Origin of the sequence: Mesorhizobium sp. Cs1299R1N1 (genome assembly GCF_037179655.1) — a bacterium.
GTDB lineage: Bacteria > Pseudomonadota > Alphaproteobacteria > Rhizobiales > Rhizobiaceae > Mesorhizobium > Mesorhizobium salmacidum.
In genome coordinates, this window is record NZ_JAPYKR010000011.1 from 1 (window position 1) to 115,343 (window position 115,343).

Here is a 115,343-nt window from a genome sequence, read left to right on the forward strand (position 1 = left end):
AATGATCAAGGATCGAAAGCGAACGGGAAGAATGGCGCGACATCGAAGGCTCCGCAAATCACGAAGCACCTCATGAATCATATTCGTGCCCACTACGCACCACCGTTAACCTGAAGCGATTGCCCTGAACAATACCCCGGCTCCGATAGCTCGATCCAAGCATCCGTGCCACAGTCGCCACTTCACCGCTGTGATGTCCTTGTCGATGGTCGGGAGCGCGCCGACGGACTCAGCTTAGGATCGAACCCAATTTGGCGATCTGCTGCATGGGCTCAATCTTCATAGCAATGTGAAACCGGTCGATGATGTGGGCCGTCGGCTGCGGCATCGCACGCGGCATCGCTTGAGAATTTCAGCACCATCCGAAATTACCGTGACGTCGCCGAAGCCACGATGCCCTTCTCGCTGTTTCTTCCGCTCACGATCGGCACTTCATAGGAGGCGCCGTCCCGCCTACCGTATACCTGTGTCCCAATAATGCACTGGGCCAGCTAGCGCGGCGGTAGCACGATGGAGGTAACTGTTGGCGGCCTCTCAGCGGCCGACGTTGGAGTAAGGTCCGGTTCGCCTAGTGCCTGAGCAAAAAGCAGGACGACCAACGGTATGGTGATCAGGATTCCCACAATCACGGGCCACAGCTCCGTCGACTTATCGTCGTCATGCCCCTTGTCCATCGATAAAGAATACATATTACCTCAACGTGTCGCTGAAGAAATTCCCTACGCGCATAGCACCGGAGTGCCCTCAGCCCGAAAACAAAAGGTGGAGTTCGCTGTGATAGGGGCGATCGATGACCATACGATAGGCTGACCTCAAGCGGCTGGGTCAAGCCAAACTCGTCCGAGGTCGATTTCGAATGTCGGATGCATTGAGTAGCCTCTGACGTGCTTTGTCGAGTGATTATACAGGGAAAGCCAGTAAGGTTGGATGATGATACCGGAATCCTGCAGGAGCATCTCAATGTCCTGCATTAACACCTTACGCTTTTGCCCATCGGGCACCGTCAAAGCCGCGTCGAGCTTCTGATCGAACTCAGGGCTTGACCACCCAGCTTCATTCCAAGCGGCCCCGCCACGATAGGCGAGCACCAGGGTCTGCACCCCCAGCGGCCGCATATTCCAATTTGTGATTGAAAGAGGATATTTCAACCAGTCGTTGTAGAAACTACTGCTGGGAATGATGGTATGCTTTACCTTAAAACCAGCTTCGCGCCACTGCGCCGCGATGGCCTCGCCCGTATTTTTGAGCCAATCTTCGTCACTGGTGATGATATCGTGCTCAAAATCAAGGGCTCCCGCTTTGGCCATCAGCTCCTTGGCCGCCTTTACGTCTCGTTTCTTTTCCGGGACTGGATAGAACTCGGGGTGGATGGGTGCCACGTGATAGTTCGCAGCCACGGTGCCCTGGCTATTGACTGCAAGTTGCAGCACAGCAGAATTGTCGACCGCGAGCTGGAGTGCATTACGCACCCGCTGATCGTCATACGGTTTGGCGGAAACGTGCGTGCGGCATACGAGAGTAGTGGCCGTTTTCGCCTCAGACTTCACTAGCCCGAGTTTATCGAAAACGGGCACATAGTCTGCGAAGGTATGATAGTTCGCGTCGACTTCGCCTGACTCGAACGCGCTGGTGATCGCGGAGGGATCTGTGCCGTAGTCGATGAACTGAACTTCGTCCAGGAGGGCTTCACCGCCCCACCAGCTACCGTTTGCCCGCCGCTTCAGAACGGCCTTTTGACTGACGTCCCATGACACCAGTTCAAACGGTCCGGTGCCGACAGGGTGCGCTATGATGTCGGAGCCGGTCTTTTCAAAATCCCTATGGACAATGAGCGCAGGGTAGTCCGCCATGCCGGGAATGATGGTGATGTCGGATCTGGCTAACTTCAGCTTGACGGTGTGATCATCGACTTTGGTGATGGCTCCTTCCGTGGCCTTCCCCGTCTTGCTATCGATCAGACTGGCCATGCGTTCTGCCATGGAATTACCCGACACATCCTTGTCGCACCAGCGCAGCAGGTTGAAAATCACGTCGTCAGCGGTGAAGTCGTCCCCGTTATTCCACTTAACCCCTTTACGGAGATGTAGTGTGTATTCTGTCGCTTTCTCGTTCGTTTCCCAACTTTCTAGAAGTCTCGGTTCAAATGTGAAGCTGTCGGTATACTTCACCAACGGCTCAAGGAACTGCCGATATATGTTGGCAATTTCTGAATAATCGTTTATCCTTGGGTCCTTGGCGCCATAGACCAGCATTCCAATTCGCAGGCGCCCACCTTTTCTTGGCGTTTCATCAGCACGCGCCTGCGGCACGGAACCAAGCATTCCATAGGCTACAGCCGTCGAAGCTCCGAAGATCGTAGCAAGCGCCAGAAATTCACGCCGATCCATGCCGTCATTCTTCACGGCATCGGAAAGAGCTTCGAACACCTTAGGCATAGCCTTTCCCTGCAAATTGAAAAACCCCACTTGAACCTCCTCTATTGTTTGGCCAGAGCGACCCCGCGCGCTGCCAGAAGGTGCTGGTCGATTTGTTCTCACAGGTGGTGAACTCTCCAAGGTCGACCCAGCCGACTGGCTTTGGTGCTTTGGATCATAGGAATCCGCGACAGCGTTGACGATTCTCAAAAAGTTTCGCTGGGGTTAAATCCTATTGATACCAGCTGTCGAATGACACTGGCCCAACGCGTCGGTGTACCGCGACGGTCCCCCTTAGGTAGGACTTCGGGAAATCTGGACTAGCTGTAGAGTATTCCGTTTGTGCTCAGCCATGTGGCTCGGGAAAGCCTGACCCTGCGGTTCGCGTTGCTGGGTGCAGATGCAGCATTTGGGTCGGCTCGGCATGGCCAAGCTTTATATCCGAGAACTTGGCGTGAACGAACGCTGAGCATCCCTGCGTCCCACGGGAGATCTGGGTATAGACTGGGTTTACGATCACCAGAATTTTTTAGCAATTGTTGGGACCTCAAACGATACCCTAGGCTCACAGCTATGTACGGGTCCAGCCTTGCACTCTTGGCATTGTTTCTCGGCCGACCGACTAACGCCTGCGAGGGCCTACTGTGACCAGCCGTCATAATGCCAGCATTGTACTCCCACCGCAGGCTTTCACAGCTTCCATCGAGTACATGGAGCGAGCACGCGCTGTAATACCCCTGGGGGTGACATCTTCCAGTCGCGCGGCATAACGGCCGGTCCCCGTCGTAGTCGCCCGCGCCCAGGGGTCTCGCCTGTATGACATAGACGGCAACGAGTACATTGATTATCTCGCCGGTTGGGGTCCCATGCTGCTCGGCCATCAACCCAAGCCGGTGATCGAGGCAGTGCGCGCACAGCTGGAGCGGGGCGAGATATTCGGTACCCCTCACGAAGGTGAGCTTGAACTTGCCGAGCGCATCGTGCGCCTTGTGCCTTGCGCCGAAATGGTGACATTTCTGTCCTCCGGCAGTGAAGCCGTGCACCTCGCTCTTGCGATTGCACGTGGTGCCACCGGCCGCCGTCGCGTCCTAAAGTTCGACGGACAATTCAACGGATGGATTGCTCCGTTGCGAACCAACATGCCGGGTATGCCGGCCGTTGGGCATCAACCGCCATACGCAGCTCGACCAGACGCCGGCTGGCCTCAGAGTGGCGATGAAGTTGAGATCTGCCCATGGAACGATACGGCCGCGTTGGAAGCTGAAATGGAGCGAGTGGGGGATATCCACATGAGGCGTGGCGGTGAGATTGGTGACCTGCCAATTTTCAGCTCGCCAGGTTGGCTCACAATGCGCGACGCTTGCATGAGCACGAGCTCATCATCTTCAGAGCACATCCAGTACTTCGGCTTCGGGCCAACGGGCACCAAGAACATCGGAGTACCGTATGTGTTGCTCCCCGAAAGACTGAATATCTACCTGGCTGCCCAGCGCCCGACGGCTGGCCAGATGCATACATTCGCTGAGCGCCGACACAGAGGCCGTCTCCGAGCTGGAGCAGCTATTGACTATCTAGCTGGTCCTCTCCGTATCGAGCAATGGAAGGACGGTGATATCGGGCATCTGCCGATTTCCCGTTGTCAGACAAGCCCACCACCTTTCTCTCACCACAACTGAAAGAGGAGAACTCTGTGCTCGAACTCAAGCGCCTCGACAATCTGGACATTCTTACACATGAGGTGCAGAGGCTCGTCGATTTTTACCATGTCACTCTCGGTCTGCCCTTCTACCTCCCCTATGTAAAAGAGGAGCAGTACGCGGCTTTGAACCTCGGCAATCTCACGCTTTACATCTTCAGATCGGGGGACGGCGAGCATGCTCCTCGGCGGACCACCGTGAATGCTGACAACCTTCCTGGCTTCGACTCAATCTCATTCGAGGTTGCTGACCTCGACGCCGCCGAGGCTGCTCTCGATGGCAGGGTCGTGTGGATCAATGAGCGGATGGAATGGAAGCACCAAAACGGCACCTGGTACCGCAACCGACCTTTTTTCGACCCTGATGGCAACATGCTTTACCTGACCGAGCCGCATCGAGTTTGAGCCGCGCCTTTCGCTTGATCCAGAGCACTTGTTCAGGGTTTCTGGAAGGGCGGACGTATCCTGTCGCGAATGAACTCGGGACTGGAGGCCGCTTACAGAGGGCGCAGGTGAGTAACGATGATCAGGGCGTCTTCGGCAGCGAAAATGGCGTTGGGTCCCGAAAACGCTCCAGAACGTTGCGCGTCATCAGCGACACGTCATTGTCGTAGTCGTTCACAGGCAAGCTCATGCACCAGGAGATCGAGCCGATTGAAAAAACCGCCCCACCCCCTGTCGTTTCGAAGAAGACAATGTCTGACCGCACGTTTTTGTTCTCGCTGCCGCCGATCATCCAATGCATGGCGCCGAATTCTTCCTTAGCCACGACCATGTAATCGGTGTGGTTCGTCGAGGAAGCAATTACCACGGCGTGTTGAGGCGACCCCAACTCTGGTTCGTATCGATCAAGCTCTTGTCCGGCAGCCCCGTTGCCGGCAAGTCCGTAATCGCCAAAAACGCGATCTCGGTTGATATCCTTCAATATAAAATCCACGCGGGGATCGTTGCTCCCGGGTGCCCACTGGTAGTACGAACCCGACTGGAACCCCTGGGCACAGAAACCCACTCCCAATAGCCGGTTAGGCGTGCGGTCCTGGCGGCGCCAAAGGCCCCCAAATTCTCCTGTCGTGCTCATGAAGTATTCGCCTGGTTCAGCTGACCAAGTCCGGGAGCCATCCTCGGCGCGGCGGACTTCGATCAGTCCGGGTAAGGTCGGGTGGAAAGCGGTCCTCCAGTAAAAGCCGTTGCCGCCCAGATACATCAAGCGCCCGCCCCGAGCCAGATGTGTCTTCAAGGCGTCCCACATCGCCAGGGAGACATACACTGGATGGCATCCCGTCAGGACGACGTGATAGGGCGCGAGAATGCTCCCTCCTTCGCTGTGGAGGTCCTCGTCCGTGATGACGTCTGCATTGATACCCAGCGCGTCGAGCCAACCGGTCAGATATCCGTCGCCACCGAATGACCAATATTTTGCATTGGGAGACATATTCAGGACCGGCCGCAGGCGCGACGAATAACAGACGCCGCTCCCGTCTGTGTGAAGATCGTATAGGGACTTCCCATATTCGGGATTCTCGTCAAGGAAGAGGTCATCCTCTCCGAAAATCGGAAGCGCACTCATACTCATCTCGTCGAGCGGGTCACGCGCAATCAGCCTCTGATTGGCATAGGCTGTGTAAGTTGCGGTCGACGCAAGGTATACGACTTTGGTCGTTGCTTGCCCCTTGGGCGGGCGAATAAAGAAGATCACGTATGCCGGGCTCGCATTACGCGCATCGAGGCGTGCAGCATAAACCCCGCTTTCCAGCCCATCCGGTACTGTGAAGGTAAAGTCAGTGGCCCAGCCGGCATCGTAAAGGTCGTCATCGTGGAAATGGATCGCGCCATATTCGCTCGGCGCGGATCGCCAGTCGTGAACCTTCCCGGTCCAATTGTATCCTTTCATGGCTCGCGTCGGCATGTTGATGAGCCTGCCGTCGAGCCCCTTGCCCGAAACATCCCGAATGACGTCTGACCCTTGATCGATGCTGAAATCCCAATCAGCAACGGCCTGTCCGGCCAACCGACTGCTTCCGGGGCCGTCACGGAGCGAAGAAGTCTCCTCGACGCTCAAAGAGCAGGCGTAGAGTTTCGGAGATTCGATCTTCCCGTTGTAGTGCCCGCCGGCAATCAGCACCCCATTTTGCGAGGACGTCCTATGGCCGCCGATGAGGAACGATGTCTGCGGGATATCTCCTCGGCCTGCAGAAATGTTGAATGAACGACTTTCGGGGCGGTCGAGATCGCCGATGTCGCACAACGGACTCTGGTGAAGCGCGACTGTTTGTTCCTTGGCATTGTAGCTAACCGCGATGAATACCCACCTTCGCTCGCGCAACGGTTTTTCGAGGTTTACTGCCGACACGGCCCCTTTCCCGTCGCCTATCAGAAACGCCAGCCGGCCCGCTTCATCGATCTGGATCGCAAAGCCATGGCGGCGCTCTTCGTCCCATGTACCGGCGACCGTCTGGGCTTTTGAACCCAGAAGCGTGGGCCATAGCCAAGCGTGGAAGGTGAAATCGGCAAGTTCAGAAAATGCCGTGTCGTGCGTCACCAGGCCGTAAGAGCCTGTGTAAATAGGCTGCCTGCGAGCGGGCCACTCCTTATTGAACGGCGCGTCGACCGGGCGCTCGATAAGGCCTGCCGTGCTGGGGTGGTCCTCGGTGGTGATCAGTCTCACCAGCCTGGCAGAAAACCGATCTGCTTCTCCTATCGAACTGATCTTGAATTCGATGGTGTCACCGGGCTTAGCACTCAAGACGTTGGCGTAACCAGCGAGCGTCCTCACGAGCGATCTCCGTCAGGTAAATCCGTTCCAAAATGCTGTCGCCAACGTTTGCGGAACACGTACCACTCCGCGTCGGCCAGGTTTTCAAAGATCACCTCCTCATGCCTTTTTAGGGCACTGCCTGGAATCCCCGTCAGAGTTGCCAGCATCCAACTCCGGTTCGGCTGAATGGTGAGCAAGGCATGTTTCCCAGCGACCGGAAGGCTCCTGAAGGTTCGGAGAAGCTTCTGCAGGTTCGGGCTGTGATGCCCGAACGGTGCGCGACGGAACTCAGCTGCCAATTCGAGTTGCTCTGACGGGGTTTCTGCGTGCATGGGTCTTGCTCACACAGCCTGAGCCAAGGGAGAGCTTACGACCTCGCCATCCACCGCGGCATTGATAGCATCCTCGATGATCTGCAGGGATTCGTCGATGACTGCGTCCGATATCGTCAATGGGACAAGGAAGCGGATCACGTTGAAGTGCCTACCGGCCGAAGCCAGCAGCAACCCGCGGTCAGCGGCCTCCTCGATCACCTTGGCCGTGAGGGAACGCGCAGGCTTGCGGGTCTCTTCATCCTCGACCAGTTCGACACCAATCATTGCCCCGAGCCCACGGATATCGCCGATCGGCGAGCGATTTCTCTTTTTTTGAATTCGCTGCAAGCCAGCCTTAAGACGGTCCCCAACCTCCTGGGCACGATTGAGCAGGTTGTCCCTGTCGATCACGTCCAGGACCGCCAATGCTGCCGCACATGCCAGCGGGTTCCCCGCATAGGTCCCGCCCAAGCCGCCGACGCCGACGCTATCCATGATCTCTGCTTTGCCGACCACTGCGGCAAGCGGAATTCCTGCCGCCAAACTCTTGGCCGTCAGGATCAGGTCGGGTTCAACGCCGGTGTGTTCGATTGCAAACAGACGGCCGCTTCGCCCCATGCCGCACTGAACTTCGTCGGCTACAAGGACAATGCCATGGCGGTCGCAGAGGCGCCGGATACCGACCATGAATTCGACAGGTGACGGAATGTAGCCGCCTTCGCCGATAAGCGGCTCGATGACAATTGCTGCCACCGCGCTGGGCTCTATTTCGGTTTCAAACAGCGTTTCGAGGGCCGAAAGGCAGTGCTCGACGCTAACGCCTCGATACAGATCCGGGTACGGTGCGCGATATATGCTCCCCGGGAACGGGCCGAAAGACTGTTTGTAAGGGTTGACCTTACCTGTCATCGCCATGGTCAGGAGCGTGCGGCCGTGAAATGCGCCGCCAAACACAATGATTCCGCGGCGCTTTGTGTAAGCGCGCGAAATCTTGACCGCATTTTCCACCGCCTCAGCCCCTGTCGTGAGGAGCAAGGTCTTGGCCGGTCCGCCAACCTTGCAGCGCTTGTTGAGACGCTCCGCAAGCTCGACATAGCTCTCATAAGGAGCTGTTCCAAAGAAAGTATGGCTGAACCTTTTCAGCTGGGCCTCTATCGCGGCAGTTACGTCCGGGTTTGAGTGCCCGACCGCAAGCGCGCCCATTCCACCTACAAAATCAATGTATCGCCGTCCCTCTACGTCCCAGAGTTCCGCGTTTTGAGCCCGGTCCACGTAAATTGGAAATGACATAGAGGCGCCCGCGGAAACCGCGGCTCTGCGACGCTCGTCAAGAGCAGTGTTCAATGACATGTTGTTAGCTCCTTTGGTCTTGTAAGGTTTGGACTTCTGCTTAAAGCTTGGTTTCCAAAAGACGGCCTCCACGCCTTCCAAGCGCCTCGGCCAGCAAGGCTGCCGTCGGCTCAAGGAAGGCTAAGCTTCGCCATTCGGCCGCCGTCTATCGTCCAGACTTGGCCCGTGACAAAGGACGCTTCGGCGGAGGCCAGCCAGGCAACCAAGCTCGCCACTTCCTCCGGCTCCCCTGTGCGCCCAACGGGATGGATAGTGCCTACTCGTTCCCGGAATGACTTGGGATCCGGCAGATTTTCAATGAACTCCACGTTCAAGGCGGTGTCGATCCAACCGGGCGCGACCGCGTTGCAGCGCACCCCTTCGCGGCTGTGGTCGATCGCTACTGCGCGCGTCAGGCCATGCAGACCCGCCTTTGACGCACAATAGGCTGCGTGTTTCGGGTTGGACCCCAGTCCCTCGATGGATCCAACATTCACAATCGTGCCGGCTGTCGCCCGCAGATGGGGCATCGCTGCTTTGATAAGCGCAAATGGCGTGGTCAGATTGACAGCGATGGTTCGCTGCCAATCCGCCATGCTCATCTCTTCGACCAGTGCCTCTTGCATGATCCCCGCATTGTTGACCAGAACGTCGAGCCGCCCGGCCCTCTCCACCACTGTGTCTATGACGTGGCCCGCCCTTTCCGGAACCGCGAAATCAACGCTGATGGCTTCGAATTCCCGATCCTCACCACGTTGCGCGGTGAACACGCGAGCCCCCTCTTCTCGAAGGCGATGCGCTATTGCGAAGCCGATACCGCTTCGCCCGCCCGTCACCAGGGCAACCTTATCTTGAAACCTTTTCATCGGCCTGCCTCAAAACCTCTACAATCCCCCTTGATTCAACTCGTCACCGTCATCGCTCTCGCGACCATCCGACGCGGTAGACGCAGCCGGTCTGCCGCCCCTCGACACTTTTCACGTATGCAAGCACCACCTCTGGCGTTGCCACCGGTTTGGTGCCCACAAAGAACGGCCCGTAAAGAGCCCTTGATTCCTGCAGCATCGTAGGACTTACCAAGTTGATCCTGCGGTCGCTCTGGAGCTCGATCGCAGCACTGCGAACGAACCCTTCAAGGGCTCCGTTGACCATGGCAGAAGATGTACCAAGCGGAATTGGATCTTCATTGGTAGGACCGGACGTCAGGGTGAACGAGCCACCGTCACGAAGGTACTTCCGTCCGGACCTGACGAGATTGACCTGTCCCATAAGCTTGCTTTTCAACCCGATCGAATATTGCTCGACCGAGAACTCTTGAAGGGTCGCAAAGTGGACCTCACCAGCTGTGCAAATCAGGGCGTCGAAGTGACCGGTCTGGTTAAACAGCCGCGCGATCGACGACGGGTCTGCAATATCGACCTGATAGTCGCCAGAGCGCCGATTCACCGCAATTATCTCGTGCCGGGTGCCAAGTTCCGCGGCAACGGCCCTGCCAATCATGCCGCTGGTGCCTATGTGGACAATTTTCACGAGGGCCTCACTGACGCAATGCTGGTTGACCCCTTAGACGTCCAAGGCCTCAAGGGATTTCCGCAGAAGAGCCTCCTGGTCTGCCGAGAGCTTCCTTAGCGGACGACGTACGTTACCCGTTCCATAGCCACGCAATTGAGCGGCGCGAAGAACGGAAGGCGTGTAGGGCGCGCGCCATATGAAGAGAATCGACGGCAGCATGCGCTGCCACAAAGCCAAGGCTTGCTCGTACTTGCCGCCAATGACGAGATCATAAAGTTCAACAGCTTCGGTCGGCATGTAGTTTGCGGCACCCCAAATCACGCCGCGAGCTCCAGCCATGAGAGCATATACCGTCGTGGGGTCGGCACCGTTTAGAACAGTCCCGCTTTTTTGGAGAAACTCCTGATGGACGGTAAAATCGCCGGCGCTATCCTTGATGTAGTTAAAGTTTTTCAGCTGAAAAAGTCGCTCAAGCAACTGCGGTGACACGGAAATGCCCGTGGCCTGGGGTATATTGTATCCGACGATGTCCGTGCCTACGACTGCATCGACTGCCCTGTAAAATTCGAAGATGCCATCATCATCGCTCGGGCCCTCGAAGTAAGGAGGCAAAATCATCAAAGCCTGTGCGCCAACTGACTCGGCGTGCTGCGAGCGCCGTATCACTTCATCCATGTTGAGGGCAGACGTCTGGCAGATGACGTTGCATCGCCCCGCGATCCGTTTTGCGCCCACCTCGTACAGGCGATTGCATTCGACTTCCGTCAGGTACGGATGCTGGCCGGTTCCAGCACCAAGAACCAAGCCATGAACACCAGCTTCAACGTACTGATCGATAAGCTTCTCAAATACAGCGAAGTCGATCACGCCATTTCCATCGAATGGCGTTTGCATCGCGAGGTTGATACCCTTCAGATCCGCCATGACTACTCCCTCCAGCGTTAGACTTCAGCACCGGCTTGTCTGAAGCGGAATGCGGTTACAATACGAACTCCCATAGCGGTCACCGGCTTTGGGTAGGGCTTGCTCGGGCTGGCCCGCGTCTTCAAAATATCGATAACGGGCGACGTTCGCAGCGAGGCCATTTCCGCGATAGCTTTGCCGAAGGCGGCCCCTCGCGCAACACCGGTGCCGTTGCAGAAAGCAGCCCCGTAAACATTCCGGTCAAGTTCGCCAAAAACCATCCCACCGTTTTGAGCAAGGGTCAGGAGACCGCCCCAGCTGGCTTCGAAGCCAATCGGTGATAGTTCAGGCCATCTCCGATCGAATGCGATCTGTTGCTCCCGTCGTGCCTTCATCACGTCCTGTCGGGTGGTCTTGAAGTCTCTGGCATAGGCGTAGACGTTGCGGAGAAATAGACGGTTATCGACCGTACGTCGGACCGTCGTGCCAAAGCTGTTTGCCGGAATGAGCCCATAAGCCGCTTTGCTGCCGGCGCGTGATAGCTCATTTTCTGTCAGCTGCCGCGTCATGCTCGCGAACGTATAGAGCGGGATTGCACGATTTTCGAAAAAGCCAAATCTTGTCAGATAACCAGAGGCACAGATTATGACCTTGGACGGACGCAGCGTCCCCGTGGGGGTCTCGCAGACATGCTTGGGAGCGCCGAATTGAACCGAGGTTATCGGCGTATTTTCATGAACCACCACATTCGAAGGCAGGCGCCTGACGGCATCCTTGAGGTACTTTGCGGGTTGTAACAGGATAGTGCCAGGATGATGCAAAGCCCGAATATAATGGTTGCTCCCGGTAAGGGAACGGATCTCCTCGCGCTCAACCCAGCTGTAATTCTGTCCTAGCTTGTCCAGCGCCTCGGAAAAGCGCTTCAAATCTTCAGCACCGTGCGGGGTGGCAGCACTATGATATTTGCCCTGCGGATCCCAGTCACAATCGACCCCTTGTTCTTCAACCGCGCTGCGGATGTAGGCGATCCCGTCAAGGTTGACGAACAACTCCTCCTTGTTGCCCCTGATGTCTTCGACAAAGTCCTGTTTGCGGGGGTTATGAGCCAGATCGATCACGAAGCCCATGCATCGGCCGGATGCATTATCTCCGATGCGACCGGCGTCCACCAGAACCACGGAGCTATCTGGATTGAGTTCTGCATATCGACGCGCTGCGTGCAGCCCCATCCAGCCGCCGCCAATCACCAAGCAATCACAGGCTCGATCACCTGCCTGCGGAACCAGGGGCAATTCTGGTCCGGAAGCTATATACCAGCCTGACCGAGTAGGCTCCGGATGCGGCGGCTCGACGGGTATCCGCTTTCCCAAATTCTGGTCGCTCGAACTCACTGCCAACTCGCTCTGTGATGGTGACCTGTGACGGTCACGCTCGTGTTGTCTCAGTGCTCGAATAGACCATCAGAGAGGAGGCTCGTAGACGGAAAAGATCGCGGCTGATATAGAGCTGCTTCATGTCCACGCTTCGCAGTCTGGTTCCCTCGACGCATTCGCTCTTCGTCTTCGAAGCGGCCGCTCGTACGCTCAGTTTCAAGAGCGCAGCCCGGGAATTGAACGTGACGCAGCCAAGCGTCTCACATTCCATCAAGATGTTCGAAAAGCATTGTGGGATCCTCCTGTTCGCCCGCGACAATCGTGGAGTTCAGCTGACCGAAGCGGGACGCCAGCTCTATGACGAAGTGCGAACGAGTTTCCGCCGGCTAGAGCAGAGGCTCGAGGTCATCTCCGATCGCGGGACGAAGTATGTCACGTTCGCGGCGTCCACTTCCTTGGCGGCCCATTGGCTTGCGCCGCAGCTGTATCACTTTCAACAGGAGCACCCAGACGTTAAGATCAAAGTTGTCGCCACGGACCGGGACGCCGAACCCGATCATGAAGTTGACGTGACGGTTTGGGTGCGGCCGCGGGATTTCAGCAGGGCAAACAGCTGGTTTGTTTGTGATGAAATCGTCTTTCCAGTCTGCTCACCTGCCTATCTTTTGTCCCATCCCTCCCCTCAGTCGGTCGATGATCTCCTCCAACATCAGCTGATCCACTCGTCCGATGCTTTCCGCAAGAGGATGGGTTGGCCAGAGTGGGTTGAGCTGGCGGGGGGCGATCCCACTGAAATCAAAACAGACATAGTCTTCAATGACTACCAACTGACCCTCCAGGCAGCTCTTGCTGGCGAAGGCATCTCGTTGGGATGGTCCCTCACGGCACAACACCTATTGAAGAATCGGCTTCTCATCCGACCGGTCCCGGTCGAGGTCAAAACAGATCGAGCTTTCTTCCTGCTGACCAGCGAGGATCCTGCCAGAAACAAGAGGAGCAAGCTTCTGGTGGACTGGTTTCTTGAGCAGACGAGTGAAATCCGGTCCTAACAACGCCTAGCTTGCACGACGGGGCCGTCAAGCGAACGATCGGCGCTGACGGTGAGCGCCTTAAAGATGCTCAGGTATAAACTGGTTTGAAGACCAGCGAAAACTTTTGCTCATTCTCAGAACCCTCCCGCCGCAATATCATCACAAGCGTGTCATCTCGCGCCTTGAGCAGCGGCGATGGCCGGTTTGTGGCGCGGAGCGTTGCCCGCATTTGGGAAGGCCGAACAATGGACACTGATGCTCCCCCAAGCCGACGCCGAGGTGGACGCGCATCGGTTGTGGCCACTCGTGAAGCGGAGAGGCGGCCCCGGGTTTCGACCATCAGGTACGGGATCCGTCCCGTTGAAGCGGTGACCGCTGTGCAGTTAGAGCGCATCCACCAAGCGTCTCTGGCAATCCTGCGCGAAATCGGAATCGAATTCCGGGACGAGACCGCCATCAGGCAGTGGAAAGAGGCTGGCGCCGATGTCCGCGATCACCGCGTTCGCCTTGAAGGCGAGATGGTCATGGACCTTATCTCGAAGGCTCCTTCAAGTTTCGAAATGACGTCACGCGACCAATCGCAGCGTTTCGAGATCGCGCTCGATACGATGACATTCGGGGCGATGCAGGGTGCGCCGAATGTCCGCGACCTGCAGGGCGTACGCCGCGCCTCGACGATCGGGGATCTGCGAAATATGAACCGGCTAACGCAAATGCTGCCCGGATTTCATATCGCGGGCGGCTTCACCTGTGAGCCAACCGATATTGCGGTGCCGTGGCGGCACTTGCACATCAATCACTCGAGTCTCGTTGAGACCAACATGCCGTTCTTCGGTCTCACGACCGGGCAGCAGCGTGCCGAAGACTCCATTGCCATGGGGCAGATCGTCCACGGCAAAGCGTTTATGGACCAGAATGCGGTGATGATGGGACACGTGTCGGGAAACTCGCCACTTGTCTGGGACGCCACTATGCTCGAAGGACTTCGCGCATTCGTCGAGGCAAACCAGGTGGTGCTGCTCTCCCCGTTCGTGCTCGGGGCCGCCAACACTCCGGCCGACATCCCAGCGACGATTGCCCAACTGAATGCAGAGGCGCTCGCCGCCCTTGCTTACACCCAGTTGGTCAGGCCTGGGGCGAATATGATCTACGGCCAATACTCGGTCTCGGTGTCGATGCGCAGCGGCGCGCCGATGTCCGGGATGCCGGAGGTTACGCTCATCAACGCGGTTATCGGCCAACTTGCCAGACGATACGGGATACCGTGGCGGACCACCGCTTCTCAATCGTCCGCCAAGACCTTCGATGCTCAGTCCGGCTACGAATCGGCGGTTGCTTACATGTCGGGCGCCAGCGCCAACGCAAACTTGATGATGCATGCGGGCGGCTGGGATGAAGCCGGCCTCGTCTGCTGTATGGCCAAGTTCGTCGCCGATGCTGAACAGAACCTTCTGATGGAGAAATACGCTCGGGGGATAAATTTCGATCATTTTGATGATGCTCTTGAAGCGGTTCGGCGCATCGGTCCGGGTGGGCACTATCTCGGCGACGCCTTCACCCTCAAACGCTTCAAGGACGCCTTTATCGCACCCGAGATCCTGGACTACCTCAGCTACGAACAGTGGAAAGTGAAGGGGTCGCAGGACATGGCGCAACGTTGTCGGGAAAAGGCGAAGACGATCATCGCCAGTTACGAACAACCCTCCATGGACCCGGCCGTGCGCGAGGAGCTCGACGCCTTTGTGGCGAAGCGCCAGGAGGAAATTTCTCCAAGCATCGCCTAGCCTCCGAAAATCAATTGGGAACATAACAAAGGGAGCAGGAAATGGGATTTTTCAGAAGCAACGGGGATAGTGTCCCCGCTTCGGTCGCGACGATGGCGAACGAGGTGAAGGCCGGCAGGATGGATCGGCGCGAATTCCTGGCGCTTGCAAGCACCTTCGGCGCCTCTGCCGCGATGGCTTATGGCCTGATCGGCGTGACGCTACCCAAGGCTGCTTACGCCGCGGAGCCTACCAAGGGCGGCACGCTGCGCGTGTCGATGCCCGTCAAGGCGCAGAAAGATCCGCGCACCTATGACTGGGTCGAACTGGCCAACATCTCGCGTTGCTGGCTGGAGCCTCTGGTCCGTTACACGCATGAATTCACATTCGAACCAGTTCTGCTTGAGAGCTGGGAGGTCAACGAGGACGCAACGGAATACGTTTTCCATGTGCGTAAGGGTGTAACCTGGAATAATGGCGACGCGTTCAACGCGGACGATGTGATTTTCAACCTTACGCGCTGGTGCGACAAGGGCGTTTCCGGAAACTCGATGGCGGCTCGCGTCGGTGGTCTGATCGACACCAAATCTGGTAAGGCTCGAGACGGTGCGATCGTCAAGGTCGACGATCATACGGTCAAGCTAAAGCTCAGCGAACGGGACATCGCGATCATAGCCAACTTCACCGACTACCCCGGCCTGGTCGTGCATCACAGCTTCGATTCGACGGGTGCCGACCCAGTGGCAAAGCCGATCGGAACGGGGGCGTTCGAGCTGGTTTCGTACTCGGTCGGCAGCAAGGCTGAAGTCAAGCGCCGTGGAAACGGCAAATGGTGGGGAGGCGAAGCCCTGCTTGATGGTGTTCAGTTCATAGACTACGGCACCGACTTCCAGGCCACGGTTTCCGCATTCGATTCCGGGGAAATCGATGTCAATCTCGAAACGCCGGCGGATTTCGTTGACATTTTGAACAAGATGAATGTCGTCAAGTCGGAGGTCGCCACCGCAACGACACTGGTATGCCGGACGAACACCGCCAACAAGCCATACGACGACAAGAAGGTCAGAAATGCCTTGCAAATGGCGGTCGACAACAATGCTGTCCTGCAGCTCGGATACGCCGGACGTGGCACAGTCGGCGAAAATCATCACGTCAGCCCAATCCATCCGGAGTATTATGCGCTGCCCAAGAAGACCCGTGACCTCGAGGGCGCGAAGAAACTGATGGCTGAGGCCGGACATGCCGACTTCGAGCATGAGCTGATCTCGATCGACGAGGACTGGCAGAAGAATACCGGTGACGCGATCGCGGCTCAATTGCGTGAGGCCGGTTTCAAGGTGAAGCGCACCGTCCTGCCGGGCTCGACCTTCTGGAACGACTGGTCGAAGTACCCTTATTCGCTGACGGTCTGGTACATGCGGCCGCTCGGCGTTCAGGTGCTTGCGCTGGCTTACCGGACCGGCGAGGCATGGAACGAGACGGCCTATTCCAATCCCGACTTCGACGCAAAACTGAAGAAGGCCTTCTCGGTAAGTGATCCCGCCAAGCGGAGAGAACTCATGAAGGAACTCGAAACCATCATGCAGGATTCCGGTGTCATCATCCAACCGTTCTGGCAAAGCCTCTACGGCCATATGGGCAAGAAGGTCCAGAATTACGCGATCCACCAGACTTTCCAGATGGATCTGCAAAAAGTCTGGCTGGCAGCCTGACGAACTCCCAAGGCTGAGCCGGAAGCCTGATCGGTACCCTTTCTTCAACGCGGAAGGGTACCGATTTTTTGTAATTCACACATTGCGAGGCAATTCACTATGTCCGACGACGAGATCGTTCTTTCCGAGCTTTCCGATGACGAGTTGGTGCAGCAGATGCACGACGACCTCTATGACGGGTTGAAGGAAGAGATCGAGCAAGGAACGCATATCCTTCTCGAGCGCGGCTGGGTGCCTTACACGGTGCTGACCGAGGCGCTGGTCGAAGGCATGCGTATCGTCGGCGAGGATTTTCGCGACGGCATCGTGTTCGTGCCCGAAGTGCTGTTGTCGGCCAATGCTATGAAGGCCGGCATGTTCATCCTGCGCCCGCTGCTCGCCGCCACCGGCGCGCCCAAGCAGGGCAAGATGGTCATCGGCACCGTCAAGGGCGACATCCATGACATAGGCAAGAACCTCGTCGGCATGATGATGGAGGGTGCTGGCTTCGACGTCATCGACCTCGGCATCAACAATGCGGTCGAAAAATACATGGCTGCGATCGAGGAGCACCAGCCCGACATTATCGGCATGTCGGCGCTGCTCACTACGACCATGCCCTATATGAAGGTCGTCATCGACACGATGAAGGAAAAGGGCATCCGGGACGATTATGTCGTGCTGGTCGGCGGTGCGCCGCTCAACGAGGAATTCGGCAAGGCCGTCGGCGCCGACGCCTATTGCCGCGACGCCGCGGTGGCTGTCGAGACGGCAAAGGACTTTATGAAGCGCAAGCACAACGTCCGCGGTTAATCACTCGCGAACGAGAGAGATTTGCTCATGAATGCCCCGTTTTCAGCTGGAGAGCGTTCGCGGATTGTGAGGCCTCATCGCCGACCCGTTATCGACACTGGGGAAAGCATATTTCGACTAGTCATCCTGATATTGCCCGGTTTTTCACAGCTTAGCCTTTCATCCTTCGTGGATCCTCTGCGGCTAGCCAATTCAGTCTCTGGCCGACCGTCCTTCGCATGGACGGTCGCTAGTGCTGATGGCCGGCCGGTGGAGTGCGCAAGTGGCTTCAACCTGTCGGTTGGCGCCGATTTCGCCAGCCTGGGCAAATGCATTCAGGCGCTCGACGGGCCAAGCATGGTGATTGTCTGCGCCGGAGATCACGTCGAGAACCAGACATCAGCATCCCTCAGCAAAACACTTCGCCTTTGCAATAGGCAGGGAATTCCGATCGTAGCTCTGGGCACCGCAACCTGGCTTCTCGCGGAGACGGGATTGCTCGACGATACCACATGCACAATTCACTGGGACAAGCGAGCCGCGCTTTCCGAGGCGTTTGTTCGCATCGATGTGAACGACACACTGTTTGTGCGAGATACGCGCCTGGTAACCTGCGCTGGGGAATTCGCGTCCTTCGATCTTGTGATGGAACTGATCGCAGAACGTCTCGGGAGAGAGACCGCTTTGGCTGTATGCCGGCACACGACTGCCGGACATTGGCGCTCAGCTTCTGACAGACAATGGACGAGCCACGGGACGAACCATGCGAATGGCACAGGTATTCTCAAGCCGATCGCCGAGGTTATCCGGATCATGGAAGAGCATATCGAGGATCCTCTGCCATTGCGCGACATCGCGAAATGCGTCGGCCTGTCACAACGTCAGATCGAGCGGCTTTTCCATCGATCGGTCTCCTCATCGCCGATGCGATACTATCTTCATCTAAGATTAGCACGCGCGAAGAGGCTAATCGAACAAACGGAGTTGCAGGTTGTCGAGATTGCAATCGCCTGTGGCTTCGCATCTGCCTCACATTTCTCAAAATGTTTCCGGAATGCATTTGGCTTGAATCCTAGTGGCTGCCGGAGCTGAACGAGCCACCAAGAATTTGACGGAAACCCTAGCACCGGATGAATAGGCTTTATGTCTGCCGCTATTTTTTCCGCCTGTCGGATCCTATCAATCTGGGCCTAGATCCTCCCTCTCATCACTCTCCTGGAAAGCCTGAATGTCCTCGTTCTCAATCGCTAACCACAAGATCGATCCGACGCGTGGCGGGACAGGGTTGAAGCCCGATGGAAGCGTTGATGACAACGATCGAGCTGAGATTGGACCTACGGATGTAGCGTTCGCCGAGTGGGCCGCTCTTGGCCTGACAACGCCGAACCTCGAACGCATGCGCGGAACGCGGCTTGACCGTATCGTGCAACAACTCCGGCAAAGGGACTATGCAGGCGTACTTTGCTTTGACCCCTTGAATATAAGGTATGCGTCGGATTCTTCGAACATGCATATCTGGACCATGCACAACCCATCGCGAGCAGTGTTCATTGCGGCAGACGGGCATGTTGTTCTTTGGGATTTCCATCGATGCAGCCACCTTTCGACACACCTTCCCCTAATCAACGAAATTCGGGATGGCGGGGCAGGATTTTACTACTTTGTGGCAGGAGATGAGGAGCAAGCAATTGCCGAAGGGTTCGCGGCCCAAATCGACGAGCTCTTGCGCCGTGCCGGGGCTAGTAACAGGCGGCTCGCGATCGACAAGATTGAAATTCCCGGACTGCGCGCGCTCGATAAATTGGGCATCGAGGTCTGCAACGGCATGCAGATGATGGAACACGCCCGCGCCATCAAGGGAATCGACGAAATCAATGCGATGCGGTGTTCCCTCGCCACCTGCGAAATAGCTGTAGCCAAAATGCGCGAGCGCTTGCGGCCAGGCATCGCTGAGACAGAGTTGTGGTCAGTTCTTCATGCCGAGAACATCGCCCGTGGAGGCGAGTGGATCGAAACACGCATTTTGACGTCGGGCCCCCGTACGAATCCATGGATGCAGGAGGCCGGGCCCCGGCGAATTGTTTCAGGGGACCTCGTTGCGTTCGATACGGACATGGTCGGTCCCTATGGGATGTGCGCGGATTTCTCTCGCACCTGGTACTGTGGCGACGGTCGGCCCACCAACGAACAGCGAAAGTTGCACGCTATCGCTTATGAGCACGTGATGACAAATATGGCCATGCTGAAGCCTGGGGTCTCGTTCACTGAGCTTACGGAACGTAGCCATAAACTCCCTCCGGAGTTCGTCGAACAGCGATATGGCGTGATGATGCACGGCATCGGATTGTGTGATGAGTATCCCGCGATTCTATATCCCGAGGACTTCATACCCGGCGCATTTGACTACTCGCTTCAACCAGGGATGACCCTGTGTGTTGAGGCGTATGTTGGCGCCGTTGGTGGACGCGAAGGCGTCAAGCTGGAGGAGCAGGTGCTCATAACAGAAAGTGGGTTTGAAAACCTGACAAACTGCCCATTTGATCCTGCTTTGATCAGCTAGATGTGGAGCCTCAACAGGTTGTCCACGGCCAAGCCGAGTCTGCTGATTGGTGATTTGGATTTTAGGCTGCCGTGCGGTCTATGCCAATTGTAGCGGTGCAGCCAAACAGGCAATTGGGCGGCGCGGTGATCCGAAGTTGGATAGGCGATGGCATAGGCCCACTCCCGAAGCGCGGTCTGGATGAAGCGCTCGGCCTTGCCGTTGGTTTTCGGGGTATAGGGTTTGGTCCTGACGTGCCTGAGGCTGTGCTTGCGGCATGCCTTGGCAAAGGCCCTGGATCTGTAGCAGGAACCGTTGTCGGTCATGACGCGGCTGACGGCGATGCCGAGGCTGGCGTAATAGGCGAGCGCTGCCTCGAGGAATGCGACGGCGCTCTCTTTCCTTTCATCGGGCAATATCTGCGAGAAGGCGAGGCGCGAGGCGTCGTCGATGGCGACATGGACGAATTCCCAGCCGACGCCGCGGCTGTTGGACTGGCCCTTGCGATCGCCGGTGATGCGGTGGCCGACGCGTTCGAAGCGGCCGAGCTTCTTGATGTCGATGTGGATCATTTCGCCTGGATGTTCGCGCTCATAGCGTACCACCGGCTCGGCCGGCTCCAAGTCCGTCAGTCGCGAAAGGCCCGCGCGCGCAAGCACCCGACTCACCGTCGCTGGCGAAACGCCAACCTCATGCGCGATATGCTGGCCGGTGAGGCGCTGGCGCCGCAGCGCCACGATCCGCTCGACGATCGGCGGCTCGGTGGCGCTGGGGCTGTGCTTGGGTCGCGACGAGCGGTCGGCCATGCCGGCCCGGCCCTCAGCTTTATAGCGCTCGACCCAACGCGCCACGATCTTCGCCGTCACCGCATATTTCAACGCCGCTTGGGCTTGGGAAAGGCCGCCTCCTATCACCGACAGCGCCATTTCCTCTCGACGCAGCGGCGTCAGGCGGGCATTCTTATGGATGTTCATTCGGACCCTCCGGCGAATCTGAAGCGTGGTAACTCCAGTCTCCTCGGTCGGGCCCGAATGGACAACCTATGGAAAGCTCACAGCTAGACTATCAGCATGGTCGTAACAATGGGCGCAAATTCAGAGAGCTTTTCTGACCGAAGTCGGTAAGGCGGCGACGTAAACGGTATGGTCGGGCGTTAAGGCAATTTGCGGCACTGAAGTCGGTGAGGCGTCGAGAACGGCGACCAGTGGGCGTCGGTCTAAACGAGGCAGACATTGGATACGTCGAAACAGCACGACCACCGTTCGCGTCGTCGTCGCCACTCCGCTGCAATTCGGCTATTGGACCGGCCAGTGCGTTGAGATCAACACAAAACTGTCCGGAACTGCCCATTTCTAGCGCAATGTTCGGACCTGCCTATCAAAAGGAGCTCAGCTTGGGTCATCATCCCGCCCCGTGTGTAGCTAAACTGCGACGCGATCAACGCCGCAAAAAGAAGCCAGTTGAATCATGACGCCTTCGATTTGCTCCGGTTGGACGCTCGATCGAAAGCCTGGTGCGAGGTGGCCCCTCTCCCACATGCAGTTCGAGCAGATTCTGATCCAGTTCTTTGTCCGCCGCGGTGAGGCGATGGTTGAGGCGAAGGTAATCCATCCAGGTCGGGGTGCGGAATGTCTCTGTCCAAAGCAACGGCTCCTGCAGATCGCGCTGGAGATTCCAGTGCCGGGCGCCCACGCCGCTTTGCACCCGGCGGCGTTCCCGCATCAGGTCCAGGAAGGCTTCGACATTCGCCTCCGGTATCGAGTACTCGATCTTAACGAGGATCGGGCCGCTTCTTGACTTCAGGTCTAGGGCGAGCTGCGGCGTTTCAAAGCCAAATGGATCCTGGTCGGTTTCTTTCCATTGCCGGATTGGCAGCAGGAGACCGGTGGCAGCAACCAGCAGGAGAGCGCCAGCGGAGCTTTCCAGCGCCAAGGTGAGCGAATAGGTCTCGGCTACCATGCCCCACAGCCAGCTGCCGGCCGCGATGCCGCCCGACGAGAGGGCAGAGTAGATCGACAGCGTGCGACCGACGACCCAGCGTGGACTCGACAATTGCACGCTGACGTCCAGCCCCGTCCAGGTGACAACCCAGCCCGCGCCACCGAACGTCAAGGCGAGTGCCGCTACCGCCAGCGAGGGCGTGAATGCAAGCGCCAGGCAGCACGCCGCGCAGGAGACGCACGCCAGTGTTGTCAGCCGCTCCTGTGACAGCGACCGTCGAAGCACGTTGTTAGAGATGCCGGCGCACAAGGCGCCCGCCCCAAAGCCGGCCATAAGAATGCCATAAGCGATCGGGCCTCCCCCCAACTGATCGCGGGCGACCAGCGGCAGCAGTGCCAGGATCGAGATGCTTGTCAGGCCAAAAAGCGTTCCGCGCGCGATTGCGGCCTTGATCTCCGACGAAAGCGCAGTAAAGCGCGCTCCGTCATGAATGGCGGTGGTCAGCGACTCACGAGGAAGAGGCGAAGGGCTACCACTCCATTCACGGCTCCCTATGGCCCACAGGATCGCCAAGTAGGTCAGCGTCGCCACGGCGAACGCCGTCAGTGGTCCAAACGAGGCAACAATGATGCCGCCGAGCGCCGGCCCGATGCTTCGCACGGCATTGTAGCCGACCGAGATCAGCGTGACCGCAGCCGGAACTTCGCGCTTGCGCAGAATGTCGCCGACCGAGGCGTGCCAGGCCGGATCAGTAAAGGCGGCGCCACATCCAGCCAAACAGCTAAATGCAAGGATTATCCACGGATTGTAAAAGCCAAGCCCCACAAGAGCCGTGAGCATCGTCGACGACAACGCTATAAGGCACCAGCCGAGGGCCATCACCTTGCGACGGCTGAAATTGTCGGCGATGGCCCCGGCGAAGATCGACAGAATGAAAATAGGAAGCGTCGTGGAAGTCTGAACCAGGGCAACCATCACGTCTGAGGTCGAGATGGTCGCCATCAGCCAACTGGTCGCAACGGTCTGCATCAGCCAGCCCAGGCTGGACACCTGTGCGGCAAGCCAGATCGTCCGAAAAATGGGGTTCTCAAGCGGCGCGAAGGTCGCCGACGAAACGGAAGCCGCGTCCGCGCGCACCACCCTGCTCATTTGGGCCGAGCCTCTCTTTTCGTATACACGTCGCGAAGATTCTCTTTGGCGCACATGCCTATGGAGAATGGCAAGATCAGGGCATTACAGGTGCCTAGAAGAAGTTATAACTCCTCGGCAGCTTTCGCGCACAGCCAATCGCGACGTCCTGCCGCGCGGAGAGCGGTTGGTTTGCGATGGACCCAAGACAATGACAAATACTGAATCCATCAAAGCGATCCTGTCATCTTGTCCCGCTCAAGGCAGTTGACGCTCTCGCAGGTTCAGCCTTCTGAAAAGCGAACGACAGACCGCCACACCAAGCTAGGGGTCCGGTAGCAGTTCGACTGCATTGGTATGGGTGCCAGTACCGTTCGGCCATCGCTGACATCAAAGCAAATCATTCCACAACCCGATACCGTCATGAGAGCATGATCCTCCGAGAAATCATCCATTGAGTTTAGAACCAGGCTACGCAGCTGCTGTAGAAACTTACGCATTTGGGTCCCCTTCTGCTGTCTCTCTGCGCGGCCGCGCCTCCGCTCACAGTTGCCTTCCAGATGTGATGACACAGCCAGTCCATCTCGCATCAAGATGACGCGGCTCCCGCGACTCTGGCGTACTGCAGAAGGTCAAACTCTGGTTCCAGGAGCAGCTCGCGCTGTAGTTTTACACGCGCTCCAAAAATTCGCCTGGCGGCCATGTGGGTCTTTGCGTCATTCATCGTGTCGACGGCCACCGCAAAACCGTCGCGGAAATACCAAAAGGCAGAACCGCTCCCCTCCCCGCTGCCGAGCGAGACGATTTCGTCATACTCGAGCGGAAGCCCTGCAGTCTGCAGTTTGGTGTCGTACTGATCGCTCCAGAACCAAGGGACCGGGTCGTAGCTGACCGGCTTGCCCAAAATGGAGTTTGCGACGGCAACGCCTTGCTCGACGGCATTCTGCACGGATTCCAGTCGGATCGAGCGACCATAGAAGGGAAAGACCGCGCAGTCCCCGGCTGCATAGATGTCCGGCGCAGACGTCTGGCAAAAACCATCGACCATGATGCCATTCGCAGCGACGAGGCCAGCATCGGCCGCAACCTCCGCGTTCGCGACCCCTCCGATAGCAACGAGCACCATGTCTGCCTCGACCTTGGTGCCGTTGGTTAACGAGACACCTGCCACTCGGCCACCATCATTCAAGAAGCCCTGCAATGTCGCGTTGGTGACGAGATTCACACCATTTCGGCGGTGCAGTTCGCTGACCGCAAGGGCGGTCGGAACGCCCGCAACACGGTTGAGAACGCGGCCCGCCATTTCGATGACGGTGACTTTTTTCCCCATTCTGGCAGCGATCGATGCAACCTCCAGGCCAACATAACCACCGCCAATGACCAAGATGTGCTTCGCCGCGACCAGAGCTTCGCAAAGATGATCGGCATCTGTGACGCCTCTCAGCGTGAAGACGCCGTCTAGGCCCCGTGTCATGGTCTCTGGTAAAGCGCGGGCCCGCGAACCGGTAGCCAAAACAAGTTTGCCAAAAGGGATGTTCTTGCCGTTCTCCAGCGTGACGAGACGCTCGGCGGGATTAATCTTGATGACACGCTGTCCAACTTGCAGGTCGATGCCCACCTTCTCGTAGAATTCCCTCGGGCGAAATTGCAGCCGATCGGCCGTGGTCTGACCAAGCAAATAGGCCTTGGACAGTGGCGGCCGCTGGTATGGCAGCCAAGGCTCGTCGCCCACAATTGTAACGGGACCTGAATACCCCGCCTCGCGAAGACGCACGGCGCACGACAACGCGGCCTGGCCGCCGCCCACTATGACGACATCGTCCTGCATCGGTTTCCTTGGAGGCGTTTGAGTTCAGTTGGCGAGCAGTTGCTTGGCAGCGTGGGTGATCGCTTCCTTCGTCCACGAAAGGTCCGCGTCGGTGAGGGCCAGCGAAGAATAGATCTTACCCGTTGATTTGAAGATGCCGCGCTCACGCAGGGTCGCATTGAACTTTCCCGCCAGAGCAGCATCGCCTTTGGTCACGTCTTGATAGGATCGGACTGTGTGCCCGGTGAACACGACGTCAAAAAGGACTGGATCGCCAACAATTTGATAAGCAATGCCGGTTTCGCTCAATGCGTCCCTGAGCATCCCCATCACGGCTTCGCCATTCCCACGCAGGCGCGTGTAGCTCTCCGGGCGCCTCAGGATCTCGAGTGTCTTTAGGCCGGCGACTGCGGCGAGCGGGTTACCGCTCAGCGTGCCGATTTGGAGCGTGAAGCCGTCCTTACCGACGGCACCTTTGTCGAAATGCGCCATAATGTCGGACTTGCCGGCAATGGCTGCGAGCGGCAAACCTCCTCCAATGATCTTCCCCAACGCGCACAGGTCCGGCACCACTCCGTAGCGCTCCTGGGCCCCCCCGTAGGCTAATCTAAACCCCGTCACGACTTCGTCGAATATCAGGACGATGCCCCATTTGGAGCTTTCCTCACGCAGCATCTCAAGGAACCCAGGCGCCGGCGGGATCAATCGCTGGAGCGGCTCAACAATGATGCCGGCGATTTTCGAGCCATGCTCGGCAAGGAACTGTCGCACAAACTCGGCGTCGTTGAACGGAGCAACGAAAACGCCGTCACGCACTTGCTCGGGGATGCCAGCGGAATCTGGAATGCCATTGGGATAATTTTCGAGCCTGTCTGGAAACACGCTGATAAGCGCCTCCGAAGACATGCCGTGATATCCGCCTTCGAATTTCAGGATTTTGTCGCGCCCCGTGTGCGCCCGAGCAAGACGCATTGCATACATATCCGCTTCGCCGCCGGTTGAGACGAAACGAAGCTTTTCCGCGCAGGCAACAGCCTCGCAGATTGTCTCGGCAAGTTCGATCCCGTGCTTGTTGCTTGCGAAGAAGGTGAGCCCTCTTCCGGCCTGCTCGCGGATCGCATCCACGACTTCTGGATTGTCATGACCCAGTATCATTGGTCCCGAGCCAATGAGATAGTCGACATACTCTTTGCCGTTCTCGTCCCACACGTGAGCCCCGTGACCCTCGCGTATGACGATCGACGGATCGAAATTTCCAAATCCGCCGCCAGGCAATACGGCCTGTGCCCGGTCGGCCCAATCCTTCTGGGCGGGCCTTAACTTCTCGGCGGAGGTGTCAAGCATTTGCCGCAACCTTCTTGCTTGCGCCGGTGCTTTCCACGTCGGTTCGTGGGCGAATGTTGTCCGGATCGAATGCCGGCTCCGCTAAAACCTCCGCCTTCCGGAGCTCACCCATAATCGTGACTTCCAGTTTCGTGCCCGGGCCGGCAACCTCCGGAGCCACATATGCAAACGCGAGGATCTTGCCTGCCGAAGGCGAGTAGGCAATCGACGTGACCGAGCCAACTTGACGGTCATCTTTTAGAATCGCTTCCCCTCCGTTCCCATCGGCAACAGCATCGGCGTCGATCTGGAGGTAGGCACAAATCCATTTGGGAGGCTTTTCCGATGCAGCCTGGGTCGCCTTCTTACCCTTGAAGTCCGGCTTGTCCAGCTTGACGAAACGCATGACGTCTGCTTCCGGCAGCGTGACTTCGTTGGTCAGTTCGCCGGCGCCCTTAAACATCTTTTCAAGACGCATGACATTCATCGCGAACGAACCGTAGTCGACCAAGCCAAGGGGATCGCCGGCCTCATGCAAGGCATCATAAATTGCCAGCAGCCTTTCCCGTGGAGCGTGGAACTCCCAGCCGAGCTCGCCCGCATAGGACATCCGGAACGCCCAGACGTTCTCGCCGGCCACGACAATCTCCTGGGCCGTCAGCCACGGAAACGCAGCGTTCGTCAGAGAGGAATCGGTGTTTGGCTCCAGGATTTCGCGCGAGCGCGGACCGTTGAGGGCCAAAGCACCCCAGGAATCCGAAAGGTTGGTGATGCTCACGGCATCGTCGGGCGTTTTGGCGAAGGTCAGATAGTCTAGCAGGCGTTGTTCGAAGAAGGCCGCGCAGGTGAAATAGAAACGATCGTCAGTGAAACGGACCACCGTCGTTTCCAGCTCGATGCGCCCGCTGTCATGCAGCAAGTGCGTCAGCGCAATGCGCCCCGGCTTCGACGGAAGCCGATTCGGAATAAGCCGATCGATGAAAGCCGCTGCCCCAGGCCCGGAAACCTGCACCTTCGAGAAGGCCGAGATGTCCATGATGCCGGCGCGCTCACGAACGGCTCTAACCTCTTGCTGCACAGCCGAGAACCAGGCCGGCCGACGAAAGGAATAATAATCACGCTGCTCGAGACCGGCTTTTGCGAACCAGCGTGGCCGCTCCCAGCCATACACTTCCTCAAACACCGCGCCCTTGGCCTTGAGGCGGTCATAAAGGGCGCTCGGCTTGACCGGGCGACCTGCGTGTCTGTTTAGGTGCGGGAACGGTATTTCGTGGCGAAGCAGGTAATCCTCTTTCGCCTTGGTCACCTGATAATCCTGGTTCGCGAACTTGCCGAAGCGACGCGGATCGTAGTCGCGCATGTTGATGTCGGCAGCGCCATGCACCATCCACCGCGCCAGCTCCCGGGTCAGACCCGGCCCCCAGCCAATGCCGATCTGGCAGCCGCAATTCAGCCAGAAGTTCTTGAGCCCGGGTGCAGGGCCAATCAGTGGGTTGCCGTCCGGCGGGTGCGAGATAGCCCCGTGGACGGCCCGCTTGATGCCGAGCTGGGATAGGACCGGCATGCGTCCCATGGCGTTCTCGAGCCACGGCATGATGCGATCGTAGTCCGGCTCGAAGAGCTCATGCTCGGCTTCCCACGGACAGCCATCGGTCCAGACCGCGTTCGGATTGGCCTTCTCGTAAATGCCGATCAGGCCGGACTTCTGCTCCATACGGATGTATCCGGAGACCAGGCGGTCATCTCGCACGACGGGCAGTTCCTTTTCCAGCGTGAGGAATTCTGGAACGGTGTCGGTAATCAGATAATGGTGTGTCATCGAGGTAGTCGGTACGTCCAGGCCGACCCATTCGCCGACCTGTCGCGCATAGGTTCCGCCGGCGTTCACAACGTGCTCGCAGATGATCTCGCCCTGTTCGGTGAACACACGCCACTCACCGTTCAGGCCTGGCTTTATGTCCGTTACTCGGCACTGTCGGATGATCTTGGCGCCACGCTGCCGCGCGCCCTGCGCGAGTGCGGTCGTAGCGCCAGCCGGATCAACGTGGCCGTCGTCGGGCGTGTAGAGCGCCGCCTTGACGCCCTCGAGGTTATAGAAGGGATGAAGCTTTCTTATCTGTTCCGGCCCGGCCAGCTCCATGGGGAAGCCGAGGGCTTTGCCCACGCTCAAGGTCTGGCGAAGCCAATCCAGTTCATCATCAGTGTAGGCCAGCCTGAACGACCCGCACCCGTGCCACGTCACGGACTGGCCGGTCTCCTTCTCGAGCACTTTGGAATAGAGATCGATGTTGTAGCCGACACATTTCCCTAGCGAAAAACTGGAGGTCGAATGGGTAATCTGGCCAGCCGCGTGCCACGTCGACCCGGAGGTCAGTTCGGATTTTTCGAGCAGTACGATATCGGTCCAGCCTTCATGCGCCAGATGATAGGCGAGGCCGCAGCCCATGATGCCGCCCCCTATGATGACCACTCGAGCGTGGGATACAGTCATTTTTTCGTCTCCGACAAACAGCCTTTGACAGGGCTATCGAACGATTGTACTCTTGTCAATGAGGAAGCAAATGAATGTACCATCGATGAACTCAGCCCCCCAGGTCTTAAATGAACTGACGAGCCGGCTTGCGACGTTCACGCCGGAGCTGCAGAAGGCGGCTGCGCACGTTCTTGAGAATGCAAACCTGGTCAGCATCACCTCGATCAGGACGATGGCGCAGGGCGCAGAGGTAAAGCCCAATACGCTTGTGCGAATGGCACGTGCATTGGGCTTCGACGGCTACGAAGACTTCCGTAAGCCCTTTCGCGAACAGGTCATCCGCGGGCGCGAAGATTTCCCTGATCGCGCACGTTGGCTGCAGTCGCTGTCAAAAGGTGGAAAGTTGTCCAGCCTCTATGCTGAGATGGCGTCGGCATCGATCGAAAACATTGAGGGATTGTTTTCTGAAACGAGCGCCACGGCACTGAAAGAGGTAGCCGACGCGATCGTCAAGGCTCGCGTCACCTACGTTCTTGGCGTTGGCTTTGCCAACGCAATCGCCAGCAATTTTGCCTATCTCGCAAGCATGGCTGGCAGCAGCATCGTCGCAATTCCCAGGAACGGCTCACTTCCTGTCGACGACCTGGCTCGCATGGAAAAGGGTGATCTTCTGATCGCGATGACATTCAAGCCCTACAGGCGTGAGGTTGTGGAAGGCGTTGAGCTTGCGCGTGCCCAGGGCATCGAGGTGATCGGCATCTCCGATAGCCCAGCCTCGCCAATTCTTGTCAGAGCCGATCGACGTTTCGTGGTGCCTACCGAGACGCCGCAGTTCTTCCCCTCAACGGTGGCGCTCACCGCTTTGTTCGAAACGATAATGGCGTTTGTCGTCGCCGAGGCAAAGCCTGACGTGATCAGCAACATCGAGCGGTTCCATCAACGCCGCCACGAATTCGGTATTTATTGGAAGGAAGAGACAAAATGAACGCGCCAAGCGTGCCGCCTCCTGCTCCCCTGCGTTCGTTGGAAGCGCGCTACTACACCGATCCGGCGATATTCGCCAAGGAAGAGGAAGGGCTCCTTGCCAAGACATGGCAGTTCGCGGGGCATTCGTCGCTTGTCCAAAAACCTGGCGACTTTTTCACCTTCGAGATCGCAGGCCAGAGCTTGTTCTGTGTTCGCGACAAAGAAGGAGAGATCCGCGCATTTTACAATGTGTGCCAGCATCGCGCACATGAGCTGGTGAAAGGCAGCGGGAACGCCAAGCTTCTGGTTTGCCCCTATCACGCCTGGACGTATGAACTTACTGGGAACCTGCGCGGCGGGCCAAATGTCAACGCGGTGCCCGGATTTGACCGCAGTGCGATTTGCCTCAGTTCCGTCCGAACGGAAATTTTCTGCGGTTTCATATTCGTCAATCTCGATCCCGACGCCAAACCGATGGACGACTGGTTTCCGCAGGTGCGCGAAGAGCTTCGCGAGTTTGTTCCGCATATTGAAAAGCTCAAGCCTGTTGAATGGGTCAAGATTCCTGAGAAGTGCAACTGGAAAGTTTCAATTGAAAACTACTCCGAGTGTTATCATTGCGCGCTAAATCACAAAACCTTTGCGACGGGCGTCATCAAACCTGAGACATACGATATCCAGCCCCAGGGGTACTGTTTAAGACACACGACCGAATGCCAGAACCTCGAAAAAATGAGCTATCCGATCGACCTTCACGCCAATCGGCGAGCCGGGGAATACTCGTCGTGGTTTTTATGGCCGACGTTCTCATTTCAAGTCTATCCCGGAAACGTCCTCAACACCTACCATTGGCGGGTCAAGAGTGTCGATGAAGTGGTTGTCTGGCGAGGGTGGTATACTGTCGACGGTTCCGAGTCGGAGATTGTCGCAAATCTTGCCGTCCAGGACCGAGCGACAACGGTCGAAGAAGACATCCATATCGTCGAAGCGGTCCAGCGTGGACTGAAAAGCCGCGGCTATCATCCGGGACCGCTCGTGATCGACCCCAAATGCGGGGTGAACTCCGAGCATTCGGTACGCGTCCTGCAACAATGGATGCGTGATGCCGTCGATGCCTGAGATCAAAAGCTACTGGCAGAACTATATCAACGGCGCCTGGGTAGACGGCGGCGCTGGCAGGCTCGCGGTCGACGACCCAGCAACGGGCGTCGCGCTAGCCGAGCAGGCGCTTGCAGATCAAGGCGACGTCAACCGGGCTGTCGAAGCGGCTCGGGCATGCCACCGCTCCCGTGCACTTACAGCCATGCGCCCCGTAAGCCGGGGCCGGATGGTCAGGGCAATGGGTGACTACCTGCTCGCCAACATCGAGCACATCGCCTACGTGCTCTGCCGCGAATCCGGCAAGCCACTTTGGGAGGCGCGGCTCGAAGTTGAAGGTGCTGCACGATATTTCGAGTATTACGGAAATCAGGCCGAGACGATCGAGGGCCGCTCGATACCGCTCGGCGAGCGGTATTATGATTTCACGACCTATGAGCCTTATGGCGTATCGGCGCATGTCATCCCGTGGAACTACCCGCTTGAGATGGCCGCCCGCTCGCTCTCGGCGGCCTTGACGGCCGGCAATGCATGCGTGGTGAAGACACCCGAACTCGATCCCCTGACAACTGCTTTTATTGCAGAGGCCGCAGAACATGTCGGATTGCCCAAGGGCGCGGTCAATGTGATCTGCGGACTTGGCCACGATGCAGGTGCTGCGCTTGCCGCCCATTCCGATGTCAATCAGATTGTCTTTACAGGCTCCGTGCCAACGGGAGTGAGCATCGCTTGCGCAGCTGCCAAGAACGTCGTGCCATGCGTGCTGGAGCTGGGAGGAAAATCGGCCGCGATTGCCTGGCCCGATGCCGATTTGGATAGTTTGGTGTCCTCGGTGCGCTGGGGTATTTTCTTCAACGCGGGTCAGGTTTGCTCGGCGATGTCGCGCCTGATCGTCCACGAAGATATCCACGATGAAGTGGTGGAGCGCGTGGCGGACATGGCGCGCTCAATTTCGACGGGACCCGGCGAAGAGAGAACGGATTTCGGTCCCAATATGGGGGCGATGATCTCGGAGCGACAGCGTGATCGCGCCGAAGCTATGTGCCGCGAAGCCGAGCGGCAGGGAGCCCGTGCTGTCACGGGTGGACGTAAGCTCAACCGAGCCGGCTATTTCCTCGAGCCAACTGTATTCGACCGCCTCACGCCAGACCTGTCGATTGCGCGAGAAGAGGTCTTTGGGCCGGTGCTGTCGATCCTGAAGTTCAGAACCGAGCAGGATGCGCTGAGCATCGCCAACGGAACCGACTACGGTCTGGTCGCGGGCATTTTCACTAGGGATATCGACCGCGCTATGAAAGCCGCTGCGCGTCTGCGCGCGGGCCAGATTTTCGTCAACGAATGGTATGCGGGCGGCGTCGAAACCCCGTTCGGCGGGTACGGAAAATCGGGGTATGGCCGCGAAAAGGGACGTGAGGCGCTCTGGAATTATCTCCAAACCAAGAACATCGCAATCGCATTGAACTCGTAGGAGGTTCTCGCTTGAAACAGGATTTGTTCGATGTCGGCCTCGCCCGGCGAAAGGCCACCTTGGGGGCCGAATATGTCGAAAAAAACCTCGCCGCAGCCGATGATTTCACACGGCCTTTTCAGGAGGCGATGACGGCGTGGTGTTGGGGGTTTGGCTGGGGCGACGATGCCATTGATCCCAAGACGCGGTCCCTGATGAATCTAGCAATGCTGGGCGCCCTCGGCAAAATGCACGAATGGGAGGTCCATTGTCGCGGAGCCCTTAATAACGGCGCTTCCAAGGACGAGATCCGAGCTGCAATCCATGCTGTCGGGATCTACTGCGGCGTACCCCAGGCGCTGGAATGTTTTCGCGCTGCCAAGAAGGTCTTTGAGGAACGTGGGATCCTATGAAAATCGTTCGCATTTCACTGTTTCAGGTAGACCTTCCACTGACCAAACCCTACTGGCTTTCCGGGGGGCGGCTCAAATTTGAGCGCCTCGACAGCACCTTCGTCAAGATCGAGACGGATGAAGGATTGTTCGGCTGGGGCGAAGGTTGTCCCTGGGGAAATACGTATCTGCCCGCGCACGGCCCCGGCATCCGGGCCGGCATCGCCACGCTCGCCCCCTCCTTGTTGGGACAAGATCCCTGCGCGCTCAATTCCATCAATCAAACCATGGACGTCGCGCTTCCGGGACATCTCTATGTCAAATCGGCCGTGGACATGGCGTGCTGGGACATTCTGGGCAAAGCCAGTGGCTTGCCGCTTTGGCGTCTGATGGGAGCTGACAAGGCGGACCCCGTCGCCGTGAATTCGTCGATTTCGACTGGGTCGAATGAGGAAATGATCGCGCTCATTCGCGAGGCTTACGCGGAAGGCTATAGAACCCATTCCGCCAAGGTCGGCGGGAGTGATCCCGTCGTCGACATCTCGCGGATCGAAGCGATCGAAGCGGCTTTGCGACCCGATGAAACTGTTACTTACGATGTCAATCGCGCTTGGCTGCCGGCTGTGGCGGTGCAGGTCCTGAACAACGTCTCGTTGCGCGGCTGGGTGGAGCAACCATGCGAGACGCTCTCGCAATGTGCGCAGGTGGCCCAAAGAGTGAAGCAGCCCATCATGCTGGACGAGTGCCTCCATACGTTCCAAGACCATCTCGATGCCTGGAAGCTCGGAGCGTGCGAAGGCGTGAAGGTGAAACCCAATAGGGTTGGCGGCTTGACGAAAGCAAAGCAAATCAGAGACTTTGGCGTTTCCGTGGGATGGCAAATGCATTTGGAGGACCTCGGCGGGTCCGCGCTGGCGGACACCGCTGCCATCCATCTGGCTTCCTCCACGCCGAAAGCAAACCGATTGGCGAGTTGGCTCTGCCATCATCACCTCGCTGTCGACCCGGTTCCCGGACAGGGGGCCAGAAATATTGAAGGTTTTGCAACCCCTCCTTCCGAACCCGGCCTCGGGGTGACGCCGGACGCCGAAAATCTCGGCGATCCCGTGTCCGTCTTCGCGTAGGCATGAGGAGCAGCTTGTGAGCGTAAAGGCATCGATGCGTGCTGTGATCCTGACGGGTCACGGCGGTCTGGACAAACTTGAAGTTCGCGAGGATTGGCCGGTTCCCGCGCCGAGCGCCGGTGAAGTCTTGATTGAGGTGGGAGCATGCGGGCTCAACAACACCGACATCAACACTCGCACGGCCTGGTATTCCAAACAGGTCACCGGCGGCATTACGCCCTTGACGGGCAGCGCCGGGTTTACCGAAGCCCAAGCCGAGACCGGCACTTGGGGAAGTTCGGCGGTTCGCTTTCCGCTCATACAAGGCGCCGACGTGGCGGGCAAAATCGTCGGCGTCGGTGACGGCGTAAGCACCGCTCGCATCGGCGAAAGGGTTATGGTCGATCCCTGGCTTCTCGACACCAGTGATTGGATGAACCTGTCGGGTGCCGTCTATTTCGGATCTGAATGCAACGGGGGCTTTGCCGAATATACGACGGTGCGGGCGGAGAATGCGCTGCGCATAGATTGCGACTTGTCCGACGCTGAAATCGCGACATTCCCTTGCGCCTATACAACTGCCGAGAATTTGGTCTCGCGTACCGGGTTGAAGCCCGGTGAAACAGTCGTGATTGCCGGCGCTTCCGGGGGCGTGGGTTCGGCAGCCATACAGCTATGTCGGCTGCGTGGAGCCCGCATCATCGCGATCGCTTCGCCAACCAAAAGGGAGGCATTGAAGGATCTTGGGGCCGACATCGTGGTCGATCGCGAGACCCCGGAGTTGGCGGAAGCGATTCAGGATGCGGCCGAGGGCAATGTGGACGTCGCGCTCGACGTCGTTGGAGGCAGAACGTTTTCACACCTCATCACCGCACTACGCCCAGGGGGGCGCTATTCGTCATCGGGTGCGATCTCAGGACCTGTTGTCGATTTTGACCTGCGCAAACTGATTTATAAGGACCTCCAACTGACCGGCGCCACAATAGTGCCGCCAGGGACGGCGAGGCGATTGGTGGATCTCATCGAGCGGGGCTTGCTGAAGCCTCTTCTTGCTGCGGAATACGCTCTGGCAGATCTCGCCAAGGCCCAACTGGCTTTCATGGAAAAGCGCCATGTCGGGAACATTGTTGTCACGATGTGATGTGACGCACGGAAGGTGGCCATAAGTCGAACTGCACCACTTGGCGGGCCGTTAAACCGCCCTACACCGCCTCATTTCCCAAAACTGGCGTCTCGACAGGAAGCTTGCGCGCCTGCCGAATGGAATCAAGCCAGCCGAGGTTCATCTGAGGGACCGAGGTGAGCAACAATTCGACGTAGGGATGATGTGGCGGCCTAAAAATTTGCTCCTTGGGGCCCTGCTCGACCACCCGACCTTGCCGCATGACCACAACCTCGTCCGCGATCGCCTCGACGGTTGCAAGGTCGTGAGTGATAAACAGATAGGACACGCGCAGCTCCTTCTGTAACCGCGTCAGCAGCTTCAGGATGCCCTTGGCCACAGATTGGTCGAGCGCAGAGGTCACCTCGTCGCAGATGATGAGGTGCGGCTCTGCCGCCAACGCCCTGGCGATACATACGCGCTGTTTTTGCCCACCAGAAAGCTCACCGGGAAACCGATCGAGATAGGTTTCGTCGAGTTCGATTTGGTCAAGGAGCTCGGCTGCGCGGAGGAGGCAGCCGCGGCTATCCAGTTCTCCATAGAAGGTCAGCGGACGCCCAATGATTTCGCTTACTCGCTGACGCGGATTTAAGGACGTGTCTGGGGTTTGGTGGATTAGCTGGATGCGCCGGCGTATTTCGTTGTCGCGGCGGCGAAGCGTGGGGTCGAGGCGCTGTCCATTGAACGACATGGTCCCGCGGCTACAAGGCAGCAATCCTGTAACCACCCGCGCCAGAGTGGATTTCCCCGAACCCGACTCTCCCACGATGGCGACTGTCGTGCCCTCGCCGACCGACACGCTGACATCATCGAGAACCTCGACCGAGCCATAGGAGGCGCTGATGTTGCTGACGTTCAGGATTTCATGAGAACTGCTGGCCTTCTCGGGTTTGGGAAAACCTCTGGCAAGCAGCTGTCGGGTATATTCCATCGTAGGGCGCGTCAGAATTTGGGTGGTGTCGCCCTCTTCGACCAACTCGCCGTAGCGTAGCACCATGATCCTGTCGGCCAGTTGCGACACCACGGCAAGATCATGCGTTATGTAAATCGCTGCGGTGTGAAAATCGCGAACCACGTCCTTGATGGCAGCAAGGACTTCGATTTGCGTCGTCACGTCCAAGGCCGTTGTCGGCTCGTCGAAAACGATCAGGTCCGGCTTGCAAGCCAATGCCATCGCCACCATTGCTCGCTGAAGCTGCCCTCCAGAAACCTGATGCGGAAAGCGCGCGCCAATGTTCTCAGGCAGCCGGAGCTTCGAGTACAAGACCTTCGCTTCCGCACGAACAGCGTTAAGGTCCCGAACGCCGTGCTGGGCTGCTACTTCGACATGCTGGTCGATGATGCGATGTGCGGGGTTGAAGGCTGCGGCAGCCGACTGCGCTACATATGCGATGCGATCGCCACGTAGCCGTCTTAGTTCTTCCTCGGTCAGTCTGCCCAGATCCTTCCCGTTAAACTTTATCTGTCCCGAGATGATTTTGCACCCACCCCGGGCGTATCCGAGCGCAGCTAGGCCGATCGTCGATTTCCCCGCCCCGGACTCCCCTATAAGGCCAAGTATTTCTCCACGCTTCAGGGCGAGATCTATTCCCTTCACGATCCCAATGGGGCCCGCGTTACCTCGCCCTTCGATGCGTAGACCCTTTATATCGAGAAGGACTTCACCTCCGGCTCCCAGACCACCCTCATTGCCCATCGTGAATTCCGTTCGCCTTGTGCAAAAACCAGTCTACGAGAAAATTGACGCCTACGGTCAGAATGGCGATCGCGGCAGCCGGCAACAGCGGCGTTACATCGCCGTAGGTGATAAGGATTGCGTTGTCCCTGACCATCGAACCCCAGTCGGCGGTTGGGGGTTGCAGACCGATCCCTAAAAACGACAGAGAACTGATCAGCAGGAAGACGAAGCAAAAGCGAAGCCCGAATTCAGCTAAGAGTGGCGGCAGGATATTTGGCAGGATTTCGCGGCGGAGGATCCAACCATACCCCTCCCCGCGTAGGTTTGCGATCTCGACGAAATCCATGACCACAACGTTCATCGCGGCCGCCCTTGCCAGTCGAAAAACCCGCGTAGCGTCAAGAACGGCAATGATGGCGATCAAGGAAAGCACCGACGTGCCGAAAAGAGTGAGCAGAAGCAACGCGAAGATCAGTTGAGGGATAGCCATCAGGACATCGACCACCCGCGCTAGCGCCTGGTCAATCCATCCGCCGACAGCGGCCGCGAAAATGCCAACGCTGCCGCCCAGCAGGAACGCCAGGACCGTCGTAACGAAGGCTATGCCAACCGTATTGCGAGCGCCGTAGATCAGGCGCGACAACATATCACGGCCAAGGCCGTCGGTTCCGAGCGGGTTGTGTGTGCTCCAGGAGTCAAACTGGGCGCCGACCACCTGGCTCTCGCCATACGGAGCTAGCACCGGAGCGAATAAGGCAATGAAGATATAGAATACGACAATCGCGAGACCTAGTCGTGCGCTCCAGGAGGCGTCCGCAATCTGCTTAAAAAGCGCGGCGCTGACTGCAAGGGGGCTTGGCCTATCCGGATGCGCGCGTTGAAGGCCGGGCGAAAAACGGCGTGTTACCTTGTCGGTCATTTTCGATACAAAAGCCTCGGATTGGTGGCGATCGACAGCACGTCAGCGATCATGTTCAAAAGCACATACGTAGCCGCGAAGATCAGGCTGCAAGCTTGAACGACAGGCACGTCACGCCGCTGGACGGAATCGATCATAAGCTGGCCGAGACCGGGATAGACGAAGACCACCTCGACAACGACAACCCCCACGATCAGATAGGCCATATCGATGACAACGACATTGATGATGGGGGCGAGCGCGTTCGGCAACGCGTGCCAGAATATGATCCGTCGCTGAGCAACTCCCTTGAGCTTAGCCATTTCGATGTAGGGGCTGCCCAGCACACTGATGACAGCCGCTCTCGTCATCCGCAGCATGTGCGCGGCAACCACAAGCGTGAGGGTAACAGACGGGAGCACCACTAGGTAAACGGCGTGTATCAGGCTATCGCCCTCCCGAACGGCCGACAGGCTTGGGAACCAGCCAAGGTGAACCGACAGAAACATGATCAGGATATAGGCGACGAAGAACTCGGGGAACGAGATCCAGGTCAACGTCACGACATTCGCGATGCGATCAAACAGGCTCCCCCTGTAGAGCGCCGTGAGCAGCCCCAGGAAAACCGAAACGGGCACAGCAAAGCAGGCAGCAACACCGGCGAGAAACAGAGTGTTGCCCAGACGTTCGGATATCAACTCCGAGATAGGACGCCCATTCGCAAGCGAATGCCCAAGATCGCCAGTCAGAAGGCCACTTAACCACCGCAAATATCGGATGTGGAGAGGCAAATCGAGCCCCAATTCACCCCTGAATGCGGCGACCGTCTCAGGCAGCGCCGACTGGCCCAGCATCTCGCTGGCGACGTCACCAGGAAGGAGGGAAACGCCCAGAAAGATGATCAGGGACACAATCCAAAGGACGAAGAATCCGAGCGCTAAGCGCTTGATGATCAACGTGGAAATGGTGCCCATCAGGAGCCTCTCTGACCGATGTCGTGATACAATCGTTTTTGTATAGACAGTCCAATAAAACAATCGTACCCTCATCAATCAGGAAAGTCCACAGCCGGATCAAGCTAAGAAATCCGGCATGGCGGCCACATCAGGAGGGCAGCTTTCGGGAGCCTCAGAAAGCGGCCTGGCAACGTACGGGGCATAATGGGAGAGTACCTATGAACGATGGTTCTTCGAAATCTTGGGATCTCACGCGTCGCAGCCTGCTGATTGCAGGTGCGGGCCTGATGGCGGCCACCACAGGTATTCCGAGCGTGCGCAACGCCCGCGCCGCGGCGGCGGCACCGAAGCGCGGTGGAACGCTCCGTGTCGGATACTCGCAAGGGGGAACGGGCGATAGCTTGGATCCCATGACCTATCTCTCCGACTCTCACTACGCAACCGGCTGGCTATTCGGAAACAACCTCGTCGAGTTGACACCGGACAAGAGCCCTATTCCAGAACTCGCAGAAAGTTGGGACGCGAGCAAAGATGCCAAAAAATGGACGTTCAAACTTCGCACGGACGTCGCATTTACCAACGGCAAAAAACTGACCGCGGCCGACGTGGTCTATTCCCTAAAGCGGCATACAGCCGCCGATTCCAAATCGGCAGCCAAAGGTCTATTGGAAGGAATATCGGACATTCGAGCCGACGGCGATCACGCCGTTATAATCGAGCATTCGCAGGGTGACCGAGACATCCCTGTCATCCTTGCTGACTTCCATTTGCAGATTATACCCGAAGGCTTCAAGGACTGGACTACTTTCATCGGGACTGGGCCTTACATCCTCGATAAGTTCCAGCCTGGAGTATCACTTTCGGCGCATCGAAATCCTAATTATTGGAAGGCCGACAGGGCATGGTTCGACGCCGTTGAGTTTACCTTCATCAACGATGCCGCAGCTCGCGCTAACGCGCTGACGACCGGGGCAATCGACGCTGCTGATCGCATCGAGCCCAAGATCGTCCAGCTCGTCAAAAGAAACGCTAATCTTAAAATCGTGGAAACGGTAGGCGGAGCGTATGTCGCATCCGGTATGGACGTTACGAACAAGCCTTACTCAGACAACAACATTCGCCAGGCGATCAAATACGCCGTGGATCGCGATGCCTTGGTGGCAAGCGTCTTTTCGGGCTTTGCCGAAGCGGGCAATGATCAGCCCATTGCAAGCAATGACCCCTTCTTCAACAAGGAACTGAAGCAGCACCATTATGATCCCGACAAAGCCAAGTGGCATTTGAAGCAGGCGGGTCTAACCCAGCTTGACATCGAGCTCTCGGCAGCCGATGCGGCGTTCTCCGGTGCGGTCGACTCCGCCGTCCTGATGCGTGAACAGGCAAAGGCGGCCGGGATCAACCTATCGGTGAAGCGCGAGCCTGATGATGGTTATTGGTCGAACATATGGATGAAGCGCCCTTATTTCATGACCTATTGGGGCGTACGACCGACACCTGGAATGATGTTTTCTCTCGCGTTCCAATGCAAGGCACCCTGGAACGAGTCACGCTGGTGTGACGATCGCTTCGGTCAATTGCTGCAAAGCGCACGGATCGAAGGCGATGCCCAAAAGCGGGCTGAAATGTACCATGAGATGCAAGCCATCTGCAGCGAACAAGGCGGCAACTGTATCTTCGCCTTTCCTGCATCGCTGGACGGATATAGCACCAAGGTTGAGGGCGTTGCACCGGACCTTGTCCGCACGATGGGTGGCTCCCGCTTGGCCGAGCGAGCTTGGTTTGGGGCTTAATGGTCTGACGCTGTTGGCGTAGTTGGCCGGAGAGACCCAAGGTTCTTGCGTTCCGTAAGCCATCGCAGCGCAAGTTGCGCATAAGTCGCGCCTCACGATGGGCGCGACTTTCCCCCCTCAACCAATCGCGGCGGGTTCGTCCTTGCCACCGCGCTGTCCCTGCTGGCAGCGGCGTGCCCTAGCGAGGTGAAGAATGAAGATCACGCGAATGACACTGTGGGAGGTACCACTGGCGAGCCACACGCCGTACCACATGTCTGGCGGAAAGAGCTGCGAAACTGTCACGTCAGTGGTTTTGCGTGTCGATACTGATCAAGGTATCGCGGGTTGGGGCGAGGTTTGTCCCATTCCGCATTACCTTCCGGCCTATTCCGAGGGTGTTCGCCCCGCCCTCGAATATGTCGCGCCGATTGTCATCGGGGCTGATCCTGTCGGTCCTGAGGCGCTTATGAGCCGTGTAGACGCTTGGCTGCAGGGGCACCCCTACGCGAAATCCGCTCTTGACCTGGCCCTGTGGGACATCACTGGTAAGGTAGCCCAGCTGCCTCTCTATGCACTCCTAGGCGGGCGCCAAGCGGCCGATATGCCGCTATATCATTCAATCACATGCGTCGAGCCGCATGAGATGGCCCGAATCGCACGAGAGGCGAAGGGCGAAGGAATAGCGCAGTTTCAGGTCAAACTTGGAAGTGACGATGACTGGGAGACCGACGTTGCTCGACTACGTCTCGTTCGGGAGGCTGTTGGAGCAGGGCCCTTGGTTTACGGAGACTGGAACTGTGGAGCGTCCCGGCTGGACGCGACGCGGGTGGGGAAGGCCGTAGCGCCATTCGATATCATGCTGGAGCAGCCATGCGCCACGCTGGAAGAATGTGCCGCGGTTCGGGCCGCGACGGGACTGTTGATGAAAATCGACGAGAATGCCCACGACACCGCGTCGCTGCTTCATGCTTACCATCTTGGCTGCATGGACGCAGTGGCGCTGAAGCTCTCCAAGTCCGGCGGCCTCAGCCCACTTCGCCGGCTTCGCGACTTGTGCCTGCACCTCGGTCCTAAAATGTGCATTGAGGACGTTTGGGGATCAGACATTACCACTGGTGCTCTATTGCATCTGGCGGCGTCGACGCCATCGAACCGTCTTTTAAACACATGCGATCTGTCGGGATACGTCGCTCCTCGTCTCGACACCAGCGCACCCCAGCGCCGCAACGGGCGCATCGCGCCGCCTGAAGGTGCAGGCATCGGCGTTAGCCCGGATCCCGAAGCACTTGGCCAGTCCGTGGCCCTTATTGACTAGGCGCTCCGGTGGACACCGCGCATATGAAAACCGAAGCAATTCGCTATTCCCGCAGCCTGAACTTGCAGAGGCCGCGGAGGAATTAGAATTACCATCCAAATCAGATCGGGTGAACCAAGATGAAAATCACGTCAGTCGCAATTTATCGAAAAGATCTCAGCTATATCGGGGGCACTTACCGCTGGGGTCGCGGCAATGCGATCTCGATCGCCCGATCCACCGTCGTGGTAATCGGGACTGACGCAGGGATTATTGGCGCCGGCGAATTTTGCCCTTGTGGCGAAAATTATATGGAGGCGCACGGTGAAGGGACGGAAGCGGCCGCTCGTTTGCTCGCGCCCGCGCTGTTAGGTCAAGACCCAAGACAGGTTTCGGTTATCGAACGCATCCTGGACAACACCATCCGTGGTCACGGCTATGCAAAAGCGCCTTTTGATGCAGCGTGCTGGGATATTCTTGGAAAGGCCGTCGGGCAACCGGTATGGATGCTCCTTGGCGGAAAACATACCGACGGCGCGCCCCTTTACAAGGTGGCGCCTCAGAAGTCCCCGTCAGAAATGGTCGCTGAGATGGATATCCTGAGGCACAACGGATATCGACAGTTTCAAATCAAAGTAGGGGCAAACTGGGTCGAAGACATCGAGCGCATCCGATCGACCGTGCCCAACCTGCTGCCCGGCGAAAAAGCCTTCGCAGATGCCAACCAGGGGTGGCGTGTCGACGAAGCCCTCCAGGTCGGCCGAGCTACCCGAGATCTCGACTATATTATGGAGCAGCCTTGTCAAACGTATGAGGAATGTCTCCAGGTAAGGCGAAAAGTTGATCTACCTATCAAGCTGGACGAATGCATCACGGGTATGGATATGGTCCAGCGAGTAATAGCGGACCGCGCAGCCGAAATCGTGTGCCTCAAGGTTGCCAAGCAAGGCGGACTGTCAAAGGCGCGGCGAATGCGAGATCTCCTCATCGACAACAGGATTCCGATTGTCGCCGAAGACAGCTGGGGCGGCGAGATCACGACGGCGGTGGTTTCCCATTTTGCAGCCTCGACGCCCGCGGAATTTCTCGTCAACACGACCGACTTGCACAACTACAACAACGAGAGCACAGGAGTCCCAGCTCCTGCCACCAACAACGGAAAACTTTACGCCTCTGATGACCCCGGTCTTGGCGTGCAGCCGGAATGGGATAGCCTCGGCAACCCGGTTGCAACGTATGGCACTCAGCCGGCGAGTGGTACTCCTGGTCTGCGCTGACGAGATACGACGAGGGCCTCGTCTACGCAAATCGTTGCCGTCGATTCAGCCCCCGCCCGTTCGCAAACACGCGCGTTCGGGAACTCGCATCCGGCGGCAAAGACAATGCTGAGAATCCGTCGCACAAACGACGACGCGCAGTTGGACGACCAATGCGAGCACATAGGGCATTTATCAGGGACGGCGGGCTCTCCCTTCTCCATTACGCCGATGTTGACTTCGGTACAATTGTTTCCTATGATCGATCTATATCGTACATTTGTTTGATGAGATGTCAGGAAGAACCATTGAAGGGGACACGAATTCCGGCCGGGACCGCGAATGTTCCTCTCTGCAGGTCGTGCAGGAGAGCGTTGAAACTGCAATGGGCATTCACCCGGTACACTAACCAAGTTCGACAGGCTCGCTTTCATCAGGTTTCACTCCCGACGATGACTTTTGAGATCAGTTAAATGAGCATGCACACGAGCCGTATGGGGGAGTTGAATCTAGCGGGTTCCGTCTCGAACTCTAAATGGTGCTCGTTAAAAGATCCTTCACCAGATGTCGGCGCTGACGTGCTAGGCATTCTTCTCTTACCGGGATTTTCTCTTCTTAGCCTTTCATCGTTTGTGTCGGCTTTCCACCATGCCAACCAAAACGCCGGCCAGGAACTATTCACCTGGCAGCTTGTTGGAGCCGACAGCAGAAGTCCAGTAGTGAGCTCGACTGGGATTCCAATTTCCGTCGACGTCGATATCAACACCTGCAAAGACGATGATGGCCTATCCGTCCTTGTTTTGATCGGGGGCGAGCGCATCGAGAGCCTTAGATCGTCAGAAATCTCCTCTCTTCTGAGAAGGAGAAATCGCTACAAGTTGCCCATTTGTGCGATCGGAACGGCAACTTGGTTGTTGGCTGATGCTGGAATTCTGCGTGGCGGAATGCGCTGCACGATTCACGCCTCGAGGCTCGCCGCCTTCGCAGAAACATTCCCAGACTTAGTTGCCGAAGATTGTCTATTCGTCCATGAAGGATCGGTAACGACGTGCGCTGGTGATTTCGCGGCATTCGATCTCGCCGCCGAAATGGTAGACGTCCGGCTCGGGGGCGACTTGGCCAGCCGAATATGTGGCCAGTTGACAGCCGACAGATTTAGAACTGGTTCCCATTGCCAGTCGGTACCCCCCGGGCTCCGCCATGGTACTGTCGAGAAGCTGGTTCGGGCCATTAAATTAATGGAGAAGAACGTAGCAGAGCCGTTGCCGCTTGATCACATAGCGAAATGCCTCACGCTGTCACGTCGCCAAGTGGAGCGCCTATTCGCAAAGCACATGAAGACGACGCCGATGCAATACTATTCAACCATCAGGTTGCAACGAGCACGACAGCTTCTAGAAATGACAGACATGCCAGTCATTGAAGTGGCCATTGCATGCGGTTATGTCTCGTCTTCACATTTTTCGAAAAGCTTCAAAGACCATTTCAGGATGCTTCCAAGCCATACTCGTCCATGGGCAAGCGGGTGATCAAGGATCCGATTGGGCTCACGGCGGTGAGGTAAGAGCTGCCGGGCCCTTCAGGAGCCAGGGCGGCACGGACCGCACACTGTCTAGTTCGGCCGAAGGCCCCTGGGCAAGTTGCGCTATCAGGAGTAGCTCCTCAGGATCAAATCGCTACGGATCGGGTGATAATCCGACGCGTGAAACTCGGACCGTCGCGGCCCCGCGGTCTTCGCCTCAGCGCGCATGACATCCTCGATCTAAGCTTCCGGCGCCCAGCCGTTCAGGTCCGGCTTGCTCGTTGCGCTTTGCACGATGATCATGTGTGCTGGGTCTCGACTTGGCTTGGCTACCGTGACGTGCCTTCGCCACCCCGATCCGCCGCCATAAGCGGTAAGAAATGACGAGGATCGGGCAGGCGCAGACGTGCAGTCCTTCAGCTGGGATCGAGACGAGTTGTTTCGCGCCCCCTCAGACCCTCTTAGCCTCACCCAATAACTGCCGCCGAGTTTCGATGCACCGCGGGCAGGCGGAATGCTCAAACGGAAGAGTTAGCTGTCACACCGGAAGAGATAAATTGCCTCACTGCTAGCCACATAACATCTTTGGCAAACCGGGAGGTCGCAACTCCGCAAGGGCCCGACTTCCCCCCGCTGCTGCTGCAAGCGCAGTCGGGCCAGCTTTAACAGATGCGTTGCCAGGAGATTTACGATGAGATTAGCGATTGTTTCCGCGGCAATTGTGTTTGCCGGATCCGGCTTCGCAATTGCCCACGAGAAAAAAGCCATAACGCCACCTTGCGCCGCGGTTGCTGGGTTGAACTGCCGTTCGACAGGAACTGTGCCGACTTCACCGCATTACCGGGAAGGTAAGTCCGAGCCGCGCCTTGGATACGATGATGATCCCTGGATTATTCCATCCTTTCGCTGACCACGGGGCACGAAGCCTAAGCAGGCCAGCGCTGGCCTGCCACGCTCTCCGCGAATTAGCCTTGGAAGAGGAAAACGGGCGCTCTTCAGCTCGAAGCTTGAAATGCCAGTCATGTTCAGGTCCAGCGTTGACGCACCGACGCCAAACGGCGGAAAGCCCATGAACGAGCAGCGTGTCCATCAGATTTTCGCGGTCAGCCTGCTGCTTAAGGGCGCACATGCGCTGATCGAATGCATCGGCGGCCTGGTGCTCGCCTTTGTCGCCACCAGCACGATCGTTTCGCTGGTTAATCGGCTGACGCTGGGAGAGCTGGGCGAGAATCGGCACGATTTCATGCAAGTCAGTTGATGACGATGGCGAGCCATTTTTCGGTCAGTACGCAGCACTTTTATGCGTTCTACCTTCTCAGCCACGGTCTGGTCCAAATTGCCTTGGTGGCCGCTTTGCTGAAGCGCAGGCTATGGGCGTATCCGGCCTCGCTCGCCGCCCTTCTGCTGTTCATCATCTACCAGCTCTACCGCTTCAGCTATACTCACTCAGCGGGCCTGATCGTGCTCACACTGTTCGACCTGTTGGTCGTCTGGCTGGTCTGGCATGAATATCGTCTCGTCCAGAGCCACAAAATAGAAGCCAGTTGGCGCTGATCGAGAGGACGGCAATAAATTTGCGTGAGGTAAGAGCCAACCGCCGGGCATCCGGAGTTCTATTTATCGCATTGACGGGTGAGCCAGCCGAGCAGCCGCACTCATCTCGGCATCGCAAAAGAGACAGGCAGACTCGACAGCCGGCAGGCCGTCGCTCTGCACCGCAGTGCCGATCGCGCCTTCACGGGAATAAATATCAACCATTGGCGTTCCTCGTGTGCGATTAGGACCCGCCTGTGCGATCACGCCCATTCTGATTCAGTCGGACCGTCACGACATAGCGCCTTAGCCACACTGGGAGCCGCAGGACAGAGTAGACACCCGGCGCCGGCATAGTCTGCCTGGGAGGTAAGGGCCCCATGCGCGTCCTCACGCGCGCCCGATCACTGATGTGCGACATGACCTCGAAGCTTCACGAGGATCGCCCGGACGAGAGAGGGTGGATCGATTGTTCATCGGCAGGGACATCGGTCCCCCAAGTTTCCAATTTCGTTCGCGCGTCAGCGGAAGCAATTCCCCGTCCGGTCATGCACTCATATGAAACAGGACTGTGAAGCGATTCCAGCCGTGCTGCGCCAGCTCCATCGTCGACGGTGAAGAGGGCGCAATACAGGTCGCCCTCTGGTCTACGGTTCGACCCGGCGCAGCTCGCCCCCTGCCCATGCTGCTGACCGTGGCCTTTGCAATCCGCAGTAAGTTTTTCTGAGATGCACCTGCGGGCGAGCGCAGCACCTGCTTGAACGGCAGACCCGGATTGGTCGAGAAGCGCATAATCGAATCCGGGCTCAGGCCCGGATTCGATTGAAACTCCCCCATTAGCAGGGAACATGACCCCCGTGGCTGACGTTGGGGATTCCATCGATGCAGGACTTGTTGGGCCAGTCCAAAGCGCTGTCGCCACGAGCTGCCAGCGCAGCAGTCCCGGTCGTCAACATTGTCGCAATGGCAATTGCCAAAAGTACGGTTCGTTTGGTCATTGTATTCTCCTTTTAGGCGACATCGAATATGTCGTTACCAATCCAACATAATGTCAGTGATGTTGATTTGGTATAATACCCTCGCTTTACAGAGTTATCCCCATGTATGCGATACTATTAATCCATTACTCCCGGGCCTGTCTTTCCGGATAGGAATGATGAAGATAACGGGTGTCGTATAGCCGCGACCCGAAGCAGGTTCTGAAGCTGGAGACCGGTCATGACCGGCAATCTGCAGATCGGTAACGATTCAGGCCGCTCTAGGTCGAGCCCAGTTGCGAACGCAACAGCGTCGTAACCAGCCGACGCATCAGACTGACGGTAGACATTCGGACGGCCTCGTCGTTTGCCTTGCTGGAATTTACGATCGTAATGGCCTGGAGCTCCGCCACTATTTATCGGCAGGAGGTGCATCTATGTGGTCGGTACCTTCACTCGACTTTGGTCACTTCAGCAGCCTGATCTGGAATTAAAACCACCCGGTCGTCGCATCAGCGCCAGGCCAGCTGGGAAAGTCTCGGGATGTCCCACCACCCCTGAATTGAGGCAATTGAAACACAAACTTGGCAATAGCGGACAAGCATATTTAGCGCGATGAAGTAGTCTCTTGATCGGCGCTGCGCTGATGTTGATTTCGGCCATCGGTTTGAAAACTCATCTGCCGCAGACCATCTCGTGTCAAAGCTGATCGCCAGACCCCCCTCTCCCTCTCTCGGTCGGTCTTGGCGGGCGCCTTGCTCCCCCCGGGGCGCTCGCCGTGGCGCGGGTTCGTTGGGCCGGTGACGCGTCGTCATCGGCCCATTTTTTTCGCTTGGCGACGGCGCGGTCAGACCTCCCATACGTGCGCGAGAAGCTAGACCCCGCGATGTCATGTTGCGGATGGTTAGGCCCGACGTGGGCGCACGTTGTTGCCAGGTAACCGTTGTGAGGCTCTTGCGACCCATTCAGGGCCGTGGTCGCGTTGCTTGGGAAGCCCGGGCGCGTGCGGCGGGCATACCAAAGTATGAGCCTTTCAGACCGACACTTTATCCACTCATACGTAGGTCGGATTGGAGAGACCCGACACGGCTAACTACACTCGCTTCAAATGGAGAGGCAGCCGGTCATCGGATACTCCGCCAGCTATAGCGAGAGCCACCCATCACGCGTTTTGAAAAGCAAACGGTCTCCGCGGCCGGCGAGGACCCGACAGGTTCGTCGACCGAGCACGGCGGCCTCCGGCCGGTTTGCATGACAAACGGTTTGCATAAGAGAGATGAAGCATGTCGCAGACCGACACTATCAAGCCCAGCGCCCCGGACCCAGCCGAAGTCAACGGAGCGCGGGCAGTGGCCCGCAGTGGTCTGCACATCCCCCTCCTAAACAGCCGGGAGACGGTTGCGGGCAGCGCCGTGAGGTTGACTGCCGCGCCAGGACCTAGAGATCCTGTCGCCGAGGCGAGCCCAGCCGAGCACGAGCCCGCTGTCGAAGAGACGGGGCAAGGGAGCGGTTCACCGGATCCGTACGCGATGCACGCAGGGCGACGGCCGGCGGTCTTTATCGTCGGCTTGCTCGCCCTGGCGGCTCTCGTCATCGGCGGGTTCTATTTCTGGTATGTGAACCGAAACATCGTGAGCACGGATGACGCCTATACGGATGGGCGGGTTGTCACCATCGCGCCGCAGGTTACCGGCCTCGTCGTTTCGCTGGATGTGACGGACAACCAGTATGTCCACAAGGGCGATCCGCTGGCTCACATCGATCCGCGCCCCTACACGATCGAACGGGACAGGGCCCAGGGCACACTCGACAGCGCCAGGGCGCAAGCTGCCGGCGAACGGCTGATTGCCGAAATCGCCCGCAAGAATTTCCCGGCTTTGCTGGAGCAGGCCCAGGCCCAACTGGTGACGGCCAAGGCGAATCTGAATAGAGCGCAAGCCGACTATGACCGGCAACACGACCTTCCCAAGGCTGCGACCACCCAGCAGCAGGTCGATGCGGCGTTGGACGCGCTGCGCCAGGGCGAGGCTCAGGTTACTCAAGCCGAAGCCCAGGTTCAGCTGAGTTCGCCGGTGGAGCAGCATATCGGCCAGAGCGATATGCAAGTCAAACAACTAACGGCACAAGTCGAGCAGGCTCAGGCCCAAGTCGATCAGCAGGCGCTCAACCTGTCCTGGACGGTTGTCACCGCACCGCAGGACGGCTGGATAACCCGGCGCAACGTGGAAATGGGCAACTACGTCACGCCCGGCCAGCAGATATTCTCGATCGTTTCACCGGACGTGTGGGTTACCGCCAACTTTAAGGAGAACCAGCTCGACGCTCTGCGGGCTGGCCAGAGCGTGAAGATCGACATAGATGCCTATCCAGATCTCGACCTTCACGGTCATGTTGACAGTGTCCAGATGGGGTCCGGTTCGAAGTTCACGGCCTTTCCGCCGGAGAACGCCACCGGCAATTTCGTGAAGATCGTTCAGCGCGTGCCAGTCAAGATCATCATCGACCGGGGACTCGATCCCAAACTTCCGCTGCCGCTCGGGATGTCGGTGATTCCGACGGTGACCGTTCGATGAGCAGCGCTCCAACTGAAGCCGGCGCCGACTGGAAGCCCCGCTACAATCCCTGGCTGATTGCGGTCTGCGTAACGCTTGCCGCCTTCATGGAAATCCTCGACACCACGATCGTCAATGTCGCATTGCCGCACATCGCCGGCAGTCTTTCTGCGAGCAATGACGAGGCAACCTGGGCGCTGACCTCCTACTTGGTTGCGAACGGAATCGTGCTGACCATTTCGGGCTGGCTGAGCGATCTATTGGGACGCAAACGTTACTTTCTGATCTGTATCGGCATGTTCACGGTCTGCTCGTTCCTGTGCGGAATGTCGACGAGTCTGGGCGAGCTGATAGTGTTCCGGCTGCTGCAGGGTTTCTTTGGCGGCGGCCTGCAGCCGAACCAACAATCGATCATATTGGACACGTTTCCTCCGGCCAGACGCGCGGCTGCATTCGGCGTCACCGCGATCGCTACAATCGTCGCCCCGATCCTCGGTCCGACGCTTGGCGGCTTCATCACCGATCAGTGGAGCTGGCCCTGGATATTCTTCATCAATGTACCCGTGGGCATCTTCGCAGTGGTTGTGAATTCGATCCTGGTTGAAGACCCGCCGTGGGTGAAGAGCCGAAAGCGCCGGGGTCTCGACTACGTTGGCCTTTCCCTCATCACGGTTGGGCTCGGAGGCCTGCAGATCATGATGGACCGGGGCACCGACGACGATTGGTTCGGTTCGTCGGCCATCATAGTCATGGCGCTTCTCGCCTTCCTCGGCATTGCCGGCGCCATTGGCTGGCTACTCATTGCCCGCAAGCCGATCGTCAATCTCGATGTGTTCAGGGACAGGAATTTCGCCGGCGGCAGCGCACTGATCGCGGCGACGGGATGCATTCTCTACGCCAGCGCCGTCGTCATTCCGCAATTCGCGCAACAGGTCCTTGGCTACACCGCGACCTGGGCGGGGCTCATTCTCTCCCCAGGTGGCGTTGTCATCATCCTCCTTATTCCGATCGTCGGGCGCCTCTTGATCATCATCCAGGCGCGCTTCGTCATCGCCGCTGGCTTTCTCATCATGGGATCGGCGCTGCTCTTTTCGAGCCACCTGGCGCCGAACATAGATTTTTCGACGCTTGTCATCATGCGCAGCTTGCAGACTGCCGGCCTTGCATTCCTTTTCGTGCCGATCAGTACGATCACTTATTCCACCCTGCCGCGCGAACTGAGCGGCGACGGGGCAGCCCTTTTTTCAATGCTTCGCAATGTATTCGGTTCGATCGGCATTTCTGCCGCGACGTCGCTCGTCACAGAGCAAAGCCAGGTCCGGCAGTCCTATCTGTCGGAATGGGCTTCGCCCTTTCATCAACCCTACAACGCGCTGGTCGCTCAGTACGAGCGTGCGTTGGAGGCGGTTGGACATCCTGCTGGGATCGCGCACGAAATGGCGGTTGGGGGTGTGTACCAAAGCTTCCGATCGCAAGTTGCCGTCCTGGCGTATTCCGATGTGTTTCTGTTCTTCTCATGCCTCGCCTTCCTTGCCGTTCCCTTCTGCCTCTTCCTGTCGGGCAAGATGGTGGCCAGCGGCGGCGTTGGCGCCGGCCACAGGGCTTGATCATGCGCTACAAATTGCCCACTGTTGCAGCGATTTCCGGCACGTTGGCTCTGGCAGCATGCAGTGTTGGCCCAGATTTCGTCCAGCCGGACCCGGCCCTGCCCAAACGCTGGTACACCAGCCGCACGGCAGCCGCGCCTGCGAGTACCACGGGATTCAGTGCGGCGGCTCAGCAGCCTGTCGACTCCGCTTGGTGGCAGGTCTTTCACGATCCTACCCTTACCTCTCTGGAGAAGAGAGTCGCTGACGCCAACCTCGACGTAAAGACTGCGACCGTCCATCTCGCTGAAAGCCGTTCTCAGCGTGGTACTGTGGCCTCCGCCCAACTGCCTGATCTGAAAGGCAGCGCTAGATACCAACATGAAAAACTGAGCGACCCGAGTATTAAAGGCAGTCTGATCGACGGTCTCGCTGGGTCAAGCACCATTTCTGCCACAGGGCCGACGGACCTGTTTACCAGCGGTTTCGATGCCTCATGGGAACTCGATCTTTGGGGGCACGTCCGCCGCCAGGTTGAAGCGGCGGATGCGCAAGTGCGGTCTTCCGAGGAGCAGCGGCGTGGCGCGCTCCTCTCGAGCCTGGCGGAAACTGCGCGCGACTATATCCAGCTGCGCGGCACGCAGACCTTGATCAAGATCGCCACTGACAACCTTGCGATCCAGCAGGATATTCTGCACTTGACGCAAACGCGCCAGCAGAGGGGTCTGACGACCAATCTCGACGTCGACAATGCATCCGCCCAGGTCGAAGCCGTCCGGGCGGAGTTGCCCAGCCTGGAACAGCAGGAAGCGCAGCAGATCAACGCCTTGAGCTTTCTGCTTGACATGGCGCCCGATGCATTACGCGGCGAACTCGCCGCCACGAAACCGGTACCGCCGTCGCCCGCCAGGATTCCAATCGGCATTCCCTCCGACTTGGCGCGCCGCCGCCCGGATATACGCGCAGCCGAGGCGCAGCTTCACGCGGCCACCGCCGACATCGGAGTGGCGGTCGCCGAATTCTACCCAACGGTTCAATTGAACGGAGCGGCAGGCTTCGACGCCCTCAAGGCTGGGAATTTACTGACGAGCAGTGCGATCCTGACCAATGTCGGACCCAGCATTTCGATGCCGGTTTTCGAGGGTGGCCGGCTGAAGGCGACATTGGAGCTTCGCAAGGCGCAACAGATGGAGGCGGCGATCGCCTATCACAAGACAGTTCTGCAAGCCTGGCACGATGTCGTCAATGCCCTGGTCGCCCACCGGACCGAGCAGCAACGCCGTGACCGGCTGGCGGCGCAGGTCAAACGCTCGCGAGAAGCCTTGTCGCTAGCCCGCCTCCGCTACAATGACGGCGTCGCCGACTTCACCACTGTGCTCGACACGGAGCGCACGCTGCTGCAGGCCGAACAGAATTATGCGCAGAGCACGACCAACATCTCGATCAATCTCGTCCAGTTGTACAAAGCGCTTGGTGGCGGATGGGAATTGACATACCCGAGCCCGCTGCCCGAGCCGCCGATCAGCGCTCAAAGAACTCCAAGGACAAAGAACCTGACATGACTCTATCGATACTTGTTCTGAAGCCGCTCGTCTCGGATGCTCGCTTTGTCAGCAGGCCTGCCGATGAACGACATGGGGCGGGCGTCGCCTTCCGCCGGGATGTCGCTTCATCGGCACGACTTTGCTTCAATCCGAACCAGAAGGGCTCTAATTGGCGAGTTTGGATCACGGGCAAGAGTGCCACATTCCATTGGATCCATAGTAGCTCGAGTTCACGGCATCGAAGGAGCAGTAAGCAGCATCGGTATCGTAGTTCCACCAAGGCTGGTAGTGATATCCTGGATCGCTAAAAAAGATCTTGTGGTGCCGGTGACGGTGGGCAATGCCACTACCGCTAAAGTCTATGGCATGACCATCACCACCGCCGCCGCGCGCGCTCGAGACCGTCGCCGACCCGGTCGCCAGCAGTGCGGCCAAAGCGATCTTCGCCAGTATTTTTGTCGGTCTCATCACCATATACTCCTACGGTTTAGCTTCGTTGTTTAACTCTATAATTAAGTAGGTGCAGGATATAAGAATCAACATAGCACCTACGGTCAGCATGCTTATACCTTGCAGTTATAGTTATGGGCGGTTGAGCGTATGCCGATGCCGGTGACGCGCTCCACAGTCACGGTCAGATTCACGGCGCGGCATGAGCAAGCCAAACCTTTCATCGTTCAAATCCGACCTCCACTCATACGGTGGAGGCCGGATTCGAAGAGGGTGTAGTGGATCACGGGCAGTATGGGTCGTATGCGTACGGATTGTATGGATCTTCGTAGCCGTACGGGTACGGGTAACCACAGAAGTAGTCCGAACCATAGTATCCGTGACGATAATGGGGGTGCCCCACCGATCCAACGTGGTGGGTCACTCCGAATGAATGATGGCTGCTGAAGCCATGGGCGGCGCTGTGGCTACCGAGGCCGCCGGCGATGCCATGGCCGCCGAAAACGCTCCCTATGCCGTGGCCGCCGAAACCGCCCCCGATGCCATGGCCGCCGCCGAAGCCACCGCCATGGCCGCCGCCGAAGCCACCGCCATGACCGCCGCCAAAGCCGCCGCCATGACCCCCGCCGCCGCCGCCATGGCCGCCGCCACCCCCGCCTCCGCGCGCCATTGATTCCGTCGCCGAGCCCGCAGCCAGCACTGCACCCAGTGCCACCATCATAAGTATTGTTTTCGACCGTCTCATAGCAAACTCCTTATCTTTAGAGCTCTCATGATTTTGAAAGCCAAATTGATATGGAGGCAGAGGGCCAATTTAAATATAATACGTTTCGGCTATCTGACGCATACGTTGCATCTACCGTTCCGATCTTTATGAATGCCCCGGAGGATCCATGATCGGCTTGGGCGGCTAAGGAAGTGCACTTGCGCCCGAAAGTGTGACCACTCAGCCGCCCCGGCACCCCATCGCTTACCCAGAACCATCTATGAATACCTCAATCGAAAGACAGTGATTGATTGCGTAGCCGCCATAGGCCTGATCGTGGTCGTAAGGTTGGAACGCACCACTCGCGTCCTTGGCACGAGCCAGCAACGTGTACTGGCCCGGCCCTTTCGGCGTCAGCCAATCGAATTTCCAACGTCGCCAAGCATGTCGTCGCACTGGATCCAGGAATTCTGCCTCAGCCCAGCCAAGGCCGCCATCGGTGCTTACTTGAATCTCGGTCACGTCGCTCTCGCCTGCCCATGCGGCGCCGGAAACTGTGTAAATCCGGTTCGGGACCAAGGTTTCGTAGATACGAGGTCGCGCGATTTCGGACTTGAGCTTCATCTCTCCCAACGCCCGCCGCACGGGCTTTCCATTCGTCAAAGCCCAGTAAGCGTAATCCGTTGTCTGCCAGTAACCGTGAAACGGATCCCGCACGGCTTCGATGCGCGTCAACCATTTGACGGAGGCCATTCCATAGTGACCAGGCACGATTGCGCGGACCGGAAATCCATGATCCAGCGGGAGATCCTGTCCGTTCATCTGATACGCGATCAGGACTTCCGGCTGAATGGCCTTGGCTCGGGGCAAGCTCCAGACGTACGAGATCGGGTCGGGTGGCCGGGGCTCTTCTTTGGGTGCTCCTCGGTCCGCTCCTTCGAGCACGATCTCGCACGCATCGTCTGCCAGGCCGGCGCGCTCCAGCAACGCCCGCAAAGGTACACCGGTCCATTCCGCATTGCCGGCGGCGCCGAGCTCCCACTGTGCTCCCTGCACCTGCGGGATGAGAAAAACCCGGCTGTTGCCAGCGCACTCCAGGGTGGCGACCCGCGTTTCGGACGGCATGTTTCGCAGTTGTTCGTAACTTATGGCAAACGGGTGCCTGACGGCACCATCGATACGCAGTTGATATGATGCTCGGTCGAGCGTCGGCCTCGGAAAATGACTGCGTATGTAGAACAGCGCCGTCGGAGTGAGATAGGAGTCGATCCGATCGAAAGGAGTTTCCAGATTTTTGGGCTCCCGCTGTCGGATGATCAGCCCTGCCGAAGAATATCGCGTATTGTTCATGTAATACTTTTCTGAATGTCATCGTCTCCTAGGCGTCGGCGGGCGTCATCCGACTGCTGTGGACGTCGAGCCGGCGCTTCGGAGTTTTGCGACACTCATTCAGCTGGCGCAGCTGGCGCGGCTGGCGCCTGCGTGCCTATTCGATCCTCGTGGGCGAGCCGCCTCAGTCCCAAATGCACGAAAGCGGCGATCACAGCACCGATGACTGGTGCTATCGTATACAGCCACGCATCGGCGAAATTTCCGGTCGCTACCATAGGGCCAAGAGCCCGCGCCGGATTGAACGGGGCGCCCGTCAAGGCTGCGGCCATGATGATATTGAGCGTGACAGTCATTCCGATCGCCAGCGGCGCGAGGTTGCCGGCACGGCCGGCCACAGCGGTGCTGAGCACGACAGTGACCAGGAAGAAAGCGAGCGCAGCCTCGATCACGAAGCCGGCTGCGGGCGTGATCGTGACCGTCGTCGCGCCTAGCACGAGACCTTGCGCCAGTTGCGGCATGCCGAGGCCTGTAGCCGTGCCGCCGAGCACGGCCCGCAATACCAGCGCGCCGGCGATGCCGCCGACGAGCTGACTCACGATGTAGCCGAGCGCGTCGCCGACGCGGATGGCGCCGGCTGCGAGCACGCCGACGGTGACCGCCGGGTTCATGTGACCTCCCGAAATGCTGCCGTAAGCAAAGGCAAAGACCATGATGGTCAGGCCATGGGCGAAGGCAATCGCGGCGATACCGTTCAGGCCGGTTCCGTCGCCGATCACCGCAGCCGCGCCGGCGCCGATGAACACGAAGGCGAAGGTGCCGATGAATTCCGCAAGGAGCTTGGGGGCAATTGGTTTGGACATCGCTGATCTCCTGAGATGGGTTGGGCGCCAATTCGAGCGATAAGGTTTGGCCCGAGCGCAAAATGCTGGCAGGCTCGCCGACCGACAAACGCAGAACCTCTGACGGTCGGCGAAACAGGTCTCTATTCGGCTGCGACCCGTGAGCACATCTGCAGCGCCCGCGCCACGCCGGCGCCGTATGCCGGATCGGCCCGCGTGCAGTTCTCCACATGGCGCTGCTTGACGTGCGGCCGTGCATCACCCATCGCGCGGGCGGTGTTATCGAACAGCACTTGCCGCTGCGCCGTAGTCATCTTGCGGAATAGGTTGCCAGGCTGCTCCCAATGATCGTCATCCACGCGATGGTCGTAATGCGTCGCTTCCCCGTCGAGCGGCAGCGCCGGCTCGGCGAAATCGGGCTGGTTGTCCCACAGGCCAGCGCTGTTTGGATTGAAAGCGACCGTTCCGCCGAGATTGCCGTCCGTTCGCATCTGGCCGTCGCGATGGTAGCTTTGGAACGGGCACTTCGGCGCGTTGACCGGTATATGGTTGAAATTGACCCCAAGCCGGTAGCGTTGCGCGTCGCCATAGGAGAATAGCCGAGCCTGGAGCATTTTATCGGGCGAGAAGCCGATACCGGGAACGATGTTGGCAGGGGAGAAACCAGCCTGTTCCACTTCGGCGAAATAATTCTCAGGATAGCGGTTGAGCTCAATCACGCCGACCTCGATGAGCGGGTAGTCGGCCTTCGGCCACACCTTGGTCAGGTCGAAGGGATTATGTTTGTGGGTCTTAGCCTGATCCTCGGTCATGACCTGGATGAAGAGTGTCCAGCGCGGGAAGTCGCTCCGCTCGATCGCATCAAGGAGGTCGCGTCCGTTGCTCTCCCGGTCGGTCGCCACGAGTGCAGCCGCTTCAGCGTCGGTAAGGTTGGCAATGCCCTGTTGCGTGCGGAAGTGGAACTTGACCCAAACACGTTCGTTGGCGGCATTGATCATCGAGAAGGTATGACTGCCGAACAAGTGCATGTTGCGGAAGCTCTTCGGGATGCCGCGATCGGACATGACGACGGTAACCTGGTGAAGCGCCTCGGGGAGCAGTGTCCAAAAATCCCAATTGTTGTCCGCGCTGCGCAGGCCAGTGCGCGGATCGCGCTTGATAGCATGGTTCAGGTCCGCGAACCGCAACGGATCACGGAAGAAGAACACGGGGGTGTTGTTGCCCACGATGTCCCAGTTGCCCTCTTCGGTGTAGAACTTGAGCGCGGTGCCGCGGATGTCGCGTTCCGCATCGGCCGCGCCGCGCTCGCCGGCGACGGTCGAGAAGCGCGCGAACATTGGCGTCACCTTGCCGATCTCCGAGAAGAGCTTGGCCTTGGTGTAGCGGGTGACGTCGTGCGTTACGGTGAGGGTTCCGTATGCGCCCCAACCCTTGGCATGCATTCGCCGCTCCGGGAGCACTTCCCGATCGAAATGCGCCAACTTTTCGATCAGCCAAATGTCCTGCAGCAGCGCGGGGCCGCGCGGACCGGCGGTCATGATGTTTGTGTTGTCGGAGACCGGCGCGCCGGTGGCATTGGTGAATTTGGTGGTGGACATGTTGGGCTCCTTTTTTGTCGCGAACGTTTGGGCGCCGCGCTCGCACTTCGGCCGCTTAGTTCACGGTGCTCTCCTGCCGATGATCTTGCTGTAATTCAGCGAGTAAGGCTTTGCTTGGCGAGAGTTGCTGTTCTTCGTTCTTTCTTGCCCCAAAGCCGTTCTCAATGGACGCACGGCCAGAGAATGCGCGTCCCCCGCGAACGCAAGGCGCCGCAGCACTTCGCGGCAATAGCGGCACGAATGAAGCAATACCCGACAAGCTCAGATTCTGCCGAAGATCGAGACTATCTGCAGCTTGAGGCTTTGCCGGTGCATCCAGTTGCAGTCCCATGAGCGAGAGCGCATCTATTTTCGACCGTGTAGGAGCCTTTTGTAGTGGTGACCGAATACCCACCAATTCGCATCGTCAGCCCGCCTGACTTCGACCCAGGCACCGAACAGACATCAGGTTCTGTGCGTTTGGCAGCAGTCGCACCGCAGCGGGGCATTCAATCGACGTTGTGGGGCGGGTTGTTCGAGGTCGAGCCGGGAGCCCGCACAGGCATCCATCATCACGGAGAGCAGCAGACGATCGCCTATGTCTTGTCGGGCTTATGCGAAGTCCGCTGGGGCGCGAAAGGCGAATATGCTGGGCACGCGAAAGCGGGCGACTTTATCCATGTGCCCGCGTTTGTGCCGCACATGGAAATCAATCCCTCGGATTTCGAAGCCTTTCGATGGGTGGTCGTCAGGAGCACCTCGACTCCAATCGTCATCAATCTTCCCGACCAAACGTGGCCGTAATCAAGGCTAGCCCGCTTCAGGCTAGCCTACCGTCCGTTCTATCGGCGAAAGAGCTGGCATCCGGACATCCGAGCATTGGGCTATCGCCCAGGCCGCCTGCACGGAATGCGAGAGCAAGCTGGGCATCGCTCATCATCTACAGAGGATCTAAATGGCCGAAACGGAGCGTTACGATGCTTTTGTCGTCGGCAGTGGCGAAGGTGGCAAATATCTGGCCTCGCATCTGGCGAGTACCGGTCAGAAGACGGCGGTGGTCGAGCGCCGATGGATCGACTCAGAGGCAGGCGAAGCCATGGCCGTGGTGCAAGCCGCGATGCTCGCGCGTCTCCCCTACACCACGTTGCGCGACGCTATTTTCACCCAACAATGGCGGAGGGTCTGAATGCATTATTTAGCACCGTTCCGGCCGGAGCAGGCTGCCAGAATGGGGATAGGAACCATATAATGCCGGACCTTCGATACAGGCGGCACGATATACTTGATCGGCTAGCTGCATCGTTCATTGTGCAAAAGCAATAGTGGAAACAACGGCGGTTAGGTCGCGCCAGCGATTGCCGAATCCCGGAAGGTCCATGAGCCCTAGTCTGGTCGGCGCCTGACCTTCAAATTCGGTGGGGCCCCGTCCTCTGGTTCTCGGGCGAAGGGGCGCGAGATCCTGGCAGAATCCGACAATATCCGATCACTGCAATTGGAAGCCTCCGCCTCGCCACCTCTCGCTGCGGGTAGCTGAAATTCACCGAGCCTACAGGGCCGGCGACGGCCCGCCACACATACCAACGTATACGACAGGTATCTGAGCAGACTATTTGCTAACACCTTTCCCAAGATGGCGTTAAATCCCAGGCGGCGTAGATTTAACAGGCAAAAAGACCAAGTGAAAGTTCTTGTCCGCAACTCACCGTAGCGACCCAAACAGCTGCATCGAGGACGGACAGGCTTCATTTCTGCACCGTGTACGTGCCATCGGCTTGGAACGATCCTGTGGAGGTAGCGTAATGATCAGCGCCAGCTGTAGCAGCACCTTCCAACGGCGACCGTTCCAACACTACTTCTGTTCGAAGGCAACTGCGCTTTCTTGCGAGGAGCCAGCACGTCAACCCAAAAGTAGATAGGACCTGAATATGCCTGAAGAGATCAGACTCAACGATGGCTCCGCTATTGCCCAACTCGGCCTTGGCGTATGGCAGGTGGATCCGTCCATTACCGCCCAAGTTGTGAGTTGGGGGATCGAGGCGGGCTACCGATCGATCGACACTGCCGAAGGGTATGGGAACGAGGAAGGCGTCGGGCAGGCTATCCGCGGCGCTGGCGTCCCGAGGAACGAGTTATTCGTAACATCGAAGCTGCGCAACGGTGCTCATCAGCGCGATAACGCGTTACGCGCTTTCGACGAGACGATGAGCAAGCTCGAGATCGAACAGCTCGACCTGTTCCTGATCCACTGGCCGATACCGAGCCAGGACAAATATGTTGAGGCATGGAAGACGCTGATCGAACTCAGGGACGCCGGTCGGATCAAATCAATCGGCGTCTCCAATTTCAATCAGGAGCATTTGGAACGCATCATCGGCGAGACCGGCGTCGCTCCCGCGGTCAACCAGATCGAGCTCCACCCACGCTTCCAGCAGCGGGACAAGCGTGAATTTCACATCAAACACAATATCCGTATCGAATCCTGGAGCCCCCTTGGCAGCGGTCGCCTGTTGAAGGACCCAACCATCGAAAGCATCGCCAGCAAGCACGGGAAATCCGTCGCGCAGACGATCATTAGATGGCATCTGCAGGAAGGGCTGATTGTCATTCCGAAGTCGGTTCACAAGGAACGCATCGTCTCCAACCTTGACGTCTTCGATTTCGAGCTCGACGCGGAAGACCTGGAGACCTTCAAAGGGATCGATTCCCCGGATGGACGCACCGGATCTGATCCGGCGACGACAACGTTCTTGTTCTGATACGACATCTCGATGGTGGATGACCAGCCGGCAATCAGTCTTCGAGCGTGCCGGAGAACAACGTTGCACCGTCTTCAAGGAGTGGCAGCGAAGGATAATCCAGGATGGTCAACCCACCGTCGGCGATGAGCGTTTGGCCTGTGACCAACGAGGCGTCATCGCTCGCGAGAAATGCTACGACGGCCGCTATTTCGGCGGGCAATCCCATCCGATTGAAAGCGCTCGGAGGAACTTTCCAATCGCCTGCGCTACCGGAGGCTGGCCTTTTCGCATCGGTCTCGGTGGAAACCCAGCCAGGGCTTACACAGTTCGCCCTGATGCCATGAGGTGCACCCTCGACAGCCAGGGACTTGGTGAGCGCTTCCACAGCAGCCTTTGCCACACAATAAAGACCCCAATTGCCGTGCAAAGTAGCGGTCGACGAGATATTGACGATGGCGCCACCGCCAGAATCGCGAAGTAGCGGTAATGCATAGGAAGAGACGAAGTAGGCAGAATCTAGATTGGGGCCCCTCAGCTTGTCCCATCGAAGGCCGGGGCGATCTGCAGTCACGGCGCCACTTCGGCGAGGACCAAGGCCGGCATTGTTGACGACGATCCTCAAGCGACCCCAATTCGCGATTTGTTCGATCAAATCGGCTACCTCGTCCTCGCTTTCGAGATTGCATCGAAAGAAGCGTGCTTGCCCGTTCATTGCTGTTGCTTCCGCCTCGACTGTCCGGCCCTTATTCGGATCGCGTCCAACGAAGGCCACTCTGGCTCCCTCTCGCAAGAACCGGTGAACGATAGCGCGCCCTATACCTGAATTCCCGCCGGTTACGAGAACATCCTTATTTTCGAACCGCATCCGATTTAGCCCTCCCCAGCCTCATATAGCAAAGCCCAGTCGCATCGCGTTACAAATCGGCCAACACAATGGCGGTTACCTTTCACCGCTTGCATTCTTTGGTGCTGCTGCCCCGTCTAGCACCAATAGGGCCATCATTGATGTAGCTGCCACCCTGCTGCGGTATAGCGCGGTCATCCAAAATCCAAAAAAGTCTCCAGGCCTTTCGCACCAAACCCCTGACGATCGCCTCTGGCTCGCGCAGCAACTCATCATCGCTTACCCGGAGCATAATCACACCAGGAAATGCGGCATGAGAGAGAGTTATCCTGAACTCGCAATTCTTACGTCGAAGTTGGAAGCTTCCTGGCCACGTTTGCTTAAGGCCGACGGAAAGCAGGCCGCGTGGAGAGAGCACAGGATATTCTAAGATCATTTCGGGAGACCTTCGGACTCTTGCAGATATCCAAAACTTACCTCCCTGCTCGTCAGCCGCTCAATTGTACCCAAGTGGACGACAATAAGGTCTCGGTTTGTCGAATTTGACGCTTACGTATGATTCTCGGTTCTTGACACGCCGGCCAACGCAGTTCCTGGTCGCAAGGCCGATACCGAACCGGACGATTGCAGGATGGCAAAATGCGCCATTAGGGGCTACCATTGAGGAGTCCTGGCATACGGAGTCACGGCTCCCTCGCCACGCCTGTAAACGCTTGAGGCTCCACACTAGAGCCGTTGCACCGTGACGTCCTTGAATTCTGCAGTCGCAGCCGTCAGGCGACGGCCCGCGCCAATGCACATCGCGACCAGAGGTCGGAGAGTGCGCCGACCAGATGGTCAATATCGGCGTCGGTGTGCAGGGGCGACGGCGTGATCCGAAGCCGCTCGCTTTTCCTCGGCACCGTGGGGTAATTGATCGGCTGGACGTAAATGCGATAGCTATCCAGCATGGTATCGCTGATCCATTTGCATTTCACGGGGTCGCCCACCATCACCGGCACGATGTGGCTGAGGTTCGGCAGATACGGGATCCCGATTCTCTCCAGACGACCGCGCACGCTGGCGACCCGGTCGCGATGCAGCTCACGCTCCGCATTGCTCGCCTTGAGATGACGTACGGCCGCAAGCGCTCCCGCCGCGACATGCGGCGGCAGCGAGGTCGTGAAGATGAGTCCAGAAGCAAAGCTGCGGATGAAGTCGCAGAGCGCGGCCGAGCCTGCGATATAGCCGCCGACCACGCCGAAAGCCTTGCCGAGCGTCCCCTCTATGATGGTAATGCGGTCCATCAGCCCCTCACGTTCGGCTAAACCGCCACCGCGCGGCCCATACATGCCGACCGCGTGCACCTCGTCGAGATAGGTCAGGGCGCCATGCTTGTCGGCGACGTCGCATATCTCCTTGATCGGCGCAATGTCGCCATCCATGGAGTAGACGCTCTCGAAGGCGACGATCTTCGGTGCCTCGCGGCCATATTCCGACAATAGCCGGTCGAGGTCCTTCGGGTCGTTATGCCTCCAGATCCGCTTCTCCACCTTCGAATGGCGGATACCCTCAATTATCGAGGCATGGTTCTTCTGGTCGGAAAAGATAACGGCACCCGGAAGGTGAGCGCCCAGCGTGCCGAGCGTGGCCCAGTTCGAGACATAGCCCGAGGTGAACAACAGCGCTGCCTGCTTGCCGTGCAGATCGGCAAGCTCATGCTCGAGCAGCACGTGATAGTGGTTGGTGCCGGAAATGTTGCGCGTGCCGCCCGCGCCCGCGCCGCAACGGTCGAGCGCTTCGTGCATGGCGGCGATCACCGGCGAATGCTGGCCCATGCCCAGATAGTCGTTCGAGCACCAGACCGTCACTTCGCTTCGAGTGCCATTTGCATACCGGATCGCCCGCGGAAAGTCGCCCTTTCTGCGCTCCAGATCAGCAAAGACCCGATAACGTCCCTCGTTGTGAAGGCTATCGAGCTTCGCGGCGAAAAATGCTTCAATATCCATGCATGCTCCTCGGCGCCCGGCCTTAGGCTTGGACTCCGACTTTCTATCGGGTCAGCACGGCGCGACCGCCTAGATAGGGAATCGAAGGGCGCGCCAATGCCGGCCCCACACAGTGGCGTGGTGTCTTGGCGGGGTTCTCAAGAGTCACTATTGCCTAAGTGATGCTTGCGCGCTTTGTCGGTGTTGCGGCGCCTTGCCCAATCTTGCCCTGAATGATTAGGCCGGATCCGGCGACGACAAATGCAACAGGCAACAATGCTGATAAAATCGTCTGTGTCACGCTTCGGGCTGTCTACCGAGGGCCACGCATCGTTTTGGATGTGGCTGCCGACTTGCCCCTGAACATGGTTAGGCCGATCACCGTTTAGAGCAGCATGAGCGGGAACACGAAGAGCCCTCTCCCAGAACATAAAAGCAACGCTCGAATGAGGGGCAGCCGCCTGTTCGATCGTGATCAAGAACGGAATCATGTAGGGCCAAAACGAGATCGCCAACGTGCCGAACGCAGCCACGAATATGAGAGCGACCATGGGGAATGGAAGCGTCTTCACGCCGATAAACGCTGGCGGCGAGTGCGATCGCAGCGAGCGCGCCGGCGGTGGTCTGTTCGGTGCAGGCGAAGGAACATCCCATGGCCGCACAGCGGTCCTGGTTGTCGATGGTCGGCTGAGCATCATGTTGACGAGCAAGCCGAGCTTCACTCACGACCCGGCGGCATTTGCCAGCCAGTGCATTGACGTCGCGAGTCAGGATTTCCTCGTCGTGAAGCGCGGTTCTGGCCTGAACAGGATCCATTGTGCATGGCAGATCCATAAACACACCGGCCGCTTAGCGATCGTTGGAATATTGCCAGGGACGTCAGCCGCAAGCGGCTTCCTTCAGCCGCGCCAGACGAGCGCGGCAGATTCTTCAACGAGCTTGTGCAATTCGAAGGTGCGCTCGCCGAGCTAAGCAAGGGCCTCTTCACCGATCGCGTAATGCTTGGAGTACCGCGCTTTGACATAGGCCTGATTCAGTGTGTTGAACCACGCGCGTTAGCGCTGCTGGTCGCCTGGCCATACTTCGGAAAGGCGCCGGTCCTGTTCTTCCGCCAAGGCGCGCAGGAAAGACAGTTTGTGTGAAGGTGGGCTGTAATTGGTCAGAACCAGTAGTAGCGTCGCGTAGCAGTGCTCGATCGCTTGCCGCCGCCGCTGTCGGCTCGGCTTGGAATTATATCACCAACTCCGCCATCACCTGGCGCGTCCGGTAATCGCCGGAAACGCAAAGCCGTTATCTGACCGAAATTTAAGTCGCGCAGGTTGCCCTACTGAACGAAGGACGGGCGTCGACATCTCGGACCTGCTCAAGAGCCACGTCGAGACGACAGAGAAACAGTTCCGATCGCACGCCGGCGCGTTGGCCCGATTGGTTTCGGCTTTTGAACGGCCCTCCGGACCGACGCCGGGGAACGAAAAGAGACTAGAGGAGGATGATCCGATGGCCCAAACCATCAAACGTGACGCATTGCTTACCGGCCGGCTCGAACTTATCGGGCAGTTTTCGGGGATCGTCTTCGACCAATACCGCAAAGGCACACCACTCACGGCAAGGCGGCGCAAGTCATCCCAGGCCCAAGCGGGTAGCTTTCTCTCGTCCGAACGAACTCACTTTGGAAGCGACCGTAGCATTGGGAGCCTCCATTTGCGGAATGGTGACGATATGACAGCGGTTAACGACTCCAATTCTGCAACTGAAAAAGGGTTCGAGAGGACCAGGGTAAGCTGGAGCGATAGTACATCCCGGTGCGACGGGCCAGCGAGCACTGGTCCAGAGCAAAGTGCGCCGCACGATCCGAACCTGCTCCAAACCCCCGAACTTAATTCGTTTAACATCAGGCTCCGTGCATGCCGCAGCTTTCTGCTCACACCTGCCTCGCGCCCCGATCTCTTCTCGGTGGCTGGTCGTGCTGGCGGCGATGCTCTCATCCTCGATCTCGAGTCCACCGTCGCCCCGGTGGACAAGCAGCGAGCGCGTGAGGCTGCGCTGGCGTTCTTGCGCCAGCCAACCGAGACGGACTTGGTGCGCATCCTGCGAATCAACAGTCCACGCTCCGCGGAAGGACTTCGTGACCTGCTCGCGGTCCACGAAGCAGAAGGCAGTCCCGACGCAATCATCATCCCAAAGTGCCGGTCCGCGGATGAAGTCCGGATGGTGGCCGACATATTGGACCGCTCGCAGTCCGGAATCGGCATTATCCCGATGGTCGAACTTGCACGAGCAGTCTTCGTTGCCAACCTCATGGCGGAAGCCGATAGACGAGTTTGCGGGGTCTTCCTCGGCGGCGGCGACCTGGCGGCCGACCTCGGCGCCGAGGGTTCTTGGGAGAACCTGCTGTTTGCACGATCTCAGCTAGTGGCGGCCGCAGCCACAACTGGCATCGCCTCGATCGACGCGCCGTACTTCAAGAGCGACAGTGAGGGCCTTCACCGCGAAGCGGTAGCGAGTCGAAGGCTCGGGATGACCGGCAAGGCCGCTCTCCATGCAGAGCAGCTGGCCGCGATTGACGCCGTCTTCACACCATCACAGGACGCCGTAGCCGATGCTCGTTCGGTCATCGCCGCTGGCGCGTCGGCCGGCACTGACCTGCCCGTCTTGAACGGTCACGTCTTAGAGCCGGCAATGATCCGAGAGGCGATGCGGGTGCTGACTATCACAGACCGACTGCGCAGCAGCTCAGGTGCGACGGCATGTTAAACACCATCGCCGTGACGCTTGTGCCCGTAGCCTTTGTGATCTTTCTCGGATATCGCGCGGCGCGCCTGAAGTTCTTCGGAGGCGCCGACCGAGCAATGCTGACCCGGCTCGTGCTGACCTGGCTCCTGCCGCCTCTGCTTCTGGCCGGAATCTTACAGACGCCCCGCTCAGACCTCATGGACTACAGGATACCCTTGCTGTTCGTGGTGGGGCTTACGGTTCCCTATCTCGCCATCCTGCTCGGCAGCCTGTTTGTCCTTCGCTACGACTTGCGCACGTCGACACTGAGGGCGAGCCTTCTCGCCTTCCCCGATATGGTATTCATGGGCGTTCCGGTCCTCGGGCAGTTATTCGGCCCTTCAAGCCTCTACCCAATTCTCATCGCGAACCTGGTCCCATCGCTGATCATCGTTCCGCTTACCACCGTGCTCCTCGAAATCGGCTCCAACAGCGGCAAGAGCGCTGGGGCTCGTAGATTCTTCATCACGCTGGTGAAAGCGATACGTGAGCCGAGAGTCTGGGTCCCATTCATCGGCATCGTGCTGATGCTCCTTGACTTGCATATCCCGGCATTCGCCATCGACTCGCTTAAACTCATAGGCAATTCCACCACGGGGATTTCTCTTTTTCTTGCCGGGCTCATCATCGCCGAGGAAAAGGTCGAGCTAACAAAGGCAGTGGCCATCGACTGCCTGGTCAAGAACCTCGTTCATCCTGTCGCGATGTTCGCGGCCGTCCTGGCATTGGGGATCACCGGCGTCGTCGCGCGGGAGGCAATCCTGCTCGCGGCACTGCCCTCGGCGGTTATTACAACCATGTTCGCCGAAGAGCACCATGTTCTCGAGTCAGAATCCTCGACCACCATTCTCGCAACGAGGGTGCTCGCCTTCGCAACGATCCCGCTCATGATCGTAGCGACACAACACCTGATGATATCGTGAGAGGGGGTCAGCTATGAACGCTGCAGATGATTTCTATGATTTCCATAGTGTGCGGCCGGACGAGGCGCCGCACGAGATGGAGGATGTAAAGCGGCTCCTCGCTGCCAATGACCTGGAACTGGACAGCCAAATCGAGATTTTCGTTGTCTGCAGACACCAAGGGACCGTCGTCGCCTGCGCCGGTCTTGACCACTGCACAATAAAGTGTGTCGCAGTCGCCGAACATCTACGCGGCGAGGCGCTCAGCCTGCGGCTGGGCAGCGAAGTCGTCAGCCTGGCGGCAGAGAGAGGGCAATTCCACCTCTTCCTCTACTCCCCACCGCATAACCAAACCCTATTCCGAGGCTGGGGCTTCTACCCCCTGGTCGAGGTTCCCCGGCAGATCGTGCTGATGGAGAATAGTACTGTCGCAATTCAAAGATATTGCGACAGGCTGCGTGAGCAACGCCGGCCGGGCGTCACGATCGGCGGCATCGTCCTGAACGCGAACCCGTTCACGCTTGGCCATCGCTATCTGGTTGAGCAGGCGGCGGCCGCTTGCGACTGGATCCATCTCTTCCTCGTCAGGGAAGATGCATCGTCAATCTCCTATGCCGATCGCTTCGCCCTCGTTGCGGCGGGCGTAAAGGATATCGACAACCTGACGCTGCATCAGGGCTCCGACTACATAATCTCGCGCGCCACCTTCCCGGGCTACTTTCTGAAGGATAAAGCGCTCGTCGATCATAGCTGGGCCGCTATCGATCTACTTCTGTTCCGGGAATACATCGCACCGGCCCTTGGCATCACCCACCGCTACGTGGGCACTGAGCCGTTCGACCTGGTCACGAACAGCTACAACACTGAGATGAGACAGTGGCTGCAGCAACCAGCCTCGCCGGCTCCGCCGATCAAGGTGATCGAGGTGCCCAGAATATCGATCCATGGGACCCCGGTCTCAGCGACCGAGGTCCGAAGATTGCTCGCGCGCGGGAATTTCAAGGCTATCGAGGAACTGGTGCCAGCCACAACCATGAAGTTCCTGGAGCAAGACTATCCGCAAGTTGTTCAAGGGGCATGATGAAAGGTCGAAATTCAATGAAGATTGTCAAGGAAGCTATAGCCGGCACGTTGGAATCTAGTGATCTGCTGGTCAAGGTTGCGCCAAGCGATACACGTGAAATCGTGATCAAAAGCGAAGTATTCAAGCAGTTCGGCAAGCAGATCGCGCGTGTCGTTGCCGAGACCCTGGATCAACTTTCTGTGAAGGCCGGCTCCGTGGTGATCGAAGACAAGGGCGCGCTGGACTGTGTCATCCGGGCACGGGTTCAGGCCGCGACATTGCGTGGCTCCGGGTCCGAGGACCTGGATTGGCGGAGGCTGTCATGAAATTGCGTCGCAGCATGCTCTTCGTCCCCGGCGACAATGCCGCGATGCTGAGCACCTCATTCATCTACAAACCCGATTCGATCATGTTCGATCTCGAAGACGCGGTTTCACCACGCGAGAAGGATTCGGCGCGGTTGCTCGTCTTTCAGGCGCTCCAGCACCCCGTGTATCGGGATATCGAGACGGTTGTGCGCATCAACAGCCTCAGTACGGAGTTCGGCAGGAAGGATCTAGAGGCCGCCATCAGAGGCGGCGCCAACGTGGTGCGGCTACCCAAGACAGAAAGCCCAGAGGCGATCCGTGAGCTCGAGACACACGTGACGCGGATTGAAATCGCGTGCGGACGCCCTGTCGGAGACACAAAGCTGATGGCAGCGATCGAATCCGCCTCGGGTGTTGTCAATGCCGTGGCGATCGCAACTGCATCGCCGCGGATGATTGCGATCGCCATGGCCGGGTTCGACTACCTCGTCGACATGCACACGCACCGCAGCGACGACTGGCAGCCCGAGCTGTTCTATGCGCGAGCTGCGGTCCTGCACGCCGCGCGAGCGGCGCATATCGACGCCTTCGATGTCGTCTATGGCAATGTGAACGATGACGAGGGTTTCAAGCGCGAGGTCAAAATCGCCAAGCAGCTCGGCTTCAACGGAAAATCGCTGATTCACCCGAAGCAAGTTTACCTTCTTCACAGGGCATACGCGCCGACGCAGGACGAAGTCGATCACGCCAGACGCGTGATTGCAGCGGCAGAGGAAGCGCTCAGCAAGGGAATGGGGGTCGTCTCACTCGATGGCAAGATGATCGACCCACCAGTACTCAAAGAGGCTGAAATGACATTGCAGCTGGCCGAAGCGGCCTGAAACAAACACTTCGATTGAGGACGACACTTATGACCAGTTCGCTCACGCCACTGCAATCGCCGGATTCCGTACTTGGCCAGTCGCAGCCTTTCACGGGAGCGACGGCCCAGACCCCTTATCTCGATGCCGTCGAGACGAAATGGCACCGCAAACTTTGCCGATCGCTTGAGGAAGCCATCGAGCGATCGGGGCTCAAGGACGGGATGACCATCTCATTCCATCACGCCTTTCGAGAGGGCGACAAAGTCGTCAACAGGGTCGTCGACACTCTGGCGCGGCTCGGCTTCAAGAACCTTACGCTCGCGTCGAGCTCCCTGCTCGGCTGCCACGATCCTCTCGTCGACCACGTCAAGAGCGGTGTCATCACTGAAATCTATACTTCGGGCATGCGCGGCAAGCTCGCGGAAGCCATTTCGAACGGCCTGATGGCGCGGCCCGTACAGGTCCACTCGCATGGCGGCCGTGTCCACTTGCTGCAGACGGGAGAATTGCAAATCGACGTGGCTTTCCTGGCAGTAGCCTGTTGCGACGAGTTCGGAAACGCCAATGGAACTCATGGCAGGCTGAATTGCGGTTCGCTTGGCTACGCGAAGGTCGATGCGCAATTCGCTCGCCAGGTCGTAGTGTTGACAGAAGAAGTGGTCGACTTCCCGAACCACCCGGCCAGCATTTCGCAGGATCGCGTCGACTGGATCGTCAAGCTCGACGAAGTAGGTGACCCGTCGAAGATCAGCGCAGGCGCCGCGCGGGTCACGAACAATGCACGCGAATTGCTGATTGCCCGGAATGCAACGGACGTGATCGAGCACTCGGGTTATTTCGTTGATGGCTTCTCAATGCAAACCGGTTCGGGAGCGGCGGCCACTGCTGCTACCCGGTTCCTGGAGGAGCGCATGACGCGCAGGGGAATCAAAGCAAGCTTCGCGTTGGGCGGCGTTACTGGTGGCATTGCGGATCTGCACAAGAAGGGTCTGATCAAGACCGTCGTCGATGTGCAGTCATTCGACCAGGATGCCGCGGAGTCGCTGCGTACCTCGAGCGGACATCTGGAGATCTCGGCAAACGAATATGCGAATCCCACCTCCAAGGCGGCATACGTCGATCGCGTGAACATAGTAATCTTAAGTGCTTTGGAGATCGATCTTGATTTCAACGTCAACGTGATCACCGGTTCCGACGGCGTCATGCGAGGCGCATCTGGCGGGCATTGCGACGTGGCAGCGGCGGCCGACTTGACGATCATTGTGGCCCCTTTGGTGCGCAGCCGGATTCCCACAGTTGTTCGACGTGTCACGACAAGGCTGACCCCTGGCGAATCGGTCGATGTTGTCGTGACGGATCAGGGCATCGCGGTAAACCGGAACCGCCCCGAAGTCGAACAGCGCCTCCGCGAAGCCCGGTTGCCGGTCATGACAATCGAAGAGTTGCACCAGCGGGCAGTGACACTGACCGGAGAGCCCGAACCGCTCGAATTCACCGACCGCATCGTCGGCGTAGTCCGTTATCGCGACGGCAGCGTCATCGATGTCGTGCGGCAGGTGAAGGGCTGATCATGGATTCCCATGCCGAAATGATCGGTGAGACCAGTATCAGCCTCGAGCAGATGCTGGTCGCAAGGGAGCAGCGGGTTGCGCGCCAAGCCGTTGCTCTCGCGCGATTCGGCAGACCGTTAATTTCAGTGACGGTCGTGATCCCTGGTCCGATCAAGGATGGCCAACTACCGCGACATTTGATGACCCAAGCGCTTCGAGAATTGGATGACGTCGCGTTCAGGCGGGGCTGGAGCGTCCTGTCGCACGAAGTCCTGTGGCAGGAGACCGGCCCGGAGGCGCTCTACGTCATTGACACGGACACATGGACCCTCAAATCGGCTGCCATCGAGCTTGAAGACCGCCACCCCATCGGGCGCCTGTGGGATCTGGATGTCATCGCTCCCGGGACGGGTTCACTATCCCGCCGAAGCCTTGGCTTTCCTCCGCGCCCCTGCCTCGTCTGCCCACAACCGGCGCACGTCTGCGGCCGCTCGCGCAGGCACCCGCTGGAAGAGCTGTTGAGCACGTTGAGAAAGATCGTCCATGAATATGATCTACGGACAGCCATATAGCAGGCCGTCGCGCGCTTCGCAGGACAAAGCGCAACAGACAATTGGCGCCGGCGCGATTGCGGGCTATGTCAACAGGGCATTGCTCACAGAGGTGATGCTTACCCCCAAGCCCGGGCTGGTCGACGCGCGTAATTGCGGCGCTCACTACGACATGGACATAAATACGTTCCTGGCGAGCGCGCGGGCTATTGCTCCCTGGTGGCCGCGCTTCCTGGAGATGGGCCATGAATCCGCTGGAATCGCTGCTCATCTCTCGCTGCCGCTGGTGCGGCCCATCGGACTCCAGTGCGAACAAGCGATGCTGCAGGCGACACACGGCATCAACACGCATAAGGGCGCCATATTTTCCTTCGGCTTGCTCTGTTTCGCCGCCGGTCGGCTTTTGACGAATGGGTTCGATTTGACTCGAGAGAGCATGTGCGCCGAGGTGGCAGGCATTTGCTCCGGACTCGTTGATCGGGAGCTTAGGGGCACACTGGAGGCGGGTACGGCGGGTGAAAGGGCGTTCCGTCGCTTCGGCTTCCCCGGTGCCAGAGGAGAGGCAGCGTCTGGTTTCGCGACAGTGCGCACGACGGCGTTGCCAGTGTACGACGGCTTACGGTTCGACGGTGTAAGCGAAGAAGTGGCGCTCCTACAGGCGCTATTACATCTGTTGGCCGTCAACGACGATACCAACCTCGTTTCCCGAGGCGGTCTTGCTGGCCTTGGCTACGTCCGCACATACGCCACAAAGCTTCTGCAGGCGGGCGGCGCCTTGGCACCGGATGGTGCTGCGAAAATGGCAGCCTTCGATGACGCGCTGATCAGGCGCCATCTCAGCCCAGGCGGCACCGCAGATCTGCTAGGCCTCACATGGTTCATCGCGCAGTTTCCCGCTGTTAACGAAGACGCACGGATCTGACTCGCTTTCGAGAACCTGCGTCTGACATCACCGAGATTAACGGCATTCCCGGCGGGGCGTGGTCTCGACCCATTTTAGCATTGAATTGAAGATGCTGCAGGGGGCAAGGCGCGTCCTGGCTAGCTTGTTTCAGTTAGCGCAACATCGTCACAGGCGCGGCAAGAACGACGAAGCCAGCGGGTCATCGCATCCACTAATGTTGGGCCCTCGCCGATCCACAATAGGAGATCCGGCACTGAGACGGCAGCAGGCTGGAGCCGCTGCTACGGCCGGAACGCGTCAGGTAAGGAAATCCAAATGGCAAAAACGGTGGCGGATCAGTTCGCGGAAATCCTCGCCGCCGCGGGTGTCAGGCGCATCTACGGCATCGTCGGGGACAGCCTGAACGGTCTGACCGACGCCATCCGACAACAAGGCAAGATCGAGTGGATCCACGTCCGGCACGAAGAAGTTGCCGCTTTTGCCGCCGGCGCCGAGGCGCATCTGACGGGCGAGCTCGCCGTATGTGCGGGAAGCTGCGGACCCGGCAACCTACACCTCATCAATGGTCTGTTCGATTGTCACCGCTCGCGCGTCCCTGTTCTTGGAATCGCCGCCCAGATCCCCTCGGGCGAAATCGGCAGCGGCTATTTTCAAGAGACCCGTCCACAGGCGCTCTTCCAGGAATGCAGCCACTATTGCGAGTCGGTCTCCGGGCCCAACCAAATGCCACGGGCTCTCGAGATCGCCATCCGCCAGGCCGTCGGCAAACGCGGCGTTTCGGTGCTCGTTTTACCGGGCGATGTCGCCCTGCAGACCGCTGCTGAAGCGCCGGTCAAACTAGGCGGGCTGCTCCCACCCGCGCCGCTGGTAACGCCCTCGCCGAAGGACCTCGATCGTTTGGCAGCGCTCCTCAACGGTGATGGCCGTGTGACGATCTTATGTGGCTCGGGATGTCAGGGCGCTCACGACGAGCTGCTGGCGCTAGGCGAGCGCCTCAAGGCACCGATGGTCCATGCGCTCCGCGGCAAGGAGCATGTCGAGTGGGACAATCCTTACGACGTCGGCATGACCGGGTTGATCGGCTTCTCCTCCGGCTATCATGCAATGCGCGCCTGTGATGTCCTGCTCATGCTGGGGACCGATTTTCCCTACCGCCAATTCTACCCGGATGGTGGTGGCGCCCGCATTGCTCAGGTCGATCTGCGGGCAGAGAACATCGGCCGTCGCGCTGCAGTCGACCTCGGCGTTGTGGGAGACGTCCGTACCACCATCACCGCCTTGCTGCCGCTGCTGACGGAGAAGCGCGACGATACGCACCTTACCCAGGCACGACAGCACTACGTCAGGACGCGCAAGGCACTCGACGGTCTCGCGATCGGCACGCCCGGAAAGCGGCTCATTCATCCGCAGCAGATCGCTCAGGCGATCAGCGACCAGGCCAGTAAGGACGCTGTCTTTACCTGTGACGTCGGTCTCCCGACGGTGTGGGCCGCGCGTTACCTCACCATGAACGGAAAGCGGCGGCTGCTCGGCTCTTTCTGGCATGGCTCGATGGCGAATGCGATGGCGCAGGGGATCGGTGCCCAGGCCGCATTTCCCGATCGGCAGGTGATCTCGCTGTCCGGCGACGGTGGCTTCGCTATGTTGATGGGCGACTTTCTGACGCTGGCGCAGCATCGTCTTCCCGTGAAGGTGGTGGTGTTCAACAACGGCGCATTGGGCTTTATCGAAATCGAGCAAAAATCCACCGGCTTCCTCGATTTCGGCACAGAGCTGAAGAATCCGAACTTCGCCGCAATGGCCGAAGCTGTCGGTATCCGCGGGATTCGGCTCGAGGATCCGGCTGAGGTGGACGACGGAATCGCGGATGCCCTCGCCCACGACGGGCCGGTTCTGATCGATGCTGTGGTCAACCGGACCGAACTCGCAATACCGCCTTCCATAACCATGGAGATGGCGAAAGGGTTCACCCTCTACATGGTCAAGGCTGTGATTAGCGGCCGAGGCGACGAGGTCATCGACCTCGCGAAGACCAATGTATTGCGCTGAGATCGGCGATGGAGATTATGACCACCCTCTTCTCCCGGCTTCGGCTGACCTCATGGGTTTGTCAGCGAGACCGCGTATCGGTTATTGTTTTGATTGGTGCCTCGACACTCAGTGGCTGTGCTGAGGGCGTGCTCGATCCAAAAGGACCGATCGCCTCCGGTGAGCGGCAGATTCTGTTTAACTCGCTCGGCATCATGCTTGCCATCGTGATCCCGACGATCCTGGCCACGCTCGGCGTTGCGTTCTGGTTTCGCCACTCGAATACGCGAGCCCGCTACCTGCCGGATTTCACATATTCCGGTCGTCTCGAGATGCTGGTTTGGTCGATTCCAGCCATGACGGTGCTGCTGGTTGGCGGAGTCGCCTGGATCGGCTCACACGATCTCGACCCGCGCAAGCCAATTGCCGACACGATAAAACCCGTCACTATTCAGGTCGTCTCGCTCGACTGGAAATGGCTGTTCATCTACCCTGACCAAGGCATTGCTAGCGTCAATCAGCTGACAATTCCGGTCGGCACGCCGCTCAGCTTTGAGCTGACCTCGTCAGGCGTCATGAACAGCTTCTTCGTACCGCAGCTGGGCGGCCAGATCTACACGATGGCAGGCATGACGACGCGTCTTCACCTCCAGGCTGACCGTCCTGGAATGTACCGAGGACTGTCGGCCCAGTTCAGCGGCGATGGTTTTGCCGATATGCGCTTCAACGTTGAGGCGGTGCCTGCCGAAAACTTTGAGCAATGGGTGACCGCAACTCGCAATACTGGTCCGGTGCTCGACACAGAGGCTTATGCCGGTCTCGCCAAGCCCAGCATAGCGGTTGCGCCTTTCAGCTATCGCGAGGTCGCTCCCAATCTGTTCAAAAGCATCTTGAGCACCAGACTACAGCCGGATGATCCATCGGATCACTCCCAGGCGGTTGAACAAAGGGCGCAAAAATGAATCTTCTTGGCAAGCTGAGCTGGGATGCGATCCCGTTCGACCAGCCGATCGTCATGGGCGCGTCGGCGGTCATGGGCTTAGCCGTGCTGGTCGTCCTCTCCTGGGTCACGTTGAAGGGGCATTGGCCTTACCTGTGGCGTGAGTGGATCACATCCGTTGACCACAAGCGTATCGGAGTCATGTACTTCCTGTTGGCGCTGGTCATGCTGCTCCGCGGATTCTCCGATGCAATCATGATGCGGGGGCAGCAAGCCGTCGCGGCTGGCGGCGCGCAAGGATATTTGCCGCCGGAGCATTTCGACCAGATCTTCTCGGCGCACGGCACCATAATGATCTTCTTCGTGGCCATGCCGCTCGTAATCGGCCTCATGAACTTTGTCTTGCCACTGCAGCTCGGTGTCCGCGATGTGGCCTTCCCGACGTTGAATTCTGTTAGCTTCTGGTTGACGGCTTCAGGCGTCCTGTTGATCAACATCTCCCTGGTGGTCGGCGAGTTTGCCAAGACAGGGTGGGTCGCTTATCCGCCGCTCAGCGAGCTGCAGTTCTCGCCCGGCGTCGGTGTCGACTACTATCTTTGGGCGCTGCAGATCTCCGGCATCGGCACGTTGCTGACGGGAATAAATTTCGTCACCACAATTCTCAAGATGCGCGCTCCGGGAATGGGTTACATGCGCATGCCGGTTTTCTGCTGGACCTCGCTTGCGGCGAACCTGCTCATTGTCGCAGCATTTCCGGTTCTGACCGCGACCTTCGCGATGCTCCTGCTCGACCGCTATCTCGGCTTTCATTTCTTCACGGTCGATGGGCAGGGCAACTCGATGATGTATGTCAATCTGTTCTGGGTGTGGGGTCACCCGGAGGTCTACATCCTCATCCTGCCGGTGTTCGGCGTCTTTTCGGAAGTTATCGCTACTTTTTCAGGCAAGCCGCTGTTCGGCTACCGTTCGATGGTGGCAGCTACCATGGCGATCTGCGTCCTCTCCTTCCTGGTATGGCTGCATCACTTCTTCACAATGGGCGCCAGCGCAGACGTCAACGGCTTCTTCGGGGTCATGACCATGATCATCGCGGTGCCGACGGGCGTCAAAATCTTCAACTGGCTGTTCACTATGTGGGGCGGGCGCATCCGGTTCACGGTGCCTGTGCTGTGGACTATCGGTTTCATGGTGACGTTCGTCATCGGCGGGATGACCGGCGTTTTGATGGCCGTGCCCCCCGCCAATTTTCAGCTGCACAACAGCCTCTTCCTCGTCGCGCATTTCCACAACGTGATCATTGGCGGCACCGTATTCGGGGCGATGGCAGGCTACAATTATTGGTTCCCGAAGGCGTTCGGCTTCAAGCTCGACGAACGCTGGGGCGAGGCCTCGTTCTGGTGCTGGCTGGTGGGGTTTTATATCGCATTCATGCCGCTTTATGCGTTGGGGCTGATGGGTATGACCCGGCGCATGCAACATTACGACGATCTGAACTGGCAACCCTGGCTGTTGCTGGCGGCAGCCGGTGCTGTCGTCATTCTGGCGGGCATTGTCTGCCAGATCATCCAGCTCATCGTCTCGATCCACAACCGCGAGCAGCTACGCGACGCAACGGGCGACCCGTGGAACGGCCGCACGCTCGAATGGTCCACTGCCTCGCCGCCACCGGCCTGGAACTTTGCAATTCTGCCGCATGTCGACGGGGCCGACGCATACTGGGCCCTCAAGGAAGGGAAGCCCGCAAATCAGGATCAACCGGCGCGGCCGCGCAAGTACGAACCGATCGAGATGCCGAAGAACAGCCCGACAGGCTTCGTCACCGCATTCTTTGCTGTCGTCACCGGCTTCGCGTTGATCTGGCACATCTGGTGGATGGTCAGCCTGGGGCTGTTCGGCGCATTCTTGACGGTGCTCCTTTTCGCCTTTCGCAATGACGAGGAAATGGAAGTACCGGCCGAGCAGATTGCGCGGTTTGATCGGACTCACCAGCTGGAGGTTGTGGTATGAACCTCACCGTCGCTGTTGGCGAAGTCGATCGCCCGTCACTGCCGAGCACAAGCCAAGCCGGACCGGCTCCGAAGCGGATCGTCGTTGCCTACGGTTTCTGGATCTTCCTCCTTAGCGACGTCGTGATGTTCGCAGCGCTCTTTGCCGCTTACGCTGTGCTCGCGACCGCCACTGCGGGCGGCCCGACGGGCGCCGAGCTGTTCAATCAAGTCGACGTCGCGATCGAAACCGCTTGCCTTCTTGCATCGAGCTACACGTGTGGATTGATGTCGATGGCAGTCGGCTCGCGACGCCGCGGGGCCACTTATCTGACTGCAGCGCTCACATTCGCCCTGGGCGCCGCTTTTCTCGTTTTCGAGCTGAGCGAGTTCACCGGTATGATCGCGCGTGGAGCGACCCCGCAACGCAGCGCGTTTCTCTCAGCATTCTTCACCCTTGTCGGCTGTCACGGGCTGCACGTCAGCGCCGGTCTGATCTGGCTGTCTGTGATGATGGCGCAGCTCGCGGTCAAAGGCTTTCGCCCCACGGTGGAGCGCCGGCTGCAGTGCTTCTCCCTGTTCTGGCATGCACTCGACATTATCTGGGTTGGGCTGTTCATTGTCGTCTATTTGATGGGAATCCGCTCATGACGGAAATACGCTTCGATCGCGCGCCCGGAGACAGGTCAGTCTTACCTGAAAAGGAAGAGAAGGCATCGGCCGGCGTGCTCGTCTACACCATTGGATTGATTGTCGCGGCGGTCCTCACGTCCATTTCCTTCTGGGTCGCCAACACCTCGCTGCTCTGGGCACCCGGGATCCCTCTCGGTCTCGCCGTCCTTGGCATCGCTCAAATGGGAGTTCACCTGGTCTTCTTCCTGCACATTACGACGGGGCCGGACAACACGAATAACGTGCTGGCGCTTGCGTTCGGCGTACTCATCGTAATCCTAGTCGTCGCCGGCTCGCTGTGGATCATGGCCAACTTGAACAACAACATGATCCCTCCGCGCGAACTGATGGACTTGCACATGCAACGCTGAACTATCGCATGCTGCGCCGACCAGCTGAGAGCTGCACGCCGCCTATCTGAAAGGCCTCACCCCGGCACACGTTGTCGCCAACACTCACCGAAGCGGAGCGTCTCACATCAGCGATGCCCGGCGGCGGCGACCGCTCACGTCCCCTCTTTCGAGAGTAACCCGGTACACATCACATCGGAGCAATCAAATGACCGCGCGCGCATCGATCCAGATTGAGGTGCCTACCACGGAACATCCCACCGGCCGCAGCTTGCTGCGCAATCCCCGCCTCAACAAAGGGACCGCATTCTCCGAGGCAGAGCGGGGAGCTTTGGGACTGGAGGGTCTGCTGCCGCCCGCGGTGAGCACGATCGCTTTGCAGGTCGCTCGCCTGCATGAAGAGATCGCCGCTCTCGACGACGATTTGCAGAAGTATTTGGTGTTGTCGGATCTGCAGACGCGCAACGAGACGCTCTATTACGCGCTCCTGATGTCGGACCCGGCCACCTACATGCCGCTTGTCTATACGCCGACAGTCGGCGAGGCTTGCCAGAAGTTCGGTCACATATTCCGCGCGCCGCGCGGTATATATCTGCCAATCAGTGCGCGCGGTCGGCTGAAAGAGCTGCTTGCCAATTGGCCGGAAAAGGATGTGCGCTTCATAGTTGTCACCGATGGCGAGCGCATCCTCGGACTTGGCGATCTTGGCGCCGGCGGTATGGGCATTCCGATCGGCAAACTGACGCTCTACACCGCGTGCGCAGGAGTGCCGCCGCAACACTGTCTGCCAGTCGTCCTCGATGTCGGCACCAACAATCACGAACTCCTGGAGGACCCGCTGTATCTCGGCTTGCGTCGTGAGCGAATCCGGGGCGCGGAGTATGCGGCCTTCATCGACGAATTCGTCGATGCTGTGCAGGCGTGTTATCCCAGATGCTGTATCCAATGGGAAGACTTCGCAAACTTCAACGCTGTTCCCATTCTCGAGCGGTACCGCGACCGGATCTGCACTTTCAACGACGACATCCAGGGTACCGCAGGTGTCGCGCTGGCCGGCATCTACGCAGCGCTGCGCATCTCAGGGCAGCGGCTCTCCGAGCAAAGATTCCTGTTCCTCGGCGCAGGCTCGGCGGCGACCGGCATTGCCGAACTGATCAGCCTCGCGATGGCGAGCGAGGGCACGGAGCTCACGGCGGCGCGGGGCCGCAACGCCCTGTTCGATGTCAATGGCCTGCTGGTGAAATCGCGCACTGATCTGACCCACTTTCAGCAGCGGTTCGCCCTGGATCATGCGCCGGTAGCGACTTTCGTCGAGGCGGTAAAGGCGCTCAGGCCAACGGGCATCATCGGCGTCAGCACCACGCCGAACCTGTTTGATCAGCAGGTCATCGAGGCCATGGCCGAGATCAACGAACGGCCGATCGTCTTTCCCTACTCCAACCCGACTTCGCGCTCCGAGTGCACCGCCGCGGAGGCCTATGGCTGGTCGCAAGGTCGGGCAGTCTTCGCGAGCGGCAGCCCGTTCCCACCAGTCGAGATCGACGGGCGGCGCTTTGTGCCGGGACAGGGCAACAATGTCTACATCTTCCCGGCCATCGGCTTAGCGGTCTTTGCCACCGACGCCACCCGGGTGACCGAGGACATGTTCATCATCGCCGCCAAGGCTGTGGCGGAGCAGGTTGGTGAGGAGCACCTCGCGACCGGACTGATCTATCCGCCGCAGAGCCGCATTCTCGAGGCATCGCTCCATGTCGCCGAGCGGATCGCCGCCTACATTTTCGACCAGGGCTTGGCAAAGGTGCCGCGCCCGAACGATATCGGTGCGCTGATCAGTGCTTGCGCTTACCGACCAATCTATTCGGATGAAGCCGGCTAAGATCGCTTTCCCAAACCGATGCATGCGGATCAGGCATGAGCGAGCGCGCAACTGTACATTCTGGAGAGGGGTCGTCGGCAGTCTGCGCTGAACCGGGCGTAGCCGCGTCGCATTCAGGCAGTGTTGATACGGGTGTGATAAAGGGGGCCGCGATCGTGGACTGGGTCGACGAGTCGGCCGGTAGTAAACCGTTGCTGTTTGCGCTCAGCCTGATCGCAGGCAGCGTGGACGTCATCGGCTTTCTCGGACTTGGCGGCCTATTCATAGCCCACATTACCGGAAATCTCGTTGTTCTTGCCGCCAGGCTTGTCGGCGACGGTCAAGCGCCGGTGGCTCATTTGATCTCGGTTCCGGTGTTCGTGCTCGTAGTTACCCTGGTGAAACTTCTTGTGACTGGATTGGAGCGTATGCGGATCCCCTCTCTGCTGCCTCTGCTCCTGCTGCAGTTCGCCCTTCTTTCTGCTTTCCTTGCCACCTGTATCGAGAACGGACCGCATGTGGATCCTGATTCAGCGAACATGGTTGTCGCGGGCATGCTGGGCGTCTCGGCCATGGCTGTTCAAAACGCTCTTGTGCAGCTCTTGAAGGGAGCGCCTTCCACTGCGGTCATGACAACCAACATAACGCGTTTCGTGGCGGATCTCAGCGAGGCGCTGCTTGGAAGCAGTACCGGCGATCGGATCAACGCAAGAAAGCGGGCGCAGCGCGCGGGACTGGTGATTGCCGGCTTCTTCATCGGATGCGCAATCGGTGCGGCCTGCGAACAAGCATTCGGCCTGTGGTCCATCCTGCTGCCGGCAAGCGGCGCGCTTATCGCTGTCGTGCTGGGGACAGGCCCACGCGGCCGGCCCAAGACGATTGTTGATAAAAGAACGTTCGACGGGCGACAATAGCGGCTCAATATGTCCACCAAGCAAACTGAATTTCGCATTCAACCTTCAGTTCTACAAGAACAAGGATGGTCGGCAGGATGCGCCCTGCGATGACCATAGGTTGGCAGCGGCCGACGAACAGTTCCGACTGGCCTGACCGTTGTCGGCAATCTCTTTGCGCAAGAGCAAGCCAATCGCAGCAGTAGCGATCAAGCCAGTTTCCGCTTGGAGCCTTAGCTACTGAACAGGTGCTGTTCCGGCCCACGGGTGGAGTATCGGTTTCCACTCCGGCATACCGAACAGCGACAGTCGATCACGAAGAAGTTCCCCTCGCCTTGGCGCGACGCCGGGCGATGCCCTCGTTGAACAACAGGAGATTCCATGCAACGGACGTCCTTGATCATCGTTGCCCTCTTGTTCAGCTGCAGCGCAAGTTATTCGCAAACGATGAACACACAGGCATTAGGAGCGACCTCCGCGCTCGGCATCCCGGGGTCCAGCGGCTCGGGTACGTCCAGCACCGGCATTCCTCTGGGTGCAACCGAGATTGATCCAGGGGGGATGAGCACAGCAATCGGCACAACCTGTTCGACCTTCGACGGAGGCGGACTCACAACGCCCGCCCCTATGGCCGCAGCCTCGGATTGCACGTCCTCGCCCAACTTATCTTCGCGTGGCACTGCGTCGCCTCTGTCAACTCCGGGTTCGAGCACAAGTTCTGCACTGAATGGCAGCACAATCCCGCTGAGCTCGACTGAATTGAGCAATGCCGGCGTGAGCCCAATAATCACGATTCAGGCGCCGAGCACCGAGAGCAATACAATCGGCAGCACTGCGATGGGAGTCCCCTCGTCCAGCAGTGGGGCGCCGTGCAGTGGCCCGAGCAGCGGGAGCAGTTTCAACTCGGCCTCCGGGTCGACGAGCACAGCCGGATCTCTTCCCGGGTGCTACTAAAGCGGGGCTTTTATGCGCAAAAGATTCATGGTGCTCATCACGGCGATAGCTGTCATTGGCGGCGCCGGGCCGGCGGTGTGGTACGTCAGCGATACGACCCCACCGGCCCAAGCCGCCCTCCCACCTCCGGCCGTTCCAGTGGTTGCCGGAACAGTTGAGAGCAGCAACGTGCCCGTCTATCTGCACGGGATGGGCACAGTCGTCGCCTACAACAATGTGATTGTCCAAAGCCAAATCACCGGACAGATCATCAAGATCGCCTTTATCCAGGGACAGACAGTGAAGAAGGGCGATCTTCTGGCCGAGATCGACCCGCGGCCTTATCAGGCACAGCTTGACCAGGCGATCGCGACCCGCGACCGCGATCAGGCGCAGCTCCTCAATGCCCGCGCCGATCTAAACCGCTATACTGCCCTGCAGCAGAAGGGGTTCGCCACCACGCAGCTGGTGGCAACCCAGAATGCCCAATTAAGCCAACTGCAGGCGCAGGTGAAATACGACGAAGGCGTTATCGCCCAGGCGCGAACGAACCTGAGCTATACGAGGCTGACGGCTCCGATTGACGGGGTGACGGGCGTTCGTCAGGTCGACGAAGGGAATATCATCACTCCGTCCAGCGCGAACGGTCTTGTCGATATCGCACAGATCCAGCCGGCCTCCCTGTTTTTCTTCCTGCCGCAGACCGACTTCGTTCAGATCCAGCAGCAAATGGCCACGGGACCGCTGACAGTCCTCGCATACAGTCAAGACGACAAGGTCAAGCTTGATACAGGCAAGCTCGATCTCATTGACAATCAAATCGTCCAGACCACCGGAACGATTCGACTGCGTGCCAGCTTCCCCAATGCCAAGCGCACACTGTGGCCCGGCGAACTCCTCAATGTTCGACTGCTTCTCGAGACCCGCCAAGGCGGCCTGACGATCGCCGGTTCGGCCGTGCAGCAAGGGCCGCAAGGATCGTTTGTATGGGTCATCGGCTCCGACGGAACAGTCCAGACGCGTCCAGTCGAGGTCGCGGAGATTGACGAGGGCATAGCCCTGATAAATTCCGGGCTTCAGGCTGGCGAGAAGGTCGTCGTGGACGGCCAGTATCGACTGCAGCCGGGTGCCTCCATCCAGGCACTGACTGGACAGGCCGCTCGCGGCGCTCAGTTGCAGAGCTCTATCGAGCAGGAAATCCCATGAATGTTTCGGCATTTTTCATCCGCCGCCCGATCGCGACGGCGCTGCTGATGCTGGCAGTGCTGCTGCTGGGGCTCGCGGCCTACCCGCTTCTGCCCGTGGCAGCCCTGCCGAACGTGAACTTCCCGACCATTCAGATCCAGGCGCAGCTTGCAGGCGCCGATCCGCAGACGATGGCATCCTCGGTCGCGACCCCACTCGAACAGCAGCTCTCGCTTATTCCGGGCGTCACGCAGCTAAGTTCTGTGAGTGGGCTCGGTACCACACAGCTCACGGTTCAGTTCGATCTGAGCCGTGACGTCGATAGTGCTGCCGCCGACGTGCTCGCAGCCATCAACGCCGCAAGCCCGTATTTGCCCCAAGGCATGACCTACCCTCCCACGATCCGCAAGGTGAACCCGGCCGATACGCCTATCCTGGTCCTCGCCCTCACCTCCAAATCGGTCCCGCTCACTACAGTAGATGCGTATGTCGAAGGTATCCTTGTCCCCAAGCTCTCGCAAATCGCCGGCGTCGGACAGGTCGGGATCGGCGGCCAGCAAAAACCTACCGTCCGTGTTCAGGTCGACCCGCAAGCGCTCGCCAATCGCGGCATAAGCATGGAAGATGTACGCACCATACTCGGCCAGGCGAATGTCGATCAGCCGAAGGGCACTCTCAACGGTCCGAAACAGAGTTATACGCTCAACACCAACGATCAAATCGTAAAACCAGACCAGTACCAAAACCTGATCATAGCTTACCGAAACGGCTCACCGGTTCGCATTAGCGACGTCGGCAATGTGACAGCGGGGCCGGAAAACGTCTTCAACGCGGGCTGGTACAATGACCAGCGCGCGGTTTTCCTCACGATCCTGCGCCAGCCTGGCGCCAACGTGATCGACACGGTCGATCGCGTCAAGGCGTTGTTGCCGCAGCTTCAAGCCTCAATCCCACCGGCGATCAAGCTCGATGTGCTTTCGGATCGAACTCAAACCATCCGCGCTTCCGTTAAGGACGTTCAGTTCACATTGATTCTCACGATTGCGCTCGTGATCATGGTCATCTTCATCTTCCTGCGTAATGTCTGGGCGACTGTCATTCCGGCCGTGACAGTGCCGCTCTCGCTCGTAGGAACATTCGCCGCACTGTACGCACTGGGTTACAATCTCGACAATCTGTCGCTCATGGCGCTCTCAATTGCTGTCGGCTTCGTGGTTGATGACGCCGTTGTCGTGATCGAGAACATCACACGTCACCTGGAGGAGGGTCTTTCTCCGATGGAGGCCGCCCTCAAAGGCTCCGCCGAAATTGGCTTCACGATCGTATCAATAACGCTTTCGCTAATTGCGGTCTTCATTCCACTGTTCCTCATGGGTGGCTATATCGGCAAGCTGTTTCAGGAGTTTGCCATCACGGTCAGCGTCTCGCTCGTGCTGTCACTTCTGGTCTCGTTGACGCTGACCCCCATGATGTGTGCCCGCCTCCTGAAGCGTCCGGCCGAGACGCACGGGCGCCTTTATATGTTCTTCGAGCGCGGCTTCGATGGCTTACTTGGCGCGTATGAGCGGGCTCTTCGTGTAGCCCTGAAGCACCGGTTCATCACACTGCTGGTAATGCTCGGCACGATCGGGCTCACCGGCTACCTTTACTCTGTCGTTCCTAAGGGCTTCTTCCCGCAACAGGATACCGGAATGATAACCGGGATCGCGGAAGCAGCGCCGGATGTCTCATCTCAGGCGATGAGCGCGCGCATACAGGCAGCCATCCATGTGGTGATCGCGGATCCGGCAGTCGCTTCGGTCGGGTCCAGCATCGGGCCTTCCGGTGCGACTTCCACCCTTAATCAAGGCCGCCTCTTCATCGCCCTGAAACCGCGCGAGCAGCGCGATGCTTCCGCCGACCAGGTGATCAATCGCCTGCAAGCGTCATTGGCTAAAATCGAGGGCATCAGGCTGTACATGCAAGCAGCGCAAGATATCACCGTTGGGGCGCGTGTCGCCAAAACGCAATATCAGTACTCGCTGACGGATGCAGATTCCAACGGGCTGGATCACTGGTCGGCCTTCTTCCTCGAAAAGCTGCAAAAGCTGCCCTTGATCTCGGACGTGGCAACAGACCAGGAAAGTGGCGGGCCGCGGCTCAATGTGACCGTCAACCGCGAAGTCGCATCGAGCTTCGGCATCCTGCCTGGGACGGTCGACAACATTCTGGACGATGCCTTCGGCCAGCGAATTGTCTCGACCATCTACACGCCGCTGAACCAATACCACGTCGTGCTCGAGGTCGACCCGCGCTTCCAAACCGGCCCCGAGGCGCTCAGCGACATCTATACACCCTCATCTGCCGGGCAGCAGGTACCACTCGACACCCTGGTCAAGAATGCAGTCACGACGGCGCCGAGTGTGGTCAACCATCAGGGCCTGTTCCCCTCGACTACGATCTCGTTCAACCTGAAACCGGGCGTGGCACTCGGCGACGCGGTCAACGCCATTCACCAAATCGAGCAGACAAGCGGGAAGCCGGCGTCGCTCACGACCACTTTCCAAGGTAATGCGAACGCCTTCACGTCAGCCCTGTCGGGAGAAGTGATGCTGGTCGTGGTAGCGCTTGTGGTCATTTATATTATCCTCGGCGTTCTCTACGAGAGTCTGATTCATCCCATCACCATTTTGTCGACGCTGCCGTCGGCCGGCATCGGTGCGCTTCTGTTGCTGATGGTCGCGCAGAGACCGCTCGACGTAATAGGCATGATCGGCATCATCCTGCTCATCGGCATCGTCAAGAAGAACGGCATCATGCTCGTCGACTTCGCACTCGAGCGCGAACGCATGGAGGGACTGAGCCCGGAGGAATCAATCTATCAAGCGTGCCGGCTACGGTTCCGTCCTATCCTCATGACTACTGTTGCGGCGCTCCTCGGCGGCCTCCCGCTGATGCTCGGCACCGGCGTTGGATCTGAACTCCGCCAGCCGCTCGGCTACACTATCGTCGGCGGCCTGCTGCTTTCTCAGCTGTTGACGCTCTTTACCACGCCGATCGTCTACCTCTACCTCGACCAACTCAGCGGGTTGGTGCGGCGCCGGCGCCAGCCGGCGAAAGAGAAGTATCCCGATGTGGTCGAGGCGTAGAATTCGCGTGAGCGTTTCTTGCTCAACATCGGATCCAATCAGGAGGCTCCGACCGACCAAACTCAAGACATCGATTGCAGCCGGTGGACCATATATCTCAGCCAAAGAACTCGGAAAAACCGAGTCCTTCTTGGCCAAGACGACTGCAGTCCACAGTTGAACATCGTCAGAAGGTCGGAAATGCCTAACTCTCCATATCGGCGGCAATATCGGACAAGCATTGTCCTCCCGCTTAGCTATGGAGATGATGCATTTCATTCGTCTGACCCGATCAACTACCCATTGAGGTGCCTGACGAAACGCGCACTCCAACCCACAGGATAGCCATGCGCCTACCCCTTCTCTTACCGTCCGACCTCAGCCCGGACCAACGTGATCTCTATGATGACATGCGAAACGGCATCCAGAGCGGATTCAAAGGCTTTGAGGCGATCAACGATGACGGCGCGTTGATCGGTCCATGGAATCCATGGCTACACTTCTCAAGATTCGGCGCCCCGACATGGGAGCTCGTCAAGGCGCTTTCCGCCTCGCCCACGCTGCCAAAGCCGGTCCGCGAGGTCGCGATCCTTGTGACGGGCGCACATTTTCACTCGGCCTACGAACTCTATGCCCATGTTCTTGTTGCAGAGGCGAGTGGGCTGGCTGAGGAGACAATCGCAACCATCGTAGCCGGGCAACGTCCGGTGGACCTGACGTCCCAGCAAGTGGCAGCATACGATGTCGCTTCCGCGCTGGTATCGGGGAGGCTTCTTCCCGATCTGGTCTATCGCCAGGCGGTGAAAGCCTTCGGCGCGGATGGCGCCGCCGAACTCATTTACCTGACCGGCCTTTACAGCCTCGTATCGGTGATATTGAACGGCTTCGACGTGCCGGTACCGGAGAGCAGGAATGCCCTCTGAACGCGCCAGTTCTGCTCTTGCGCTGAAGCAGCTGTGCTGGCGATCGCGTTGCCGGCGTGCTGACGATCCCATCGCCCGCACGGTTGAGATCCCTCGGCCCGACGTAAGACTTAACCGCCCTGAGCTCGAACAGCGTCTATGACATTGCGACTGCAAACGCGAGGAAGCGACGATGGCCGATAGCTGGATCAATTCTGGAACGGGACGTTTGAGCTGCCTCGCGCAGTCCTGAATAGGGTCTCCGGCCGCACGACGCCGCACCTTTGTCAGGCAGCTTAGACCCGAGCGCGGGACTCCCTCGTAACTGGCAGAATGCCATGAGATCATGTCTCCATGGCAGCGGCAGTGATGCCGTCGGATGTCACGGGCTGGTGTGCCGGCATGATCAGGGGAAGATTATTTTTTCCCTGGAATAGACGAGTCGTCGAGCTGCGGATTGCCTCAGCTTGCCTTTGCCGCATCCCCGCCTGTCACCGCAAACTCAGCCCCGGTCACCAACGCAGCGGCATCGGACGCCAGGAAGACTGCGACTGGTGAAATATCCTCCGGCTGCAGCCAACCCACCTGGAGCGGCACGGTTGGTGCACGCGCTTCCCAAGCCTCCCGCGCGGTCGGATTAGCTGTGGGCGTTCTGTTCGATTGCTCGATCGCAGCCCGAAAGCGCTGCTCATTGTAAGTTAGTGGGGTGCCGACCAAACCGGGCAATATCGCGTTGACCGTGATGTTGTGCTGACCAAGCTCGAGCGCCGCGGATTTCATCAGTCCGAGAATGCCCCATTTCGAGGCGGAATAACTCGCGCCATCTTTGGTCCCCATCCTGCCCTGCATAGATGAAAGCAGGATAAGGCGACCATATTTGCGAGCAACCATTCTGGGACCGAAAGCGCGTATGGTATTGGCCGTGCCGTTGAGATTGTTTTCAATCTGATCCCGCCAATCCATGTCATCCATCTGCATCAAAGGCTTCCAACCTTGGATCGCTGCATTGGCGACCACAATGTCGATCTTCCCGTACTCACGTTCGACCTGGTCGGCGACCCGGCGTAGCGCCGCGATGTCCCGGATATCAGCCTTCACAGCCGCTCCGCGTCGACCATATTTCTGGATCTGCGCAACAGTCTCCGAAAGCTCGCTGTCCGTTGCAGGAATCGCATCTGCCGTGGGGCTCACCGGACCTGCAATGTCGAGCGCGACAACGTCCGCACCGTTTGCAGCAAATTCGACCGCGATTGCGCGGCCGATGCCGCGAGCGGCTCCGGTAACGACCGCGATCTTGCCCGACAGGGTCGAACCCCGGCCGGGTAGGATCGGGCCAGCAGACCTGTCCTTGGGTGGTGTCGGATAAGGACCAGCTACGGGCTCGGCGACGGGTGCATGCGCCATTGCTGCTGACGAAGCCGCGCTGGCCTGCCTGCTGCTTGCCAAGGTGGCAATCGCAACGCCGCTTCCCAAAAGCAAGGTGCGGCGGGTGGTGTCGCCGGTTTTCGCCTTGTCGTGTCCCATCTCGTTTCCTTTCAAAGCCTCACAAGCTGCAAGTTTCTTCGCGACGATCGTAACTCCGAACCGATCACGATGGAGCCGAGCGTCGGTTTTGATCGGATCCGTCCTGCCGTGGCGGCTGGGATCAAAACCCCATTCAGCAAGGGGCAGCCGCCCGGCTGCGCGAGTAGGCAGTGGGCGTGAAGCCGGTCAGCTTGCGGAAGGTGGCCGTGAACGCGCTGGTCTCGCTGAAGCCCACGGTAAGACCTATTTCTGTCACGGACATCGCAGACTCAACAAGCAGCACCATTGCCCGTTCGATGCGCCGCGTGACGTGGAACCGATGAGGTGGCACGCCGAATGATCGCTTGAAGGCTCTGGCGAAGTGATACGTGCTTAGACGCGCGAGTTCGGCGAGATCCGAAAGTGATATCGGCTCTGCGAGATGCTCTTCAATGTGGGCAGCAACCACTCGCTGCTGCCATGCGGCAAGCCCGCCGCGGACAGGAGTGTCGGCTTGCGAAGCCGCTTGATCGAGGCGACATAGCTCACGGGCAAGCACGAGGGCCAGCGCCTGAAGATACGATGCATCGCCTGCAGCGGACCTCTCGACGATTTTCCCGAGATTGAGCGCGAGCGCCAGGAGCACCGCATCCTCGAAGAAGAGCCGCGGCATCGGCACATCGGGGTTCGACACCTGGGCCGGATCGAAATACACGAAAATGATCCGGGTCACGCCCTGCGCCTCGTGCCAGTCGTGATACGCGTGATTTGCGGGCACGAAGCTTGTTCTCCCCGTCCGGTCCTTCAAACCAGATCGTGGCAGACCGTCCACAAACGTCTCCCCTGCGCGCCGAACGCCTTGCTCCCAAACGGCGAGCAGATGCACGGGGGCGTTGAAATGGTACTCGGCTCTGATGTCATCCCTGGTCTCGACGATCTCGGCAATCATGCCGCCGCAGGTCACGGCTCGCCGTGTGGCCGCATAGGCCGGGGATATCTCGACAAGCGGACCAACAAGCCCGCTACATGCGACTGTATTGACTTGGCCAGCGACGTGCGCCGCCTCGCGTCTGCGGAGCTCGGAAGGGCTTGTCGGCATTGGCCATGACGGCAGAGCTGCAGGCAAAACCGCGCCACCAGCGGTGGCAAATGGCTCGAGCTTCGGGAGTGACGAGTCTAACAGCATTAGCGCACCTTGCAGGTTGGAGACCTTTGTTCGTGCCGTGCGCCTTAGTTACGTGCGACCTGCGGACCGCTCCATCGTACATAGGTAAGCCGTAGTAGAATCTCGGTGTGGCAGGCCTATACTTGTGTATGTTTTTTCCCAAGTCATGGCGGCAGATCTGGACCCTGCGAGCTCATCGCAACGGAAGCGTTCGCGCTGACTCGGTCAAGCCGAACCGGCACGCATCGGAAACCCAAAGAACCTTGAGTTGAGTTAAGTGCGAATTCGGCACTCTCGCCTGACCACCGAACGCACGCCATCTCAACCTTGGCGGCAAGCCGGCTGCTGCGGGTTTGTTCTCAGAGTTGGGCGGTCCCGTTTCGGGTATCGCCTGCGGAGATGGACACCGCCTGCGAGCCGGCGCTGTCTTCGGCGGGCACGGAGAACCGAAAAATGGCCCCTCGAGGTTCATTCGCCGCGGCCGACAACTCGCCGCCATGCCTTTCGACAATGGTGCGCGAGATGGAGAGCCCCATGCCAAGCCCTCCAGGCTTGGTGGTGTAGAATGCATCGAAAAGCCGCATTAGACTTTGCGGGTCCATCTCCGGACCAGTGTCGCACACCTCAACGACAATCGCGGCCGGCTCCGCCTGACAGGTTCTGATCAGCAATTCTCGTGACCCGTCGCGAACGCCAGCCATAGCCTCGATAGCATTGATGATCAGATTGAGCATGACCTGTTGCAACTGGACCCGATCCCCACGGATGGGCGGCAATCCCTCCGTAAGCTCCAGCCGAAGGTGAGCGTCATTTGCGAGGACTTGCCGTCGAGTGAGGGCCACGACTTCGAGCATCAAGCTGTTGACATGGAGGAGCTCAGACCGCCGAGGTGATTTCATGAACAGGGCACGAATGCGCTGAACGACTTCCGAAACCCGCGTCCCTTCATTGACGATGCTGCGGAGAGCATGTTGCGCTTCCTTGAGGTTCGGCTGTTGACCACTCAACCAGCGCAAGGCGGCTTGTGCATTCGTGACCACAGCGGCAACCGGCTGGTTTACCTCATGCGCAATTGAAGCCGTGAGTTGACCCATGGTCACCACTCGGTTTGCATGCGCTAGCTCAGACTGAAGCCTCTCACGCTCGATCATGCTGTCCTTCAGAACCTGGACTGCGGCAGCCATCTTGCCGACCTCGTCGCTGCGCTCGATCCTGGGCACCTCGACGGCGGTGAACCCCTTGGCGAGTGTCGTTATTGCTGCCGTGAGGCGTCCGATAGGCGCAGCAATGGATCGGGTGACAAGAGCGGCCATCAACGCCGCTATGACCAATGAGACCGCGCAGCCAAGCACCGTCATCGTATACGCTGCCGTAAAGGCCTTTCGCTGAGTAGCGTCTCGCCCTGCAAGGAGCTCCAGCTCAGCTTTCTCGATCTCCTCGGCTTTCGCGTGAATAAGATCGATTAAGCTTCTACCAACCATTGAGCTTTCAATGGCACGCGCACCCTCCTGCCCCTCGGGCTTTGGCATGAGAGCAATTTCACGATCCGCAATGCTAGATCGCCATTTCTTCTCCAAATCATCGAGCGCATTGAGCCGACTCTGCTGGGACGGGTTGTCTTTAGTTAAATCTCTTAGCTTGCTAATTAACTGCTCGTACCTAGCGTTGCTCTGGCGGGAAGACTCCAGAAAACTGTCATCACCGGTAAGTACGTAGCCGCGGAGGTTCGATTCCTGCTCCAGTACGGCATGCCTTGCTGTGCTTAGGGCGACCACTACGTCGGTGGAATGGATGCGCCAATTCTTGGCTTCCTCCACTACTAGCAGCCGGTCGTAAACTACTGCGCTGCTCACAAAAATGGTGGCAAGCACCACGACAAACGCCGCTAGCAGCTTGCTTAAAATCGGCAGGTTTGCCAAAGCGGACACACAAACTCCTCCAGGCCGCGGCGAACCCTTCGGGGGCCTCACTTCAGATTCTACAGTCCGGCCGGGGCATATGCACGTCGATTCTCCCGTCAAGCCCCAGCGAACACGGCGGCACTCCAAGCTGGGACTCTGGACACGCCGCATGGCTGATTTGCCGGAGCATATTGCTGCCGGGGCCCTTCTGTTTCGGACGGAGCACTACCTGCGACTTTGAAGGAGGCGCAATCATCGATTGGTTGACAAGATTGATATGAACGCGCTGCCCGTTGCTGCGGCCAGTACTCCCCCGTTCGCAGACCATGCATAAGGCTGCATGCTGACCACCGAGCGTGAGCGCCCAAACCGTGTTCGCGACGCGTGGGGCGAACGTGGCGTCGTGTTCAACATCACTCAGATCCCTTCGCGCCGCCCAGCTGTGCCATAGCCATTCCCGGCACACTGCGAATTAGCGCTGCCTTCGATTACACTCGGATCCTAGAACCTGGCGGCCGCGGGCCATCTCCTCTCGACGCAGCGGCGTCAGACGGGCATTCTTGTGGATGTTCATTCGGTCCTCCGAGAATCACTGAGGCTTCGACAGCCTCAGCTTTCTCGGTCGGGGCCGAATGGACAACCTCCTGGAGGCTCACAGCTAGTTGAGCGCGGGCTTTACCTTCGATGGGGTAAACGGCACCGAACGGAGCCGCGCGCCGGTCGCCTCGAAGATGGCATTGCTAATTGCCGCCGGTACGACCGCACAGGACGGTTCGCCGCCGCCCCATGGTGGCTCGTTCGGTCGATCTATCAGATCAATCACCACGTCGGGAACTTCGGGAAAGGTCAGGATCGGATAGGTGGCCCAGTCGAGGCTGGTCACCATGGAGTGGTCGAAGGTCACTTCCTCTTTCAGCACCCGGCTCACCGTCTGCACGATGCAGCCTTCGATCTGATTGCGCAGTCCGTCCGGATTGACAATCTGGCCGCAATCATGCGCGATATAGAAGCGCTGGACCGCAATCTCCCCTGTTTTTCGGTTGATGCGCACCTCTGCGACGGCGCCAACATAGGTACGGACCAGCTCGTATTTGACATAGGCGAGGCCGCGCCCGGCAACGACGTCCGCGCTCCGATTGGGCTGCGGCCGCGCACGCCAGTTGCTAAGCGTCGCGAGTCGCTCCAGAAGCTCCTTGCCGCGCCGGTCGTCGAGATGATCGAGGCGGTATTCCAGTGGATCGGCGTGCAGTTCCGCGGCGATCTCATCCATGAAAGACTCGTTCGCAAACGTGTTTTGCAGCCGTCCAGGAGAACGGATCCAGGACGGCTTGAGCGGCGTCGATTCGAGCCGATGCGCGGTCGTCTTCACGTTCGGAAAGGTGTACGGGATGGCGAGATCGTTGAGGACGCCGCCCGGGCTAAGCTGGCTCAGATCTTTCAGACCGGCAAGACCGGCGCCGACAAGCTCCACTAACGTGGGGCCGCCTTGAGGAATAAACAGCTCGGATTCCCATGCGACGAGCTCATGACCCTGATCGATGCCGGCATGCATGTCGAGAAGAGTGGGCGGCCCCTTCGGATCCCAGCCATGCTCGTCGGCGCGCATCCATTGGACGCGGACCGGACTGCCTACCGCCCGCGCCAATAGAGCCGCGTCCGCCGCCGCGTCCTCATGGCCGTTGCGACCATAGCAACCGGCGCCTTCGACGTAGATACAGCGAACCTTTGCGTCCGAAAGCTCGAGCATCGCCGCTAGTTGCTTGCGAAGATTATGTGTGGCCTGGGAGGCGGTCCAGCAGGTGACAGCGCCTTCGCTAAAGGAGGCGACCGCACAGGATGGGCCGATGGAGCCGTGCGTGTGTATAGCAAAATCATAGGTCGCCGAGAGTTTGCGTGGCGTCGCTGCAATCGCCGATGTCGACGAGCCCACATTGCTGAGGATATCGTCATGGACTATCCTCGTTTTGCGGACGTGATCCCAGAGCTGCGTCTGGTCAGGCAGCCCTTCCCATTTCGACCATGTTACGGTCAATTGCTGGGCCGCCTTAACCGCGCTCCATTCGGTTTCGGCGACAACGCCGAGGAAGTTGCCGATGCGGACCACTCGGACAATGCCAGGGATGTCGCTTATCGACGACTCCTCGTAGGAGACGAGTTTCGCGCCGATCCCTGACGGCCGGATGACGCGGCCGTGCAGCATGCCCGGGAGCTTGAAATCCTGCATGTAGGTGAAGCGTCCATCTACCTTCTGCGGAATATCGAGGCGCGCGACCGGCTTTCCAACAATCGTATATTCGGAGACCGGTTTTTCGGGAGCGTTCGGATCGACGTCGATGGCGAGCGAGTCACCGCTGACGAGCTGACCGATCGGGATCTCGTGGCCGTTGGAGGCTCTCACGATCCCGCCTTGGACCGAGAGCGACGAAACCTCAACCTTAAGCGCCGTAGCTGCCTTTCGGAGAAGCGCCTGACGCGCGGTAGCCGCCGCTCGCCGCAATTGCATTCCACCTTTCTCGATGGAATAGCTGCCGCTCGTGGTTCCCTGGTCCGGCGTCAGCGCCGTGTCGCCCTCGATGATTGCAACTTGGCTCATCGGGACATCGAGCTCTTCTGCCACAATCTGCGTGAGGGCTGTGCGCACCCCTGTCCCAAGGTCGACTTTGCCGGAGTAGACTGTAACCTTGCCCTCACGGTCGACCGCAAGGAAGCCCTCGACGCGGTCGGGCGATACGCTCTTCTGCGGCGCGGCCGTTTGAGCCCTTGCACGCTCGGGGACAACACCAAAGGTTACAACAAGAGCCCCGGCCGCAAGCAACACAGAGCGCCGGTCTATGATGACGGTCATGACATCCTCCTCATCGGCCAGCCGCCCGCCTCACTGCGCGGACGATGCGCAGATGCGTGCCGCAACGGCAAAGGTTGTTTGCCAATTCCTGCTTGATTTCCTGGTCGCTAGGCTTTGCTTTGCGCCGTAGCAGCGCAGCGGACTGCATGATCATCCCGTTGATGCAGTATCCACATTGGACGGCCTGCTCATCTATGAAGGCCTGTTGCAGGGGATGGCGGTTTGCATCGGAGCCGAGCCCCTCGAGAGTGACGACCTTGCTGGCTCCAACCGAAGAAAGTGGCGTTACGCACGACCGCGCTGCCTCGCCGTCGATCAGCACGGTGCAAGCCCCACACTGACCCAGGCCGCAGCCGAAGCGCGGTCCACGCAGTCCAAGCTCGTTTCTGAGCACATAAAGCAGTGGAGTATCGGGATCGGTGACGGTGACCGACTCCATCCTGCCGTTCACGTTTAGGTCTGTCGTAGCCACGTAAGTTCCTCTACCAGTCTCTGGGCAAAACAGGGTGGTCCGACTGAGAGTGTAGATATCGCCCGGCAGATATCTTTGTCCGCATTGCCGCGATTGGTTCGGTCTTGCCCTGAATGCTCTGGCGGCAGCACTCGTCCTGCTCTCGCGTAAGGCCCGAGCTTGCAACATCGGCTCAGGGTCGTAGCGGCGGCACCATGAATTCTGGTCCAATCGGATTCTTGATATCGCGCAAAGGATGCGATCAATTTCTAATGTCGCTCGCATCCAGCTGCCAGCCGCCCACCTGATCAATAAGCCGCAGCTGGTCTGGATGACGAGCACCCACAGCACGCTGTTGTACCTAGTGGAGCATCCAGCGCTGCGAGGTGGATGGAACTTGGGATCGATGCGGCGCAGATCGTCGCCGTTGGTCTCGGGCCCATCCTGCCGACAGCAAACCGCGGCACAGCGTCCACAGCCGAACGTCGGTGTTGTTGTTACGGCAGTAACGCAGGATCTCTGAGTCACGCGGCGCCGTTGGGCGCCCGCGGCTTCGGGTTTCCGACGCGGCGGCCGCTCTTGCCGGCATGCGCCAGCACGTTGAACCCGGCCGTGCCAGGCGGCGCACAGCACCTTCGGGACTGTGCCTTGAGGCCTCCGTGGGCGTCGGAGACGAGTGCTTAACGCCGCGCAGCCCGGCGGGCGGTCAGATTGCGGAGGAACTCTCCAGATCGGATGGGCCTCAAAGTCCCGACCTCAATGCCGAGCACCTCTCGCCGAGCATCGGTATTGACGGCGATGGACGGCGAGCGAGACGATGCGCCCGCCGTGGTCGGCCGATCGCGGCGAACTCTCGATATGCGTGTGCATCGCCAACCTGTTAACTCGCACCGGCTTCACTGATTCGCGTACCTGCGTCCTTGGCTGCCAGACCGCCGATCGCCGACCAGTCGAGTTTGTCGCCGCCATGGGCGAACAAGGTAAGAAAGCGGTCACGCAAGAGGCTCGCGAGCGGCAGTGGCACGCGCAGATCCTCGGCGACGGCCAGCACGAGCCGAATGTCCTTGTACCCGAGCGGCGCGGCGAAGCCGGCCGGCTCAAACGTCTCGTCGGCGACGAGCGCGCCATAGGTTTTGTAGACGGGCGCGCCGAAGAGTGTTGATGTTAGGATGTCGAGATATTGATGCTTATCGATCCCGCCTTTGCCGACAAGCGCCAAGGCCTCGCCGAGCGACTCGAACACGGACGCGATCAGAAAATTACCGCTCAGCTTGACGAGATTGGCCGCTTTCGGCGTTTCAGAGACCACGAACGTTTTCTGGCCTATGGCGTCGAAGAGAGGTAAAGCAATTTCGATGGCGTCCGGTGCGCCCGCGGCGATCACAAACAGTTGGCCGGCGGCTGCTACATTTGGCCGTCCGAACACAGGCGCTGCGATGAATTGCTGACCGGCTTCAGCGTGATCGGCCGTCAGCCGCTCTGAAAGTGCGACACTGATCGTGCTCGCCGAAATATGGACGGCACCCTTCGGAAGGTTCGCCAGTATACCACGGTCCCCATAGACCACGCTCTCGACGGCGTGATCGTCCGCCAGCATCGTAAACACGACTTTACCCTTGCACGCGTCTGAGACCTGGCTTGCGGCATGGGCGCCCTTATGGCGGAGGTCTTCGTCCTTACCCGGTGTCCGATTGTACACAGTCACGTCGTGGCTCGCCTGGAGGAGGTTCCCGGCCATGGCGGCGCCCATGTGCCCCAACCCGATGAATCCAACTTTCATTTGCGTATCCTTTCAGGGCAAAATGATTGAACTGGCCACGGCATCGACCCAGCGGCCTTGAACAACGGCCATCAGCGTGAACGCTTCGGGACGTAGCCCTAGAGCTACCGAAAATGCCGGCCTGTCACGCGACGACCTCGATAATTCCCATCATTCCCTTGTCCTCGTGATCGACCGCGTGACAGTGATACACGAACCGGCCTACGATTACGGGGTCCGTGAAAGGGATCACTACTTTCAGCATACCCGGTCCGGCATGGGTGGCCGGCGGCACAGAAAACGTGTCGCGAAGGCTGTCCTCGTTCTGTGGGATTCCGTTTAGCTCGGTCACCATGAACGCTGTCTGGTGAATATGGAAACTGTGGTATTGTTGGTCGTTGTTGATGATGGTCCACTCCTCAGTGTCTCCGAGCTTCACGGTTTGATCGACGCGGTTCTCGTCCATCATGCGTCCATTGATCATGAAATGCTGCCGGTCGGGGGTCCTCGAATATACAAGGGTGCGACTGCGCGCGACTGGTGTGGATCGCACCTCATCAAACCATCGCCTACCCTGCACATCATGGCGCAAAACCGCGGCCTCGATGTCCGCAGTTGCGGTCGGCGCCCCGGCAGAAATTACGCCCGCGATCCGTTGTGGAGGACTGGGCTTCCGCCCGGCCGAGTTCTGGAACGGGATGGTCGTCATCGCGTATTCGCCCGATTGCGGACCAATCGCTATCACATCGATCCGCTCGCCAGGTCCAAGAAAGAATTCGGTCAGCTTACGTGGTCGGGACAGCGGATGACCGTCGGTCGCCAACACGTAGAGCGGCATGCCTTCGATGTGGAACTTGATGAAGAGAGTGGCGCCGATGTTAGCAATGCGCCAGAACTGCAGCTCGCCAGGCTGGATCCGCACATGAGGATTAAGCTGACCGTTGACGGAGATGATCTCGCTTTCTTCGCCAAGCTCGACATGCTTGAAGAAAAAGAAACGCTCTGCCAATCCGCCAAGGATGGGAAAGAGCTGCTCGGACCCCTCGACCACGATGCCTCCCGACATTCCACCCAGGATTTGTTTGGCCACAAATCCGTGCGCATGCGGATGATACCAGAACAGGCCTGGCCCCTGGCGATCCCTGACGGGAATATGAATCTTGTAGTCGAACTCCTGGCCCGGATGGACAAGGATAAATACATTGTCACTATTGCCCAAAGGCGAAACCGCCATCCCATGATAGTGCAAATTCGAGGGATCATCAGGAAGGCCGTTCCTGAAAGTGATCGCCATTGTGTCGCCTACTCGCACCCGTAGCAGCGGCGGCAGATAGGCGCGGTTATAAACGAACCCGGGAAAAGCGAAATCACCGAGCTTCACACGATCAGCTGTCGCTGTAAGTGTTGCTTTGAGGACTCCATTGTCACTGCGGATCTCCCCCGGTTGGATCAGTTCTTCGGCGGTTTGGGCTCTTGCCCACTCAGTCCCAAGCAATACTGTGCTTGCCGCAGGCGCGATGGAGAGCGCAGGAGCCGCCAGCGGCAGACCGGCCATTGCCTTAAGAACAAAGCGCCGATTGTGACGTCTCGAAGAACTTCGCAGCGCATCCGCTTCACCAACTCCGCTTCTGTTTGTCATGGCCTGTCTTGCCCTCGTGAATTCGGTTCCAATAAGGCCGCCCGGATTCGGGGCGGCGCGGCGGAGTTCGAAGTAAAAGCGCCCAGAACACTGACCGGTCGTCTCCGCAGGAGTGCCGAAAGGGCTACGCATGGGGAGGGAGCATGCGATGCCTCAGTGGTTTGCGGGACACTTCCATGGAGTGCGGCCATTGTCCTGGGCACCGCGATCTTCGCCGACTGGAACGGCGTCGTATTCTCAGAACGCCGCTGTTATTTCGATTTCGCCCGAATACTCGGCGGCGCCAGCTACATCATTGGACGCATCACCCTCCCTCTCTTCAACTGGCCGACGAAGCGGCGCCGGGTTTGAGGAGGTTATCGAGTGAACGGGACTTAATCGGCGATGGCGAGGCAGGAAGCTGCCCATCTACTCGGCCATCAGGTGTGGCTCACCTGGTAAGACTAGCGCGAACACCATCGCATCGATCGAGCGCGCGCTTGCGCAAGTCTTCTCGACGGTCCTCAGGAAACTGGATTGGAGCTCGAGAGTCCCAGCCGCTCCGAGATCCGCACGAGGTCCGCTAGAGTACGAACCTCCATTTTTCGCATGACATGCCCGCGATGAATTTTGACTGTGATTTCGCTAAGACCGAGCTCGCCTGCGATTTGCTTGTTCATCAGGCCCTTTGTGACGAACGACATGACCTCCCTCTCCCGCGATGTCAGCGTTTGGTAGAGGGCCTTAGTGGCTGCGGTCGATTGCTCCTCGTCACATCTCTTGCGGTCACGTTCCAGAGCCGCGAAGACCGCATCGAGCATGTCTTGATCCCGGAACGGCTTGGTAAGAAAGTCGACCGCCCCTGCCTTCATGGCCCGTACCGACATGGGTATGTCGCCGTGCCCTGTCATGAAGACGATAGGGATAGGGATGCCTGATCTCGCCAACTGGCCCTGGAAATCCAGGCCGCTCACGCCGGGAAGGCGGATATCAAGAACAATGCAGCTCGGCGCCTCAAGAGGTTTGCTCTGCAGGAACTCGGAGGCAGAAGCGAACGTTTCGACCTGCAGTCCGACCGACCTGAACAGGCTGCTTATGGCTTCCCGCAAGGCGGTATCATCGTCTACGACATAGACAATGTTCGGAGTGGAGATCGAATTTCCGTTGGCCCCGGCGGTCATGAATTGCCTCCTGCAACGCTGGTAACCGGACGACGAAGCATGCACTATTTCCCAAATTTGTTCCAAACGGATACGGACCCGCGGGTCTCGAGAAATCAATCGCAGACCTCATGCCGTTCCCCTGGCGACGTGAAAATGGCAAATGGAGCGGCAGAGACGATACCGATATTACCCCGGTTGATTTCACCTCGACAAGAAGGGCTGGCTAATCGCTTTCGCAAGCGATCTTTGCTGCCGATCAGGGCAGCAACTTGGCTCGGGAGGTATATCGAAATCGTCGTTCCTCGGCCGACAGCACTCTGCACATCGATGTGCCCGCCCCACTGATCAACGAAAGCTTTGGCCATCGGCAATCCGAGCCCAGCGCCTTTGGCTGCCGGGTTTGCGGAAAAGAACGGCTCAACCGCTTGTGCCTCGACCTCCTCGGTGATGCTGCAACCACTGTCGCCGCCGCTCGTATGTCGATCGCCGGGCTCAACTGCCGGCCATCGTCGACGGCCCGAGCTATCTCTGATAGGTATTTCGCATATCGACCTTGGTCGAAGTCTTTCGGCCGTAGCAGATCCGGCCCGCTGCCAATTCCAAATTTTCCGGTCGCCTCGCAATTCTCGATCCATTCCAGGCATTCTTCCGCCTTTCAGTTGCGGTACCGGCCACAATGGCCCTTTGCGCTACGGATGACGTGTTTCATCTGGCCTGCTGTCGCTCTGCGCATTTACCGCCTTACTTACACATTCCAGCATTTCAGTGCCATCGAAGGGTTTGCTGAAGAAGGCCAGAGCTCCCGCGCAAAAGGCCTGGCGGCGGTCCCGCTCTTCTGGGTAAGCGGTGATGAAAATGATCGGCCTTTTATAGCGTCGTGCCAGAAGCGCATCCTGGAGCTTGAGACCTGACATCCCAGGCATCTGCACGTCTGTGATAACGCAATTCACCTGATTCAGGCGAGCCGAATCCAGAAGCTCCTCGCCTGACGCGAAGGAGATAGCTTCGTACCCGGCCGAGCGCATCAGATTGGCGGTTGATGTCCGGACCGCACCATCGTCATCGACGATGGCAATCAAAGGGATTTGAGGCACTTCATTGTCTTTCTGATCGGTCCGAAGGGATCCCTCTGTCTCTTCCCCTCTATATCCCGACAATACAAAAATCTGGACTGCTTAGGAACCATACAAAGGTTTGCATCAGCTGGAGATGGCCATAGTAGCAACGACATGGGCGCGATATCGGCAACACGAACTCCGTGGACAGGAATACCAAAGTGTGCGGCCACCCATATCAGGAGATGATCCCTGTTAAACTCATATAGAATGGAGAAAATCTCAGCGAGTTGTAGTTTCGGTCCATGTCAGTTGAGGTCAACTGAAGCCAGTTCGGTAGCCCATTCGGATTTGTTCGGGAACTACGGCATCGTGATTGATGATGGGCAGGAATTTCAGGAGCTACTCCAATGCAGCAAGCGCGTGCGTCTGAGTCTCATGTTGGTCGATCAGGGCAAGAGTACCTGGCTCCTCCGCGTCTTCCGGCGCCAATTGTCCGCGTTAGGGGAGCACATGCATCCGACCCATCAAGTTCATTCCCTGACAGTCCAGACCTGGCAAACTCGCCGGAGATCTCGATCATTCTCGAGCATCTCGACCTTCTCCTTTCGGTAGCTGGATTGCCGACAGCTCGTCCGACTGGCGACGACTTGTTCACCGGCAATGGCACGGCGGCGGGCCTGCTAAAACCGGCCAGCGGAATCCAGCAACCGGCCGATCCCATCGTCGAACAGCTGTCGCAGGCGCTCGAGGCTGCCGAGTGCAGCCAGGAGGATTTCGCCTGCCTCTATGCAGATTCGCTCCGCCTCGCCCTTGTCGCTCGGTTGCTTGCCTTGCACGATCCCGCATATCGGGGGAACCAGTGTTCGCCCCAGCCCCGGAACACACTCCCCATGTGGCGCCTCAAGCGCACCGCCGAGTACATCGAGGCAAATCTCGGAGAAACGATCACATTGGGCGACATGGCCGCGGCAACGGGGCTCAGCCGGATGCACTTTGCTGCCCAATTTCGTGCTGCAACAGGGATACGTCCGCACGAATTTCTTCTACGGCGACGTATCGAACGTGCCAAGGAAATGCTCGCACAGACCCAAACGCCGCTGGTTGAGATTGCCCTCAACATAGGCTTCCAAACGCAATCCCATTTTAGCGTCGTCTTCAAACGTTTCGTCGGCGAGACGCCGAACCGTTGGCGTTCAATCAATTCGGGAGAGACCCGTGGGCGAACCGCCGGTCACCGGACGCTCGCCACTTCCCGCACCTGATCGCAACTGGCCTCTCCTGCGGATCGATCGCAGGAGAATGGCGAAGAATAGCCAAGGAGACCGAAATGAAGAGCAAGCTCAAATATTGGCAGGTTTTATCGATCGTCACGGCAATCATCACCCCGGCCTGTGTGGCAGGCTCCTCGCTGACTGCATCGGCTCAAGGCGGCGAAACCGCTGCGGCGATCGTTGCCGACCAGGCTCGAAGCCAGGGTTTCCCCTGCAAGGGGCCGATCTCGGCGGAGCGTCTCGATGCCGAATCTGTACCCAACGAAACCGCTTATCTGCTGCGGTGCGACGCCAGGGCTTATCGGGTGCTTCTCATACCTGACCAGGCTGCCATTGTGACGAGCGTGGGTTGAGGCACCTGAACTCACGCAGCTGCCCGACTAATCAATTGGGTTCTCCGGACCTCGGACCGCAACCAGCCGCGGCACCAGAGCTCCAGCCATACTCAGTCTCGGCTGGTTGTTCGTCCATCAGAAGGAAGATAAGCCATGGTTAAGTACATCAACTCCCGTCAATCCAGGCCACAAGCTTACCGTTTGGGGGTCACGGCGGCCGTTCTCGGATCTGTTGCACTGCTTGGTGGGACGCTGGCGCTCCATGAACTCGGCTTTTCAAGACAGGCCGATACGGCGCAAGCCGCCGAACCTGCTGCTCCACCCGACGGCTTTGCCAATATCGTGGCTAAGGTCAGACCGGCTGTCCTGTCGGTGCGCGTGATAATCGATGAAACCCGAGAGACTGCAAGCACAGATGCAGGCCAAAGCCCGGCTGTGTCGCCTGATTCAGCCTCGTCAGGTGAACACGGAGTGATCCTCGGCGAGGGATCGGGTTTCTTCATCTCGGCAGATGGCTACGCGGTAACCAACAACCACGTGGTCGATCATGCCGAGGCCGTCGTAGTGGCCACCGGCGACGGCAAGAGCTACAAGGCCAAGGTCGTCGGCACGGATGCCAAGACTGACCTCGCCCTGATCAAGGTTGACGGTCACGATTTTCCGTACGTCAGATTTGCCGACCGGCAACCGCGCGTTGGTGATTGGGTGATCGCGATCGGCAATCCGTACGGTCTCGGCGGTACTGTCACTTCTGGCATCGTTTCCGCAGAAGGACGCGACATCAATGCCAACCCCTATGACAACTTCATTCAGATCGACGCCCCGATCAACCGAGGCAATTCCGGCGGCCCGGCCTTCGATATCGAGGGGAATGTGATCGGCGTCAACACGGCCATCTTCACGCCCTCCGAAGGCTCGGTCGGAATTGGCTTCGACATTCCGGCGGCTACCGTGAAAGCGGTTGTCGCTCAACTCAAGGACAAGGGATATGTGACGCGCGGCTGGCTCGGCCTTCATGATGAACCGATCGTCGCGGATATTGCCGCTGCGCTTGGCTTGAGCAAGGCGAGAGGCGTTCTTGTCGACGATGTGGAGCCTACTGGCCCGGCTATCAAAGCAGGGGTGAAGCCGGGGGATGCCATCACGGCCGTCAATGGTGCTCCGATTGATGCCCCCCTAGACCTGGCGCAGAAGATCGGCGAAATGGCGCCGGGGACTACGGTGTCATTAAGCATCTATCGCAATGGCGAGGCCAAGGACCTGAACATGAAGCTCGGAACCATGCCGGTCGACCGCCAGCCACAGGTCACCGCACCAACCGAGAGCAGGGTTGGCACTCCCAACAAGCAAGATCTTGGGTTTGTGCTAGCGCCTGCAAACCAGACTGCGGGCACCAGCAAGCCGGGAGTGATGGTCGTGTCCGTCGATCCCAACGGTCAGGCAGCGGAGCATGGCTTGCAGGCTGGCGACATCATTCTCGAGGTCGGCGGCAAGACGGTCTCGAACCCCAACGATGTCCACACGAGTCTTGCATCGCTCCGCAACAGCGGCAAGGCCGCCGCGCTGATACGAATCAAATCGGGCGATGCCATACGGTTCGTGGCGCTACCTCTCACAAACGCTTAGCGTAGTCATCCAAACCACACAATCTGCGATGATGGCATCGCATATCGAGGTCATGAACGACAGTGCCTCGCTCATAAGCGCGGCCCTCCCATGGTAGACCCGGCATCAACCACCATGTCCTGTGCCGTGACAAGCTCAGCGTCTTCGGAAAGCAGCCACCTGGTGGTTCCCGCAACATCTTCAGGCATTTCGTAGAAATTCGGGCGGCTAGCTGGCGCGTGGGGCGGAGGCGGTCTCATCACCTTCCGGAGGCAGTGTGAACTGAAAAACAGCACCCCGCGGTTGGTTCGCGGTGGCCCAAAGCCGTCCGCCATGGGCTTCTACGAGCGATCGGCAGATTGCCAGGCCCATGCCCATGCCGTCCGGTTTGGTTGTGTAGAAGGCATCGAAAACGCGGTCCAGGCTCTGAGGGTCCAATCCCGGGCCGCAATCGCACACTGCCACGCGTACCCCCCCATCCGTCTCTGTCTCGGTGCTGATCCGCAGGTTCAGTTTCCCTTCGGTTGTGTTGCTCATCGCCTCGACGGCATTCATGATCAGGTTGAGGAGCACCTGCTGCAGCAGGATACGGTCGCCACTAACCGGCGCCAGATCTCTCGCGAGCTCAGCCTGTAGCGAAACGCGATGCCGCAGCACTTCACTGCGTGTCAACACAATCACATCCCGAACGGCTTCGTTGAGATCGAACCGATCTTTCCGAGGGGGTGCCTTTTTGACGAGAGCGCGGATTCTGCCGATGACGTCGCCCGCCCGGTTGCTGCTTTTCACGATTTCATCGAGTGCGTGCCGTACCTCCTCAACGTTGGGCGGTCGGCCCCCCAGCCACCGCAACGCCGCCTGAGCGTTGGCGAGGGTGGCGGTGATGGGCTGGCTTACCTCATGTGCGATTGAGGCCGTGAGTTGCCCCATGGTGGTGACGCGGTTGACACGTGCGAGCTCCGCCTGAGCAGTTCGCAAGGCCTCCGAGATTAAAATGTGGTCCGTAAGATCGCGTACGACCACAAGTGCGGCTTCGATGTGGTTGGAATTCATCCGCAACGGTGTGTACGACATGGCGAGGTAGCGGCGCCCGAGCGCGGTGGTAAACCACTCGGTGTAGCGTACTTCTTCGCCCTCGAAGCACCGATCCAAATGCGGTTTGATGGTCTGTTCAAAGGCCGCGGCCCCCAAAAGATCAGCCACATGCTTCCCAATGCACATGTTGACCGGCACTCCCCAAAGTCGCTCATAAACCGGATTTACGCGTCGATAGCGATGGTCTCTTCCAACCATGGAGATGGCGTCGGGTGAGCTTTCAAATACCTGGCCCGCCAGATACTCGGCGCGTTTGCGTTCTGTGATGTCCTCACAGACGATCAAGATGACCGGTACACCCTTCATCAGCATGGCTCTGGCGGTTTCGCGAACCCAGAGCACCTCGCCGCTCTTGCGGAGCTTACGCAGCTCCCAACTGGCGACTTTGCCGAGTTGATCGAGGCACCTCGTCATATTGCGTTGGGCTTCAGCTCGATCATCTTCATGAAAAATCTTGAGGACGGATTCGCCCGCCAACTCGTCGACCGCATAGCCAAGTTGCTCAGCTCCGTAGGGATTCACAGACAGCACGGTCAAGGTGGTATCGATCATGAAATACATGGTCGGATTGTGCTCGAATACTCCCCTCCACTTTTCTTCATTTTCACGAAGCGCCTCCTCGGCCCGCTTGCGCTTTGTGATGTCCGTAACTGTCACCAATACCCGGTCGAGCTTGGAAGGTCCCGGTGGGAAGGTGATCGCAAAAAGGACCGTCAGTTTGTCTCCCGTCAGTGTTTGAAGCGTCGTTTCGGCTGAAAAAAGGGAGAGTTCTTCTGCGACGGCGATCAGTTCCCCGGCAAACGCGTCCATCGTGTCCGGGGTAAATACGGCATTTAGCGAGTCCAGGAGCTGGTTCTTGCTCTGGGCCTTGAACAGCTCAATCGTGGCGTCGTTCACGTCGACCACCTTCGCCAGTGAAATGCATTCTACTACGAACTCCGGATGTCCAGCGAAATAAGCATGGAAGTCTTCCACGCCTTGGGCCTTGAGCTTGTCGATCGCGGCTTTGATCAGAGAAAAATCCTCTTCCCATATCGACACGCCTGCCGTCCGAAAGATGCTTTTGTATCGTCTCTCGCTCTCGCGCAGCGCCTCCTCTGCCCGCTGGCGCTCGGTGATGTCGTTGTTGGTCTCCAAAATCGCGACAGGGTCGCCTCGCCCATCCCGCTGCAATGCCCATCGGCTTGCGACCGCGACTTGCGTTCCATCGCGCTTCGTATGGATCAGCTCTCCTTCCCAGCCGCTGCTGCGCAGCAGCTCGACATTGATCTTTTCAAGCGGCGCGGGAAAGGTCGTTTGCATGAGCTGATGGCACAGGTTTCCCACAGCTTCGTCGCTCGTCCATCCATACAGGCTCTCGGCGCCGCGATTCCAGTAGGTGATCCGATCGTGCAGATCACGCACGAAAATGGCGTCGTGCGAAAGGCCAAGCAGACTGGCCTGTTCGCGCAGTGTTTCTGCCGCTGATTGGCCTTGCACCACGAGCAGGGCCGTCACGCCGATGGCACCGATGCTGATTAAAAGGTTGACAACACCAGGAGCGTCCGGGGCCGCGGGTGCCGACAAAAAATAGCTCAACAAGCTGAGAACAACACACCCGGCGGCTACGAGTACGAGGCCCCGCGCGCGGCAGAATCGGGCAGTCATCAGTACAACGGCAACATAGAAAACGCCAACCGGGATGTCGGCCTCCGTGACGGTGTCGGCAATGAAGATTGCTGCCGCAACGGCGCCGGTTGCAATGGGAGGTAGCGTCTTGCTGGCGCTCCGAATCGGGTGCAACTGGTTTATCATCTTGGCTCTCGCCTGGCGCTCTGCGATCACCGGAAAATTCTACAGAGCGCTAGATGCCGAGCGTTTGCAATGGATAAAACGAATAGCGACATCTTAGGGCTGGTGCGTCCAAGCCGCGGGTCTCAGTGAATACAACCTCAAGTTCTGCTCGGTAGGTGTCATAAGAAAAATTTGGGGAGGATTGCCTCCGCGCAATTGAGTGCCCGGAGCGGGCCATGGTCAACTGGCCAGTTCAACCCGTTAGCTGAACCGTCTGCCTGGCCGCATCATGGCTTGCGCTCCGTTCGGTGGTTTAGCTCCGTGTCCCCAACAGCGCTATGTAAATTTTGCCGTATTTGTTCCTCGCTTGCCAGTTCCGGAGGGCCAAGCCTCGGCACTTTCCGCTATTTTCCGGATAGATCAAGAAAGCCGACACCGAACCTGGGCTGGTTCTCGGAAACCGCCAACGCGGTCGGCGGATCAGGTTTCCAAAGACCAGGACGACGCGCAAAGCGGCAAGCGCACCCAGAGAAGCCGGAAGCAGGAGGCCGCGGCAGGCCTGCGAGTACAATGAAAGCGACCTCCAATCCTTCCAGCAGGACAGCCCTGAACTCAGTCATCCCCGCATCGAATCCAGGCGTGGGCGACGTTGCTGTGCCCCGCTTTCGAGCCGTACCGGGCGCAAAGACGGCATTCTCATCGCGCAACAGAGTGAACCCGCCATCTTGAGTGAGGCCTTTCGCAGCCACCTTATGCCGAACAGATGCAGCATGGGGTACCGACGCCGAATGGAGGAATGTATCGGTACCTAGACAGCAACGGAGCGCTCAGCAGGATTGCGCCGGCCAAGACAGCAAACGCAACCCAGGGCGACGGGGGCGCCATCCGCGAAGCGTCCCTATTGCCAAGACAATTGTGAATGCCTGGACCCTCTCGACGATGGAGCCAAGAAACGCCGCGCGGACCGCGGGCATGACGACAGACAAGGTGGGCACCTAGAGTTCTGTCGGGATCAATAATCGTTACTGGAGTTCACGGAGCCGATCGGACACCAATGTCGCAAAGTTATCATTTCGGCTGGCCGGCCAATTCGGACGCGGAGCGCAGGTTCAGGTGACTGCTTCCACGCTTGTCCCGATAGGCCCCACTTCACCCGTGGATTGGATGATAGCCCTCACGCTTCTTCTGGACCGCCGACGACTGCACCTGCTGTGGTGCTTGGCAGGAGTCGCGAAGAGACCTAGGCCATCCGATAGAATCCTCCAAGGAGTGTTTATCTTGGCGTATTCCCAGCATGCACTCGAGCAGAAATAGTACTGGGAAGGTCGCCGGTGAAACGCAGAATTACAGTTGATACAAAGCATTTTTCTATCTCCGCATATTAAACAAAGCCGATGGTTCCTTGTGCAGCCGAATTGATGCCCCGCCTCGACGACAACGCTGCCCTTCAGCGATCCGCGTCGACACGGCGCACGCTCCTAATTGGGGAGCAAGAAGCTCAACTCGTCGCTAGCTGGAATTTACCGCGTCTGGCATGCCGCTCCATTGTATGCCGGTTTGCGCGGCCTATCTGCTCAGGTCGGTTGCCATATACTTTCGTATTTGTACCTTGGTCATAAACTCTACTCGAGCGGGGAATGGTGTCGCCTGAGGTGGCGCAGCTGAGGTCGTCGGTAGCCCGGGCTCTTCGCTAGGCGCCGGGTCGATCAGCGCTCGGCACTTTGACCGCTCGGCCGAGATGATAGTCGCAATCAAGAAGCCCGCCATCTAAGTCTTTGTTCGCATCCCGTCGCCATTCAGCTTCTATGGGTGCACCGAAAGGCCGGAATTCCGATCCTGCCGGATCGAACTGATTTTCGGAATCGGCGAAAACCTCCTTTAGGGAGGCGCCCGGATTTGCTTATTTGCACGGCATCGCAAGCGTCGGACACGCTTGCGATGCCGTGCAAAACGATCACTCAAGCCCCCTCACAGGCAAGGAGCGTAGGGGGGAACATCGTAGCGGTACGGGTACTCGCAGTAGGGGTACGGCCCCCAGTACTGATCGTCTCGGCGATCCCGCCGGAAGTCCCGCGCCGCAACGCGGTCATGGCCAATTGCGACTGCATGGTTGACGCCGAAATTGCGAGCAACGGCACGACTGCCAGCAATGCCACCAAAGGCACGAGCGCCGCCCCCAAGACCGTGGCCGCCGAAGCCATGGCCGCCGCTGAAGCCGCCACCGATGCTGTGACCGCCACCGAAGCCGCCGCCATGGCCGCCGCCCCCGCCGCCGCGGGCCATCGAGACAGTTGCCGTTCCAGTTGCAAGCGCCGCGCCCAGGGCCAACGTCGCCAAGATTGCTGTTACTTTTCTCATGATATGCTCCTGATCTAAAGGCTCTCGGAGAATTCCGAAAGCTGTCCTAGAAATAGGTGCAGAAGTTCTCGTATAAATGATACCTTGTGGTTATGGCCGTCATACTGGTGAGTATAAACACGAAACGTCATCGATTATTACAGAATATTAATCCGAGAAAATTTGTATCTTACCGACCTGGGATCGGGGAGGCGAGCGCATTATCGGAACTGTCGGGTGGTGCTATGGCCCAACGAGCCTCCAGCCCAGATTCCCTGTTTCCTCCTTCGGAGGCGGGATGATCCGCGCCTCTATGAAAACAGCTTTCGGCCCATCCCGCTTCCCGACGATTTCTCTACCCCACATCTGCGCCCGGTCAGTTCAGGACCTGCTTGCAGGGTGCCGCCAGGAAGGGTCGTTAAAACCGACAACGAAGTCAGAATGCCCCCCGGGGAATACCTGACAGCCAATTGTCAGCTTGGTGATGCGACAATGCATGCTCAGTCGATTTGTCGGCGCACAATTCAGTGTGGAACGCAGCCCTATGAAACAGATCGCTTTGTCACTTATCGTCATCGCGTCGTCGGGCGCTTGTATCTGGGATCAGTCGAGTCACGGCTCAGCCATGATTGATAGCGCCCTATCCGCCAATGCAAACGGGGACGCATTGCCGCCAGTCGTTCCACTGGCTGCGGCCTATCCAGTTGCTGCACCTGCAGCAGCCCTGCCCAATGTTCGTCAAGAAAATGTGCGGAGGGCGCCAACGCCGAGAATGCCGCGTGAGATTGGAAAGAAAACCACGGCGGGTATTGCAGCGCCTGCGCCGAAATCGGCACTCGCCGCCGGTCAGCCGCAGGCTTCTCAGATGCCGCCTCCGACACCGGAGCAAAAGTTAGCCCCAGCGCCCGCCAGCCCCGCCGTGCCGGAAACCCCGTCTTTCGCTGTGACGCCGGCTGCCTATGTACCGATCCCGCAGCCGAGACCGGCATATCCGCAAGCGCCGGCTCACGTCATGCGTACCGGCATGAAGCTCGTGGCCCACGGCTATGCCGACGGGGTCTACACCGGGCCCGCAGCCGACGCCTATTACGGCATCATCCAGCTCCAGGCTCTCATTCAGAACGGCCGACTCACGGCGCTCAAGGTGCTCAAATACCCGAGTGATCGCCGCACGTCTGTCAGCATCAACCGGCGGGCTCTGCCCATGCTGCGCGACGAGGCGATCCGCGCGCAAAGCGCTGATGTCGACATCATTTCGGGCGCGACGCTGACCAGCAGGGCCTTTATCCAGTCCCTTGCCGGCGCGCTGGAGAAGGCGTCTTCGTGAGTCATGCGCGAAACCCGGATTCTGATGGGCATGCCAGTCACGGTCGATGTCGCAACTGCGCCCGATGGCGCCCTGATCGACACGGTCTTCGATTACTTCGCTGCTGTCGACAGCCGTTTCAGCACCTACCGGGCGGGAAGTGAGATCTCGGCCATCAATCGTGGCGATGTCCCGGTACGCAACTGGAGCCGCGAAATGCTTGAAGTGATGGCGCTCGCCGAACGGACTAGGAAGGAGACGGACGGATATTTTGATATTCGCAAGGCCGATGGTTCGCTCGACCCGTCCGGGATCGTCAAGGGTTGGGCCATCTGCAACGCTGCCGAAATCGTCCGGCGGGCGGGGATCCGCGACTTCTTCATCGAGGCCGGAGGCGACATCCAGTCCAGTGGCAGGAACGGCGCGGGCCGGGACTGGTGCGTCGGCATCCGCAATCCCTTCAACGCGGCCGAAGTCATTAAGATCATCTGGCCGCGCGGACGCGGCGTGGCCACATCCGGCACATATGTGCGGGGGCAACACATTTATGATCCCCATGGGCCTGGAGGTTCCATCGCAGACATCGTCAGTTTGACAGTGATCGGCCCTGACGTGCTCGAAGCCGACCGTTTTGCCACCGCAGCCTTCGCCATGGGCAAGGACGGCATCCACTTCCTCGAGCGTATGCCGGACTTGGAAGGCTACATCGTCGACGTCAATGGCCGCGCCACGCTGACCAGCGGCTTCGGAGTTTTTTGCCAAGAATGATAAAGACCATCGACCGATTTCTCGACCATCTGACCATGTACCGGCTGGTGCTCTATTATTTGATCGCGCTGGTGGGCACGGCTTTCGTGTTCGGCTTCGTTAAGCTTGTGCCACAAGATCCCGTCGCGCTCGCCTTCACGACCGGTTTGGTGTTAGCCGCCTGCTGGATTACCAATAAGGTTTTTGCGCGCACTTTCGATGTCCCAGCCAACAGCGAATCCCTCTACATCACCGCCCTCATCCTGACGCTGATCCTCGATCCGGTCGCCGCCACGGACCTCCAAGTGATCGGGGCGATTGTACTCGCCGCGGTCTGGGCGATTTCCTCGAAATACATGCTCGCCATCGGAAGGAAGCATCTTTTTAATCCGGCCGCGCTGGGTGTCGCTCTCACCGCGCTTTTGCTCGACCGGCCCGCCACCTGGTGGGCGGGGGGCAATATCTGGCTGCTTCCCTTCGTGCTCATCGGAGGCGTTCTTGTGGTGCGCAAGCTGCGCCGGCTGGACCTCGTCGCGACCTTCCTCGTGGTGGCTCTCGCGACAATACTGGCCACCACCGATCCGTCTCACTACGGCACCGCCCTGACGGAGACCTTCGGCTCGTCACCCCTGCTGTTCTTCGCCTTCGTGATGCTGACCGAGCCGCTGACGGCTCCGACGACACGTTGGCCGCGCATCGGCTTTGCCGCAATCGTCGGCTTTCTGTTCGCGCCCAACATTCATATTGGCTCGTTTTACCTTACGCCCGAACTTGCGCTTCTCGTGGGCAACCTCTTCGCGTACGCTGTGAGCCCGAAAGGGCGTTTCGTGCTGAGATTGGAACGCGTCGAGCAATCCGCCGTCGACAGCTACGATTTCATCTTCAGGTCACAGCAAACACTCGCCTTCAAGGCGGGCCAGTACCTTGAATGGACACTTGGCCTCGACCGTTCCGACAATCGCGGCAACCGGCGCTATTTCACGGTCGCGTCCGCGCCGACCGAGCGATCAGTTAGGCTGGGCGTCAAGTTCTATCCACAATCAAGCGCCTTCAAGCGGGCGCTGGCCACCATGAGACCCGGCAGCACGATCCACGCCTCCCAGTTGGCCGGCGATTTCACGCTGCCGTCCAATCCCAAGGCCAAGATGGCTTTCCTGGCCGGCGGCATCGGCATCACGCCGTTCCGTTCGATGCTGCAGTACCTGATCGATCGCAAGGAGGCACGGCCGATCGTCGTTCTCTACGGCACCGAAACCCAGGAGGATATCGCCTATCGCGACGTGCTTGGCGCCGCGCGGCGCGAACTGGGCATCAGGACGTTTCACGCCGTGGCAAAGGGCACCGGGCCGGGCCAATATCCCGGCCATATCGACGCCCGCCTGGTGCGCCTGGCCATACCCGACTACCTGGAGCGAACCTTCTATATTTCCGGCCCGCAAGCCATGGTCAAGGCACTGCGACAGATGCTGCTGGCCATGGGCGTGCGCCGTTCGAGGCTAAAGACTGATTATTTCCCTGGGTTTGCGTGAACGGCAGCCCTGTGCTCGTCTTGCTCTAGCAGTGCCGTGGCAGGACTATGGTTACCACCAGGCCAGGATCGGAATTGGTCATGGTCAGGTGTGCGTCATAGGCTTCGACAATGTCGGAAACTATGGCCAGACCCAGTCCGCTGCTGCCGCCCTTGCTGTCCAGTTGGACGCCGCGTGACAGGACCGATACGCGGTCCGCATCCGGAATGCCCGGACCATCATCGGCAACGGCGATGACCACCTCGCCAGCGGCGGCGGAAGCGGTGACGCGAACCAAGGAATTCGCGAAACGCGCCGCGTTCTCCACAAGGTTGCCAAGAATCTCCGACAGGTCGCCTTCATCGACCGGCGCCATGAGATCCTCCGCGACGTCGATGACGAAGGCGAGCTGCTTTCCGCTCGGCGTGCGTCTCACTACAGCAATGACGCCAGCCGCCGTTTCTCGCACCCGGCAGGATGCCTTCCCAGAAACGCCGGGTGCCAGACGCGCGCGCGCCAATTCCCGCTCGACATGGCGGCGGATCGCGCTCGCGCTCTTTTCGATTTCGTCGGCGAGCTTCGTCTCGCCCTTTTCGCGCAATGCGCGGATGTCCGCCGATAGAACCTGGAGGGGCGTTTTGAGGCCATGCGCCAGGTCGGTGGCACGCGATCGGGCGCGTGCAAGGGCTTTCTCCTGGGCATAGAGAAGGCGGTTGATTTCGTCGGCGAGCGGCTGCACCTCCGTCGGCGCAGCCACCTCTAGCCGCGCCGTTCGCTGCGCGATAACGTCCCTGACGGCCGCCCGCAGGTTTCTCAGCGGAGCAAGGCCAACAGTGATCTGGATGAAGAATGCCGCCATCAGGGCAGCGGCGAGCAAGATGAGAGCAGGCGCAAGGTCACGGACATATTTGCTCACCGACACTTCCACACTGCGATGGTCTTCCGCCACGATGGCGCGAAAGGAACGGCCGTCGGCATCGATGATCGAACGCGCGACGGCAATTGTAAGTTCGCCGGCGGGCCCCTTGAGTTCCTCGGTCTGCCTCAGCTCGCCGCCAGTTTGATGATCGGGCAGCACTAGCCTCGCGTCCCACAACGAGCGTGAACGCACAAGACTGTGTGTGCTCAGGTCCTCCACCTGCCAATATTGACCGGACAGCGGGTTTGCGAAGCGCGGATCGGTCAAGGCGGGCGCGACCGAAAGGTGACCGTCGGCTGTGAAGCTGGTTGCAGCGATCAATTCGTTGAGATCGAGAGTCAGTTCACTGACGACCCGCCGCTCGACGTTCGATTCAAACAGATAGCGAAGCCCGACGCCGGCAATGGCAAGAGCGACAAGAATCGAGATCGTCGCTGCCGACCAGAGTCTGAAGCGGATCGAGTTGCCCATTAGGAAGGCTCGTCAGCGACAAAGTATCCGAACCCGCGACGTGTCTCGATGACATTGTTGCCGAGCTTTCTGCGAAGACGGGCGACTATGACTTCGATTGCATTGGGATCACGATCGTTGCCGGAATCATACAAATGCTCCGCAAGTTCGGTTGGCGCGACCACACGTCCGGAATGATGCATCAGAAACGCCAGAAGCCGATATTCCAGCGGCGACAACGCGACAGGTACGCCGCGGAGCGAGATGCGCATCTGGCGCGTATCGAGGAGCAATGGTCCTGATTTCAGCACCGGCGCAGCCTGTCCTGTTGAACGACGCAATATTGCTCTCAACCGAGCGAGAAGTTCTTCCATTTCAAAAGGCTTGGGAAGGTAATCGTCAGCACCAGTGTTGATGCCCTCGACGCGCTCTCTCCACATCCCCCTGGCGGTCAGAATTAGAACTGGAAAACGCCGGGTGTTGGCACGCCAGCGTTTCAGGACGGTGAGGCCATCCAGTTTTGGTAATCCAAGATCCAGAATGGCCGCATCGTAATTCTCGACGTCGCCTGCGAACCAGGCAGCTTCGCCGTCGCGCACGATATCGACGGCCATTCCAGCAGCTTTGAGAACCGCCGAGATGTCGGTCGCGATACGGGGTTCATCTTCGGCGAGGAGAATTTTCATTAGTCGCCGTGCTTGCCGTGCATGACAGCTCCGGCCCCGGCGTCCACATCGACGATCCTGCGGCGGCCGTCGGAGGCAACAACCTGGAACCTATATACCCACCTGTCGTCAATTCGGATGAAGTCGACGGCTACTATGTCGCCAGGAACTTGGGCGTGGACCACGCTCATTATCTTGGACAGGCTCTCTATTTCGCCGTGCTCATATAGGTCTCGCGCCCGATCATGATCGCCGTCGTCGTCCATTTCCGCATGCGCAGCATGCGGCGGGGCCAGGACAAGGCCGAGCAAGCCAACCATCGCGACACGCATCAGTACCTTCTTCATCTATAAGCCGTAATCAGGAGCCGCGTGCTCCCAGCAACATTCGCTTGAGCACGTCGTCCTTACGGACAAAATGATGCCAAAGGGCGGCAGCCGCATGAAGTCCGGCAAGGATAAGTATCAGATTGGCGCAGAGGCTGTGGAGCTCCTTGATGGTTCCGGCCGACGCGCGATCCGGTGCGAATGGGGCCGATATGGTAATCAGGCCGAAGAAGCTCAAGGGTTGCCCCCTATACCAGGTCAGGAGGATTCCGAGAACCGGAATGGCTGCGAGAAGGGCGTAGAGCAAAAAATGCGTGACTTTGGCCATCCATTTTTCAAGCCGTGTCATTTGCGCGGGCAGATCGGGCGCTCCACGCACCAGGCGCAGGCCGATGCGCGTAACGACCAGGACGAAAAGCAGCAGGCCAAACGAAATATGAAACCACCATACGAGGTCGCGACCGGGATCGCCGCGCGGAAGAAAGTCGGCGACATAGGTCAGGCCATAGAGGCTGACAACCAGGAGAAACACAGCCCAGTGAATGGCCTTCTGAGAGCTTGCATAGGTAGAGTTCATCTTGAGCTTTCCAGGTTTGAGGATCTCTGAAGCAGTCTGATTTCGTCGAAGCTTTGTTCTTTGAACGGAGATTCTGCGCTTCGATCATGGCTCGCCTAGATCAAGCCGAGGCTGACGAAATATCTGCCGATCGTGCGTACCCACGATAAATTACCTGCTCGCAAAACAACCGTTGGCCACAATCAGCTGCACCGCAATCGCGGTGAGGACATCGCCGCGGGACAGCGTCT

At 58.8% G+C, this 115,343-nt stretch carries 92 protein-coding genes and 3 pseudogenes; 54 read left to right on the forward strand and 41 right to left on the reverse strand.

What is annotated here, in order from left to right:
* Positions 1–812: 812 nt before the first annotated feature.
* Positions 813–2,465 (reverse strand): ABC transporter substrate-binding protein, encoded by a 1,653-nt coding sequence (locus tag O7A70_RS23160; protein WP_442921202.1) that lies wholly within the window; start codon positions 2,463–2,465, stop codon positions 813–815.
* A gap of 737 nt (positions 2,466–3,202) precedes the next feature.
* On the opposite strand from O7A70_RS23160, the pseudogene O7A70_RS23165 reads away from it, so the two are divergent.
* The 3 genes and pseudogenes from O7A70_RS23165 to O7A70_RS23175 form a co-directional block, all read left to right on the forward strand.
* Positions 3,203–3,517, forward strand: a pseudogene (locus tag O7A70_RS23165) (aminotransferase class III-fold pyridoxal phosphate-dependent enzyme); the annotation flags it as partial.
* A 186-nt stretch (positions 3,518–3,703) separates the two neighbouring features.
* Positions 3,704–4,090, forward strand: coding sequence for a choline/carnitine O-acyltransferase (locus tag O7A70_RS23170; protein WP_337142646.1), 387 nt, complete (start codon positions 3,704–3,706; stop codon positions 4,088–4,090).
* 14 nt (positions 4,091–4,104) lie between these two features.
* Positions 4,105–4,515 carry a VOC family protein gene (locus tag O7A70_RS23175; protein ID WP_337142504.1) on the forward strand — a complete coding sequence of 137 codons (411 nt, stop codon included), beginning with the start codon at positions 4,105–4,107 and terminating at the stop codon, positions 4,513–4,515.
* Between the two features lie 121 nt (positions 4,516–4,636).
* Here O7A70_RS23175 and O7A70_RS23180 read toward each other — a convergent pair whose 3' ends face one another.
* The 7 genes from O7A70_RS23180 to O7A70_RS23210 all read right to left on the reverse strand — a co-directional run bounded on the left by O7A70_RS23180 (position 4,637) and on the right by O7A70_RS23210 (position 12,170).
* The gene (locus O7A70_RS23180) at positions 4,637–6,883 is read right to left on the reverse strand and encodes a N,N-dimethylformamidase beta subunit family domain-containing protein (protein WP_337142505.1); all 2,247 of its coding nucleotides are present in this window, start codon (positions 6,881–6,883) and stop codon (positions 4,637–4,639) included.
* Positions 6,880–7,197 (reverse strand): ABC transporter permease, encoded by a 318-nt coding sequence (locus O7A70_RS23185; RefSeq protein WP_337128049.1) that lies wholly within the window; start codon positions 7,195–7,197, stop codon positions 6,880–6,882. Before O7A70_RS23185 ends, O7A70_RS23180 begins: the two co-directional genes overlap by 4 nt.
* Positions 7,198–7,206: 9 nt before the next feature.
* The gene (gene gabT, locus O7A70_RS23190; RefSeq protein WP_337128048.1) at positions 7,207–8,529 is read right to left on the reverse strand and encodes a 4-aminobutyrate--2-oxoglutarate transaminase; all 1,323 of its coding nucleotides are present in this window, start codon (positions 8,527–8,529) and stop codon (positions 7,207–7,209) included.
* A 110-nt stretch (positions 8,530–8,639) separates the two neighbouring features.
* Entirely contained in the window at positions 8,640–9,374 is a 735-nt protein-coding gene (locus tag O7A70_RS23195) for an SDR family NAD(P)-dependent oxidoreductase (RefSeq protein WP_337142506.1), read from the reverse strand.
* A 49-nt stretch (positions 9,375–9,423) separates the two neighbouring features.
* Complete coding sequence (locus tag O7A70_RS23200) at positions 9,424–10,038, reverse strand: short chain dehydrogenase (RefSeq protein WP_337142507.1); 615 nt, start codon at positions 10,036–10,038, stop codon at positions 9,424–9,426.
* A gap of 33 nt (positions 10,039–10,071) precedes the next feature.
* Positions 10,072–10,944: a dihydrodipicolinate synthase family protein gene (locus O7A70_RS23205; protein WP_337142508.1), complete on the reverse strand. Its 873-nt coding sequence runs from the start codon at positions 10,942–10,944 to the stop codon at positions 10,072–10,074.
* A gap of 17 nt (positions 10,945–10,961) precedes the next feature.
* On the reverse strand, positions 10,962–12,170 hold the full coding sequence (locus O7A70_RS23210; protein ID WP_337128053.1) for an NAD(P)/FAD-dependent oxidoreductase: 1,209 nt from the start codon (positions 12,168–12,170) through the stop codon (positions 10,962–10,964).
* A 266-nt stretch (positions 12,171–12,436) separates the two neighbouring features.
* Between O7A70_RS23210 and O7A70_RS23215 the strand changes: the two genes are divergently transcribed.
* The 6 genes from O7A70_RS23215 (at position 12,437) to dddP (ending at position 20,133) form a co-directional block, all read left to right on the forward strand.
* Positions 12,437–13,345, forward strand: a complete 909-nt coding sequence (locus O7A70_RS23215) for a LysR substrate-binding domain-containing protein (RefSeq protein ID WP_337128044.1) — start codon at positions 12,437–12,439, stop codon at positions 13,343–13,345.
* A 227-nt stretch (positions 13,346–13,572) separates the two neighbouring features.
* Positions 13,573–15,111, forward strand: coding sequence for a trimethylamine methyltransferase family protein (locus O7A70_RS23220; RefSeq protein WP_337142509.1), 1,539 nt, complete (start codon positions 13,573–13,575; stop codon positions 15,109–15,111).
* Positions 15,112–15,152: 41 nt separating this feature from the next.
* On the forward strand, positions 15,153–16,802 hold the full coding sequence (locus O7A70_RS23225) for an ABC transporter substrate-binding protein (protein WP_337142510.1): 1,650 nt from the start codon (positions 15,153–15,155) through the stop codon (positions 16,800–16,802).
* Positions 16,803–16,901: 99 nt separating this feature from the next.
* A complete protein-coding gene (locus O7A70_RS23230; protein ID WP_337142511.1) occupies positions 16,902–17,594 on the forward strand; it encodes a corrinoid protein in 693 nt (230 codons plus the stop codon).
* Between the two features lie 27 nt (positions 17,595–17,621).
* Positions 17,622–18,665: a GlxA family transcriptional regulator gene (locus O7A70_RS23235; RefSeq protein WP_337128040.1), complete on the forward strand. Its 1,044-nt coding sequence runs from the start codon at positions 17,622–17,624 to the stop codon at positions 18,663–18,665.
* 136 nt (positions 18,666–18,801) lie between these two features.
* The gene (gene dddP / locus O7A70_RS23240) at positions 18,802–20,133 is read left to right on the forward strand and encodes a dimethylsulfonioproprionate lyase DddP (RefSeq protein WP_337142512.1); all 1,332 of its coding nucleotides are present in this window, start codon (positions 18,802–18,804) and stop codon (positions 20,131–20,133) included.
* Here the strand turns inward: dddP and O7A70_RS23245 are convergent.
* The 5 genes from O7A70_RS23245 to O7A70_RS23265 form a co-directional block, all read right to left on the reverse strand.
* Positions 20,130–21,086, reverse strand: coding sequence for an IS481 family transposase (locus tag O7A70_RS23245; RefSeq protein WP_337142513.1), 957 nt, complete (start codon positions 21,084–21,086; stop codon positions 20,130–20,132). The genes dddP and O7A70_RS23245 overlap by 4 nt on opposite strands.
* A gap of 463 nt (positions 21,087–21,549) precedes the next feature.
* Positions 21,550–23,202 (reverse strand): MFS transporter, encoded by a 1,653-nt coding sequence (locus tag O7A70_RS23250; protein WP_337128038.1) that lies wholly within the window; start codon positions 23,200–23,202, stop codon positions 21,550–21,552.
* 568 nt (positions 23,203–23,770) lie between these two features.
* Positions 23,771–25,009 carry an NAD(P)/FAD-dependent oxidoreductase gene (locus O7A70_RS23255; protein ID WP_337128037.1) on the reverse strand — a complete coding sequence of 413 codons (1,239 nt, stop codon included), beginning with the start codon at positions 25,007–25,009 and terminating at the stop codon, positions 23,771–23,773.
* Positions 25,010–25,033: 24 nt separating this feature from the next.
* Positions 25,034–26,332 carry an aspartate aminotransferase family protein gene (locus O7A70_RS23260; RefSeq protein ID WP_337128036.1) on the reverse strand — a complete coding sequence of 433 codons (1,299 nt, stop codon included), beginning with the start codon at positions 26,330–26,332 and terminating at the stop codon, positions 25,034–25,036.
* The gene (locus O7A70_RS23265; protein ID WP_337142514.1) at positions 26,325–28,802 is read right to left on the reverse strand and encodes an FAD-dependent oxidoreductase; all 2,478 of its coding nucleotides are present in this window, start codon (positions 28,800–28,802) and stop codon (positions 26,325–26,327) included. The genes O7A70_RS23260 and O7A70_RS23265 overlap by 8 nt, the downstream gene beginning before the upstream one ends.
* 70 nt (positions 28,803–28,872) lie before the next feature.
* Here O7A70_RS23265 and O7A70_RS23270 point away from each other — a divergent pair, with 70 nt between their 5' ends.
* From O7A70_RS23270 to O7A70_RS23295, 6 genes are read left to right on the forward strand one after another with little or no spacing between them, the layout of a single operon-like run.
* Positions 28,873–29,769: a MurR/RpiR family transcriptional regulator gene (locus O7A70_RS23270; RefSeq protein WP_337142515.1), complete on the forward strand. Its 897-nt coding sequence runs from the start codon at positions 28,873–28,875 to the stop codon at positions 29,767–29,769.
* Positions 29,766–30,869: an aromatic ring-hydroxylating oxygenase subunit alpha gene (locus O7A70_RS23275; RefSeq protein ID WP_337142516.1), complete on the forward strand. Its 1,104-nt coding sequence runs from the start codon at positions 29,766–29,768 to the stop codon at positions 30,867–30,869. Before O7A70_RS23270 ends, O7A70_RS23275 begins: the two co-directional genes overlap by 4 nt.
* Entirely contained in the window at positions 30,862–32,316 is a 1,455-nt protein-coding gene (locus O7A70_RS23280; RefSeq protein WP_337142517.1) for an aldehyde dehydrogenase family protein, read from the forward strand. Before O7A70_RS23275 ends, O7A70_RS23280 begins: the two co-directional genes overlap by 8 nt.
* Positions 32,317–32,327: 11 nt before the next feature.
* Positions 32,328–32,708 carry a carboxymuconolactone decarboxylase family protein gene (locus O7A70_RS23285; RefSeq protein WP_337142518.1) on the forward strand — a complete coding sequence of 127 codons (381 nt, stop codon included), beginning with the start codon at positions 32,328–32,330 and terminating at the stop codon, positions 32,706–32,708.
* Positions 32,705–33,811: a mandelate racemase/muconate lactonizing enzyme family protein gene (locus O7A70_RS23290; protein ID WP_337142519.1), complete on the forward strand. Its 1,107-nt coding sequence runs from the start codon at positions 32,705–32,707 to the stop codon at positions 33,809–33,811. The genes O7A70_RS23285 and O7A70_RS23290 overlap by 4 nt, the downstream gene beginning before the upstream one ends.
* Before the next feature lie 16 nt (positions 33,812–33,827).
* Positions 33,828–34,931 carry an alcohol dehydrogenase family protein gene (locus tag O7A70_RS23295; RefSeq protein WP_337142520.1) on the forward strand — a complete coding sequence of 368 codons (1,104 nt, stop codon included), beginning with the start codon at positions 33,828–33,830 and terminating at the stop codon, positions 34,929–34,931.
* A 61-nt stretch (positions 34,932–34,992) separates the two neighbouring features.
* On the opposite strand, the gene O7A70_RS23300 is transcribed toward O7A70_RS23295, so the two are convergent.
* Genes O7A70_RS23300 through O7A70_RS23310 form a run of 3 tightly spaced genes read right to left on the reverse strand, consistent with a single transcriptional unit; the run spans position 34,993 to position 38,502 of the window.
* Positions 34,993–36,648 (reverse strand): ABC transporter ATP-binding protein, encoded by a 1,656-nt coding sequence (locus O7A70_RS23300; protein WP_337142521.1) that lies wholly within the window; start codon positions 36,646–36,648, stop codon positions 34,993–34,995.
* Positions 36,638–37,549 carry an ABC transporter permease gene (locus O7A70_RS23305; RefSeq protein ID WP_337142522.1) on the reverse strand — a complete coding sequence of 304 codons (912 nt, stop codon included), beginning with the start codon at positions 37,547–37,549 and terminating at the stop codon, positions 36,638–36,640. Before O7A70_RS23305 ends, O7A70_RS23300 begins: the two co-directional genes overlap by 11 nt.
* The gene (locus O7A70_RS23310; RefSeq protein WP_337142523.1) at positions 37,546–38,502 is read right to left on the reverse strand and encodes an ABC transporter permease; all 957 of its coding nucleotides are present in this window, start codon (positions 38,500–38,502) and stop codon (positions 37,546–37,548) included. The genes O7A70_RS23305 and O7A70_RS23310 overlap by 4 nt, the downstream gene beginning before the upstream one ends.
* 200 nt (positions 38,503–38,702) lie before the next feature.
* Between O7A70_RS23310 and O7A70_RS23315 the strand changes: the two genes are divergently transcribed.
* The 10 genes from O7A70_RS23315 to O7A70_RS23360 all read left to right on the forward strand — a co-directional run bounded on the left by O7A70_RS23315 (position 38,703) and on the right by O7A70_RS23360 (position 52,538).
* Positions 38,703–40,274, forward strand: coding sequence for an ABC transporter substrate-binding protein (locus tag O7A70_RS23315; RefSeq protein WP_337128024.1), 1,572 nt, complete (start codon positions 38,703–38,705; stop codon positions 40,272–40,274).
* Positions 40,275–40,467: 193 nt separating this feature from the next.
* Positions 40,468–41,571 (forward strand): mandelate racemase/muconate lactonizing enzyme family protein, encoded by a 1,104-nt coding sequence (locus O7A70_RS23320; protein ID WP_337142524.1) that lies wholly within the window; start codon positions 40,468–40,470, stop codon positions 41,569–41,571.
* A gap of 119 nt (positions 41,572–41,690) precedes the next feature.
* Complete coding sequence (locus O7A70_RS23325; protein ID WP_337142525.1) at positions 41,691–42,827, forward strand: mandelate racemase/muconate lactonizing enzyme family protein; 1,137 nt, start codon at positions 41,691–41,693, stop codon at positions 42,825–42,827.
* A gap of 452 nt (positions 42,828–43,279) precedes the next feature.
* Positions 43,280–44,335 (forward strand): GlxA family transcriptional regulator, encoded by a 1,056-nt coding sequence (locus tag O7A70_RS23330; RefSeq protein ID WP_337142526.1) that lies wholly within the window; start codon positions 43,280–43,282, stop codon positions 44,333–44,335.
* A 684-nt stretch (positions 44,336–45,019) separates the two neighbouring features.
* Positions 45,020–45,238: a hypothetical protein gene (locus tag O7A70_RS23335; RefSeq protein ID WP_337142527.1), complete on the forward strand. Its 219-nt coding sequence runs from the start codon at positions 45,020–45,022 to the stop codon at positions 45,236–45,238.
* 159 nt (positions 45,239–45,397) lie between these two features.
* The gene (locus tag O7A70_RS23340; RefSeq protein WP_337128020.1) at positions 45,398–45,586 is read left to right on the forward strand and encodes a hypothetical protein; all 189 of its coding nucleotides are present in this window, start codon (positions 45,398–45,400) and stop codon (positions 45,584–45,586) included.
* Complete coding sequence (locus O7A70_RS23345) at positions 45,586–45,882, forward strand: DUF2127 domain-containing protein (protein ID WP_337142528.1); 297 nt, start codon at positions 45,586–45,588, stop codon at positions 45,880–45,882. The genes O7A70_RS23340 and O7A70_RS23345 overlap by 1 nt, the downstream gene beginning before the upstream one ends.
* Positions 45,883–48,121: 2,239 nt before the next feature.
* A complete protein-coding gene (locus O7A70_RS23350) occupies positions 48,122–49,411 on the forward strand; it encodes an HlyD family secretion protein (RefSeq protein ID WP_337142529.1) in 1,290 nt (429 codons plus the stop codon).
* The gene (locus tag O7A70_RS23355; protein ID WP_337142530.1) at positions 49,408–50,997 is read left to right on the forward strand and encodes a DHA2 family efflux MFS transporter permease subunit; all 1,590 of its coding nucleotides are present in this window, start codon (positions 49,408–49,410) and stop codon (positions 50,995–50,997) included. Before O7A70_RS23350 ends, O7A70_RS23355 begins: the two co-directional genes overlap by 4 nt.
* 2 nt (positions 50,998–50,999) lie before the next feature.
* Positions 51,000–52,538, forward strand: coding sequence for an efflux transporter outer membrane subunit (locus O7A70_RS23360; RefSeq protein WP_337142531.1), 1,539 nt, complete (start codon positions 51,000–51,002; stop codon positions 52,536–52,538).
* A 165-nt stretch (positions 52,539–52,703) separates the two neighbouring features.
* Here O7A70_RS23360 and O7A70_RS23365 read toward each other — a convergent pair whose 3' ends face one another.
* Positions 52,704–52,988: a hypothetical protein gene (locus O7A70_RS23365; protein WP_337142532.1), complete on the reverse strand. Its 285-nt coding sequence runs from the start codon at positions 52,986–52,988 to the stop codon at positions 52,704–52,706.
* Between the two features lie 418 nt (positions 52,989–53,406).
* On the opposite strand from O7A70_RS23365, the gene O7A70_RS23370 reads away from it, so the two are divergent.
* The gene (locus O7A70_RS23370) at positions 53,407–53,643 is read left to right on the forward strand and encodes a hypothetical protein (protein WP_337142533.1); all 237 of its coding nucleotides are present in this window, start codon (positions 53,407–53,409) and stop codon (positions 53,641–53,643) included.
* A gap of 297 nt (positions 53,644–53,940) precedes the next feature.
* Here O7A70_RS23370 and O7A70_RS23375 read toward each other — a convergent pair whose 3' ends face one another.
* From O7A70_RS23375 to O7A70_RS23385, 3 genes are all read right to left on the reverse strand, one after another.
* Positions 53,941–55,026: a sulfite oxidase gene (locus tag O7A70_RS23375; RefSeq protein WP_337142534.1), complete on the reverse strand. Its 1,086-nt coding sequence runs from the start codon at positions 55,024–55,026 to the stop codon at positions 53,941–53,943.
* A gap of 95 nt (positions 55,027–55,121) precedes the next feature.
* Positions 55,122–55,868 (reverse strand): MIP/aquaporin family protein, encoded by a 747-nt coding sequence (locus O7A70_RS23380; protein WP_337142535.1) that lies wholly within the window; start codon positions 55,866–55,868, stop codon positions 55,122–55,124.
* Between the two features lie 122 nt (positions 55,869–55,990).
* Positions 55,991–57,445 carry a catalase gene (locus O7A70_RS23385; RefSeq protein ID WP_337142536.1) on the reverse strand — a complete coding sequence of 485 codons (1,455 nt, stop codon included), beginning with the start codon at positions 57,443–57,445 and terminating at the stop codon, positions 55,991–55,993.
* Between the two features lie 375 nt (positions 57,446–57,820).
* On the opposite strand from O7A70_RS23385, the gene O7A70_RS23390 reads away from it, so the two are divergent.
* The 3 genes from O7A70_RS23390 to O7A70_RS23400 all read left to right on the forward strand — a co-directional run bounded on the left by O7A70_RS23390 (position 57,821) and on the right by O7A70_RS23400 (position 60,180).
* Positions 57,821–58,228 carry a cupin domain-containing protein gene (locus O7A70_RS23390; protein WP_337142537.1) on the forward strand — a complete coding sequence of 136 codons (408 nt, stop codon included), beginning with the start codon at positions 57,821–57,823 and terminating at the stop codon, positions 58,226–58,228.
* Positions 58,229–58,379: 151 nt separating this feature from the next.
* The gene (locus O7A70_RS23395; protein ID WP_337142538.1) at positions 58,380–58,610 is read left to right on the forward strand and encodes a hypothetical protein; all 231 of its coding nucleotides are present in this window, start codon (positions 58,380–58,382) and stop codon (positions 58,608–58,610) included.
* 739 nt (positions 58,611–59,349) lie between these two features.
* Positions 59,350–60,180, forward strand: a complete 831-nt coding sequence (locus tag O7A70_RS23400) for an aldo/keto reductase (RefSeq protein ID WP_337142539.1) — start codon at positions 59,350–59,352, stop codon at positions 60,178–60,180.
* Between the two features lie 34 nt (positions 60,181–60,214).
* Here O7A70_RS23400 and O7A70_RS23405 read toward each other — a convergent pair whose 3' ends face one another.
* Both O7A70_RS23405 and hemA read right to left on the reverse strand, forming a co-directional pair.
* On the reverse strand, positions 60,215–61,027 hold the full coding sequence (locus tag O7A70_RS23405; RefSeq protein ID WP_337142540.1) for an SDR family NAD(P)-dependent oxidoreductase: 813 nt from the start codon (positions 61,025–61,027) through the stop codon (positions 60,215–60,217).
* A gap of 752 nt (positions 61,028–61,779) precedes the next feature.
* Positions 61,780–62,994 carry a 5-aminolevulinate synthase gene (hemA, locus tag O7A70_RS23410; RefSeq protein WP_337128006.1) on the reverse strand — a complete coding sequence of 405 codons (1,215 nt, stop codon included), beginning with the start codon at positions 62,992–62,994 and terminating at the stop codon, positions 61,780–61,782.
* A gap of 528 nt (positions 62,995–63,522) precedes the next feature.
* Between hemA and O7A70_RS34215 the strand changes: the two genes are divergently transcribed.
* Complete coding sequence (locus tag O7A70_RS34215; RefSeq protein WP_442921203.1) at positions 63,523–63,945, forward strand: MlrC C-terminal domain-containing protein; 423 nt, start codon at positions 63,523–63,525, stop codon at positions 63,943–63,945.
* A gap of 2 nt (positions 63,946–63,947) precedes the next feature.
* Here O7A70_RS34215 and O7A70_RS23420 read toward each other — a convergent pair.
* Positions 63,948–64,175: pseudogene (locus O7A70_RS23420) on the reverse strand (HEPN domain-containing protein); the annotation flags it as partial.
* A 295-nt stretch (positions 64,176–64,470) separates the two neighbouring features.
* Between O7A70_RS23420 and O7A70_RS23425 the strand changes: the two are divergent.
* The 15 genes from O7A70_RS23425 (at position 64,471) to O7A70_RS23495 (ending at position 80,630) form a co-directional block, all read left to right on the forward strand.
* Positions 64,471–65,727 (forward strand): HpcH/HpaI aldolase/citrate lyase family protein, encoded by a 1,257-nt coding sequence (locus O7A70_RS23425; protein ID WP_337142541.1) that lies wholly within the window; start codon positions 64,471–64,473, stop codon positions 65,725–65,727.
* Positions 65,721–66,668 carry an AEC family transporter gene (locus O7A70_RS23430; RefSeq protein WP_337142542.1) on the forward strand — a complete coding sequence of 316 codons (948 nt, stop codon included), beginning with the start codon at positions 65,721–65,723 and terminating at the stop codon, positions 66,666–66,668. The genes O7A70_RS23425 and O7A70_RS23430 overlap by 7 nt, the downstream gene beginning before the upstream one ends.
* Before the next feature lie 13 nt (positions 66,669–66,681).
* Positions 66,682–67,728, forward strand: coding sequence for a [citrate (pro-3S)-lyase] ligase (gene citC / locus O7A70_RS23435; RefSeq protein ID WP_337142543.1), 1,047 nt, complete (start codon positions 66,682–66,684; stop codon positions 67,726–67,728).
* Positions 67,729–67,745: 17 nt separating this feature from the next.
* The gene (gene citD / locus O7A70_RS23440; protein WP_337092129.1) at positions 67,746–68,036 is read left to right on the forward strand and encodes a citrate lyase acyl carrier protein; all 291 of its coding nucleotides are present in this window, start codon (positions 67,746–67,748) and stop codon (positions 68,034–68,036) included.
* Positions 68,033–68,899, forward strand: coding sequence for an aldolase/citrate lyase family protein (locus O7A70_RS23445; protein WP_337142544.1), 867 nt, complete (start codon positions 68,033–68,035; stop codon positions 68,897–68,899). The genes citD and O7A70_RS23445 overlap by 4 nt, the downstream gene beginning before the upstream one ends.
* 29 nt (positions 68,900–68,928) lie before the next feature.
* Positions 68,929–70,449 (forward strand): citrate lyase subunit alpha, encoded by a 1,521-nt coding sequence (gene citF / locus O7A70_RS23450; protein WP_337142545.1) that lies wholly within the window; start codon positions 68,929–68,931, stop codon positions 70,447–70,449.
* Positions 70,450–70,451: 2 nt separating this feature from the next.
* Positions 70,452–71,003, forward strand: a complete 552-nt coding sequence (gene citX / locus O7A70_RS23455) for a citrate lyase holo-[acyl-carrier protein] synthase (RefSeq protein ID WP_337142546.1) — start codon at positions 70,452–70,454, stop codon at positions 71,001–71,003.
* A complete protein-coding gene (gene citG / locus O7A70_RS23460) occupies positions 70,975–71,904 on the forward strand; it encodes a triphosphoribosyl-dephospho-CoA synthase CitG (RefSeq protein WP_337142547.1) in 930 nt (309 codons plus the stop codon). Before citX ends, citG begins: the two co-directional genes overlap by 29 nt.
* Before the next feature lie 297 nt (positions 71,905–72,201).
* Positions 72,202–73,935, forward strand: coding sequence for a ubiquinone-dependent pyruvate dehydrogenase (gene poxB, locus O7A70_RS23465; protein WP_337142548.1), 1,734 nt, complete (start codon positions 72,202–72,204; stop codon positions 73,933–73,935).
* Positions 73,936–73,943: 8 nt separating this feature from the next.
* Entirely contained in the window at positions 73,944–74,876 is a 933-nt protein-coding gene (gene cyoA, locus O7A70_RS23470) for a ubiquinol oxidase subunit II (protein WP_337142549.1), read from the forward strand.
* A complete protein-coding gene (gene cyoB, locus O7A70_RS23475) occupies positions 74,873–76,861 on the forward strand; it encodes a cytochrome o ubiquinol oxidase subunit I (protein WP_337142550.1) in 1,989 nt (662 codons plus the stop codon). The genes cyoA and cyoB overlap by 4 nt, the downstream gene beginning before the upstream one ends.
* Positions 76,858–77,490, forward strand: coding sequence for a cytochrome o ubiquinol oxidase subunit III (gene cyoC / locus O7A70_RS23480; RefSeq protein ID WP_337142551.1), 633 nt, complete (start codon positions 76,858–76,860; stop codon positions 77,488–77,490). Before cyoB ends, cyoC begins: the two co-directional genes overlap by 4 nt.
* Positions 77,487–77,882, forward strand: a complete 396-nt coding sequence (gene cyoD, locus O7A70_RS23485) for a cytochrome o ubiquinol oxidase subunit IV (RefSeq protein WP_337142552.1) — start codon at positions 77,487–77,489, stop codon at positions 77,880–77,882. Before cyoC ends, cyoD begins: the two co-directional genes overlap by 4 nt.
* 187 nt (positions 77,883–78,069) lie before the next feature.
* Positions 78,070–79,737, forward strand: a complete 1,668-nt coding sequence (locus O7A70_RS23490) for an NAD-dependent malic enzyme (RefSeq protein ID WP_337142553.1) — start codon at positions 78,070–78,072, stop codon at positions 79,735–79,737.
* 155 nt (positions 79,738–79,892) lie between these two features.
* Positions 79,893–80,630: a YoaK family protein gene (locus O7A70_RS23495; RefSeq protein WP_337142554.1), complete on the forward strand. Its 738-nt coding sequence runs from the start codon at positions 79,893–79,895 to the stop codon at positions 80,628–80,630.
* A gap of 773 nt (positions 80,631–81,403) precedes the next feature.
* Here O7A70_RS23495 and O7A70_RS23500 read toward each other — a convergent pair.
* Complete coding sequence (locus O7A70_RS23500) at positions 81,404–81,535, reverse strand: hypothetical protein (RefSeq protein ID WP_337127991.1); 132 nt, start codon at positions 81,533–81,535, stop codon at positions 81,404–81,406.
* Between the two features lie 55 nt (positions 81,536–81,590).
* On the opposite strand from O7A70_RS23500, the gene O7A70_RS23505 reads away from it, so the two are divergent.
* From O7A70_RS23505 to O7A70_RS23515, 3 genes are all read left to right on the forward strand, one after another.
* Positions 81,591–82,748, forward strand: coding sequence for an efflux RND transporter periplasmic adaptor subunit (locus O7A70_RS23505; protein ID WP_337142555.1), 1,158 nt, complete (start codon positions 81,591–81,593; stop codon positions 82,746–82,748).
* Positions 82,745–85,855 carry an efflux RND transporter permease subunit gene (locus O7A70_RS23510; protein ID WP_337142556.1) on the forward strand — a complete coding sequence of 1,037 codons (3,111 nt, stop codon included), beginning with the start codon at positions 82,745–82,747 and terminating at the stop codon, positions 85,853–85,855. Before O7A70_RS23505 ends, O7A70_RS23510 begins: the two co-directional genes overlap by 4 nt.
* A gap of 326 nt (positions 85,856–86,181) precedes the next feature.
* Positions 86,182–86,757, forward strand: a complete 576-nt coding sequence (locus O7A70_RS23515; protein ID WP_337142557.1) for a carboxymuconolactone decarboxylase family protein — start codon at positions 86,182–86,184, stop codon at positions 86,755–86,757.
* A 441-nt stretch (positions 86,758–87,198) separates the two neighbouring features.
* Here O7A70_RS23515 and O7A70_RS23520 read toward each other — a convergent pair whose 3' ends face one another.
* The 11 genes and pseudogenes from O7A70_RS23520 to O7A70_RS23565 all read right to left on the reverse strand — a co-directional run bounded on the left by O7A70_RS23520 (position 87,199) and on the right by O7A70_RS23565 (position 100,220).
* Positions 87,199–88,260, reverse strand: a complete 1,062-nt coding sequence (locus O7A70_RS23520; RefSeq protein ID WP_337142558.1) for an SDR family NAD(P)-dependent oxidoreductase — start codon at positions 88,258–88,260, stop codon at positions 87,199–87,201.
* A gap of 133 nt (positions 88,261–88,393) precedes the next feature.
* Positions 88,394–89,188 (reverse strand): AraC family transcriptional regulator, encoded by a 795-nt coding sequence (locus O7A70_RS23525; protein WP_337127986.1) that lies wholly within the window; start codon positions 89,186–89,188, stop codon positions 88,394–88,396.
* A gap of 575 nt (positions 89,189–89,763) precedes the next feature.
* Positions 89,764–91,323, reverse strand: coding sequence for a CHASE3 domain-containing protein (locus tag O7A70_RS23530; RefSeq protein ID WP_337142559.1), 1,560 nt, complete (start codon positions 91,321–91,323; stop codon positions 89,764–89,766).
* A 640-nt stretch (positions 91,324–91,963) separates the two neighbouring features.
* Complete coding sequence (locus O7A70_RS23535) at positions 91,964–94,150, reverse strand: xanthine dehydrogenase family protein molybdopterin-binding subunit (protein WP_337142560.1); 2,187 nt, start codon at positions 94,148–94,150, stop codon at positions 91,964–91,966.
* Positions 94,151–94,160: 10 nt separating this feature from the next.
* Positions 94,161–94,622, reverse strand: a complete 462-nt coding sequence (locus tag O7A70_RS23540) for a (2Fe-2S)-binding protein (protein ID WP_337127983.1) — start codon at positions 94,620–94,622, stop codon at positions 94,161–94,163.
* Positions 94,623–95,164: 542 nt separating this feature from the next.
* Positions 95,165–95,429: pseudogene (locus tag O7A70_RS34220) on the reverse strand (transposase); the annotation flags it as partial.
* A 52-nt stretch (positions 95,430–95,481) separates the two neighbouring features.
* Entirely contained in the window at positions 95,482–96,381 is a 900-nt protein-coding gene (locus O7A70_RS23545; protein ID WP_337142561.1) for an NAD(P)-dependent oxidoreductase, read from the reverse strand.
* A 124-nt stretch (positions 96,382–96,505) separates the two neighbouring features.
* Positions 96,506–97,999 (reverse strand): multicopper oxidase family protein, encoded by a 1,494-nt coding sequence (locus tag O7A70_RS23550; RefSeq protein WP_337142562.1) that lies wholly within the window; start codon positions 97,997–97,999, stop codon positions 96,506–96,508.
* 503 nt (positions 98,000–98,502) lie between these two features.
* Entirely contained in the window at positions 98,503–99,159 is a 657-nt protein-coding gene (locus O7A70_RS23555; RefSeq protein WP_337127980.1) for a response regulator transcription factor, read from the reverse strand.
* A gap of 95 nt (positions 99,160–99,254) precedes the next feature.
* Positions 99,255–99,785, reverse strand: a complete 531-nt coding sequence (locus tag O7A70_RS23560; RefSeq protein ID WP_337142563.1) for an ATP-binding protein — start codon at positions 99,783–99,785, stop codon at positions 99,255–99,257.
* Between the two features lie 45 nt (positions 99,786–99,830).
* A complete protein-coding gene (locus O7A70_RS23565) occupies positions 99,831–100,220 on the reverse strand; it encodes a response regulator transcription factor (protein WP_337127978.1) in 390 nt (129 codons plus the stop codon).
* A gap of 626 nt (positions 100,221–100,846) precedes the next feature.
* On the opposite strand from O7A70_RS23565, the gene O7A70_RS23570 reads away from it, so the two are divergent.
* The 3 genes from O7A70_RS23570 to O7A70_RS23580 all read left to right on the forward strand — a co-directional run bounded on the left by O7A70_RS23570 (position 100,847) and on the right by O7A70_RS23580 (position 103,431).
* On the forward strand, positions 100,847–101,461 hold the full coding sequence (locus O7A70_RS23570; protein WP_337127977.1) for an AraC family transcriptional regulator: 615 nt from the start codon (positions 100,847–100,849) through the stop codon (positions 101,459–101,461).
* Between the two features lie 65 nt (positions 101,462–101,526).
* A complete protein-coding gene (locus O7A70_RS23575; RefSeq protein WP_337127976.1) occupies positions 101,527–101,823 on the forward strand; it encodes a hypothetical protein in 297 nt (98 codons plus the stop codon).
* Between the two features lie 135 nt (positions 101,824–101,958).
* The gene (locus O7A70_RS23580; protein WP_337127975.1) at positions 101,959–103,431 is read left to right on the forward strand and encodes a trypsin-like peptidase domain-containing protein; all 1,473 of its coding nucleotides are present in this window, start codon (positions 101,959–101,961) and stop codon (positions 103,429–103,431) included.
* A 207-nt stretch (positions 103,432–103,638) separates the two neighbouring features.
* Here O7A70_RS23580 and O7A70_RS23585 read toward each other — a convergent pair whose 3' ends face one another.
* Together O7A70_RS23585 and O7A70_RS23590 are read right to left on the reverse strand one after the other, a co-directional pair.
* On the reverse strand, positions 103,639–106,299 hold the full coding sequence (locus O7A70_RS23585) for a PAS domain S-box protein (RefSeq protein WP_337142564.1): 2,661 nt from the start codon (positions 106,297–106,299) through the stop codon (positions 103,639–103,641).
* 1,947 nt (positions 106,300–108,246) lie between these two features.
* Positions 108,247–108,636: a hypothetical protein gene (locus tag O7A70_RS23590; protein ID WP_337142565.1), complete on the reverse strand. Its 390-nt coding sequence runs from the start codon at positions 108,634–108,636 to the stop codon at positions 108,247–108,249.
* Positions 108,637–109,159: 523 nt separating this feature from the next.
* On the opposite strand from O7A70_RS23590, the gene O7A70_RS23595 reads away from it, so the two are divergent.
* Genes O7A70_RS23595 through O7A70_RS23605 form a run of 3 tightly spaced genes read left to right on the forward strand, consistent with a single transcriptional unit; the run spans position 109,160 to position 112,197 of the window.
* The gene (locus O7A70_RS23595; protein ID WP_337142566.1) at positions 109,160–109,942 is read left to right on the forward strand and encodes an FMN-binding protein; all 783 of its coding nucleotides are present in this window, start codon (positions 109,160–109,162) and stop codon (positions 109,940–109,942) included.
* A 3-nt stretch (positions 109,943–109,945) separates the two neighbouring features.
* Positions 109,946–110,689 carry an FAD:protein FMN transferase gene (locus O7A70_RS23600; protein ID WP_337142567.1) on the forward strand — a complete coding sequence of 248 codons (744 nt, stop codon included), beginning with the start codon at positions 109,946–109,948 and terminating at the stop codon, positions 110,687–110,689.
* On the forward strand, positions 110,686–112,197 hold the full coding sequence (locus O7A70_RS23605) for an RnfABCDGE type electron transport complex subunit D (RefSeq protein WP_337142568.1): 1,512 nt from the start codon (positions 110,686–110,688) through the stop codon (positions 112,195–112,197). Before O7A70_RS23600 ends, O7A70_RS23605 begins: the two co-directional genes overlap by 4 nt.
* Before the next feature lie 25 nt (positions 112,198–112,222).
* Here the strand turns inward: O7A70_RS23605 and O7A70_RS23610 are convergent, their stop codons facing one another.
* From O7A70_RS23610 to O7A70_RS23625, 4 genes are read right to left on the reverse strand one after another with little or no spacing between them, the layout of a single operon-like run.
* Positions 112,223–113,566, reverse strand: a complete 1,344-nt coding sequence (locus O7A70_RS23610; protein ID WP_337142569.1) for a sensor histidine kinase — start codon at positions 113,564–113,566, stop codon at positions 112,223–112,225.
* Positions 113,566–114,231, reverse strand: coding sequence for a response regulator transcription factor (locus tag O7A70_RS23615; protein WP_337127968.1), 666 nt, complete (start codon positions 114,229–114,231; stop codon positions 113,566–113,568). The genes O7A70_RS23610 and O7A70_RS23615 overlap by 1 nt, the downstream gene beginning before the upstream one ends.
* Positions 114,231–114,557 (reverse strand): PepSY domain-containing protein, encoded by a 327-nt coding sequence (locus tag O7A70_RS23620; RefSeq protein WP_337142570.1) that lies wholly within the window; start codon positions 114,555–114,557, stop codon positions 114,231–114,233. Before O7A70_RS23620 ends, O7A70_RS23615 begins: the two co-directional genes overlap by 1 nt.
* 13 nt (positions 114,558–114,570) lie before the next feature.
* Positions 114,571–115,113, reverse strand: coding sequence for a cytochrome b (locus O7A70_RS23625; protein WP_337142571.1), 543 nt, complete (start codon positions 115,111–115,113; stop codon positions 114,571–114,573).
* Between the last annotated feature and the right edge of the window lie 230 nt (positions 115,114–115,343).

Excerpts from the sequence above, each read along its gene's own strand:
- O7A70_RS23170 (WP_337142646.1), top strand. The coding sequence starts at position 3,704 with ATGAGGCGTGGCGGTGAGATTGGTGACCTGCCAATTTTCAGCTCGCCA.
- O7A70_RS23185 (WP_337128049.1), bottom strand. The coding sequence starts at position 7,197 with ATGCACGCAGAAACCCCGTCAGAGCAACTCGAATTGGCAGCTGAGTTC.
- gabT (WP_337128048.1), bottom strand. The coding sequence starts at position 8,529 with ATGTCATTGAACACTGCTCTTGACGAGCGTCGCAGAGCCGCGGTTTCC.
- O7A70_RS23195 (WP_337142506.1), bottom strand. The coding sequence starts at position 9,374 with ATGAAAAGGTTTCAAGATAAGGTTGCCCTGGTGACGGGCGGGCGAAGC.
- O7A70_RS23205 (WP_337142508.1), bottom strand. The coding sequence starts at position 10,944 with ATGGCGGATCTGAAGGGTATCAACCTCGCGATGCAAACGCCATTCGAT.
- O7A70_RS23215 (WP_337128044.1), top strand. The coding sequence starts at position 12,437 with ATGTCCACGCTTCGCAGTCTGGTTCCCTCGACGCATTCGCTCTTCGTC.
- O7A70_RS23220 (WP_337142509.1), top strand. The coding sequence starts at position 13,573 with ATGGACACTGATGCTCCCCCAAGCCGACGCCGAGGTGGACGCGCATCG.
- O7A70_RS23225 (WP_337142510.1), top strand. The coding sequence starts at position 15,153 with ATGGGATTTTTCAGAAGCAACGGGGATAGTGTCCCCGCTTCGGTCGCG.
- O7A70_RS23230 (WP_337142511.1), top strand. The coding sequence starts at position 16,902 with ATGTCCGACGACGAGATCGTTCTTTCCGAGCTTTCCGATGACGAGTTG.
- O7A70_RS23235 (WP_337128040.1), top strand. The coding sequence starts at position 17,622 with ATGAATGCCCCGTTTTCAGCTGGAGAGCGTTCGCGGATTGTGAGGCCT.
- dddP (WP_337142512.1), top strand. The coding sequence starts at position 18,802 with ATGTCCTCGTTCTCAATCGCTAACCACAAGATCGATCCGACGCGTGGC.
- O7A70_RS23245 (WP_337142513.1), bottom strand. The coding sequence starts at position 21,086 with ATGAACATCCATAAGAATGCCCGCCTGACGCCGCTGCGTCGAGAGGAA.
- O7A70_RS23250 (WP_337128038.1), bottom strand. The coding sequence starts at position 23,202 with ATGAGCAGGGTGGTGCGCGCGGACGCGGCTTCCGTTTCGTCGGCGACC.
- O7A70_RS23255 (WP_337128037.1), bottom strand. The coding sequence starts at position 25,009 with ATGCAGGACGATGTCGTCATAGTGGGCGGCGGCCAGGCCGCGTTGTCG.
- O7A70_RS23260 (WP_337128036.1), bottom strand. The coding sequence starts at position 26,332 with ATGCTTGACACCTCCGCCGAGAAGTTAAGGCCCGCCCAGAAGGATTGG.
- O7A70_RS23265 (WP_337142514.1), bottom strand. The coding sequence starts at position 28,802 with ATGACTGTATCCCACGCTCGAGTGGTCATCATAGGGGGCGGCATCATG.
- O7A70_RS23270 (WP_337142515.1), top strand. The coding sequence starts at position 28,873 with ATGAATGTACCATCGATGAACTCAGCCCCCCAGGTCTTAAATGAACTG.
- O7A70_RS23275 (WP_337142516.1), top strand. The coding sequence starts at position 29,766 with ATGAACGCGCCAAGCGTGCCGCCTCCTGCTCCCCTGCGTTCGTTGGAA.
- O7A70_RS23280 (WP_337142517.1), top strand. The coding sequence starts at position 30,862 with ATGCCTGAGATCAAAAGCTACTGGCAGAACTATATCAACGGCGCCTGG.
- O7A70_RS23290 (WP_337142519.1), top strand. The coding sequence starts at position 32,705 with ATGAAAATCGTTCGCATTTCACTGTTTCAGGTAGACCTTCCACTGACC.
- O7A70_RS23300 (WP_337142521.1), bottom strand. The coding sequence starts at position 36,648 with ATGGGCAATGAGGGTGGTCTGGGAGCCGGAGGTGAAGTCCTTCTCGAT.
- O7A70_RS23305 (WP_337142522.1), bottom strand. The coding sequence starts at position 37,549 with ATGACCGACAAGGTAACACGCCGTTTTTCGCCCGGCCTTCAACGCGCG.
- O7A70_RS23310 (WP_337142523.1), bottom strand. The coding sequence starts at position 38,502 with ATGGGCACCATTTCCACGTTGATCATCAAGCGCTTAGCGCTCGGATTC.
- O7A70_RS23315 (WP_337128024.1), top strand. The coding sequence starts at position 38,703 with ATGAACGATGGTTCTTCGAAATCTTGGGATCTCACGCGTCGCAGCCTG.
- O7A70_RS23320 (WP_337142524.1), top strand. The coding sequence starts at position 40,468 with ATGAAGATCACGCGAATGACACTGTGGGAGGTACCACTGGCGAGCCAC.
- O7A70_RS23325 (WP_337142525.1), top strand. The coding sequence starts at position 41,691 with ATGAAAATCACGTCAGTCGCAATTTATCGAAAAGATCTCAGCTATATC.
- O7A70_RS23330 (WP_337142526.1), top strand. The coding sequence starts at position 43,280 with ATGAGCATGCACACGAGCCGTATGGGGGAGTTGAATCTAGCGGGTTCC.
- O7A70_RS23335 (WP_337142527.1), top strand. The coding sequence starts at position 45,020 with ATGAGATTAGCGATTGTTTCCGCGGCAATTGTGTTTGCCGGATCCGGC.
- O7A70_RS23340 (WP_337128020.1), top strand. The coding sequence starts at position 45,398 with ATGAACGAGCAGCGTGTCCATCAGATTTTCGCGGTCAGCCTGCTGCTT.
- O7A70_RS23345 (WP_337142528.1), top strand. The coding sequence starts at position 45,586 with ATGACGATGGCGAGCCATTTTTCGGTCAGTACGCAGCACTTTTATGCG.
- O7A70_RS23350 (WP_337142529.1), top strand. The coding sequence starts at position 48,122 with ATGTCGCAGACCGACACTATCAAGCCCAGCGCCCCGGACCCAGCCGAA.
- O7A70_RS23355 (WP_337142530.1), top strand. The coding sequence starts at position 49,408 with ATGAGCAGCGCTCCAACTGAAGCCGGCGCCGACTGGAAGCCCCGCTAC.
- O7A70_RS23360 (WP_337142531.1), top strand. The coding sequence starts at position 51,000 with ATGCGCTACAAATTGCCCACTGTTGCAGCGATTTCCGGCACGTTGGCT.
- O7A70_RS23365 (WP_337142532.1), bottom strand. The coding sequence starts at position 52,988 with ATGAGACCGACAAAAATACTGGCGAAGATCGCTTTGGCCGCACTGCTG.
- O7A70_RS23370 (WP_337142533.1), top strand. The coding sequence starts at position 53,407 with ATGGCTGCTGAAGCCATGGGCGGCGCTGTGGCTACCGAGGCCGCCGGC.
- O7A70_RS23375 (WP_337142534.1), bottom strand. The coding sequence starts at position 55,026 with ATGAACAATACGCGATATTCTTCGGCAGGGCTGATCATCCGACAGCGG.
- O7A70_RS23380 (WP_337142535.1), bottom strand. The coding sequence starts at position 55,868 with ATGTCCAAACCAATTGCCCCCAAGCTCCTTGCGGAATTCATCGGCACC.
- O7A70_RS23385 (WP_337142536.1), bottom strand. The coding sequence starts at position 57,445 with ATGTCCACCACCAAATTCACCAATGCCACCGGCGCGCCGGTCTCCGAC.
- O7A70_RS23395 (WP_337142538.1), top strand. The coding sequence starts at position 58,380 with ATGGCCGAAACGGAGCGTTACGATGCTTTTGTCGTCGGCAGTGGCGAA.
- O7A70_RS23400 (WP_337142539.1), top strand. The coding sequence starts at position 59,350 with ATGCCTGAAGAGATCAGACTCAACGATGGCTCCGCTATTGCCCAACTC.
- O7A70_RS23405 (WP_337142540.1), bottom strand. The coding sequence starts at position 61,027 with ATGCGGTTCGAAAATAAGGATGTTCTCGTAACCGGCGGGAATTCAGGT.
- hemA (WP_337128006.1), bottom strand. The coding sequence starts at position 62,994 with ATGGATATTGAAGCATTTTTCGCCGCGAAGCTCGATAGCCTTCACAAC.
- O7A70_RS34215 (WP_442921203.1), top strand. The coding sequence starts at position 63,523 with ATGGGGAATGGAAGCGTCTTCACGCCGATAAACGCTGGCGGCGAGTGC.
- O7A70_RS23425 (WP_337142541.1), top strand. The coding sequence starts at position 64,471 with ATGGCCCAAACCATCAAACGTGACGCATTGCTTACCGGCCGGCTCGAA.
- O7A70_RS23430 (WP_337142542.1), top strand. The coding sequence starts at position 65,721 with ATGTTAAACACCATCGCCGTGACGCTTGTGCCCGTAGCCTTTGTGATC.
- citC (WP_337142543.1), top strand. The coding sequence starts at position 66,682 with ATGAACGCTGCAGATGATTTCTATGATTTCCATAGTGTGCGGCCGGAC.
- citD (WP_337092129.1), top strand. The coding sequence starts at position 67,746 with ATGAAGATTGTCAAGGAAGCTATAGCCGGCACGTTGGAATCTAGTGAT.
- O7A70_RS23445 (WP_337142544.1), top strand. The coding sequence starts at position 68,033 with ATGAAATTGCGTCGCAGCATGCTCTTCGTCCCCGGCGACAATGCCGCG.
- citF (WP_337142545.1), top strand. The coding sequence starts at position 68,929 with ATGACCAGTTCGCTCACGCCACTGCAATCGCCGGATTCCGTACTTGGC.
- citX (WP_337142546.1), top strand. The coding sequence starts at position 70,452 with ATGGATTCCCATGCCGAAATGATCGGTGAGACCAGTATCAGCCTCGAG.
- citG (WP_337142547.1), top strand. The coding sequence starts at position 70,975 with ATGAATATGATCTACGGACAGCCATATAGCAGGCCGTCGCGCGCTTCG.
- poxB (WP_337142548.1), top strand. The coding sequence starts at position 72,202 with ATGGCAAAAACGGTGGCGGATCAGTTCGCGGAAATCCTCGCCGCCGCG.
- cyoA (WP_337142549.1), top strand. The coding sequence starts at position 73,944 with ATGGAGATTATGACCACCCTCTTCTCCCGGCTTCGGCTGACCTCATGG.
- cyoB (WP_337142550.1), top strand. The coding sequence starts at position 74,873 with ATGAATCTTCTTGGCAAGCTGAGCTGGGATGCGATCCCGTTCGACCAG.
- cyoC (WP_337142551.1), top strand. The coding sequence starts at position 76,858 with ATGAACCTCACCGTCGCTGTTGGCGAAGTCGATCGCCCGTCACTGCCG.
- cyoD (WP_337142552.1), top strand. The coding sequence starts at position 77,487 with ATGACGGAAATACGCTTCGATCGCGCGCCCGGAGACAGGTCAGTCTTA.
- O7A70_RS23490 (WP_337142553.1), top strand. The coding sequence starts at position 78,070 with ATGACCGCGCGCGCATCGATCCAGATTGAGGTGCCTACCACGGAACAT.
- O7A70_RS23505 (WP_337142555.1), top strand. The coding sequence starts at position 81,591 with ATGGTGCTCATCACGGCGATAGCTGTCATTGGCGGCGCCGGGCCGGCG.
- O7A70_RS23510 (WP_337142556.1), top strand. The coding sequence starts at position 82,745 with ATGAATGTTTCGGCATTTTTCATCCGCCGCCCGATCGCGACGGCGCTG.
- O7A70_RS23515 (WP_337142557.1), top strand. The coding sequence starts at position 86,182 with ATGCGCCTACCCCTTCTCTTACCGTCCGACCTCAGCCCGGACCAACGT.
- O7A70_RS23520 (WP_337142558.1), bottom strand. The coding sequence starts at position 88,260 with ATGGGACACGACAAGGCGAAAACCGGCGACACCACCCGCCGCACCTTG.
- O7A70_RS23525 (WP_337127986.1), bottom strand. The coding sequence starts at position 89,188 with ATGATTGCCGAGATCGTCGAGACCAGGGATGACATCAGAGCCGAGTAC.
- O7A70_RS23535 (WP_337142560.1), bottom strand. The coding sequence starts at position 94,150 with ATGACCGTCATCATAGACCGGCGCTCTGTGTTGCTTGCGGCCGGGGCT.
- O7A70_RS23545 (WP_337142561.1), bottom strand. The coding sequence starts at position 96,381 with ATGAAAGTTGGATTCATCGGGTTGGGGCACATGGGCGCCGCCATGGCC.
- O7A70_RS23550 (WP_337142562.1), bottom strand. The coding sequence starts at position 97,999 with ATGACAAACAGAAGCGGAGTTGGTGAAGCGGATGCGCTGCGAAGTTCT.
- O7A70_RS23555 (WP_337127980.1), bottom strand. The coding sequence starts at position 99,159 with ATGACCGCCGGGGCCAACGGAAATTCGATCTCCACTCCGAACATTGTC.
- O7A70_RS23560 (WP_337142563.1), bottom strand. The coding sequence starts at position 99,785 with ATGCCTGGAATGGATCGAGAATTGCGAGGCGACCGGAAAATTTGGAAT.
- O7A70_RS23575 (WP_337127976.1), top strand. The coding sequence starts at position 101,527 with ATGAAGAGCAAGCTCAAATATTGGCAGGTTTTATCGATCGTCACGGCA.
- O7A70_RS23580 (WP_337127975.1), top strand. The coding sequence starts at position 101,959 with ATGGTTAAGTACATCAACTCCCGTCAATCCAGGCCACAAGCTTACCGT.
- O7A70_RS23585 (WP_337142564.1), bottom strand. The coding sequence starts at position 106,299 with ATGATAAACCAGTTGCACCCGATTCGGAGCGCCAGCAAGACGCTACCT.
- O7A70_RS23590 (WP_337142565.1), bottom strand. The coding sequence starts at position 108,636 with ATGAGAAAAGTAACAGCAATCTTGGCGACGTTGGCCCTGGGCGCGGCG.
- O7A70_RS23595 (WP_337142566.1), top strand. The coding sequence starts at position 109,160 with ATGAAACAGATCGCTTTGTCACTTATCGTCATCGCGTCGTCGGGCGCT.
- O7A70_RS23600 (WP_337142567.1), top strand. The coding sequence starts at position 109,946 with ATGCGCGAAACCCGGATTCTGATGGGCATGCCAGTCACGGTCGATGTC.
- O7A70_RS23605 (WP_337142568.1), top strand. The coding sequence starts at position 110,686 with ATGATAAAGACCATCGACCGATTTCTCGACCATCTGACCATGTACCGG.
- O7A70_RS23610 (WP_337142569.1), bottom strand. The coding sequence starts at position 113,566 with ATGGGCAACTCGATCCGCTTCAGACTCTGGTCGGCAGCGACGATCTCG.
- O7A70_RS23615 (WP_337127968.1), bottom strand. The coding sequence starts at position 114,231 with ATGAAAATTCTCCTCGCCGAAGATGAACCCCGTATCGCGACCGACATC.
- O7A70_RS23620 (WP_337142570.1), bottom strand. The coding sequence starts at position 114,557 with ATGAAGAAGGTACTGATGCGTGTCGCGATGGTTGGCTTGCTCGGCCTT.
- O7A70_RS23625 (WP_337142571.1), bottom strand. The coding sequence starts at position 115,113 with ATGAACTCTACCTATGCAAGCTCTCAGAAGGCCATTCACTGGGCTGTG.